We start from the raw sequence: 115343 nt of genomic DNA, 5'->3' as shown, positions 1-115343 counted from the left end.
GCTGTTAGTTGCCACAGAGCCCTTACGCCAGCGTGTCGTAGAATCGTTGAGGGGGCCCGTCTGCACGCTATCCGAAGGCTTCCATGCACACCGCGTCCCCCTCCGGTCCTGCTCGCGCGGGGTCCTGTCGAGAGGCAGCGTCCGAGAGGACGCGCGTCCGGCCGGACATTCAGGGCCTGCGTGCCCTGGCGGTCGTGGTGGTGGTGCTGGATCATCTGATTGGGTGGCCGAGCGGCGGCTTCATCGGCGTGGACATCTTCTTCGTCATCTCGGGCTTCCTCATTACGGGGCTTCTTCTCCGGGAGTACGAGAAGGCCGGGCGCATCTCCTTCGGTGACTTCTACCGGCGGCGTATCAAACGCATTATTCCGGCGTCGCTCGCCGCGATCGTGGCCACCCTCCTCGGGGCCTTCGCGATCTTCAGGCCCTCCCGCTTCCTTGAGACGGCGCAGGATGGCGCGGTAGCGGCGCTGTTCGGCGCCAACTGGCGCTTCGCAGCCGGTGGCACCGACTACTTCCGGGCGAACGTACCGGTCTCTCCCCTGCAGCACTTCTGGTCCCTGTCCGTTGAGGAGCAGTTCTACTTCGTGTGGCCAGCCGTCATGCTCCTGGTGCTGGCACTGGTGGCGAAGCACCCGAACGGTGGCCGCGCGCGGGCCCGGCTCTGCGCCGGACTAATGATCGGACTGATCTCCGCGGCATCCTTCGCCTGGGCTTTCTGGGAAACGCAGACGTCACCTACCCAGGCCTACTTCTCCACGTTCTCCCGCGCCTGGGAACTCGGCGCCGGTGCGGCTCTGGCCTGCGCCGCACCGCTGTGCAGCCGACTCGCTGCGAGGGTACGTCCGCTGCTGGCTTGGCTGGGCATCGGACTGATGGTGGCCGGGCTGTTCGTCGTCGACTCTTCCTCGGGTTTCCCGGCACCGTGGGCACTTCTCCCTGTCCTCGGTGCGGTCCTCGTGATCCTGGCCGGCACCGGTACGGAAAGACACCCGTTCCTGCTGCCCCTCACCAATCCCGTGAGCGGTTACCTCGGCAACATCTCCTACTCGCTGTACCTCTGGCACTTCCCGGTGATCATCATTGGCGGCGCCGTGTTCCTCGACCGGGGTCCCTTGTTCTACCTGGGCTGCGCTGCAGCGATGTTCCTCCTCGCGGTGTTCTCCTACCACCTCATCGAGGACCCCGTCCGCAGGTCCTCCTGGCTCTCCGGGCGAAGAGTAGGGGCCGAGGGAACGACGACGACGCCGGACAGGAAGGCAGCCCGAAAAGCGGCGCGGGGGGCCGGCTTCCAGCGGGCCGCCATAGCTGCCAGCGTCACGGCCGTCCTGGTGACAATAGCGGTCCCCCTCGTGCCAGAGCACGCCCGGGCCATCGAGCTGAGCGGCACAGACGCGCCCGGCGTGTCGAATGAGACGGCCATATTGCAGGAGCAGATCCGCAGTGCGCTCGAAAAGGAGGACTGGCCGCAGCTAGAACCCAGTATGGACGAGGCGATGAAAGGCCCGCTGGCTCCCGGAGAGATTAGCGCCTGCGGCGGTACCGGACGCTTCGATATCAGCGAGTGCACGTGGGGTGACCCTAATGCCACCCGGCGCGCAGTGGTTGTCGGCGACTCGATCGCCATGTCCTGGGCGTCGACAGTGCGACACGTGTTCAGATCCGCAGATGGCTGGTCGGTCACCAGCCTCGCCTCGTCCGGCTGTACCTTCACCGACATCCTCGTGAAGAATCCTGCCCCGAAACTCGTGGCAGCGTGCGAAGGGCGGAAAGCGCAGGCTGTAGAGGCTATCACCAGACTCCGACCAGAGGTCGTGATCATCTCCAACACGTATGAGCCGCGAGTCCCCACGGGTCGAGACGAGCCAATGACCCCGGAGGAGTGGAAAGACAGCACACAAGAAATCGTGTCTCGCTTCAGCGATTCCGTGGGCTCCGTCGTATTCCTCTCACCACCACCCCTCACCACAGACATCCAAGAGTGCTACTCGAAGATCGCCAATCCATCCTTCTGCGCCGGACAGATCGACACCCAGTGGCACACCTTCGCTGCCGCCGAAGAAGAACTCGCCGCAGAACTCGGTGCTTTCTACCTGAGCCCGGAACTCTGGTTCTGCACTGAAAATTGGTGCCCAAGCTTCATCGGGAACACTCCCGTGATGCGGGACCTTGTCCACATGACGCCGCAGTTCCAAACCAAAGTGGCGCCCGCCTTGCGCAATGAGCTCGAAAACCACGCCATCCTCGGTTCCCGACAGTCCTCCCCAGAAAATCCGTAACCAACCACAAAAGCGGCCCCCACTCCACATACGACAACCCACACTGCACAACGAGCACACGATGCCAACCCATCACTGACTCACACTCATATCGCGCACTCATGCCGTAGAAATCCGCCCGGGCAGATGGAGCAGCAGACCTGTTCTACGTTCCGGTCATCATCGGCGTCCTGTACATGGGGCAATTAAATGTTGACATAGTCAAAGCTGGCCACTCTATGAGCCCCGAACTGTCTTACCTACCAATCCCACCTCTCAGGCTGTTGTTCAGTAGCGAGAGTGCGTCGAGCAGTTCACCAACCTGCGGACGTCAATGCCTGAGCTTGCCGGAGGCGCGCAAGAGCCCTTGTTCGTCCCGGGACCCGCCTCGTGGTGGAGACGGCGGCCTCGACGAGGCGCAACCTGCAGTCGAGCGAGTCGCTCGAGGCGATCGCGCAAAGAATGTCCACCGCACTGGTGTCCTCCCCGTGGATTGCGATGTCGAGGGCGGTGCGCAGCGGCGTGGTGACGGGGATACCAGCGACCAGGTTGACGTCGAACGGCCCCAACGCCACCTGGTGCATGGCGGCATTGCTGAAGAGGGGCAAGGAAGTAGTCCGGCGTCGGTGATCGGTCACCAGATTCAGCAGCAGGGGAGGGGGAGCACAGCCATAGATCCACGCAGCACACTGCCGGCCGAGAGCCACGCGGGGCCGCAGGCTCCGCGGCACCGAGCGTGCAGCACACTGGGCCCGAACTGTTGCGTCCTCCGGGAGATCGGTCCTCAGGTACGAACTTCCATAGATTCGGCGCACCAGTCCATCCAGCCTCATCGCCTGCAACTCCTCGGAGCTGAAAACTTCCCCCGCGTGAAAAAGCGCGCCGCCGGTGGAGGTGATCTCCACCTTGGAGGACGCTCCGGGCAGCGGAAGCATAGGCGGGGACGCTGAAGCGAGGCTGTCCAGGGGAGGCATTGCTCCAGCATCACCAACACGTAGCCAAAGGAAAAGCCTCCGCCCCCGGCATGTGGACAACCGGGAGCGGAGGCCTCGACGACGACGCGGCGCTGAAGCCCTAGGAGAAGTCCTGGGCCGAGCGCTGCAGCATCGTGAGCCATTGCTCACGGGCAGCAAGGGCTTCCTTGGCCGTGGTGATCCGCTTGGTGTCGCCGGCCCGTTCCGCTGCCGCAAGGTCTTCCTGAAGGGTCGCGATCGTTGCCTCGAGCTGGCTCAGGGCGCTGTTGGTGCGGGCCTTGGTCTCCGGATTGGTTTTCTGCCAGTGGGCGTCGTCAGCAGACTTCACGGCATCCTCGACCTGCCGCAGGCCGGCCTCGATCCGTCCCATGTCGGCGCGGGGAACCTTCCCTGCGTCCTCCCACCGGTCGCGGATGGATTGCAGGGCCTTCTTCGCTGCGGCGACGTCCCGAACAGGTACCAGCAGCTTGGCCTCCTTCAGGAGAGCTTCCTTCGTCGTGAGGTTGGACCCGTACTCTTCGTCCACCGCTTCGTTCGCTGTTTTACGCGCCTCGAAGAAGCGGTCCTGGGCTGCGCGGAAACGTGCCCAGAGGGCATCGTCGTCCTTGCGGCTGGCGCGCTTGGACGCCTTCCACTCGTCCATGAGCCGGCGGTACTCGGCCGCAGTGTGGCCCCAGTCCGTGGAGGTGGAGAGCTGCTCAGCCTTCGCGATCAGTGCTTCCTTGGCATGCTTAGCTTCGGCGTTGTCACTGTCCAGCTGGGAGAAGTAGGCGCGGCGGTGACGGTCGAAGACAGTGCGTGCCGAGCGGAACCTCTTCCACAGGGCGTCTTCGGTCCCGCGGCCGAGCCGGGGCCCGTTCTTCTGCGCAGCCTTCCACAGTTCGAACAGTTCGTTCATCCGGGTGCTGCTGACTTTCCACTGCACCGTTCCCGGGTCCCGGCCCGCAAGCTCTTCAGCCTCTGACACCAGGGCCTCACGCGCAGCGAGCTCCTTCGCCTTCACCTCGTCCTGAGCGGCACGCTCGGTCTTCTCGAGCTGGGTGATAGCTTCCACCAACGTGTCGATGCGGGCGACCAGCCCCACCACATCGCCGACCATCTTCCGCTCGCCGACCTGCGCGCGGAGGTGCTTGGCGGTCTTCTGCATATCGGAGGAGGGCGCCTTGGCCTGCACCCGCTGCTCGAGCAGGATCACCTGACTCGCGACGTCGTCGTACTTGCGCACGAAGTAGGCGAGCGCCTCCTCCCGCGTGGCGTCGGGGTACTGGCCTACCGGGTGTTCCTCGTCGTTGATCAGCAGGTAGACGTGGCCGTCATCCTCGACGCGGGCGAACTTGGCTGCTTCCTCGAGGGGTGTGCTGTGCGCCGGCGGTACGGCGATCGGCCGCTTCGACTTCCGGGACGGGCGCGGGGTCATCGCAGTGTGAAGCGGCGGGCGGGAGGACGCCGGCCGCGGAGCCGGAGCGGGGGTAGGGGGGGCTGGATCGTCGGCGCCTGACGCAGGTTCGACATCGGCCGGCGGCGTGGGAGCCACCGAAGAGTTCGGCACCGCGGAGGCTGCTTCGACCTCGGGAGCTGCTTCGGGTGCCCCTACCTCGGCTGCTTCGACCACGGGAGCTGCTTCGGGTGCCCCTACCTCGGCTGCTTCGACCACGGAAGCCGCCTCGGGTGCCTCGGTCTCCGGAGCTGCTTCGGGCGCTTCCGTCTGGGCTGCTTCTACTTCGGGGACCTCATGCGTCTGCCCGGCCTGGCCGTCCAGCGCTGTCTCCGTCGCTTCCGTTGCTGATTCTTCAACCGCTGACGCTTCCGGCTGAGCCGGCGTCTCCTCTTCTGTGGAGGTGCTGCCAGTGGTCATTTCGTCGGATTGCTGACTGTCTGTCACCGCTAAAAGTCTTTCGCTCGTCGGATGGGCGCGAACCGTGCCGCGGCCATTGTTTCAGGGCTGATGAGTCTATCGTTCCGGAGTCCATCGAAACCCCCGGCGGCGATGCACCCCTTTCCACCGCCGTTGGCGATGGTTCCAGGTACTCCAGCCCTGAGGCTACTTTACCCATGATGGTCTTCCCGCCGGTCTTCCGTTTCGCCCGCAGGGTTTCAGACCCTAAAATGAATGCCGCGCACCCCAGTTCCTCGACAGGAGACCATTCATGGCACGTAAGGCTTCATTGTCCGGCTTCCCGGAATGGCTTCCCGAGGAACGGTTGGTGGAACTGCACGTGCTGGACACGCTTCGTGGCGTCTTCGAGCTTCACGGCTTCTCGAGCATCGAGACGAGGGCTGTCGAGACCGTGGAGCAGCTGCTGCGGAAGGGTGACATCGACAAGGAGGTGTACGCCGTCTCGCGTCTCCAGGCCGAGGAAGCATCACCCTCCGAAGGGGGCCTCGCCCTGCACTACGACCTCACTGTGCCGTTCGCGCGCTACGTGGTCGAGAACGCGGGCCACCTCGCCTTTCCGTTCCGCAGGTACCAGATCCAGAAGTGCTGGCGCGGCGAGCGGCCACAGGAGGGCCGGGCGCGAGAATTTACGCAGGCCGACATCGACGTCGTGGGCGACGGTTCCCTACCGTTCCGGTACGACGTCGAACTTGCCCTCGTGGTGGTGGAGGCGCTCGGCGCCCTGCCCCTCCCGGACTTCACGCTGCGCGTCAACAACCGCAAGCTCGCCGAGGGTTTTTACCGCGGGATCGGCCTCGAGGATTCGGCAGGGGTGCTCCGCAGCATCGACAAGCTCGAAAAGATCGGCGCCGAGAAGGTGGGCCAGCTCCTGCGGGTCGAGCTGGGCGCCTCCGATGCGCAGATCGAGGCGGCCCTGGCTCTCGCTGGGATACGCACCGCCGACACCTCCTTCGTAGAGCGTGTGCGGGCCCTCGGGATCACCAACGACCTCCTGGAGGAAGGCCTGACGGAGCTTGAGCAGGTCATCGGCGAGGCATCCCGCCGCGCGCCCGGCCGAGTGGTGGCGGACCTCAGCATTGCGCGCGGGCTCGATTACTACACCGGAACCGTCTATGAGACAGTGCTGAACGGCCACGAGAGCCTCGGGTCCATCTGCTCCGGGGGCCGCTATGACAGTCTCGCCTCGAAGGGTAACCGGACCTTCCCCGGCGTCGGCCTCTCCATCGGGGTCACCAGGATCGTCTCCCGCATGCTCAGCCAGGGCTTCGCCTCGGCGAGCCGCGCTGTACCCACCGCGGTCCTGGTGGCACTGGCCGACGACGGCGCGTGGTCGCAGGCGCAGGACGTTGCCTCGGCACTGCGCACCCGGGGCATTCCGGTGGAGGTGGCGGCAAGCGCGGAGAAGTTCGGGAAGCAGATCAAGTTCGCTGACCGCCGGGGCATCCCCTTCGTCTGGTTCACCGGTGCCGATGGCACCCATGAGGTGAAGGACATCCGATCCGGCGAGCAGGTGGCAGCAGATCCGGCTTCGTGGATGCCGCCTGCCGCCGACCTCCGTCCCGTCGTCGGGCGGAACCCCGAGCCCGCGCGGTAGCGCATCAAGCTACGGTCGTCGCCGCACCCGCAGCACGACCATCCGCCACAGCACCCCGGCCGCCAGCACTGCGAGCATCGAGAGCACCGACACCGGGGGAAGGGTGAACGCCAGGACCAGGCAGCCTCCGGCTCCCACGACGTTCAGGAACCGCGGCGCGTACCACTGACGCTCGGGGAGGGTGAGGGCCGCGGCATTCGCGATGGCGTAGTAGAGCAGCACGCCGAAGCTCGAGAAGCCCACCACGGTGAGCACATCCGTGGTGAGCAGGAGGATCACCACCACGACGGCGCTGAGCACGTCAGCAGCCCAGGGGACCCCGAACCGCGCGGAGATACGGGACAGAACCCGCGGCAGGTCGCCCTCCCGCGCCATGGCCAGGGTGGTGCGGCCCACCCCGGCGATCAGCGCGAGAAGCGCCCCGAGGCTCGCCAGTGCGGCGGCGACCGTCACTGCAGTGCGGGGGATGGCACCGCCGTCGGCAGCCGATGGACGGGTGGGATCCGCCACTGCGTCGAAGACATCGCGCAGCGGCGCCGGAGAGTCGGCCAGGGGGCCGGGGCCGAGGGCGGAGAGAAGGGCGACGGCCAGTAGCAGGTAGAGCACCAGCGTGAACCCGAGGGCACCGAGGATCGCCGCGGGAATGTTCCGCCCCGGGTTCCGCACCTCCTCGCCCATGGTGGCGATCCGCGCATACCCGGCGAAGGCGAAGAACAGCAGCGCGGCGGCCTGCAGCACCCCTACCGGACCGTTGGGAGCCGGCATCCACGGCTCACCTGGTGCGGGAGAGGCGAACGCGACCACCACTACGAACGCGATCACCGGCACCACCACAGACACGATGGCACGGGTCAGAAGGGCGGTCCGCGTGACACCGAGGAGGTTCACGCTCGTCAGGGCCACCACGGCGGCGATGGCAGCGGCAGTCTCGAAGCCGGGCGCTGCGTACAGGCCGAACGTCAGGGCCATCGCGGCACACGACGCCAGCTTCCCCGTGACAAAACTCCAGCCCGCGAGGAAACCCGCCCACGGGCCCAGCTGCCGCCGTCCGTAGACGTAGGTTCCGCCGCTGGAGGGATACACGGTAGCGAGTGTTGCTGTTGCGGCTGCGTTGCAGTACGCGATGAAGCCGGCGACGACGACGGCGAGGGGGAGCCAACTGCCTGCCGCTGCAGCGGCAGGGGCAAGAACCACGAAAACCCCGGCGCCAATCATGGAGCCGACGCCGACGGTGGTCGCATCGAAACCGCCCATCGCCCGCCGCAGTCGGGGAGTGTCGGTCATTCAGTTCTCCCTGGCTCAGCATCGGATCGTCGCTTGGTTCTTCGCCTGGTTCTTCGCCTGGATCGGCCACCGGATGATCACCGGTAAACTCGGACAGGCTCGATCTAACACTATGCAGGTGAACACTTATCTGCGACACGTTTTGTGGGAAGGAATGCCGTGCTGCGCACGCATGAACTCGGATCTTTGGGGTCCGGGCACATTGGACAGACAGTAACCCTGGCCGGATGGGTTGCCCGGCGTCGTGATCATGGCGGCGTTGCCTTCCTCGACCTGCGTGACGCTTCGGGCATCGCCCAGGTGGTAGTGCGCGAGGAAGAGGTCTTCCACGGCTTGCGCAACGAGTACGTCCTGCAGATCACCGGAACCGTGCAGCAGCGCCCCGAGGGCAACGAGAACGCCGCACTCGCCTCGGGCAGCGTCGAGGTGATCGCCGAGAACGTCATCATCCTCAACACTGCCGATCCCCTCCCGTTCCAGATCGACGAGCACGTCGAGGTGGGGGAGGAAGCCCGCCTGAAGCACCGCTACCTCGACCTCCGGCGCCCCGCACCGCAGGCCAACCTCCGGCTGAGGTCCGAGGCCAGCCGCGTGGCCCGCGAGCTCCTGCACCGCGACGGGTTCGTCGAGATCGAAACGCCCACGCTGACCCGCTCCACGCCCGAAGGAGCGCGGGATTTCCTGGTTCCTGCGCGCCTGGCTCCGGGTTCCTGGTATGCGCTGCCGCAGTCTCCGCAACTCTTCAAGCAGCTGCTGCAGGTGGGCGGGTTCGAGAAGTACTACCAGCTGGCGCGCTGCTACCGCGACGAGGACTTCCGCGCGGACCGCCAGCCTGAATTCACGCAACTCGACATCGAGGCGAGCTTCGTCGAGGAGGACGACATCATCGCGCTCGGCGAGCAGCTGGTCGCCGCCCTCTGGAAGCTCATCGACGTCGAGATTCCCCTGCCCATCCGCCGCATGACCTACGCGGATGCCATGGCGAACTACGGCTCCGACAAGCCGGATCTCCGCTTCGGACTGGAGCTCACGGAGCTCACCGAATTTTTCAAGGACACCGGATTCGGTGTCTTCAAGGCCGGCGTAGCCGCGGGTTACATTGGTGCCGTCGTCATGCCGGGTGGAGCGTCCCAGCCGCGCCGCCAGCTCGATGCGTGGCAGGAATGGGCAAAGCAGCGCGGCTCGAAGGGCCTCGCCTACGTCCTGATCGACGACGACGGCAGCCTCCGCGGCCCGGTGGCGAAGAACCTGAACGACGCCGAACGCGAGGGCATCGCCGCCGCTGTCGGCGCCCAGCCCGGTGACTGCATCTTCTTCGCCGCCGGTGAGAGAACCCCTTCGCGTGCAATCCTCGGTGCAGCCCGCGGAGAGATCGGGCGGAGGACCGGACTGATCAAAGACGGTGACTGGGCCTTCGTGTGGGTTGTCGACGCGCCGATGTTCGAACCCGCAGCCGCAGCGGTCGCCGCAGGCGACGTCGCCGTGGGCGGGGGAGCCTGGACCGCCGTGCACCACGCGTTCACCTCACCCAAGCCCGAGTACATGGACACCTTCGACAAGGATCCGGAAAGCGCGATTGCGTTCGCCTACGACATCGTCTGCAACGGTAACGAGCTGGGCGGAGGCTCCATCCGGATCCACCAGCGGGACGTCCAGGAGCGGGTGTTCGCCGTCATGGGCCTCGGACAGGCGGAAGCGCAGGAGAAATTCGGCTTCCTCCTCGAAGGCTTCAAGTACGGCGCGCCCCCGCACGGCGGAATTGCCCTCGGCTGGGACCGCGTCGTCGCACTGCTCGCAGGAACCGACTCCATCCGCGATGTCATCGCGTTCCCCAAGTCCGGCGGCGGCTATGATCCGCTCACCGCCGCTCCTGCGCCGATCACTGCGCAGCAGCGCAAGGAAGCGGGAGTGGATGCGAGGCCCAGGGAGGCGGCACCGAAGGATCCCGCACCCAAGGACGCACCCAAGGAGGCAGTAGCCGTAGACACGTCCGCGTCCTGACCGGCGGCGCACACCATCCACGGAGCGCCGTTCGTCGGCCCTCCAGGCCGACGACGCGCCACCGGATGATTCATCCTTGCCTGCCGATCGCCTGCGGAAGAATTATGACGCTGCCCTCGGGCAGTATGAAATACTCTTTCCAAGTACGTGCTCCGGGGTCGGTGTAATTCCGAACCGGCGGTTATAGTCCGCGACCCGACGGCCGCCGCGCATTCCGCGCAGCAGCCATCGGTTGAGCCGGTGGAATTCCGGGACCGACAGTTAAAGTCTGGATGGGAGAAGCACGAACAGCAGGGCCTCCGTGCCGCGTGCATCCCCGAGGGGATGCGAATCGCAGCCCGGATCCCGGCCCTGTGCCGGGCGCCGGACGGCCCTTCCTGCTGTCGTCACCCCGAAGCCGCTCAACGGCAAAGGAAGCGACATGGAAGTTCTGCAGGAACCCGAGGGGCAGGCATGATCTCATCCTCCGAGCGTGAGATCTCCGAACACGGCGCAATGCTGCGTGCGCTGGAACTGGCCGCGAGCGGGGTGCGTGGCGCAAATCCGCTCGTTGGGGCCGTGGTTCTGGACCGGTCCGGCAGCGTGATCGGCGAGGGCGCGCACAACGGCGCAGGAACGCCCCACGCCGAGCCTGTCGCCCTGACGGACGCACGGAGCCGGGGCCATGACGTCGACGGCGGAACAATAGTCGTCACCCTCGAACCCTGCAGCCACACCGGGCGCACCGGCCCCTGCTGCGAAGCGGTTTCCGCAGCAGGTATCCGCCGTGTGGTCTACGCCGCGACGGATACCAACGCCGAGGCCGCGGGAGGAGCCGCCTGGCTCAGGTCCCGCGGTGTCGAATGCGTCGGCGGAAAGCTGGCGGAAACCGCAGCCGGCCTGAATTCGCGGTGGGTCCGGTCGATGGCCGAAGGCAGGCCGTTCGTCACCCTCAAGACCGCCGGAACGCTCGACGGCAGGGTGGCGGCACCGGACGGTACCAGCCAGTGGATCACCGGGCCTGAAGCACGGTCCGACGGCCACACGATTCGGGCGCGGGCCGACGCCGTCCTGGTGGGTACCGGCACCGTGCTCGCGGACGATCCGCGACTCACGGCCCGCACGGAAGGCAGTGATCGCCAACCCCTGCGGGTGGTGATGGGGCTACGGCAACCGGCGGCTGATGCCGCCGTCCGGGGACCTGGCTTCCTCCATCTGGCCACGCGGGACGTCGCTGCCGCCCTCGATCAGCTGATGCAGGCCGGCGTCCGGCACCTGATGGTGGAGGGCGGCCCCACCATCGCAGGTGCCTTCCTTCGGGCAGGGGTGGTGGATGAGATCTTCAGCTACGTGGCGCCGATCATCCTCGGCGACGGCAAGCCCCTGATCCCGCCCCTGGGAATCTCCACCCTTGCTGCAGCAAGCCGGTGGCGGCTCGACCCGGACGGTGGCGCCGCCGTTCAGCAACTGGGAGCCGATCTTCGGCTTCACCTCCGTCCCGACGACACCGCCGACGCACCCGAACCACCTGCCGTATCCACCCAGCCAGCAACGCAAACCCCGCCGACGCCGTCAGCGCCACGAGACCAGGAGCCACCATGTTCACAGGAATAGTGTCCGAACAGGGAAGCGTCGTGTCCCTCGACGTTGCCGCGGACCAGGAGAGCGCCGTGCTGGTGTTCGACGCCCCGGTCAGCGGTGCCGACCTCACGCCCGGCGGGTCGATCGCCGTCAACGGAGTGTGCCTGACGGCGGTCAAGCTCGACGGCGGACGGGTCGCGGTGGACGTCATGGGGGAGACCCTGCGGCGAACCACCACCGGCACGCTGCTACCTGGCGCAGCGGTGAACCTCGAGCGGTGCGTCCAGGCCGGTGGGCGGCTCGACGGGCACGTGGTGCAGGGCCACGTGGACGGACTGGGCACGCTGGTGGAGCGGGAGGACCTCGGTGCGTGGCACCGACTGCGTTTCTCCCTGCCGCTCGACCTCGCCCGGTATGCAGCGGAGAAGGGATCCATCGCCATCGACGGCGTCTCGCTGACCGTGACGGCGGTGAGCCCGCCGCCGGCCGATGAGGCCTGGTTCGAGGTAGGGCTGATTCCCACGACCCTCGAAGCCACCGGTCTGGGCAGCAAGGCCATCGGCGGGCAGGTCAATCTCGAGATGGATGTGCTCGCGAAGTACGCGGAGCGTCTCCTGGGGTTCGCCGCGGTAAGCGGAGCCGCCGGTGGGCGCAGCATGGGCGCCGACACTTCGTCCGGCACCGCTGGCGGCTCGGCGGTGCACGCATGATCGCCGCACACGCTGAAGGACCGACGACGGTGGGCTCGGCAGCTGCCGTACCGGCCACCACCTCCGCAGCTGCGGGCACAGGGGTGCAGGCCGTCGTTCTCGACCCGGTGCAGCTCGCCGTCGAGGCCATCGCCGCGGGGCGGGCCGTCGTCGTCGTGGATGACGCGGACCGGGAGAACGAGGGGGACATCATCTTCGCCGCCCAGTCCGCAACGCCCGCCCTGGTCGGCTGGACGGTCCGTCATACCTCGGGGGTGCTGTGCGTTCCGCTCGAAGGCGCCGCCGCCGACCGCCTCCGGTTGCCGCCGATGACGGCGGTCAACGAGGATTCGAAGGGCACTGCGTACACGGTCTCCTGTGACGCAGCGACCGGCGTCAGCACCGGAATCAGCGCGGCGGACCGGGCACTCACTGCACGGATCCTCGCCTCCCCGGACAGCTCACCGACAGACCTCACGAGGCCCGGGCACATGTTTCCGCTCCGCGCCGCGGCGGGCGGCGTCCTCGAGCGGCCGGGGCACACCGAGGCCGGCGTCGAGCTGTGCCGGCTCGCCGGGATGGAGCCGGCGGCAGTGATCGCCGAGCTCGTGCACGACGACGGAACCATGATGCGGTTGCCGGCGCTGCGGCAGTTCGCGGACGAGCACGCGCTGGCGCTGATCTCGATCGAGGACCTCATCCTTCACCTTTCCGACCTCCGACCATCAACCACCAGGAGCACTCCATGAGCGGCCACGGCGCACCCGTCATCGACATCAGCGGAATCAACCAGGACGCGGCAGGGGAGGGCAAGCCGCTGCGGCTTGCCGTGATTGCCGCAAGCTGGCACACCGAGATCATGGACGGGCTGCTCGACGGCGCGCGCCGGGCTGCAGTCGAGGCGGGCGTCGAGACCACCGAGGTGAGGGTCCCCGGAAGCTTCGAGCTGCCGGTCGCCGCCGCGCGTCTCGCAGCGCACTTCGACGCCGTCGTCGCACTCGGCGTCGTGATCCGCGGCGGGACGCCGCACTTCGACTACGTCTGCCAGGCGGCGACGTCTGGCCTCACCGACGTCAGTGTGCGCACGGGAGTGCCGGTCGGTTTCGGCGTCCTCACCTGTGACAACGAGCAGCAGGCCCTTGACCGCGCCGGACTGCCCGGCTCGAGCGAGGACAAGGGGCACGAGGCCGTCAGCGCGGCGCTGGCCACGGCCGCAATCCTCCGGAAATGGCCGTCCAGATGATGGGTCCCGGCACGGAGAAGTACGTCACACCGCAGGACGCGGGGCGGGAGGAACCGCAGGGAACCAGTAACGTTGGCACTGTGAAGACCTTTGATTCCCTCTTCGAGGAACTGAGCGATAAGGCAGCTACGCGCCCTTCGGGCTCCCGTACGGTGGCCGAACTCGATTCCGGCGTGCACGGGATCGGCAAGAAGGTGGTCGAGGAAGCAGCTGAGGTGTGGATGGCCGCCGAATACGAATCGAACGACGAGACGGCGGAGGAGATCTCCCAGCTCCTGTACCACCTGCAGGTGCTGATGCTCGCCAAGGGACTTTCGCTCCAGGACGTCTACAAGCATCTCTAGCCGCATCCCGAGCGGATTCCTCCGCGATGCGGCCGTTGCCCTCCCGTGTTCAGTTCCAGCGAAGTTCGATCCCAGCGAAGTTCAATCCCACCGAAAGTTTCCCCATGCTCCGTGTAGCAGTCCCCAACAAGGGCGCCCTTTCCGAGGCAGCCTCCGCCATGCTCGCCGAAGCGGGTTACCGGCAACGCCGTGACACCCGTGAGCTGGTGATGGTGGATGCCGAGAACGACATCGAGTTCTTCTTCCTGCGACCGCGCGACATCGCGGTGTACGTGGGCTCGGGAACGCTCGACGTCGGCATCACCGGCCGCGACCTGTTCCTCGACGCCCAGGTGCAGGCCGAGGAGCTCCTCCAGCTCGGTTTCGGAGCGTCGACCTTCCGGTTCGCTGGGCCCGTCGGCCATTTCTCGGCGGCGACCGAGCTGGAGGGCAAGCGGCTCGCCACCAGTTACGAGGGCCTCCTCAACGACTACCTCGGGGAGCGCGGCATCCGCGCCGCGGTGGTCCGGCTCGACGGCGCCGTCGAATCCTCGGTACGGCTCGGGGTGGCTGACGCCATCGCTGACGTCGTCGAGACCGGAAGCACGCTGAAGGCCGCGGGCATGGAGATCTTCGGTGAGCCCATCCTCCGCAGTGAAGCCGTCCTGATCGGCCGGGCCGGTGCGGAGCCGCCCGCGGGCCTGGACGTCCTGACCCGCCGGCTCCAGGGCGTGCTCGTTGCGCGACAGTACGTGCTGATGGACTACGACATCCGCAAGGACCTGGTCGACGACGCAGCTGCGCTGACCCCCGGCCTCGAATCCCCCACGGTCTCGCCCCTGAGGGACTCCGAGTGGGTGGCGGTGCGCTCGATGGTCCGGCGCAGCGAGACCAACCGGGTGATGGACGAGTTGTATGAGCTGGGTGCACGGGCCATCCTCGTGAGCACCATCCACGCCTGCAGGATCTAGGAGCGGTTCCATGAGTGTTGCAGTAAGGGTGATTCCGTGCCTGGACGTCGATGCGGGCCGGGTGGTCAAGGGGGTGAACTTCGAGGACCTCCGCGATGCCGGCGATCCGGTGGAGCTCGCCCACCGCTACGACCGCGCGGGCGCCGACGAGCTGACGTTCCTCGACGTCACCGCGTCCTCCGGTAACCGGGCGACGACCCTCGAGGTGGTGGCCCGCACCGCCGAGGAGGTCTTCATCCCCCTCACCGTGGGCGGCGGCGTGCGGGAGATCTCCGACGTCGACCGCCTGCTGCGCTTCGGCGCCGACAAGGCGTCCATCAACACGGCGGCGGTCTCACGACCCGCGATCATCGACGAGATCGCCGCGCACTTCGGCGCCCAGGTGCTGGTTCTCTCGCTCGACGCGCGGCGCACCCGGGATGCCCCCACGCGGTCCGGCTTCGAAGTGACTACCTACGGCGGCCGCAAGGGCACCGGGATCGACGCCATCGAGTGGGCCCGTGAGGCCGCCGACCGCGGAGTGGGCGAGATCCTCCTCAACTCGATCGATGCCGACGGGACGAAGAACGGGTTCGACCTCGAGCTCATCCGCGCTGTCCGGGCAGCCGTCACGGTTCCCCTGATCGCCTCAGGCGGAGCGGGAGCGCCCGAGCACTTTCCCCCGGCCGTCGCGGCCGGCGCGGATGCGGTGCTCGCGGCATCGGTCTTCCACTTCGGACCCGTGGACGCCATCGCGCAGGTCAAGGCGGCAATCCGGGACGCGGGCTTCCCGGTCCGCTGAACACCGCGCCGCCCCCCGGGGTGCGGCCTGGGGCCGCTAGGGCCCGATATCGGCGCTGTCGAGGAGTGCGACGGCGTCGGGCTGGCCCTCGAAGGTGACGAGTGAGTGGGCGCGCCGGCCGTGCGCATGCATGAGCAGTTCGGCCGGCTCTCCCACGATGGCCACGGACACGTGTGCGCGCTTGGCCACATGCCTCGGCCCGTCGGGCCGCACCAGCACGATCCCCAGGTCGACTCCCCGGTACAGGAGCGCCGCGCGTTTGATCAGTTCACCCCACAGTGCGTCCGAGTACTCCTGGTCGAGGGCCCTCGGTGCCCACCTCGTCCCGGCGCGCCGGACATCCTCCGTGTGGACGAGGTATTCTATGAGGTTCGCACTCCTGTCCACCGACTCGATCCGCAGGGGGGAAAAAGGCGGCGGTCCCGCGCGGAACTTTCTTACCAGCCGGCGGTAGCCCTCGGGGGTGGACGCCTTCGCCGCAGTTTTCCGCGTGGCTTTTTCAGTCGCGCCGGCGAATGGCTTCAGGACGATGCCGAGGCTCGCCGCAGGTCGGTGCTCACGCAGATAGAGATGTGCCGCGAGCTCCTTGGTTTCCCACCCCTCGCACAGCGTCGGGGCGGAAGGGCCGGCAGCCAGCAGCGTTTCGGCAAGGACATCGCGGGACGGAATCACATAGCGCATCACAGCTGAAAGTAGCATGAACGCCGAGTATGTGGGCGGTGCACGGGTGTATCGCGTGAGCACTAGAATTGGAAATGATGCCTTCCCTCAACGCTTCCCCCCGAACCACACTCGCCACACCTCTGGAACCGGCCACCGGCGCCGAGTCCGGTCCGGCCGCCGGGCACAATTCGGCGCGGGATCCGGCAGGGGGACCCGAACTCGATCCCGGCGTCAGCGCAGCGCTCAAACGCAACGACGCAGGCCTCGTGGCCGCGGTCGTCCAGCAGCACGACTCCCGCGAGGTGCTCATGGTCGGGTGGATGGACGACGAAGCGCTGAGGCGCACCCTGACCACCGGCCGGGTCACGTTCTACTCCCGGTCCCGCGGCGAATACTGGCGCAAGGGGGACACCTCAGGTCACCGGCAGTGGGTCAGGGGCGTCGCGCTCGACTGCGACGGCGACGCGCTCCTGGTCACCGTGGACCAGGAAGGGGCGGCCTGCCATACCGGCACCCGCACCTGCTTCGACGGGCGCGACATCGAAGCGGTGATCGGGACCAGCTCCGCAGGAACCATGACGCCCAGCTCCGCCGGCACCATCGAACCCACCGAAGGGAACTGAGGCGATGCAGCACCTGGGAACGCTCAGTCCCACCCTCGAGGAGTTCCGCGAACTCGCTCGGACCCATCGGGTCGTCCCCGTCCACCTCAAGGTCCTGGCCGATGCGCATACGCCGATCGGGATCTACCGCAAACTGGCGGACGGCCAACCCGGCACGTTCCTCATGGAATCGGCGGCCGTGGGCGGCGTGTGGTCGCGCTATTCGTTCATCGGCGTGACTTCACGCGCCACCCTGACCACGCGCAGCGGCGAAGCGCACTGGCTCGGCAAGCCACCGTCCGGCGTCCCCGTCTCGGGCGACCCCGTCGAAGCGGTACGGCTCACCGTCGAGGCGCTCCGGACCGAACGGTTCGACAGCTTGCCACCCTTCACCTCCGGGCTGGTCGGGTTCGTGGGCTGGGAAGCGGTGCGCCATTGGGAGCGGCTCACCAGCCCGCCCGAGGACGATCTGCACCTTCCCGAGCTGGCGATGTGCCTCGTTGCGGACATGGCCATCCACGACAACTCCGAAGGCTCTCTCACCCTCGTCGCGAACGCGATCAACTTCGACGGCTCGGATGACCGCGTCGACGAGGCATGGCACGACGCCGTGGCCCGTGTGGACGCGCTGCTCGCCAGACTCGCGGAGCCGGCGGACCTTCCCGTGTCGGTGATGGACCCCGGCGCGCGCAGCGTCGATGAACTGCTGGGTGGCGTCCGGGAGAGCTGGGACCGGTCGAAATACCTTGCGGCGATCGAGCGCGGCAAGCAGGCGATCGTAGACGGCGACGTCTTCCAGGTGGTGATCTCGCGGCGGTTCGAGCTCGACTGCGAGGCATCGGCGCTCGACGTGTACCGCGTTCTACGGACCACGAACCCCAGCCCCTACATGTATCTCTTCAGCCTCGAGGACGCCGACGGCCGGGCCTACTCGATCGTGGGTTCCTCGCCCGAGGCGCTGGTGACCGTCACGGGGGACGAGGTCATCACGCACCCCATCGCAGGTTCACGACCGCGCGGCAGGACCACCGACGAGGACCGGGCACTCGCCGACGAGCTGCGGGCCGACGAGAAGGAAAAGGCCGAGCACCTCATGCTCGTGGATCTGGCCCGCAATGATCTCTCGAAAGTGTGCGTTCCGGGAAGCGTCGACGTCACGCAGTTCATGGAGGTGGAGCGGTTCAGCCACATCATGCACCTTGTCTCCACCGTCGTCGGGCGTTTGTCCCCGCGCAGATCCGCCTACGACGTCCTTGCCGCCACCTTCCCTGCCGGCACCCTATCCGGAGCGCCCAAACCCCGGGCGCTCCGGCTGATCGATGAGCTTGAACCGCACCGGCGCGGCATCTACGGCGGCGTGGTGGGCTACCTCGACTTCGCGGGCGACATGGACATGGCGATCGCCATCCGCTCCGCCCTGCTGCGGGACGGTACTGCCTATGTACAGGCCGGCGGAGGAATCGTCGCCGACTCGGTCCTGGAATCCGAAGCGCTCGAGACCGTCAACAAGGCGGCCGCGCCACTCCGGGCGGCGTTGACGGCGTCGGGCCTTCGCCCGGCCGCCCCGCTCCTGGTTCCGGGGGAGACCTCCCATGGCCGCTGAGCCGGGCGCAGAGCGGGCGGTGCGGCTCAAGCGCCGCGGAACCGTCGTGATGGCGATCGTGCTGATGGCCCTCCTCGCGTTCGGCACCACGACCCAGACCTGGCTCACGGTCAGCCTGCCACAGGATGCCGTGCAGACACCCGACCTCAACGTCGCAGGCAGTGACGCCGCAACCCCTGTCACCGCTTTCGCACTCGTATCCCTCGCCGGGGCGTTCGCGGTGTCCATCGCGGGACGCATCGCTCGCTGGGTGGTGGCGGTCATCCTCCTGGTGGCCGGTGTCGGGATCGCCTTCGTCAGCCTCCAGGTGACTGGCGATCCCACAGCGGCCGCTGCGCCGTCGATCGGCGAGGCGATCGGAATCAGCGGGGGAGCGGGTGCTACCGTCACCACCACCGCACTGCCCTGGGTTGCTGCGGGAGCCGGCCTTCTCCTCTCCGCCGCAGCAGTCTGGCTGATCATCGCCGGACGGTCCTGGGGCAAGACCAGGCGGTACGAGAAGAATCCGCAGGGTGCAGCCCCGGCGCCGGGGACGGCGCATGCCGGGGAGATCGACAGCTGGGACCGGCTGACGCACGGCGAGGACCCCACGCGCTAGGCGTAGTGAGGACCCGCGCAGGGTCGACAGCGCTTCCCGCAGTTCAGTGGGAGGCCGCCAACAGTGGCAGAATATAGGCAGACACGGATGAAGGAGAAACACCATGGCAGCTGAAACCAGCGAAGCGACGAATCGGAACTCCCCCACGAGCCACGCGCAGATGGGCGATGAGACGATCGGCCACGGCAACAGCCCAGCGGCATGGACCTGCGTGCTGATCATGCTCGTCGGTGCGGCGATCTCCTCCTTCGCCTACATCCTGGCGAGCACCGAGGGCAATCACGGCCTCGGCACCCTGCTGTTCTGGCTCGGAATCGGCATCATGTTCATCGGCCTGCTCGTTGGATTCGTCCTCCGCCGGATCGGGTACGGCGTGGGCGGCTCGAAGCTCAAAAAAGAGCACTAGGTGAGTGTCCTCGACGACATCATCGTCGGCGTCCGTGAGGATCTCGCCGCCAGGGAGTCCGCACTTCCGCTTCCCCGGCTCCGGTCGAACGCGCTGGCCCGGCCCGCGGCGCTCGACGCCTACTCCGCCCTCAAGGGCAACGGACCCGGCGGGCTCGAGGTCATTGCAGAGGTCAAGCGGAGCAGCCCGTCCAAGGGCAGCCTCGCGAGCATCACCGACCCGGCGGCACTTGCGGCGCGCTACGAGTCCGGCGGGGCCGCAGTGGTCAGCGTCCTCACCGAGCAGCGGCGGTTCAGGGGATCCCTCGCCGATCTCGACGCCGTCCGCGCGCGGGTGGACATTCCGGTGCTGCGCAAGGACTTCACCGTCACTGATTACCAGATCTGGGAAGCCCGGGCCCATGGGGCTGATCTCGTGCTGCTCATCGTCGCCGCCCTCGGCGACGCCCAGCTCGAGCACTTCCTCGGACTGACCCACGAACTCGGCATGAACGCGCTGGTCGAAACCCACACCGCCGAAGAAGTGGACCGGGCAGCTGCGGTCCACGCACGGCTGATCGGCGTCAACGTCCGCAACCTCAAGACCCTCGACATCGACCGTTCGGTCTTCGCGGAGCTCGCCGGACGGATCCCCGAGGGCTCCGTGGCAATCGCCGAATCAGGCGTACGGGACGTCGCCGACGTCGAGCAGTTCGCCGCACTGGGCGCCAACGCCGTCCTGGTCGGAGAAGCGCTCGTGCGGCACGACGACCCGGAGTCCACCATCGGCGCCTTTCGTGCCGCCGGCAGGCGCGCCTGGCGCGGCGTGCACCAGCACTGACGCTCTTCGAGGAGTGAACCCGAGTTCCATACCGCCGGACCGCCACCGATCACACCCCAGACAGGAATGTTTGCGTCATGACCGACACCACGCACCAGGACCAGGACAAGCAGGCCGGAAACGGCGACGCCGGCAGCACCCCCGCCGATGCGTTCCTCACGCACGACGAGACACTCCGGCATGCACCCGGTCCCTACTTCGGAGCCTACGGCGGCCGGTGGATGCCTGAATCGCTGATCGCCGCGCTGGATGAACTCCAGGAGACGTTCGATAAGGCGAAGGCGGACCCGGAGTTCACCGCGCAGGTCGCGGACCTCAACCGCAACTACGCCGGGCGGCCCTCCCTGCTCACCGAAGCGAAACGCTTCGCGGAGCATGCCGGCGGCGCGCGGATCTTCCTCAAGCGAGAAGACCTCAACCACACCGGTTCCCACAAGATCAACAACGTGCTCGGCCAGGCGCTCCTCGCCAAGCGCATGGGCAAGACCCGCGTCATCGCCGAAACGGGAGCAGGTCAGCACGGCGTCGCGAGCGCCACGGCGGCTGCTCTGCTGGGTCTTGAATGCGTGGTGTACATGGGTGCCGAGGATTGTCGGCGCCAGGCACTGAACGTGGCACGCATGCAGCTCCTCGGTGCCGAGGTGGTGCCGGTGACCAATGGCTCGCAGACGCTGAAGGATGCCATCAATGATGCGCTGCGCGACTGGGTGGCAAACGTCGACACCACCCACTACCTCCTCGGCACCGCCGCGGGGGCACACCCGTTCCCCTCGATGGTCCGGTACTTCCATGAGGTCATCGGCGAGGAGTCCCGCGAGCAGATCCTCGAGCAGGCGGGCAGGCTGCCCGACGCCGTGGTGGCCTGCGTGGGCGGCGGCTCCAACGCGATCGGGATCTTCCACGGCTTCCTCGACGACCGTTCCGTCCAGCTTTACGGCTTCGAGGCCGGCGGCGACGGCGTCGAATCGGGCCGCCACGCGGCCACCATCACGCTCGGCCGGCCCGGCGTCCTGCACGGCGCGCGTTCCTACCTGATGCAGGACGAGGACGGCCAGACAATGGAGTCGCACTCCATCTCCGCGGGCCTCGACTACCCCGGGGTCGGGCCGGAACACGCCTACCTCTCGGACATCGGCCGCGCGCACTACGAGCCCATCACCGACGCCGAGGCCATGGAAGCCTTTCAGCTGCTGTGCCGCACCGAGGGGATCATTCCTGCGATCGAGACGGCTCATGCGCTGGCGGGGGCCATGAAGGTCGGCCAGCGGCTGACAGCCGACCTCGCCCCGGGCGAGGTGCCCTCGGACAGGATCGTCGTGGTCAGCCTGTCGGGACGTGGTGACAAGGACGTCGCGACGGCGGCTGAGTACTTCGACCTGCTGCCCGACGACAGCGCCGAGCAGGAAATCGCCCAGGAGGGTGAACAGCTATGAAGACCAGCCGAACCGAAACCGGCCAGGCCGGACCCGGCTATTCGAAAGCGGCCGCAGCGATCGATCGGGCCGGAAGTGAGGGCCGCGCGGCCCTGATCGGTTACCTGCCCGCCGGTTTCCCCGACGTCCAAACCACCATCGACGCCGGCATCGCCATGGCGCGCAACGGGGTGGACCTCATCGAGATCGGCATTCCGTACTCGGATCCGGTCATGGACGGCCGCGTCATCCAGGACGCAACTGTGGAGGCGCTGAACAAGGGCTTTGCCGTTTCCCAGATCTTCGACGTCGTCGAGGGAATCACCCGCGAAACCGACGCGGCGGTACTCGTCATGACCTACTGGAACCCCGTCATGCGCATGGGCGTGCGTGAGTTCGCCGGCAGGCTCGCTGCGGCCGGAGGTGCAGGCCTCATCACCCCTGACCTCATCCCGGATGAGGCAGCCGAATGGCTGGAGGTCTCGGATGAGTTCGGTCTCGACCGCGTGTTCCTCGTGGCGCCCTCGACCTCACCGGAACGCATGCAGCGCACCGTCTCCGCCAGCCGCGGATTTGTTTACGCCGTGTCCGTCATGGGGGTCACCGGTGCACGCTCCTCGGTGGGCGCAGCGGCGCGTGCCGTCGTCGACGCCGCCCGCGCAGCAGGCGCGGAACGTGCCTGTGTCGGCCTCGGTGTCTCCACCGCCGGGCAGGTTGCCGAGATCGCGGAATATGCCGATGGCGTGATCGTCGGAACGGCCCTCGTTGCAGCGCTGCGCGACGGAGGAGTTCCAGCCGTTGCAGCCCTGACCAAAGAACTCAGCACCGGTACCGGAAAGAAAACTGCATGAATGCCGTCCTGCCCTCCATCGCCATGACGCTTCCGGCGTCGATTCCCAGTCCTCCCGCGGAATGGGCAAGCTTCGAACTCGGCCCGCTGGTGATCCATGCCTACGCCCTCTGTATCCTGCTCGGCATCATCCTTGCCCTGCTCCTCACCCAGAAACGGTTCACCCGCTACGGAGGCAACGGCGACGCCATCTGGGACGTGGCCATCTGGGCCATTCCCTTCGGCATCATCGGCGGACGGCTCTACCATGTGTTCTCGTCGCCCGACGCCTATTTCGGGCCGGATGGCGACCCTGTCCGTGCCTTCTACATCTGGCAGGGCGGTCTCGGAATCTGGGGGGCCGTTGCACTCGGCGCGGTCGGCGCGTGGATCGGTTGCCGCCGCGCCGGCGTGCGGCTGGCGGCTTTCGCCGATGCCGCAGCCCCCGGTCTGCTGCTGGCCCAGGCCGTGGGCCGCTGGGGCAACTGGTTCAACCAGGAACTCTTCGGCGGACCCACCGACCTTCCGTGGGGACTGGAGATCGATCCGTCGAACGCCAACTTCCCGGCGGATGCCGATCCCGGGACCCTCTTCCATCCCACCTTCCTCTACGAATCGCTCTGGAATCTGGCAGGGGTGGCTATCCTGCTGCTCGTCGACCGCCGGCTCCGACTGCGGGGCGGCCGCATGTTCTGGCTGTACGCCGCCTACTACACCCTTGGCCGCGTCTGGATCGAAGCACTGCGGATCGACGACGCCGAGATGATCACGCTGTTCGGCGTGACGCAGCGGTTGAACGTGTGGACCAGCATCCTCATCTTCATCGTCGCGGTGGCGATCCTCGTGTACCTTTCCATGCGCCAGGACAAAAAGGATGAGACGGCGGTCTACCTTCCGGGGCGCGCGCCGGCCGGGAAATCGGACGAGGGTGCATCGGACACGGTTGCTGCTTCCCCCGATGATTCCGGATCGGCGACAGTCGCCCCGCCGGCGGGGCACGAACCGTCAGGAGAAAACGATCGTGGTAATCTTTCCGAAACAAAAGGCTCCTCAGCGGCACCTGTGCCGCAGGACCCCGCGAGAGCGGAGCCTCGGGACTAGGTCCCCCACTCACCGTCCCGGGCTACCGCCCTCAAGGACGCGAGACCACAGTGTCGTGGCTTACCGCGGTACCGACGCCGGATCACCCTCCTGCCGCTACCTGCACGGTTCTCCAACCAGCTGAAGACGAGCGACAAGCGTCCGATGCATCTGGCGGGCAGCCCCGGCAACGCCGGATACCTGCCCGAATAGATCAGGCGCCGCTGACCGGTGCGCGCCTCGGGGCCAAGGCTGTCCCCTCCCAACGCTCCATCATGGGGGAAGGACTCTTTCTATGAACGCTTCACCGAACAAGCCTTTACAGCAGCAGGCCGCATCCTCGGCTGCAGGCACGACAGCAGCTGCGGGGGACGTGGAATCGGCACCGGAAACGGATCCGAATCCTTCAGCTGAAAGCGGTGCGATCTCGCCCTTCGAGCGCTTCTCGAAGGTGCCTGCCGCAACGGGCCTCTACAACCCCGAAAACGAGAAGGACGCGTGCGGCCTGGCCGTCATCGCCACCCTCCGAGGGGAGCCGGGCCATGACATCGTCGATGCAGCGCTCACCGCACTCCGGAACCTCGAGCACCGCGGAGCCGTGGGCGCCGATGAGGGGACCGGGGACGGCGCGGGACTGCTGACCCAGGTACCGGATGAATTCTTCCGCGCCGTCGTCGACTTCGATCTGCCGGCCGCCGGCTCCTATGTGGTGGGGACGGCGTTCCTCCCCGCCGAGCAGAAGGAGGAGGAAACCGCCCGCGCCGGACTCGAGGCCATTGCCGAGGCGGAGGGCCTCACGGTTCTCGGGTGGCGCGTCGTGCCGATCGTCGCCGACCTCGTGGGAGCGATGGCGCGCGCCTGCATGCCCCATTTCGTGCAGCTCTTCCTGGCGCCCTCCGGTGCCGCCGGCGACCTCGACGCGCGGGCGTTCCGGGTCCGCAAACGCGCCCAGAACAAGTTCGGTGTGTATTTCCCCTCGCTCTCCTCGAAGACCATCGTCTACAAGGGCATGCTCACCACGGCACAGCTCGAGCCGTTCTACCCGGACCTCTCCGACCCCCGCTTCAAGACACGCCTCGGAATCGTCCACTCCCGTTTCTCCACCAACACGTTCCCCTCCTGGCCGCTCGCCCAGCCGTTCCGCACCATCGCCCACAACGGCGAGATCAACACGGTCAAGGGCAACCGGAACTGGATGCGCGCGCGGCAGTCGCAGCTGGCGAACCCCCTCCTGGGTGATTCGCCCGAGGACCTCTTCCCGATCTGCACTCCGGGAGCCTCCGACTCGGCCTCGTTCGACGAGGTCGCCGAGCTGCTGACGCTCTCCGGACGCCCGATCACGCACTCCATCATGATGATGATCCCTGAGGCCTGGGAGAACCACACCTCCATGGACCCGGCGCGCCGGGCGTTCTACCAGTACCACTCGATGCTCATGGAGCCCTGGGACGGACCGGCCGCAGTGTCCTTCACGGACGGGCGCCTCGTCGGCGCGGTCCTTGACCGCAACGGACTGCGTCCCGCGCGGTACTGGGTCACCGAGGACGGCCTGGTGATCCTCGCCTCCGAAGTGGGCGTGCTCGACGTCGAGCCCTCCAAGATCGTCCGCAAGGGCCGGGTCTCGCCCGGCAAGATGTTCCTCGTCGACACGGAGGAAGGCCGCCTGATCGAGGATGAGGAGGTCAAGGCCGATATCGCTGCGGCGAATCCGTGGGGCGAGTGGGTCAAGGAGAACCTGATCCAGCTCGAGGACCTCCCCGAGCGTGAACACGTCGTCCACACCAAGGCCTCCATCAACCGTCGCCAGCGCACCTTCGGCTACACCCAGGAGGAACTGCGGATCCTGCTCGGTCCCATGGCGAAGTCGGGCGCCGAGCCGCTCGGCGCCATGGGCTCGGACACTCCCATCGCCGTCCTGTCCAAGCGCCCGCGGCTGCTCTTCGACTACTTCGTGCAGTCCTTCGCGCAGGTCACCAACCCGCCCCTGGACTCGATCCGCGAAGAGCTCGTGACCTCCATGGGCGTCACCATCGGACCCGACGGCAACCTCCTGTCGACGGGCCAGGTCCGCTCGAAGCAGATCGCCCTGAAGTTCCCCGTCATCAACAATGACGAGCTGGCGAAGATCGCCAACCTCGAGACCGACGACGGCGACCGCCTCACCGCCCGCGTCCGTGGCCTGTACCGGCACGACGGCGGCGACGCGTCACTGCGCGCACGGCTTGCCGAAATATGCGAGCAGGTTTCGAGCGCCCTCAACCGGGGGGTCGAGTACGTGGTGCTGTCCGACCGCGACTCCAACGCGCAATGGGCGCCCATCCCGTCGCTGCTCCTGACGAGCGCAGTCCACCACCACCTGCTCAAGAGTGCGAACCGCACCAAGACCTCCCTGGTGGTGGAGGCGGGCGACGTGCGCGAGGTCCACCACGTGGCGGTACTCATCGGGTACGGCGCTTCCGCCGTCAACCCGTACCTCGCGATGGAAAGCTGTGAGGAACTCGTCCGCAACGGCGACATCACGGGTGTCAGCGCGGAGAAGGCCGTGGCCCACCTCATCAAGGGCCTCGGCAAGGGCGTCCTGAAGATCATGTCGAAGATGGGGATCTCCACGGTGGGATCCTACTGCGGTGCCCAGACCTTCGAAGCGCTGGGCCTCTCGCAGGAACTGGTGGACGAATACTTCCACGGCACCCAGACCCAGCTCGGCGGGGTGGGACTCGACGTGATCGCGTCGGAGAATGCCGCCCGGCACGAGACCGCCTACCCCGAGGACGGCATCGAGGATCCGCACCGCGGCCTCGACAACGGCGGCGAGTACCAGTGGCGCCGCGAAGGCCCCCCGCACCTGTTCAACCCCGAAACCGTGTTCCGGCTGCAGCATGCCACCCGCGAGCGGCGCTACGACATCTTCAAGTCCTACACGCGCGGCGTCGACGACCAGTCGAAGAACCTCATGACGCTCCGCGGCCTCCTCCGGTTCCGCGGCGACGCTCGGCCGGCGCTGACCATCGACGAGGTGGAACCCGTCTCGAGCATCGTCAAGCGTTTCTCCACGGGTGCCATGAGCTACGGCTCCATCTCCAAGGAGGCACACGAGACGCTCGCCATCGCGATGAACCGCCTCGGCGCGAAATCCAACACCGGCGAGGGCGGTGAGGACACGGACCGCCTTCTGGACCCTGAGCGCCGCTCCGCCATCAAGCAGGTGGCATCTGGACGCTTCGGCGTCACGAGCCTGTACCTCACGAACGCCGACGACATCCAGATCAAGATGGCGCAGGGTGCCAAGCCCGGTGAGGGCGGCCAGCTGATGAGCCAGAAGGTCTACCCCTGGATCGCGCGCACCCGGCACTCCACACCGGGGGTCGCGCTCATCTCCCCGCCGCCGCACCACGACATCTACTCCATCGAGGACCTCGCCCAGCTCATCTATGACCTCAAGCGGTCCAACCCGAGCGCACGCGTCCATGTGAAGCTCGTGTCCGAGGTGGGGATCGGCACCGTCGCGGCCGGTGTCACCAAGGCGAAGGCCGACGTCGTGCTGGTCTCAGGACACGACGGCGGGACCGGAGCCAGCCCGCTCAACTCCCTCAAGCACGCCGGGATCCCCTGGGAGCTCGGACTCGCCGAGACGCAGCAGACACTGATGCTCAACGGGCTGCGCGACCGAGTGGTGGTGCAGGTGGACGGTCAGCTCAAAACCGGGCGCGACGTCGTCATCGCCGCCCTGCTCGGTGGCGAGGAATTCGGGTTCGCCACGGCGCCGCTGGTGGTGTCCGGCTGCATCATGATGCGCGTCTGCCACCTCGACACCTGTCCCGTCGGCGTCGCGACCCAGAATCCGGAACTGCGCAGCCGCTTCACCGGCAAACCGGAATTCGTGGTGAACTTCTTCGAATTCATCGCCGAGGAAGTCCGGGAGATCCTCGCCGAACTCGGCTTCCGGACGCTCGAGGAAGCCATCGGGCACAGCGAACTGCTGGACGCGAGGGACGCCATCGAGCACTGGAAGGCAGACGGCCTCGACCTCGACCCGATCCTGCGCGGCAACGAGTTCAACTCCGGCTCTCCGATGCGGAACATGCTTCCGCAGAACCACGAGCTCGACCAGCACTTCGACAATCAGCTGATCAGCATGAGTGCCGACGCGCTCGAGCACCGTTCGCCGGTGAGAATCTCGGTGGATGTGGTGAACACCGACCGCTCCGTCGGAACAATGCTCGGTCACCAGGTGACGAAGCGCTTCGGCCTCGATACCCTCGCAACCGACACCATCGACGTCACCCTCACCGGGCAGGCCGGGCAGTCGCTCGGGGCTTTCCTCCCCGCCGGCGTGACGCTGCGGCTCCTGGGCGACTCGAACGACTACGTCGGCAAGGGACTATCCGGCGGACGGATCATCGTCCGACCAGACCGGGCCAACATCTTCCGCGCCGAGCGCAACGTGATTGCGGGCAACGTCATCGGTTACGGCGCCACGAGCGGGGAGATGTTCCTGCGGGGCCAGGTGGGGGAGCGGTTCCTGGTGCGCAACTCGGGTGCTACCGCCGTCGCCGAGGGAATCGGGGACCACGGTTGCGAGTACATGACCGGCGGCCAGGCCCTGGTCCTCGGCCGCACCGGCCGGAACTTCGGTGCGGGAATGTCCGGGGGAACCGCCTTCGTGCTCGACCTGGATTCCACCAAGGTCAACAAGCAGAGCCTGGAGAACGGTGAACTGCTGCTGGTTCCGCTCGACGCCGAAGACATCGAGATCGTGCGGAGACTGCTGATCCAACACCTCGAGGAGACCGAGTCCGAGCTTGCGGGGCGCCTCCTCGATACCTTCGAGGACACCGTCCTCCGATTCACCAAGGTGCTGCCACGCGACTACGCGGCAGTGCTCGACGCCCGTGCCACCGCCGTCGAGCAGGGCCTTGACCCTGACGGCGAAGAAGTGTGGACCAAGATCTTGGAGGTAACCGGTGGCTGACCCACGCGGATTTCTTAAGGTGCGCGAGCGCCAGACCCAGTCGCGCCGCCCGGTTCCCGTGCGGATCATGGACTGGAAGGAAGTGTACGAGGCCCAGGAACAGGGCGTCCTCAAGAGCCAGGCCGGGCGCTGCATGGACTGCGGCATCCCGTTCTGCCACCAGGGTTGTCCGCTGGGGAACCTGATCCCTGAGTGGAACGATCTGACGTTCCGGGGCAAGGGTCGCGAGGCCATCGAGCGGCTGCACGCCACCAACAACTTCCCGGAGTTCACCGGGCGCCTGTGCCCGGCACCCTGCGAGTCCTCGTGCGTGCTCGGCATCAACCAGCCGCCGGTCACCATCAAGCAGGTGGAGGTGTCGATCGCCGACCAGGCCTTCGAGAACGGCTTCGTCGAGCCGCACCCGCCGGAACGCCTCACCGGACGCACGATCGCCGTCGTCGGCTCCGGCCCGGCCGGACTCGCCGCCGCCCAGCAGCTGACGCGCGCCGGCCACACAGTGGCCGTCTACGAACGCGACGATCGCATCGGCGGCCTCCTGAGGTACGGCATCCCCGATTTCAAGATGGAGAAGTTCCACCTCGAGCGGCGCCTCGACCAGATGCGGGCCGAGGGCACGCGTTTCCGTGCGGGCGTCGCGGTGGGCAAGGACATCAGCTGGGGCCAGCTCAAGCGACGGTACGACGCCGTCGTCGTGGCCACCGGTGCCACCGTTCCCCGGGATCTCGCGATACCCGGGCGCGAGCTCGACGGGGTCCATTTCGCGATGGACTACCTCGTGCAGGCGAACCGCGTGGTCGCAGGGGAGACGGTGGAGGACCAGATCTCCGCCGAGGGCAAGCACGTGGTCATCCTGGGCGGCGGTGATACCGGCGCGGACTGCCTCGGCACCGCCCACCGGCACCGGGCTGCGAGCGTCACCACCCTCGCGATCGGTCAGCAGCCGTCGTCGGAACGGCGCCCCGACCAGCCCTGGCCCACCTTTCCCACCCTGTTCGACATCGCGAGCGCGCATGAGGAGGGCGGCGAACGCCGGTACCTCGCAAGCACCGTGGAATTCGTGGGGGACAACGGCACGCTGCGCGCCATCAAGGTGGCTGAAACCGAGTTCGTCAATGGTCGACGCGTGCCGAAGGCAGGCACGGAGAGGGAGATCCCCGCCGATCTCGTCTTCCTCTCCCTCGGCTTCACCGGTGCGGAGCCGGCCGGAATCACCGAGCAGGTGGAAGCCGAATTCGACGAGCGCGGGAACGTGGCGCGCGATGGCTACTACATGACGAATACGCCGGGAGTGTTCGCTGCCGGCGATGCCGGGAGGGGCCAGTCGCTGATCGTCTGGGCCATCGCGGAAGGACGGGCCTGCGCGGCCGCGGTCGACCAGTGGCTCATGGGCTCCACCAAGCTACCGGCACCCGTGGCACCCAGCGACCGCTCGATCGCCGTTCTCTAGAGTTGACCGAATTTCCCCCACCAAACACGACTAGGCTAGGTTTATGAGACGCGCAAAAATCGTTGCAACCTTCGGGCCGGCAATCGCCAGCTATGAGAACACCCTCGCAGTCCTCGACGCCGGGGTGGATGTCGCCCGGATGAACATGAGCCACGGCGATTACACCGTGCACCAGCAGACCTATGAGCACGTGCGTCGTGCGTCCGAGGAGCTCGGGAAGCCCGTCGGCATCTTCGCCGACCTGCAGGGCCCCAAGATCCGGCTCGGCCGTTTCGCCGACGGTCCCCACGCCCTGGCGCCCGGCGACGTCTTCACCATCACCATCGAGGATGTCGAGGGCACGAAGGACATCTGCTCGACGACGTTCAAGGGTCTGCCGCACGATGTGAAGGTGGGGGACATGCTCCTCATCGACGACGGCAAGGTGTCCCTGCGGGCGACCGCCGTCGACGACGTCAAGGTGGTCACCGAGGTGACCGTCGGCGGCATGGTGTCCAACAACAAGGGCATCAACCTGCCCGGCGTGGCCGTGAACGTGCCGGCGCTCAGTGAGAAGGACGAGGAGGATCTGCGCTGGGCCATCCAGCTCGGCGTCGACATGGTGGCGCTGTCCTTCGTCCGCGGAGCCGACGACGTCAATCGCGTCCACGAGATCATGGACGAGGAGGGGCGCCGCGTTCCTGTCATCGCCAAGATCGAGAAGCCGCAGGCAGTCGAAGCCCTTGAGGAGATCATCGACGCCTTCGACTCCATCATGGTGGCCCGAGGAGACCTCGGCGTGGAACTTCCGCTACAGGACGTGCCGATCGTCCAAAAGCGAGCCATCGAGCTGGCCCGCCGTTGGGCGAAGCCGGTCATCGTGGCAACGCAGGTGCTCGAGTCCATGATCGAGAACCCGCGGCCCACCCGCGCGGAGGCCTCGGACTGCGCCAACGCCGTGCTCGACGGCGCCGATGCAGTCATGCTGTCCGGCGAGACCAGCGTGGGCAAGTACCCCATGGAGACCGTCCGGATCATGGCGGACATCATCGAATCCACCGAGAAACACGGCATGGAGCGCGTTCCCGCCCTCGGCAGCAAACCCAAGACTCGCGGTGGCGCCATCACGCGGGCCGCCGTCGAGATCTCGGATCAGCTCGACGCCAAGTACATCTGCACGTTCACGCAGTCGGGGGACTCGGCGCGGCGGCTTTCACGTCTGCGGCCGAGGAAGCCCGTGGTGGCGTTCACCCCGGTACAGTCCACGCTCAATGCGATGTCCCTGATCTGGGGAGTCGAGCCGAAGCTCGTGGAATTCGTGGAGCACACCGACCAAATGACCGCCCAGGTGGACCGCGTCCTGTTCGAGCAGGGCATGGTCGAGGTGGACGACCTCGTGGTCATCGCTGCCGGTTCCCCTCCCGGACAGGCCGGCTCGACGAACTCCATCAAGGTGCACCGCGTGGGAGACATCACCGACGCCGGCCAGATGCCCGACGGCCACACCTCCTTCGTCAAGGAAGGCGTCGGTCCCTGGCCGCTCAAGAACAAGAAGTAGATCTGCTGCGGCGATCGACGGGCCCCGCACTGGCCTCCTGAGCCCTGCACGATGGGCTGGAACGCCCGGCTGGTATTCCAGCCGGGCGTTCTGCGTTGCTGCTGGTTCCGGGGCCGGGCTAGTTGACCTGATTGATGATCGTCTCGGCCACTTCGCGCATGCTCAGGCGGCGGTCCATCGACGTCTTCTGGATCCAGCGGAATGCCTCCGGCTCGGTGAGGCCCATCTTCGTGGTCAGCAGGCTCTTGGCTCGCTCGACCAGTTTGCGGGTGGCGAACTGTTCCTGGAGGTCCGACACTTCCGCTTCAAGCGCCTTGATCTCCTCATGCCGTGACATGGCGATCTCGATCGCGGGGATGAGGTCCGCCGGCGTGAACGGTTTCACCACGTACGCCATGGCGCCTGCCTCACGGGCGCGCTCGATGAGCTCCTTCTGACTGAACGCCGTCAGGAGGACCACGGGCGCAATGCGGGCCTTGACGATCTGCTCGGCTGCCGTGATGCCGTCCATGACGGGCATCTTGACATCCATCAGCACGAGGTCGGGTTTGTGCTCCTTCGCGAGGGCCACGGCCTTCTCGCCGTTGTCCGCCTCGGCGACGACCTCGTAGCCCTCGCCCTGGAGGATCTCCACGATGTCGAGCCTGATGAGAGTCTCATCCTCGGCGACAATGACCCGCTTGGCGGGACCTGCTGCGGTGGAATCGGTGGGATCAGACACTGTTGCTCCTTGGTGACGGCACGTCCGGTCAGGTAGAGCGAAACGCTCCGACCGGTTCTCTGAAACAGCCTATCGGCATGTAGAGTTGTTTCGCGCACGAGCGGCGTTATGAGTCCCAGATCTCATGCATGCCGGTGCAGTTGGCCCGAATGGCGGAATTGGCAGACGCGCTGCACTCAAAATGCAGTATCGAGAGGTGTGTGGGTTCGAGTCCCACTTCGGGCACCTGTTTTCCCAAGTCAAAGGCTGTTTTGCTCTCCGGCTGTGGACAGTCCGGCGCAATTAGCGTGGTCCGGTTGCCGGATCTCGCCGAGCAGCATAGGCGAAGCAGCCACCGTGAGTTCTCGACCCACGCGCCCCATTCCCAACCTCAGGACCTAGACCTTCGGACGGCTGGTGCTCAGCGGCGACGCAGCACACGCCATGATCCCCCAATGGGACAAGGAGCGAACTCCTCACTGGAGGACGGCGCATGCACCGGACTTCTGATCGGTTGACCCATCGACCGTGACAGGTTCGGGTCCGCCAACCCGATCGGCGGACCCATAGACTCGCTGACTCGCTCTGGATAGGCTTCATGCTAGGTCTCCCGAGCAGATGGGCCACGCCACATGGCTGTAACCATGGACATCCGGTCATGACGAAGCCGAACATTCTGACGGTCGACGACGATCCGCAGGTTTCCGCGGCGGTTGCCCGCGACCTTCGCAACAGATATGGGTCTGAATTCAGGATTCTCCGGGCTACCTCCGGCGCCGAAGCCATGGAACTCCTGGCGAAGCTGGCCCTGCGCGATCAGGGGGTTGCACTGATCGCGGCGGACCAAAGGATGCCTCAGATGACGGGGATCGAGCTGATGGAGCGCGCGCGACCGCATGCTCCAGGGGCGAAGCTCCTCCTTCTCACGGCTTACGCGGACACCGATGTCGCCATCAAGGCGATCAACGACATCGGTCTCGATCACTACCTGCTCAAACCTTGGGACCCGCCCGCTGAGCGGCTGTATCCGGTGGTGGATGACCTGCTCGATGACTGGCGTCGGGCGAATCCCGATCACACGTCCGATGTGCGGGTGATCGGCGCCCGCTGGTCGGACCGTAGCCACGAGATCAAGACCTTCCTGGCCCGCAATCATGTGCCTACCGGTGGCATGACATCGAAAGGGACACCGAGGCCGCGCGTCTGCTGGATCTTGCGGGAGCAAGCACTGCGGATATGCCGTTGGTTATCCTGCCCGATGGTTCAGTGCTTTCTTCCCCCTCGACCTTTGATCTGGCCTCCGCCCTGGGTTTGCGCACCGTTGCTGAGCGGCCTCTCTACGATGTCTGCATCGTCGGGGGTGGACCGGCCGGTATGGCCGCTGCCGTTTACGCAGCGTCTGAGGGGCTCAGCACCGTGGTCGTCGAGCGCGAGGCGCCGGGCGGACAGGCAGGCCAGAGCGCCGCTATCGAAAACTACCTCGGCTTCCCGAAGGGCCTGAGCGGCTCCGATTTGACGCAGCGTGCCATGGCACAGGTGTCACGCTTCGGCGCTGAAGTGGTACTGGCGAACGACGTCGTGGGCTTCGAATCGCGAGGGCAAGCGCGGGCAGTGCTCTTCGGCTCGGGAGAGTTGGAGGCACGGGCACTCATTATCGCCACCGGCGTCTCCTACCGGAGGTTGGAGGCTGAAGGCATCGATGCTTTCAGCGGCCGGGGAATCTACTACGGCGCCAACGCCAGTGAGGCCGACCAGTGCGCGGGCGAGGATGTCTACATCGTCGGAGCCGCCAACTCGGCCGGCCAGGCCGCCATCAACTTCTCGCGTTTTGCGAAGCGGGTGATACTCCTCGTGCGGTCAGGCACGCTCGAGACCACCATGTCTCAGTACCTGGTGCAGCGGATCCTCGCTTCACCGGTGATAGAGGTCCGCTACCGGAGCGAGGTTGTGGCCGCCCGTGGAGATGGGCACCTCGAGTTCCTGGATCTCGCCGACCGGGACACGGGGCTGACGGAGGAGGTGGCGGCCAGCTGGCTCTTCATCTTCATCGGTGCGTCTCCTCGAACCGACTGGCTGGGTGAGGAGGTTGTTCGTGACAAGTTCGGTTTCATCGTCACCGGTCACGACCTGGTGATTCCCGGTAATCCTATGCTGTGGCCACTGACACGCGGACCATTCGCGCTGGAGACGAGCGTCCCCGGTGTCTTTGCCGCCGGTGATGTCCGGCTTGACTCGATGAAGCGTGTGGCATCAGCGGTGGGTGAGGGCGCGATGGCTGTTTATCTCGTGCACCGCTACCTGGGAACCGTCTGATGCACGCGAGTGAGCTCCGGGGCATCAGTCTCTTCAAGGGCCTCAGCGACCAACAACTTTCCGACCTCGTCGAAACGGGTGCAGAGGTCCTCATCGAACCCGGCGTCACCCTTTGGGACGAGGGCGAACCGGCGGACTTCTGGTGGGTCCTCGTCGACGGCGCCCTTCAGCCGCTTCGTCACATCGGACGTGAAGACACCGTCGTCGGGAAGATGGATGTGCCTGGACGATGGGCCGGCGGCTTCCGTGCCTGGGACGAAAGCAGTGTTTATCTGGCCACCGGGCGGGGAAGTGAGGAGGGACGGCTACTCCGGGTCCCGGCCACGGCCCTGCGAAGGCTGTACGCCGACTGGTTCCCCTTTGGCGTGCACTTCATCGAGGGCTTGTACGGGACGGTACGCCGGGTCGAATCAACCATTCGACAGCGAGAGGCGCTGGCGACGCTCGGCACGCTCTCGGCCGGCCTGGCCCACGAGATCAACAACCCGGCCGCGGCGGCAAGCCGCGCGGTGGAGGCCCTGGAAGACGCCTCGCAGATGCTGCTCACCTCCGTGGGTCGCCTTTCCCGCACCGGCGTCACTCCTGCCCAGTTCGCTGGGTTGGAGGCCCTGCGCGCCGGACTTACGACGACGGCGTCCGTTCCGGATGCACTCGCGCTAGCAGATCTGGAGGATCTCCTGTCCGATTGGCTGTCCGCGCGGAACGTGGAACGGGATTGGGTTATCGGCCCGACGCTCGCCGCTGCCGGCGCGGACCTGGAATGGTGCAACCGTGCTGAGTCGTTGTTCGATGGGCCCGCCCTGGATCCGGCGCTGGAGTGGGTAGCCGCTGCCCTGTCCATGGAGAAGCTGCTCTCCGAAGTCAGGGAGTCGACACGGCGGGTCTCCGAGCTCGTCGCAGCAGTGAAGTCCTATTCACAGATGGACCGGGGCTCCCGCCAGAACACCGATGTGGTTGAAGGCCTCGAAAGCACGCTTGTCATGCTTGGGCACAAGCTTCGCGGTGGGGTGGAGATAGTGCGCGAGTACAGCGATAACCTTCCCTCTATCGATGCCTACCCGGGCGAGTTGAACCAGGTGTGGACCAATCTCATCGACAACGCAGTGGACGCGATGGATGGCGTCGGCACCCTGAGGGTAGCTACCCTCAGTGACGGAGCCGGAGTGACGGTAGAAATCGGTGACACTGGTCCGGGTCTTCCACCACCTGTGGCGAAGCGGGCCTTCGAGGCGTTCTACACGACGAAGGACGTCGGTAAGGGGACCGGGCTTGGTCTTGATATCGCTCGAAGAATTGTCGTCGAGCGGCACGGCGGGACGATCGATCTCGAATCCGTTCCCGGCAGGACCGTATTCCGCGTCTGCCTCCCACTCGTCCAGGCCTGACGCTCGACCACGCCGGCGTTCTTATCGCTTTCCGTGCGGTGAACCGCACGGTTGCTGACGCCCACGCACAGCTCAGGTCCCACTTCGGCCACAATGCATCACCGATGAGGAGACCGGAGGCATAACCTCCGGTCTCCTCATCCCGGTGCGTCAGAGAGCGGAGTCGCGGGTTTCGTTACGGGTAACGGCTTCGCCGGTGTTCGGATCGACCACGGAGCGTGACTCCGTGATGCGGTGCTGCCGGCGCGGTGCGGCCATCGCCACGGAGGCAATCAGCCCGATCAGGCCGACGCCCATGAGAATCCAGCCGACCATATCGAGATTGACGACACTGACTGTGTCCAGGTTGATGGCGAAGGTGAGGATTGCTCCCACAGCGATGAGGAAAGCAGAGAAACCGATACGCATGGCGAATGCTCCTTTTGGTTTTTGAAATGCGGAGTGAACAGCGTTCAGGTGCGGCGTACAACCTCCGGAGACATTGTGGCGCTAAGCCTACTTTGGAATTGCTGATTCTTCTCACGCGACTCTCAGGAGTTTTTCAACGGCCATCAGAAGCAAATAAAGGGGTTGACTGGCCGCTGACCTTGGGAGTGCTGACTCCTTCACCGAGCGCATCGATGCTCGTGGGAGGATGTCGACCGGAACAATTCGATCTCCGGTGTGACGCGTGGATTCCGAAATACTTCCCCATGAATGCGGCAGGGTCCCGCGGCTGTCGGCCGACCCGACTACGAGACGGATGAAGGGGTGGAATCATCATGGGAGAGCCAGAAACTCGGCAATCTCGCCGGCGCCTCGCAATTGGCTATGATCGCGAATATGTCCCGATTGCGGACGACCGCGAACTTATCCAACCGGGCTGAAAGGGATCCCGGGTATTCCGACCGGAGCCCATTGTGCAGGATATGGACTCCGGCTCAAGTCCCACTCGGAATTTCGTGTTCCGTCCGTTCGAGGACGTCAGTCCACCTGAGCCGTCAGTCCACCTGAGCCGTCAGACCGGCAGCCTCGATCGCCGTCGACGCCGCGGTCTCGTCGTTGTCGGAGCTGTCGCCGCTGATACCCACGGCACCCCTGATCACGCCGTCCTGATCGCGGACCAGTACGCCACCGGGCACCGGAATCAGTCGGCCACCCAGGGTCGCGGTCGCTGCTGCAATGAAGTAGGCCTGCTGCTCGGCGCGCTGCATGATTGCACGCGAACCCATTCCGAGGGCCAATGCCCCGTACGCCTTGCCCTGGGCGATCTCGAAGCGGTTGTTCGAGGCGCCATCCTGGCGCGCGGCGGCGAGGACGTGGCCACCGGCGTCGAGCACGACGACGGTCAGCGGTTTGAAGCCGTGCTGCTGGCCCGCCGCAAGGGCGTCGGTGATGATGGATTGTGCGGATGCCAATGTCAGGCTCATGATGCGTTCCTCGTCATCGTGTCGGTGTGCTTGTGCAGGGCGCGGCGCCGGTGCAGGATCGGCTCGGTGTAGCCGGACGGCTGGGCGGCGCCGTCGAGGACGAGCTCGCGGGCTGCGAGGAACGCCTCGGTATCGAACGCCGGGGACAGAGGCGTGTAATCGGGGTCCGAGGCGTTCTGCTCGTCGACGACCGCAGCCATCCGCCGCAGTGACGCTTCCACTTCTTCCTCGGTCACGACACCATGCAGGAGCCAGTTCGAGACGTGCTGCGAACTGATGCGGCAGGTGGCGCGGTCCTCCATCAGGGCTGTGCCGTGGATGTCGGGGACCTTGGAGCACCCCACGCCGTCGTTCACCCAGCGGACGATGTAGCCCAGCGTGCTCTGGATGTTGTTGTCCAGCTCATTGCGCCGATCATCGGCGCTCCAGTCGGTGGGCTGACCGACGGGGATAGTGAGAAGCTGCCGCAGTGTCGACCGGCGCTTCCCGGCGAGTTCGGCTTGCCGGGCGTCCACGTCGACCTGGTGGTAGTGGGTGGCGTGGAGGGTCGCGGCGGTCGGGGAGGGCACCCAGGCGCAGTCCGCGCCGGCGAGCGGATGCGCGACCTTCTGGGTCAGCATGTCGGCCATGTTGTCCGGGGCCGCCCACATGCCCTTTCCGATCTGGGCCCGACCGCTGAAGCCGCACTCCAGCCCGATATCGACGTTCGCGTCCTCGTATGCCGCGATCCAGCTGGAATTACGCATGTCGGCCTTGCGGACCATCGGGCCGGCGAGCATCGAGGTGTGGATCTCGTCGCCGGTACGGTCCAGGAACCCGGTGTTGATGAACGCCACACGGTCCCGTGCCTCAAAGATGCACGCCTTCAGGTTCGCGGACGTGCGGCGCTCTTCGTCCATGATGCCGATCTTGAGCGTGAGCGGATCGAGGCCCAGCACGGGCTCGGTAGCTGCAAGCAGGGCGCAGGCCACGGCGACCTCACCCGGTCCGTGCATCTTCGGCTTGACGATGTAGACGGAGCCGGCCCGCGAGTTGGAACCGGCGTGTGAGCCCCGCAGATCATGCACCGAGCCGAGGCCGGTGAACAGGGCATCGAGGATCTCCTCGGGCACCGGAGCGCCGGCGGGGTCGAGCACGGCGTCGCTGGTCATCAGGTGGCCTACCTGACGGATGAGCAGCAGTGAGCGGCCGGGCAGGGTCAGCTCCGAGCCGTCGGTTGCCGTGTAGACGCGGTCAGGGTTGAGCCGTCGGGTGTAGGTGCCCTCACCCTTCGCGATTTCGGCGGTGAGGGTGCCCTGCATCAACTGCAGCCAGTTGCGGTAGCCCGACACCTTGTCCCCGGCGTCGACCGCCGCCACGGAGTCCTCGAGGTCCATGATCGTCGTGGTCGCGGACTCAAGCACGATGTCCTTCACACCGGCCGGGTCGCCCGAGCCGATGGAGTGGGTGCGGTCGATCTGGATCTCCACATGGAGTCCGTGGTGGACGAGCAGCACGGACTCGGGCGCGTCCGCGGCTCCGCGGTAACCCACGAGCTGCCCCGGCTCCGCGAGCCCCAGTGAACCGCCCGGCGTCTCCGCGACGAGAGCGCCGTCCGCGATCCGGTAGACGGTTACGTCGGCGTGGGATCCGCCGGCCAGGTCGGTGTACTCATCGAGGAACTGCCGTCCGCGTGCCACAACGGCGGCACCGCGGACCGCGTTGTAACCACCCGTGTGCTTGCGACCCTCGGCGTCGTCCACGGCGTCGGTGCCGTACAGCGCGTCATAGAGCGAGCCCCAGCGGGCATTCGCCGCGTTGGCAGCGAACCGTGCATTCAGCAGGGGAACTACCAACTGGGGTCCTGAGACTGTGGCGATCTCGGGGTCGACCCGGCCGGTCGTGATGGTGAAGTCCCCGGGCTGATCGACCAGGTAGCCGATCGAGCGGAGGAATTCTTCGTAGGCTTCCGGATCCACGGGCACCGCGCCGCGGTCGCGGTGGTACTCGTCGATCTGCTGCTGCATCAGATTCCGGACTTCCAACAGTTCCCGCACCCGCGGCGAGAACTCGCCGATGAGCGAGGCGGCGCCAGCCCAGAATGCCCCCTCCTCGATCCCGGTCCCCGGCAGTGCTTCGTCCCGGACGAAGGCATAAAGCTCTTCCGCGATGCTGAGCTCGTTGATCTCCAGGTAATTCGGCATAGTGCCCGCCTTCTAGATTTTTCGTAGTGTGGAAGAAACCTACCAATATCTAAAACCTAACCAGCACTGCCCCGTCAGTCAATGCGGACTGCCCGAGGCTGCAGGACGCGGCGCCGTGTGAGGGGCCGGATCTGAAGCGCACTCGTTCTCGACGGCAGCTACTCGAACCGGGACGGGTCACCCATTCCGCGCCGGACGATTTCCCCGGTTCCGCTCGAGAAGTCGACCACTGTGGTCGGTTCGGCGCCGCAGTCCCCGGAATCGATCACCGCGTCGACCTGGAAGTCGAGTTCCTCCTTGATCTCCCAGCCCTCCGTGAGGGGAGTTTCCTGATCGGGAAGCAGCAGCGTACTGGACAGCAGCGGCTCGCCGAGCTCCGCAAGCAGCGCCTGAACCATCCGATGGTCCGGGATACGTACCCCCACCGTCTTCTTCTTCGGGTGCAGCAGCCGTCGCGGCACCTCCTTGGTGGCGGGCAGGATGAAGGTGTAGCTGCCGGGCGTCACTGCCTTGATGCTGCGGAACACGTCGTTGTCGATCTGCACGAACTGCCCCAGCTGCGCGAAATCGCTGCAGACGAGGGTGAAGTGGTGCTTGCTGTCGAGCCGGCGGATCGCCCGAATGCGATCCAGTGCCTCCCTGTTACCCAGCTGCGCCCCGAGCGCATAGCAAGAGTCCGTCGGGTAGGCGATCAGCCCACCTGACCTCACGATCTCGGCAATCTGGACGATCGCCCGGGGTTGCGGATCCTCGGGGTGCACATCGAAGTATCTGGCCATGCCACGAGCATATGTTCAGCGCTCGCTACGCGCACTGGTCGGCGGTTCGCCGGGGCTCGGTTGCGGTTTCCGTCCGGCAGGAATCGGCTACGAGTACTCTAGTTCCCATGGCCAGCGAAGCAACCACCCTGATCGTCGACGGTCCGGGGGGCCCCCGGAACCTGCGCATCTCGAGCCCATCGCGCGTCCTCTGGCCGGAACTCGGCCTGACGAAACTCGACCTCGCCGGGTACCTGGTGGCGGTCAGCCCGGCGTTCCTCGCCGCGAACGGCGACCGCCCTGTCTCGCTCCAGCGTTTTTCGGGCGGAATCGACGGGGAGCAGTTCTTCTCGAAGAATCCACCCAAGGGCACCCCGGACTTCGTGCGCTCCGTGCCCGTGACCTACCCGAGTGGCCGCTCGCATCCGCAACTGGTCCTTGACGAACCGGCAGGTGTGGTGTGGGCAGCGCAGATGAACACCGTCGTGTTCCACCCTTGGGCTTCCCGCGCCGGAAATACCGACAATCCCGACCAGCTGCGGATCGACCTCGACCCGCAACCCGGCACCGGATTTCCGGAAACGGTTCCTGTAGCCCTTGAGCTCCGGTCGATCCTCGCGGAGGCGGGCCTCACCGCGTTCATCAAGACCTCAGGCAACCGGGGGCTCCACGTCTTCGCTCCGATCGAACCTACCCATGAGTTCCTGGACGTCCGGCACGCCGTCATCGCTGCGGCCCGGGAACTGGAACGTCGGATGCCGGACACCGTGACCACCGCATGGTGGAAGGAGGAGCGCGGCGGGAAGATGTTCGTCGACTACAACCAGGCCAACCGCGACCGCACCATGGCCGGCGCCTACAGTCCGCGCCCACTACCCCACGCGCCGGTCTCCTGCCCCCTTGAGTGGGATGAACTGGCAACTGCCGACCCGGCGGCCTTCACCATAGCGACGGTGCCCGACCGGGTGGCGGAGAGGGGTGACCCCTGGGAATCCATGCACAGCTCGCCGGGAACGATCGACACCCTGCTGGGGTGGTGGAACCGTGACCTCGATGCCGGTCTGGGCGAACTCGTGTTCCCGCCCGACTATCCGAAGATGCCGGGTGAGCCCCCGAGGGTCCAGCCGAGCCGTGCCCGGAAGACCTCTTGACCCCACTTGAACCGATGGTGTCGGGACGTGCGGCGCGCGGGCGGCCAACGGCGGCCGGACGGCCTCCGGTCGGTAGACTTGCCGCATGTCCAGGAAAGAGCCCTTCCGCACCGCGGTGGTCATCGAAGACGACGACGACGTCCGCGACCTTCTCCACACCGTGCTCACCGGCGCAGGGTTTCGGGTCCACACGGCTCCAGCGGGCCTCGCGGGCGTGCAGATGGTACGGCGTCTCCTGCCCGACGTCGTCACCCTCGATGTCGGGTTACCCGACATCGACGGATTCGAGGTCGCCCGCCGGATCCGCTGCTTCTCCTCCACGCTGATCGTCATGCTGACCGCGCGGTCCGACCCCGCTGACGAAGCCCGCGGCCTGGAGGCCGGAGCCGACGGTTACCTGCACAAGCCGTTTCGGCCCTCCGAGCTCAGGACGCGGATCGAGGAGGGGCTCGAATGCCGTCTGCAGCCCGGGCTGAACAGCTAGGCGGACTGTCCTCGACGTAGGGATCCGCTCGCTGGGAAGGTTGAGGCAACCAAACGCGGAGCCTTCGTCCTAGTCGTCGCCGTCCTCATTCTCCTCGCCCCGGGAGTCGTCTCCCTGATCGGTGTCGATGCCATTGTTGTCGTCGAATTCCTCACCGTCGTTCTCGTTCTGCTGCTCCTCCTGCTGCACTTCATCGGCCGGAGCGTCCTCCTGCTCGGAGTTGTCACAGCCGGTGAGGAACAGGGCGGTAGCGACGAGGAGGGCAGCGGAGTGCCGAAGCAGGTTTCCTGACATGGTTTCTCCCTTCAGAGGCGTGCCCACAACCGTAACCGGCGGGCAAAAAGGACGGCAAGGACAAGGTCGGAGTCACCCGCCCCTTGCCTTTGCCGCAGGGAGCTGGGCCGCGGAAAGCCGGACCGCTGCTAGGCGCCGCTGTCCCGGAGAAGGTTGGTAATGCGGGCGGTGGAGAGCCGGCGGCCGTCGTCGTCGGTCATGACGACCTCGTGCGTTGTCAGGGTCCGACCAAGATGAAGTGCTGTGGCAGTGCCGGTGACGGTTCCCGACGCGACGCCGCGGTGGTGGGTTGCGCTGATTTCGATGCCCAGGGCATGGCGACCGGGGCCGGCGTGGATACCGGCAGCGAACGAGCCGAGCGTTTCGGCCAGCACGAGGTGCGCGCCGCCGTGCAGGATCCCTGCCACCTGTTCATTGCCTTCGACCGGCATGGTCGCGACCATGCGGTTTGCACTCATCTCGAGGAACCTGATGCCCATCTTCAGGGTCAGGCGCCCGACGCCGTGCTCGCCGAGCCACTCATGCATCTCCGGGGGGACGCCCGCGGCCGTCAGTTCCGCCACATGGTCCTTGCGCGCTTCGCTGGGCGAACCGGGCTGAGTGAAATTGTCCATCATGGGAACTAGGCTGGCACCTGTGAGTGAAACAACCAAACCAGCTGCCACCCTGACCGCCGCACGTCCCTCGACCGGGCAGCGGAACCGACTCCTGGTGGTGGATGGCCACTCCATGGCCTTCCGCGCGTTCTATGCGCTTCCTCCCGAGAACTTCTCCACCGACACCGGCCAGCACACCAACGCGGTCTACGGCTTCACGGCGATGCTGATCAACCTGATCAAGGACCAGAAGCCCACGCACGTGGCGATCGCCTTCGACCTCGATACACCGACGTTCCGCTCGGAGGAGTACACCGAGTACAAAGGCGGCCGCTCCAAGACTCCGGAGGAATTCCACGGGCAGATCGACCTCATCATCAAGGTGATGGAGGCCATGAGGATCCCCACCATCTCGATGGACGGCTATGAGGCCGACGACATCCTCGCCACGCTCGCCTGCAATGCAGCTGCCGAGGACTGGGATGTCCAGGTGGTCAGTGGTGACCGTGATGCCTTCCAACTGGTCAATGACCGCGTGACCGTGCTGTACCCGAAGCAGGGCGTCACCAACATCCCGCAGATGGACGCGAAGGCCATCGAGGAGAAGTACTTCGTGCCGCCGCACCAGTATTCCGATCTTGCCGCCCTGGTGGGGGAGAGCGCCGACAATCTGCCCGGAGTGCCCGGCGTCGGCCCGAAGACGGCCGCGAAGTGGATCAAGCTCTATGGCGGCCTGGAGGGGATCATCGAGAACGTCGACTCGATCGGCGGCAAGGTGGGGGATGCCCTGCGGGAGCACCTCGACTCGGTCAAACGGAACCGGCGCCTCAACCGCTTGCTGACCGACCTCGACCTTCCCGTCGACCTCGACGCCATGGTGTCCCAGCACCCCGACCGGTCCGCCGTCGAGGACCTTTTCGACTCGCTGCAGTTCAATACGCTGCGCAAACGGCTGTTCGACCTGTTCGGCGAGGAGGAGGTCGAGGACACCGGCGACGAGATGAGCCCTCCGCCGCACGTCGTCCTCGAGGATGCGGGCGAGCTGACCGCGTGGTTGAACGCTACGAATCAGGGGCTCACATCCGTGCACCTGGCGACAGAATCGACGTCGGGCGGGTCCGACGTCGCCGGTGTGGCGTTGGTGACCTCCGGGGCCGCGGCCTACGTTCCGCTCGAACCGCTCGACGCGGAGGCAGAGCGGGTGCTGGGCTCGTGGCTCGCCGACAAGGACGCGCCGAAGGTGGTCCACGATTTCAAGACCGTGTACAAGCAGCTCCATGCGCGCGGCCTGGTCCTCGCCGGGGAGGTGGACGACACCGCCCTCTCCGCGTACCTCATCCAGCCGGACCGCCGCAGCTACGACCTCGCGGACCTCAGCCAGTACCACCTGCGCCTTTCCATCACCGCCGCGGCGAACGACTCCTCGGGGCAGCAGGCGCTCGACCTCGGTGGCAAGGACGTTGCCTCTCCCGCCGTCGTGGCCGCTTTCGCGGCGCTGCAGCTGAGTGAGCACTTCGCCGGGCAGCTCGTGGAGAAGGGGGCCAACCAGCTCCTCGGAGGGCTCGAACTGCCGCTGGCCGAGGTCCTCGCTGGGATGGAGCTGACCGGGATCGCCGTCTCGGTGGAGCGGCTCGACCGGCTGCTCGACGACTTCTCCCACACCATCAGCACGGCCGGTTCCGAGGCCTTCCGGATCATCGGCAAGGAGATCAACCTGGGTTCGCCCAAGCAGCTCCAGGCGGTGCTGTTCGACGAGCTGGAGCTGCCCAAGACCAAGAAGATCAAGACCGGATACTCCACCGACGCCGACGCCCTCACCGACCTGATCGTCAAGACCGGGCACCCGTTCCTCGAGCAGCTCCTGGCCTACCGTGATGCGACGAAGCTGCGCCAGACCGTGGAGGGGCTGCGGAAGGCAGTGGGCGACGACGGCAGGGTCCACACCACGTACCTGCAGACCGTCGCGGCGACGGGCCGGTTGTCCTCGACGAACCCGAACCTGCAGAACATCCCGGTGCGCTCCGACGAGGGCCGGCGTATCCGTGAGGTCTTCGTGGTGGGCAGGAACAGTTCGGGAGTGCCGTACGAAAGCCTGATGACCGCAGACTATTCGCAGATCGAGATGCGGATCATGGCGCACCTCTCGGGCGATGAGGGGCTGATCTCGGCCTTCCAGGAGGGGGAGGACCTCCACCGCTTCGTGGGCTCGCACATCTTCGGTGTGGCGCCGGAAGAGGTCACCAACGCCATGCGTTCCAAGGTCAAGGCCATGTCCTACGGTTTGGTCTACGGGCTGAGCTCGTTCGGCCTCTCCAAGCAGCTCGCCATCTCGGTGGACGAGGCCCGTACCCTCATGCGCGACTACTTCGAGCGGTTCGGGGCCGTCCGCGACTACCTGCGCGGCATCGTGGAGCAGGCGCGCAAGGACGGTTTCACCTCGACCATCGAAGGGCGACGGCGGTACCTCCCGGACCTCTCGAGCGACAACCGGCAGCTGAGGGAGATGGCGGAGCGGGCAGCGCTCAACGCACCGATCCAGGGGTCGGCCGCCGACATCATCAAGAAGGCCATGCTCGGCGTGGACGCGGCGCTCAGGAAGGACGGGCTCGCCTCACGGATGCTCCTGCAGGTCCATGACGAACTGGTGCTGGAGGTGGCAGCGGGTGAACGCGAGGCCGTCGAGGCGCTGGTGCGCAGGGAGATGGCAGGAGCGGCGGAGCTGACCGTTCCACTCGACGTCTCGGTCGGCACAGGGCTGAGCTGGCACGAAGCCGCCCACTGACGGTGGTGCGGTCCGGGGCGGCCGTCTAGTGTGGACAAGCGTGAGCGAAACTTCATCGAACCAGCCCGCCGGTACGACCCTCGAGACCCGGATCTTCGCCGTCGCGGCCGACGACGATGCGTGCAGTACTGGCCGGTTTGCCCGCTGGCTCAACGCCGAGAATCTCGGATTCCACGATCCGCGGGTCGAGGAGGCGGATATCCCCACCTACATCAAGGCTTTCTCCGCCGACCAGCGGGTGATGTGGGGAATCCATGATCCCGCGGCGGGGGAGCACTCCCACGGCGTGGATGCACCGGTAGCGACGTACGGATCCATGGTCAACGGCCTCAACGTCGGCGGCGGCAGCATGCTCGACGCGCACCTCATTACGGCGGTGACCGTCCAGGCGAGCCACCGCAGGAAGGGCATCCTCCGCGGCATGATTACGCGCGACCTCGCCGAAGCGGCAGGCCGCGGGCTGGCTGTGGCGGCGCTGACCGCCTCCGAGGCGACCATCTACGGACGATTCGGCTTCGGGTGCGCCACCTTCGAGCACACGGTCGAGGTGGATGTCCGCGAGCGGTTCGCCATCACCGCGCCGCAGGCCGGACGGACCGCCCTCGTCTCGCCCGAGCACGGAATCGCTCTGAGCGCGGACATCTTTACCAGGTTCCATGCCCGCACCGCCGGGTCGGTGGGACGCCAGTTCTCGTACCCGCGGCGCGCCTCGGGAATCTGGGGACGCGAGCGGCCGGTCGAGGACAAGGCGGTCCGCATGGCGGTCCACTACGACGACGACGGAACCCCTGCGGGCTACGTCTCCTACAGGTTCTCGGGCTGGGACACCACGCCGTACACCATGAAGATCGTCGACCTCGTGGCGTCGACCGAGACCGCCTACCTCGAGCTGTGGCGATATCTGGGAAACCTCGACCTGGTGCAGCGCATCACCTGGAGCGGCGCCCCCGAGAGTGATCCGCTGCCGTGGGCGCTCCGTGACCGGCGATGCTACCGGCTCACCGGGACGGAGGACGTGCTGTGGATCCGGATCCTCGACGTCGTCGCCGCGCTCGAGGCCCGGCCGTACCGGAGCAACGGGCGGCTGGTGCTCGAGGTGACCGACACCCTGGGACTGGTGGGCGGCAGTTATGTCCTGACGGTGGTGGACGGCACCGCGGAGGTCGAACGGGTGGCAGCAGGGGCGGCGTCCGATGTCACGCTCGACGCCGCCGCCCTGGGGTCGATGTACCTGGGCGGGGTCGCTCCATCGGTGCTGGCGGCGGCCGGCCGGTTGACCGCCTCAGCGGACGACGCCGTCGTGCTCCTGGACCAGCTCTTCCGCGCAGCGGTGAGCCCGTACTGCATCACGCATTTCTAGGGATTTTTCCGCCCTCCCGCGGTGCGCTCCGCTTTGACTGCCCTTGCCGGCCGCGGCTAGACTGATCGGGCGCATAGTGCGCTGTGCGTTGCCCGGCTCCTGCCGGTGCGGTGCCGGCGCCCTACCAATAAGGCCACACCAGGTTTCATCCAACGGTTTTCATCCAATGAATTCATCCGATGGGTCTTATCCGATGTCCTTGTCCAATTTGTCCGCTTCCGGCCATCCAGATGTCCGGATTCAATAAATCATCCACTACGGAGCCCCAACTACATGACCATCACCACCACCGAGAAGCAAGGTACCCCGCAGGTCGCGATCAACGACATCGGTACCGCTGAGGACTTCCTCGCAGCGATTGACGCCACTATCAAGTACTTCAACGACGGAGATCTCGTCGAAGGTACGGTCGTCAAGGTTGACCGCGACGAGGTTCTGCTCGACATCGGTTACAAGACCGAGGGTGTCATCCCTTCCCGTGAGCTTTCCATCAAGCACGACGTCGATCCCGGGGACGTTGTCTCCGTCGGTGATCAGGTCGAAGCTTTGGTCCTCACCAAGGAAGACAAAGAAGGCCGCCTGATCCTTTCCAAGAAGCGTGCTCAGTACGAGCGCGCCTGGGGCGACATCGAGAAGGTCAAGGAAGAGGACGGCGTCGTCACCGGTACCGTCATCGAAGTCGTCAAGGGTGGGCTCATCCTCGACATCGGTCTGCGTGGCTTCCTGCCCGCATCGCTCGTGGAAATGCGCCGCGTGCGGGACCTGGCTCCGTACATCGGCCAGCAGATCGAAGCGAAGATCATCGAACTCGACAAGAACCGCAACAACGTTGTGCTGTCGCGTCGCGCATGGCTCGAGCAGACCCAGTCCGAGGTCCGCTCGACCTTCCTCAACAAGCTCGAGAAGGGCCAGGTCCGTCCGGGCGTCGTGTCCTCGATCGTCAACTTCGGTGCGTTCGTGGATCTCGGCGGCGTCGACGGCCTGGTTCACGTCTCCGAACTGTCCTGGAAGCACATCGACCACCCGTCCGAGGTTGTCGAGGTCGGCCAGGAAGTCACCGTCGAGGTTCTCGAGGTCGACCTGGACCGCGAGCGCGTCTCGCTGTCGCTGAAGGCCACCCAGGAAGATCCATGGCAGACCTTCGCACGCACGCACGCCCTGGGCCAGGTTGTCCCGGGTAAGGTCACGAAGCTTGTTCCGTTCGGCGCGTTCGTACGCGTCGAGGACGGCATCGAGGGCCTCGTGCACATCTCCGAGCTTGCAGTGCGCCACGTGGAACTTGCCGAGCAGGTCGTCTCCGTGGGTGACGAGCTCTTCGTCAAGGTCATCGACATCGACCTCGAGCGCCGCCGGATCTCCCTCAGCCTCAAGCAGGCCAACGAGGGTGTGGACGCCGACAGCACCGAGTTCGACCCGGCGCTGTATGGTATGGCTGCCGAGTACGACGAAGAGGGCAACTACAAGTACCCCGAGGGCTTCGACCCCGAGTCGAACGAATGGCTCGAGGGCTACGAGACCCAGCGCGCTGCCTGGGAAGCCCAGTACGCCGAGGCCCAGTCACGCTGGGAGTCGCACAAGAAGCAGGTTGTGCAGCACGCGTCCGACGACGCCGCTGCAGCGAACGAACCCGCCGAGTCGTCCAACTCGACGAGCTACTCCTCCGAGCCGGTCGTCACCGACACCGGATCGGGCACGCTCGCGTCCGACGAGGCACTTGCGGCACTGCGCGAAAAGCTGACCGGAGCCTAGATCTCCGGCGGTTTCCGCTGAGCAGGGTGTGAACGAGGAGGGTCTCCGCCGATGGGCGGGGGCCCTCCTTGCTTGTTACGGCCCCGGCCCGTCGATCGAGCAGTTGTGGCGGGGTCGGCACGCGCTTGCCCGCCAGATGTGCACAGTCGGTCCAAGTGCGAGCGACTGGTGCCAGGTCAGTCCTGTCGGACGGAGCAAGTCACCGTGAACCGAGGGGAGCGGGCCACCTGGCGGGTAGGGCCGACCATCGACGCGAGGGCCTGCCGGTACTGCAGATGGCTGTTCCACACCGTCCACAGCTCACCGCCCGGGGCCAGCACCCGTCCGGCGTCGGCGAACAGCTTGAGGGCGATCCCGGTATGGATGGTGCTGCCGATATGGAACGGCGGGTTCAGGACGATCAGCCCTGCCGAACCGTCGGGCCGGGATGACAGCGCGTCGTCGCGCACCACCTCCACGCGTGCGGAGACGCCGTTCGCCCGCACGGTGCGGGACGTCGAGGCCACCGCCGACGCCGACTGGTCGGTGGCGATCACGCGGAGGGATGGCCGAAGCAGGGCGAGGTACGCCGCGATCGCGCCGTTGCCGCAGCCGAGGTCGATGGCTTCCTCCGCCGGCCGCGCCTGGGAGAGGAGCGGCAGAAGGAACCCGGTACCGGGATCCAGGGTGGCACCGCCGAAGGTGCTGCCGTAGGCGCACAGTTCGAGCTCGCGGCCGAGTCCGACGTCGTGCCGACCGGCCAGCGGAAAGCGGGAGGGCACGCTGCCCCGCGGCCCCGAAGCGCTGAGAACCCGCGCCTTCTGCCGCGCAAGCCCGGCCGACACGGTGCCGAAGTGCCGCTTGAGGACGCCGTTCATGCTGACGCTCATATGTTTCAGCCGGCCTCCCGCATACACCACGACGTCGTCGGCGGCGGAGGAGGCGATGGCGCCGGCGATCTCGTCCAGCGCGTCGAGGGAGCGGGGGAGCTGCAGCAGCACCGTCCGCGCTCCCTCCAGCAGTTCCGGACCCAGCCCATGCGACGCGTAGTCCTCCTGCAACCCGAACCGTTCGGCGTTGAGTGCCAGAGCCCGTTCCTGTGACAGTGGATCCTGGTGCGCCCGCACGTCGCGGGCACCGAACCGGCCGATCGCACCTAGGGTCAGTGCACCGTACCGGTCACCGATCGTCACCGTTCCGGTCGGATCCGAACCGAGGCGGGCAGCGGCGGTGTCGAGCAGCAGGCGGTCCGCGGCGTCGTAGGCCTGGAGGTTGGGCGCTTCGACGTCCGGGGCGCGGGTGAGGAGCGGGAAGTCGAACTGCGTCACCGGTCCACCCACTGTTCGCCGACGGCGGTGACGGCGGCGGTGCCCAGCGTCGCGGCAGCCACCCTTGATTCGAGGTCGTATGCGGCGGCGGCGCCGAAGGGCAGGGCGACCTCGATGCGGGCGGCGTCGAACCCGTACCCGGTGCCGAGGATCGAGAACCCGGCCGATCTCAGCTCGTTCTCGAGCCGTCCCGCGGCGACGACGGGCACGTCGACCCGGAACAGCGCGAGCAGTTCCCGCCGAACCGGCCGTGCGTTGCGGAGGGCATGGGCTGCCGCCTCCGAGTAGGCACGCACCAGGCCTCCCGCACCGAGGAGTATTCCGCCGAAATACCGCACGACGACGGCGCCCACATCGCTGAAATCCGCGACGCCTGTCGGCCCCGTCGTCCGGGAGAGTGCCTCCAGGATCGGCGCCCCCGCGGTTCCCACAGGTTCGCCGTCGTCGTAGGAGCGTTGGACGTGGCGCCCGGCGCCGACCAAGTAGGCGCTGCAGTGGTGCCGGGCCGAGGAGAACTCGCGCCTCACCGCCAGGAGGTGCTCGCGCGCCTGTTCCTCGGATTCCACTCGATCCAGGACGGCGATGAAGCGGGAGCGCTTGACCTCGAGCTCATGTCGGCTTTCGCCACTCACGGTGGAGTACGAGGTTGCCGTGCCTGCGGAAGCTGTCATTCCTCCAATCCTAGACGGCAGGAGTATCCGCTCGATCGTCCGACGATCAACCACGGGGCCGCCGTCGAGGATGAGGTTGCCCTCCGCGGAAGCGGCTTTATACGCTTCCGGGACTGAAGGACGCCCCACCGAGGAGGACCCCGTGAATCAAGCTCCCCAGCACAACGACCTGCCCTTGGCCGACTACGACCACATTCCGCTGGGTGCGCTGCCGACCCGCATCACGGGACTTGACGAGGACGCCCTCGGAAGTCTGCTCGCGTACGAACAGCAACACGGTGACCGGCTTCCCGTGAAGCTTGTCCTGGAGCAACGGCTGCAGGCGGTCCGCGGCGGTGCCGAGTTGTCCGAGGGCGCCGGGACCAGCATGCCGGAGGTGAGTCAGTCCCGCTCCGGATCGCCGGTCATGCCGGCGACGTCCGGACCGCTGATCAACCCGCCGTCGCAGGGTGACCCGACCAACCCTGCCCAGCCCCGCTAGACGGGAGCCTCCGTCAGGAGCGCCTTCTCCTCGATCAGCTCGACCGACAGGGTCCGGTACCCGGTGGCCTCGAACAGGGCGGTCACGGTCCCCTCCTCGTAACTCATGACCACGCCCGGACCCCACTCGCGGTGTCCAACCCGCGACTGGAGGGGGTAGGGCTGCCGGTCGGCCTTGGGGTTCTCCTGCTGCCGTGAGTGCCCGAGCGGGTCGGCGTCGGAGGTGGAGCCGGCCGAGCAGTTGTCACAGTTCCCACAGGGTCCGTCCGTCTCCTCGCCGAAGTAGCCGAGCAGGAACTGCCGCCGGCACGTCCTGATCTCGGCGTAGCGCCGTACCATCTCCACCCGGGACTGGTCGATGAGCTCGCGGTGTCCTGCCTGTTCGACGCCGGCCCGTGCGCCAGCATCCGCCGTATGGTCGCCTGCCACATATCCGGCCGGCCCGTCCTCGATCATCCCTACCAGTTCGAGCAGGTTGAGCAGCCCGGAGAGCTTACGCTGGCTGAGGCCCGACAAGGCCCTGAGTTCCTTGACCGACACCGGGCGGTCCTGGAGCCGGAGGACCGCGAACAGCTGCGCAAGCTCATCCCGCCGCGTCCGGGTGCTGTTCCACCCGCAGGAACAGGTTGGGCCGGTCGAAGCCCGCCACCAGCGTCAGAGGTGATTCGAGGTGCAGCCTCTCGGTGATCTCCTGCTGCACGGGGGTCGAGGCGGTCGCGGTGAGCGCCAGCACCGGGCACCCCAGCGTGGTGACGAGATGCCCCAGTTGGAGGTAGTCGGGCCGGAAGTCATGGCCCCAGGCCGACACGCAGTGCGCCTCGTCGATGACGAGTAGGGAGACGTCGAGCCCGTCCAATTGACCGGCGACGTCGTCGCGTGCTGTCTGCTCCGGGGCGAGGAAGAGGAATTTGGCGCGCCGGGACTCGTCCGGATCGGAGGCAGCTGCCCAGGCCTCCTCACGGTCCGACTGGCTGAGATCGGAGTTGATCACGTAGGCGCGCGTGGCCCCGGTGCTTTCGTTGATGGCGTTGGCCTGATCATGCTGCAGGGCGATGAGCGGCGAAATGACGACGACGACACCCGGCAGCACCATTCCCGGTACCTGGTAGATCGCCGACTTCCCGAACCCGGTGGGCATGACACACAGGGCACTGCGCCCGTTGGCCACGGCCTCCATCGCGATCCGCTGGTCCGGATGCAGGGTGTCCCAACCGAAGACGGAGGACGCGGTTTCTTCGAGGTCGCGCAGTGCGGTAGCCATGATTCCCTTCAAATGCCCTTGGATTTCCAGCGCAGGGGCAGGAGAAGGACAGGAGAGGGGGGATAAGTGTTTGACACACGGGCGACGCGTTAGGGTTGGCAGATGCTCAGGGTGGGTTTGACCGGAGGTATCGCCGCGGGGAAGTCGCTCGCGGCGTCGGAGTTGGGGAAGCTGGGCGCCGTGGTCATCGACGCCGATGCACTTGCCCGGGAGGTGGTGCAGTCCGGCCAGCCGGCCCTCGCGGAGATCGCCGAAATTTTCGGGCCCGAGGTGCTACTTCCCACGGGCGCCCTTGACCGGCCGGCCCTCGGCAGCAGGATCTTCGGAGATCCTGCTGCGCGCGCGCAGCTGAACTCGATCGTCCATCCACGTGTGCGCGAGCGCGCTGCCGCGCTGGTCGCCGATGCCCGGCCCGGCTCGATCATCGTGGAGGACATCCCCCTGCTCGTCGAGACAGGGCAGGGACCGCGCTTCCACCTCGTGATCGTCGTGGATGCTCCCGAGGAGGTGCGGGTGCGGCGGATGGTCGACAGGCGGGGAATGACCGAGGGCGCCGCCCGCGAGCGGATCGCAGCCCAGGCGTCCACGTCGGACCGGAACCGCGAGGCCGACGTCGTGCTGGAAAATGCCGGCACCCCGGGCGCCGCAGGAGAAGCGATCCGTCGATTGTGGCGGGACCGGCTCGTGCCGTACAACGGCAATCTCCTTGCTGCGCGGCCCGCGCACCGCAGCGCACCGCAGGTCGTTCCCCACGATGCCCGATGGGCGGGATCGGCAGCGAGGATCCGGGCGAGGCTGCTGCAGGCCGACGAACGCATCCTGCAGGTCGACCACACCGGCCCGACGTCGGCACCCGGCTCCGACGCGGCTGACATCCTCGACTTCCTGGTTAAAATCGACTCCGACGCCGATCTCCCGGCTGTCTCCACTGCCCTGACGACGGCCGGCTACCCTCCTGCGACCGTTGCGTCGGAACCATCCACGCGTGGCACCCCGGGCAGGTTGCTGCATGCGAACGCGGACCCCGGCCGGCACGTGGACCTCCACCTCGTGGCGCGAAGGGCCGGGGACGGTCCGGCGGGCGGGAACCGCGGGCGCTGACGGTATTCCGGACGTTCGCCGGGTTGCCGCTTCCTGTGGTGCCGCCGCGGCTGGAAGCCGACGCACACGGTTCCGCCTCCAGCAAAGCGGACCGGAATTGTCCGTAGCAGGCGCTACCGTTGAATCATGAGTCTTGCGCAGGATATCAAGCGGGTCGTAGCTCCCTTCGAGGTCATCAGCGAGTACACTCCGGCGGGTGACCAGCCCACGGCCATCGCGGAGCTGAGCGAGCGCATCAACGCCGGCGAGAAGGATGTCGTCCTCCTGGGCGCCACGGGCACGGGCAAGAGCGCGACGACGGCCTGGCTGATCGAGCAGGTCCAGCGGCCCACCCTGGTGATGGTGCAGAACAAGACGCTCGCGGCGCAACTCGCCAACGAGTTCCGTGAACTCCTGCCCAACAATGCGGTGGAGTATTTCGTCTCCTACTACGACTACTACCAGCCCGAAGCATACGTTCCGCAAACGGACACCTTCATCGAGAAGGACTCCTCCATCAATGAGGAGGTGGAACGGCTGAGGCACTCCGCCACGAACGCGCTGCTCACCCGACGCGACGTCATCGTGGTGGCCACCGTGTCCTGCATCTACGGCCTCGGCACGCCTGAGGAGTACATCAACAAGATGGTGACGCTGCGCAGGGGCGAGCAGAAGAACCGGGACGACCTCCTGCGACAGTTCGTGGGCATGCAGTACACCCGCAATGATATGGACTTCCACCGCGGCACCTTCCGGGTGCGCGGCGACACCGTGGAGATCATCCCCATGTATGAGGAGCACGCGCTCCGGATCGAGTTCTTCGGTGACGAGGTGGAGAACATCTACACCCTCGACCCGCTGACCGGGAACGTGATCCGTGAGGAAGAGGAGATGTACGTCTTCCCCGCGTCGCACTACGTCGCCGGCCCCGACCGTATGTCGCGGGCGATCAAGGCCATCGAGGATGAACTGCAGCAGCGGCTGACCGAGTTCGAATCGCAGAACAAGCTGGTGGAGGCCCAGCGGCTGCGCATGCGCGTGACCTACGACCTCGAGATGATGGAGCAGATGGGGTTCTGCAACGGCATCGAGAACTACTCGCGCCATATCGACGGCCGCGACGCCGCCTCGGCACCCCACTGCCTCCTCGACTATTTCCCCGACGACTTCCTGCTCGTGGTCGACGAGTCGCATGTCACGATTCCGCAGATCGGGGCCATGTACGAGGGTGACGCGTCCCGCAAGCGAACCCTGGTGGACCACGGCTTCCGTCTGCCGTCGGCCATGGACAACCGGCCGCTGAAGTGGGATGAATTCCTCGACCGCATCGGGCAGACGGTCTATCTCTCGGCAACTCCGGGCAAGTACGAGCTCGCCAAGGGCGACGGCTACGTGCAGCAGATCATCCGGCCCACGGGCCTCGTCGACCCCGAAGTGGTGGTCAAGCCCACGAAGGGGCAGATCGATGACCTTCTGGGGGAGATCCACACGCGGGTGGAGCGGAACGAGCGCGTCCTCGTGACCACGCTCACCAAGCGCATGTCGGAGGACCTCACGGGATACCTGCTCGAGCACGGGGTGAAGGTGGAGTACCTCCACTCCGACGTCGACACCCTGCGCCGCGTCGAGCTGCTGCGTGAACTGCGGATGGGCACGTTCGACGTCCTGGTGGGAATCAACCTGCTGCGCGAAGGCCTCGACCTGCCCGAAGTGTCGCTCGTGAGCATCCTCGACGCGGACAAGGAAGGGTTCCTCCGCAGCTCCACGTCGTTGATCCAGACGATCGGCCGCGCAGCCCGCAACGTCTCCGGCGAGGTGCACATGTATGCGGACCGCATCACGGACTCCATGGCCCACGCCATCGACGAGACGAACCGCCGGCGCGCCATCCAGGTGGCCCACAACCTTGAACACGGTATTGATCCCACTCCGCTCCGGAAGCGGATCGCCGATATCACCGATACCATCAATCGTGAGGATGCGGACACCAGGGCCCTCCTCGAAGCCGCGTCGAAGGGCAAGAAGTCCAAGGGGAAGGCGCTGCGGCATGACGGTCTGGCAGCGGTTCCAGCAGAAGACCTGACCGACCTCATCCAGCAGCTGACCGACCAGATGCATGCTGCGGCGGCCGAACTCAAGTTCGAGCTGGCGGGCAGGTTGCGGGACGAGGTCGGGGACCTGAAGAAGGAGCTCCGCCAGATGCAGTCTGCCGGGCACGCCTAGAAGGTGCACAAGGAGCCGATGCAGGACAGCCAGCCGATCCGGAGAGAGAACTTCCTTGAACTTCGGGTTCACGGAATCGGGGAGGTCGAGTACCTGAACAGTCTGGCGAGCCCACGGGTCAGACGGATCAACCAGTGGGTCGAGGTTGCCGAACCACCGGTCCTGCCGGACCACCGGTTGAAGCTCGTCAACTGGTCCCGATCGAACCGGAAGCGCACCGGATTCCTGTGGTACCTCGCCTTCCCCTTCACGCTGGCGAACCTGGCGGGCAGGATGACCGACGGCCGGGAGGGGCGAATCGGGCGGGCCTGGTGGATCGTTCAGCTCGGCTCACTGATATTGACGCTCAGTTCACTGGCCTGGCTCGTGGTTCTCCTCGAAACGGTGGCGGTCCACCTTCCCCCCGCTGCGTCCTTCGGCGGTGTCGGGCTCGTACCGCTGACCGCGACGGCGGTGCTCACAGCGCTCCTGGCGGGAAAGTGGTTTCTGGTGATCCGGCGGCAGGCGGGGACTTCCCGCCGAAGTCCGGGTACGATCCTGCTGCACGCCGGCGTGGTGATCGCCGGGGGAGCCGTGCTTGCCCGGTGGCCGCCGGGCGAGCTCGCTTACGCGGGGTGGCCGTCGTCGGAGGCTCCCGCCGGGTTGAGGCTCGACGCGATGGCGCTGTGGATCGCGGTGAGCCTCGCCATGGTTCTCGTCCTCCCGCTGGCCTCGACGGCGCTGCACGCAGCAGGCGGACGGCGGGCGAAGCGTCCACTGGTGCCGGCTGCTGGTGCCGGTGGCCTGCTGATCGCGGCGCTCCTCCTGATGCACTCGGTGAACGCGCTGGTGCGCCTCGTGCTCGACAACGTGCTCGGGTATCTCGGCCGCCTTTTCAAGCTCGCTCCGGCAGCCACGGATGCCCGGCCGCGGATCCTCCTCGCCCGGGACGAGCCGCTGAACCTCGGCGACAGTCGGCTCGACCTGTTTCCCTTCCTCGCCCTGATCGCGCTGACAGCGTTCGTCCTTGCCGCGGCCGCCGTCGTGCTTGTCCGCCCCGGGCTGGGGCTCGGTGCGCTGTGGCGGGGCCGGCTTCAGAGGCGCCTGTGGTGGCACCGGGTCATCGGGGACGCCGCCCACCTCCTTCCCCTGGGGATTCCTTTGGGCTCGGTGTCGGCAGGTGCGGCAATGGCCCTCGCCATCAGCTTCGGCGAGGGCGTGCTCGGCGGGGTGTGGCTGGCCCTTGCGGTACTCCTGCTGCAGGTTGCGGGTGCGGCCGTCGTGCTCACGCTCCTCCTGCGCCAGGTCCAGCCCGTTCAGGAGGTCCTGGGAAAAGTGGCCGATATCGCGGGTTTCTGGCCGGTGCGGGACCACCCCCTGGCCGGAGTTTCGTACCGGAACCGAGTAGTGGCGGGGCTAGGGTCGCAACTCGAATCCGCCGGAGCAACCAGGGTCGCCCTCGTGGCGCACAGCCAGGGGAGCGTCCTCGCCGCCTGGCTGCTGGCCGGAAGCGAGAAGGCGGGGTTCGACGGCGTCGGAACGGGTGAACGGCACCTCATCACCACCGGTTCCCCGCTGGCGTCCCTCTACGCCGTTTTCTTTCCCGGCTATTTCCCGCCCGGCTGGTTCGCAATCCTGGCAGGGCGCTGCACGAGTTGGGTCAACTTCTGGCGGCCCACGGACCCCATCGGTTTTCCGGTCGCCGGAGCCGTCAACGTCGAGCTGCCGGCCGTCGATGCGGACGGTGAAGTGCGCGGCCACGCGCGGTACTGGGACGAACCGGAAATCGTGCATCATGTCCAGCGGCTCGCGGCCCGGGACGATATTTCGGCGGAGTCCGCGCGCAACCGGTAACATGGAGCGCACGTAGGGGAGTATCCCAAGCGCTACGAACGTCAACACGCGGGGCAGTGCAGCCCCGCCGGGCGTAGCGGTCGGCCGGCACAGCGCCACGGCGGAGAGACTTACGCCATTCCGTCGCAGCCCTGGAAGGTTATCCATGCCCGCTTTACCACTCGCATTCGAGGTCGGCACGTTCGTCGTCCTCGGCATTATTCTGTTGTTCGACCTGTTGCTGGTCGTCAAGCGGCCCCACGAGCCCTCCATGAAGGAAGCCGGCCTGTGGGTGGGCTTCTACGTGAGCCTCGCCCTGATCTTCGCCGCGCTCATGTTCTACTTCACCGGCGCCGAATACGGCGGCCAGTTCGTGGCCGGCTGGATCACCGAGTACAGCCTCAGCATCGACAACCTCTTCGTCTTCATCATCATCATGGCCCGCTTCTCCGTTCCCCGGAAATACCAGCAGGAAGTGCTGATGGTGGGCATCATCATCGCGCTGGTGCTCCGCGGCATCTTCATCGCCCTGGGCGCTGCCGTCATCGAGAACTTCAGCTGGATCTTCTACATCTTCGGCGCCTTCCTGCTCTACACCGCGTACAAGCAGGCCACGGATTCCGGCGAGGATGAAGAGGATGCCGGCGAAAACAAGCTGATCAAGAAGCTCCGCACCGTGGTGCCGATGTCCGACAAGTACGACGGCGGAAAGCTCCGCACGGTGGTCGACGGCAAGAAGGTCTTCACACCGATGCTCATCGTCTTCGTCACCATCGGGCTGACCGACCTGCTCTTCGCGGTCGACTCCATCCCGGCGATCTTCGGCCTCACCCAGAGCGCCTTCATCGTCTTCACGGCCAACATCTTCGCGCTCATGGGTCTTCGCCAGCTGTACTTCCTGCTGGGCGGTCTGATGACCCGGTTGATCTACCTGAAGCATGCGCTGTCCGTGATCCTCGCGTTCATCGGCGTGAAGCTCGTCCTCCACGCAATGCACGTCAACGAACTGCCGTTCATCAACGGCGGCCAACACATCGAATGGGCACCCGAGATTCCCACCTTCGTGTCACTCGCCGTCATCGTGTTCACCATCGTCGTCGCAGTGGTCGCGAGCCTGCTGAGCCCGAAGGCCCGTCAGGCCTCCATCGATGCGGACCTCGCGGCGGACAGCCAGAAAGCAGCCCAGGAGGACCCCCACTAAACACCGGGGCTTCTCGTCCAAGGGGGAACGGGCCGTCGGCTCGTTCCCCTTTGGCGTTTCATCAGCCGTGCGAATTCGGCGCTTCGCAGGTCAGGCCGATACTCCGGGAGGAGGCCACACCAGCTCGTCCCAGAGTGCGTCGGGATCAGTGCCCGCCTCGGATCCGCCCGCTGCCTCCCGCAGCAGCAGCCGGCCTGTCGACTCGAGGTGGCGTCGCATGGCGGCACCGGCCGCCGGTGCGTCGCCCCCTGAAATTGCGTCAAGGATCGGCCGGTGCTCCAGGTACACGTCCTCCAGGGAACGGGACCTCCGGATGGTGGAGGTGCCGACCAGTCGGGTGGCATCCCGCAGGTTTTCGATGATCCGGGTGGCGTGGGCGTTGCCGGCGAGTTCCAGCAAGAGCGCGTGAAGCCGCTGGTCATGCAGGAGGAACGCCGTCTCATCTCCAGCTGCGACCGACGACTGCATCGCCTCATACTCCGCCTGCAGGGCCGCGTGGTCGGACTCCTGTGCACGAACCGCTGCGCGCTCGGCGGCCGGCACCTCCAGCGCGAGGCGAACGGCGATGATCTCGGTCAGCTCGCGTGCTCCGGGAAGGACGACGCGGAAACCCCGGTTTCGCTCGAAGGCCACCACCCCGGTTTCCGCCAGCCGCAGCAGTGCATCCCGGACCGGGCTACGGGAAACACCCAGTTCATCGGCCAGCCGGTAGACCGAATACAACTTTCCCGGCACCAGCGTGCCGGCCCGGATGCCTTCCCGAACCGCTTCGATGGTGCGGTCGGTGAGCGTGGGGGGACGCACCGGGGGATTCCGGGCGTCGTCGGTGGAATGGATCATGCCTCCAAGACTAGTCGGCGGTGGCGGGGCGGAAGGAGTAACATGTTACTCATGCCGACGACGCTCTCAGCACCCCGATCCCTTGTATCCGAACTCCAGTCGCGCGGCGTTGCAGACGCACGGGCGGACGCCACCTCCCGTGCCGTCTACTCCAGTGATGCCTCCCTGTATCGGATGCAACCCGCAGCGGTCGTCTTTCCGCGACACCTGGACGAAGTCCTCACCACGCTGGAGGTCTGCCGGAGCCGCGGCATTCCATTCACACCACGCGGCGCCGGGACCTCCATCGCCGGTAACGCCATCGGTAGCGGCGTGGTGATCGATTTCAGCCGCCACCTGAACAAGGTCCTGGAGTTCGACACCGAGGCCCGCACGGCCGTCGTCGAACCCGGGGCAGTCCACGCCACCCTGCAGAAGGTCGCGCTGGCCAACGGCCTCCGGTTCGGTCCCGACCCCTCCACCCACAGCCGCTGCACGGTCGGCGGGATGATCGGCAACAACGCCTGCGGTTCACGGGCGCTCGCCTACGGACGCACCGCGGACAACGTGACGCAACTCGACGTCGTCACCGGCTCCGGCACACGCCTGCACCTCGGCGCGGAGGGTACGCCATCGACGCCGGAAACCGACGCGCTGCGGTCGCTGGTGGGTTCCGAATTGGGCACCATCCGTACCGAGCTCGGCCGGTTCGGCCGGCAGGTGTCCGGCTATTCTCTCGAGCACCTGCTGCCCGAACGCGGTTTCGACCTGCGCCGGATGCTCGTCGGAAGCGAAGGCACGCTGGCCGTCGTGCTCGAAGCGGGAGTGCGGCTGGTGGCCGACCTGCCGTACAAGACGATGGTGGTGCTGGGCTTCGAGAACATCGGGGACGCCGGCGATGCCGTACCCGCCGTCCTGCCCTTCGAGCCCACCGCCTGCGAGGGGCTGGATTCGCGGATCGTCGAAGTGGTCCGCAGCCGCAAGGGCCCACAGGCCGTGCCCGAACTTCCCGGCGGCGCCGCCTGGCTGTTCGTCGAGATATCCGGAGTCGATGCTGCGGAGGTCGCCGACCGGGCGGCGCGGGTCAGCCGCATCGGTGCCGCCCGGCATTCCCGCATCATCGGAGATGCCCGACAGGCAGCTGCACTTTGGCGGATCCGCGAGGACGGCGGCGGGCTCGCAGGCCGGTCGCCCGCCGGAGTGCCTGCGCACGCCGGCTGGGAGGACGCCGCGGTGCCGCCCGAGAGGCTGGGGGATTACCTACGCGATTTCGACGACCTCCTGCTCACGCACTCCCTCACCGGGTTCCCGTTCGGACATTTCGGCGACGGTTGCGTGCATGTCCGCCTCGACTTCCCGTTCCATCGCGAGGACGGTAAGGCCGCGTTCCGCGCGTTCCTCACCGACGCCGCGAAGCTGGTGGCGCGGTACGGGGGCTCACTGTCCGGGGAGCATGGCGACGGCCGTGCCCGCAGTGAACTCCTGCCCTACCTGTACACGCCCGCGGCGATCTCACTCTTCGGCAAGGTCAAGGGCATCCTGGACCCGGACAACATCCTCAACCCCGGCGTGCTCGTCGATCCGGAGCCGCTGGACGCGAACGTCCGCGTTGCCGAGGCGGGTCCGCTGCGCTCGGGGCTCGGTTTCGGATATCTGCACGACGGCGGCGACTTCAGCCAGGCCGTGCACCGCTGCACCGGTGTGGGACAGTGCCGCGCCGCCCACAATGACAACTCGACGGTGATGTGCCCGTCGTACATCGCGACGCTGGAAGAAAAGGACTCCACCCGGGGGCGGGCTCGGGCGCTGCAGGAAATGATCAACGGCAGCGTCACAGGAGGAATAAAGGGCGGCAAGCCGAACTGGCGCGCGCCGGAAGTCCACGACGCACTGGATCTCTGTCTTTCCTGCAAAGGGTGCGCATCCGACTGCCCGACGGGGATCGACATGGCCGCCTACAAAGCCGAGGTACTCCATCAGAGCTACCAGGGCAGGATCCGACCTGCGTCCCACTACTCGCTGGGCTGGCTGCCCCGGTGGGCCGGATTGGCAGCGTTCGCACCGCGGCTGGTCAACGCCCTGGTGCGGCTGCCCGGCATGCGGCAACTCGGGCTGCGGCTGGCCGGGGTGGACCAGCGCCGGAACATTCCCGCCTTCGCACCGCAGACGTTCCATGCCTGGTTCAAAGCGCGCGGTGTTACCGCTTCCGAGACCCGCCCGCCGGTGCTCCTGTGGGCGGACTCGTTCACGAACAACTTCTCGCCGGAGGTGGGGCAGGCCGCGGTACGGGTGCTCGAATCGGCCGGGTATGAGGTGCGCATCCCGGATCAGCCCGTGTGCTGCGGCCTTACCTGGATCTCCACCGGACAACTGGATACCGCCAGGAAGATCTTGCGCTCCAGCATTGACGTGCTTGGCAGGTCCGTCGAGGAGGGAATTCCGATCGTGGGCCTGGAGCCGTCCTGCACGGGCGTCCTCCGCTCGGATGCCGTCGAGCTGCTCGGCCGTGCTGCCGCCGGTCCGGTCGCAGGGGCGACGCACACCCTCGCGGAATTCCTCGCAAAGACCCCGGGGTACACCCCACCCTCATTGGAGGGAACGACTGTCGTCGCGCAGCCGCACTGCCATCATCATGCGGTCATGGGCTGGAGCCCCGACGCCGCTCTGTTGGAGGGTGCGGGCGCGAACCTGCAAAAGCTCGGCGGGTGCTGCGGGCTTGCAGGGAACTTCGGGGTGGAGCGGGGCCACTACGAGATCTCCGTGGCGGTCGCCGAGCAGCAGTTGCTGCCGGCGGTCCGCGCCGCCTCCGCGGAGGCCGTCGTGCTCGCTGACGGTTACTCGTGCCGCACCCAGCTGGAGGACCTCAGCGACCGCCGCGGTATTCACCTGGCCCAACTGCTGGACCGGGCAACACCCAGAGAGTAACCGCTGCGGCCGCCGCGAACTTCTCCTGCGGGGTGACCTGAAACGGCAAAGGGAGGGGCCTACCAGTGGTAGGCCCCTCCCTTTCGTTCGGGTGGAGCTAAGCGGAGACGCTCCGAATCGGCGACGCGCTGGCCGCGAAGGCGGAATCGAAAAACTCCTGGAGGCGGTCGCAGAGGATCAGGAATTCGGGGTGGTCGCCGTACATGAAGTCGTTGTGGCGTCCGTCGATCGTGTACAGCGTTTTGGGGGAGGATGCTGCCTCGTACAACGACAGCGCCTCGTCGTAGGGGTGCAGGGTGTTGCGCGACCCGTGTCCAATGAACAGGGGCGTTGGCGCGAGGTCCCTGACCATTTTCTCCACCTTGACGTCGATGATGGACTCGGTGAACTGCAGCCGTGTGGGGTGCCCGAAACCATACACCTGGGAGAGTTCCTTCCCTACATAATCCTCAGTGGCAGGATCCAGCGGGTAGTGGGCGAACGTGTCGGCCAGCTGTGATTCCCCTTCGAGGACCCGCCGCCTACGATCCACCTGTACCTCGTCGAGGATCTTGGTGTACTCGTCGAAGGTGTGGATTGATTTGAGCCACCTTTCGCCGTCGTAGAAGCCGTTCAGTGCAGCCACTCCGGCGACGTTCCGTGCCTTTACGCCGGCCAGGACGACGTTCGCCGCGCCCATTCCCCAGCCGATGAGCCCTATCCGGTGATCGTCCACATCCTCCTGGGCCTGCATGAACGTGATGGCGTTGCGGATGTCCTCGACCTGCTGCTCAATGAGGACGGTGCCCTTTTCGCCCTCGCTGTCCGCCATTCCGCGGTAGTCGAAGCCGAGGCAGACGTAACCGCGTCTGGTCATGTTCTTGGCGAACATCTTCGGGTAGAACTCGTTGAATCCCTGGTATCCGGAGTTGACGATCAACGCCGGATGCGGGCCGTTCGCGGGGAGGTCGTCCGGGTAGTAGAGGGTGGCCTTCAGGCGGCTTCCCTCGCTGAAGAATGTGGTTTCCTTCTCAATCACTGTGTTTCCTTCTTTTTCGTATTCGTGTTCATAGTCAGAGTTTCGGTGGGACGCAGCTTGGGTCAGCCGATGAGGCCTTCGCTCTCGAGCCACTCGTCGGCGACGTCGCGCGGTTCTTCGCCGTCGTTGTCGATCCTGCCGTTGAGTTCGGTGATGGTCTCGTTGGTGAGTGCTTCCCCGACGGGCGCCATGATGTCGGCGATGGCGGGGTATTCGTCGAGTGTTTCCTGGCGGAGGGTCATCGCGCCCTGGTACTCGACGAAGAATTCTTGGTCATCCTCGAGGACGGTCAGGTCGTTGGAGACGATGCGGGCGTCGGTGGAGAACACCTCACCGAAGCTGCATTCCTCGCCGATCTGGGTGTAAATCAGGTTCAGGTCGAGTTCGACGATGCTGCTGAATTCGAAGCCGTAGGCCGCTTCCAGGCCGGGCAGTCCGTCGTCGCGGTTGATGAACTCGCTGGCGGCGCAGACCACTCCATCATCCGGGTTCTCCTGGATGTAGGTTGCGGCGTCACTCATGGTGGTGAGGCTGTTTTCCTCAGCGAAGGTTGTGGGAACAGCGATACGGTAGGTGTTTTCGAAGGGTGCCGGCTCCAGCCACGCGATCTTGTTCGCGGCATCGCCTTCGGCGACGGCTGCATACAGGTCTTCGGGAACTTCCTCGGTGGTGTTGCCGAGGATATTGACCCAACCGGTGCCGGTGTAGTCCCAGTACATGTCGACTTCACCGGTTACCAGGGCTTCGCGGACGGTGGCGCTGCCGGAGATGCCGGTCTTGTCCTCGACCGTTGCACCGGCGTTTTCCAGGGCGGCTGCGGTGATCTGGGCCAACAGGATTGATTCGGTGAATTCTTTGGAGCCGACGGACAGTTCGGCACCGGCGAGTTCGCCGTCGGCGGCTGCACCGCCGCCGGTGTCTCCGCCGCCACAGGCAGTCAGCGTGAGGGCAAGGCCGAGACCAAGGAATGTGAGGGTTTTCGCCTGCGCGGATGTTGTGTTCATGGTTCCTCTTCTAGTGGTTGGAATGGTCTTACAGCCCTTTGGGGCGAAGGAAGTCTTCGGCGATTCCCGCCAGGTAGTCGATCAGCAGGGCCAGGACCGCGGTGAGGGCGGCACCGACGATCTGGATCAGGACACGATTGGTGGACAGCCCGGCAACGATGATGTCGCCGAGGCCTCCGGCGTTGATATAGGTGGTGAGGGTGGCGGTGCCGACGTTGATGACCAGAGCCGTGCGCACACCGGCCAGGATGATCGGCACGGAGAGCGGAAGTTCCAGCCGTCGCAGCACCCCGAACTTCGAAATACCCATGCCGCGACCGGCTTCAAGCACGGATTCATCCACTTGCTCCAGACCGACCATGGTGTTCAGCAACACCGGGATGATGGCGTAGAGCACAAGGCCGACCACCGCTGCCTGGAAGCCGAGAAACAGGAACGCAACGGCGAGGAGGACAAGCACCGCGATGGTCGGGACAGCCTGCCCAAGCGTGAGCAGGGTCAGCACATAGGGCCGGATCCGCCGCGTGAAGGGACGGGTGAGCAGGATTCCCAACGGAACGGCAACGATGAGGGTCAGTAGAGTCGACACCGCGGTCAGTTGGATATGTTCCCAGGTCGCTTCGGCCAGCGATGCGGCGTTCAGTGATCGTGCCTCGATGCTGTCCAGTTCCCGTGACCCCACATATAGGTACAGGGCAAGACATACCAGTGCCAAGATCACCGGCATGATCACGTAACCGGCCAGCGACCGGCGGCGGACCCGCGGCGGGGTCTGGGCGACGACGTCCTGATCGCGTGCGAGGGTGGTCATGGCCGGTCACCGGCCGATCCCGCCGTCGAACGTTCAGTGAGATCGGCTGCATTCTGGGCGGCAGAAGTGCTGCGCATAGCGCGGATCGTCTCGTTGATCTGGTTGATGTCCACCACCCCGCGGTAGACGCCGGCGGAATCGACCACGACGGTGACACTGTTGCGGGCGGCGATCAGTTCGTTGAGCGCATCGCTGAGGGTGGCGGTGGGTTCGACCATGCCGTCGACCGGCATTCCGATTTCATCGAGTGCACCGCTCGAGGAGGACTGCAGGTCCCCAGCGCCGACCCAGCGGCGCGGCCGCCCGGCGTCGTCAAGGACCAGCACTGAGTCCCGCCCGCTGCTCCTCAGCTGATCAAGCACCTGCGCGGAGTCGGCGCCCACCCGGACGGTGGGCCAGGAGGACAACTCGATATCGGAGACCCGGCTGAGGTTCAGCCGCTTCAGCGAGGCTCCCTTGCCGATGAAGTCGGCGACGAATTGGTTCGCGGGGGCGGTGAGGATCCTCTCGGGGGTGTCGTATTGGGCGATGCGGGACGCTTCCTGCAGGATGACGATGCGGTCTCCCATCTTGATGGCCTCGTCGATATCGTGGGTGACGAAGACAATGGTCTTGCGGACTTCGGACTGCAGGCGCAGGAATTCGTTCTGCAGGCGGTCGCGGGTGATGGGGTCGATCGCGCCGAAAGGCTCATCCATCAGCATCACGTCGGGATCAGCGCCGAGCGCCCTGGCGACCCCGACCCGCTGGCGCTGGCCGCCCGAGAGTTGTTTAGGGTAGCGGTCGCGGTAGTCGGCCGGCGACATATTGACCATTTCCAGCAGCTCGTCGACCCGGGCAGCCACGCGCCTGCTGTCCCAGCCGAGCAGTTTCGGGACCGTCGCGATGTTCTCGCCGATGGTCAGATGAGGAAAGAGGCCCACCTGCTGGATGACGTAGCCGATCCGCCGTCGGAGCGTGTCCGGATTCGCGGAGGTGACGTCCTCACCGTCGAGGATGATCCGGCCCGACGTTGGTTCGATAATTCGGTTGATCGTCTTCATGGTGGTGGTTTTGCCGCAGCCGGAAGGGCCCACCAGCACAACAATCTCGCCCTCATAGATGTCCAGCGTCAAATCGTCGACGGCGTTCTGCTTCTGGCCCGGGAAGCGCTTGGTCAGGTTCTCCAGCCGGATCATGACCTTACGGGCCGGCTGGCTGATGTTGGGTGAATTGGTCATCGGATTCCTTGGGAGGTTGTGAGCCTGCGGATGACGTAGAACAGGACATCGGACAGGATGGCGAGAATGATGATGCCGAGGGTGCCGGCGAGGACGAGGTTGACTGCCACCGGAGTGCCCACCCGGGCGAGTCCGGTGAAGATCATTTCGCCGTAGCCGGGGCCGAGGACGACCGAGCCGATGGCCGCGATGCCGAGCAGGACCAGAGAGGTGACGCGCACCCCGGTGATGATCACGGGCCAGGCCAGCGGAATCTCGATGCGCAGCAACTGCTGTGAGCGGCTCATTCCCATGCCGCTGGCCGATTCGATGATGGCCGGATCGACCTCACGCAACCCGGTGATCGTGTTCCGGACGATTGGCAGGAGCCCATACATGGTCAGGGCGACCACCACCGGCATGGCGCCGAGGCCGAGCGGTCCGATGAGCAGGATGAATAGCGCGAAGGACGGAATGGTCAGGAAGGCACCGGTGACGGCGAGGACCGCTTCACGCGGCCGTGGCTTACGGTAGGTGGCGATGCCAAGGCCGACCCCGATTACGGTGGCCAGCAGGACCGAGACACCGACGACGGCGGCGTGCCCCAGACCGAGCTCAAGCATGTCGTCACTGCGGTTGATCAGGAATTCGAGAAAGTTCACGTCACGTCACCGTCCCGATTGTCGCTTGGGATAGTCGTTGGGGACTTGTCATGACAGCACGAGCTTCCTGGGGTTGTCGGAGGCACTGGCCTGCAGCCAGCTGGAGTCGAGGCCCTGGGAGGCCAGTCGTTCAATGAGATCCTTCAGCGCCAGCGGGGGCTGGGGACTGTTCGGCTGCCCGGCGTCGGAGGAGAGAATCAGGCGGTCCCCGGCGGCGCGGGCCACCTCGGCCAGCAGCGCCTCGGTCATCTCCGGCTGATGCCAAAGCTGGTAGGCAGTGATTTCGACATAGGCGCCACGGTCAGCCAGTTCGGCGATCTCCGCTATGCTCATCGCCGGAACCGTATAGGACGGGTGCGTGAGCAGGAACCGGGCGATTCCCCGCTTCCCGGCCTCATCAAAGAGCCACCGGCATTCAGCAGTGCTGAGATGTCCCGTGCACAGGACCGCGTCGAACTCGGCGATCAGATCCAAAACCAGACAAATGCTTCTCAGGTGCTCGTCGTCGGCTGCCAGGACCGGAGGGGTGGAAAGAGTAGAGCGGCCCAGTCGAGGTTGAAGATCGCTCAGCCGCGGCAGCCTCGCGCTTTCCTGGGTGTGCGCGTCAGCGGTAGGAAACCAGATGACACGGCCGCCGCTATGGAGCGTCGCTGCAACTGCCGCCGGATTGATGCCACCGACCGGCCGGTTGAGCGCGATGCCCCCGACGACGTCGAGCCCTGAGGCGCGGGCCAGCGCCTTGGCCCGTCCGACGGTTGATTCCTGATGTCCTTTGAGCACGAACCCGCTGAAACCTTCGGCTGCGTACTGGGCACAAATCTGGTCGTCATAGCCGATGCGGTCGATGACGTCCGGCGCGGCGTGGACGTGAACATCAAACATCTGTCGGAAGCCTTTCGCCGGCCGGTACGACTGCGGGCGGGGTCAATCCACTGTCTTTTCCCGGGTTCATGGGACGACTCTAAAAGTGAAGTGTGATCTGCACAACACTGTGGTGCAAAATATGCAACTACGGATTATCCTGCACGATGCTTCAGTTCCAACGGTTCGCCGGTCCACCCGGCGGTAAAGTTGCAATTTATGCACGAACGATTGCGACTTCAGCATCCGGCATGAATAGTGAAGCACAGAACTACCGGGGTGAGGCTCACTCCGCGGACACGGTGGGTTATCCCGCCCGAGAAGGGATTTTGCCAGTGAGCGAAGCTGCTGAAGATTGGGCCATCAAAAGCGACAAGCTGAAGGTCAGGCTGCTGCAGACTGATCCCACGCTGGGCGACGTCGACGGCAACCTGCAGAAGATAGACTCCCTGATAGCAGCTGCTACCGACAGCGATTTGGTGGTGCTCCCAGAACTGGCAACCCACGGTTATCACCTGAGCGAAGTACCTGATGCGATGCCACTGCAGCCCACAGATCAGCGTTTGCTGGGTTTGGGTAGGCATGGACCGGCCGCCGTGGTGGGCTTCGCCGAAGCCTTTCGCCACCACACCTTCAACAGTGCGGCCCTGCTGAGCGACGGCGAGCCCCGAATTCAGCGCAAGATGTTCCTGCCCACGTACCGCGGATGGGAAGAGCGCAAGCATTTCCGCCCCGGTGGACAGCTGCACTGCGAGGACCTTTTGAACACGCGCCTGTCAGTGCTGATCTGCAACGATGCCTGGCAGCCTGCCATTCCCTGGCTCGCCGCTCATGCAGGCGCTGAAGTTTTGGTGGTGCCCGTTAACAGTGCAACGAGCCACGTGGGTGTGCCAACGGCGCGTGCCTGGGAAATTCTCCTGCTACACGCTGCAGTGGTATTGCAGTCCTTCGTGGTCTTCGTCAACCGTTGTGGGGAGGAAAACCAGCGGGACTTCTGGGGCGGCTCGCGCGTAATCCACCCTTCCGGAGAAGTCCTCGGCCAACTAGGATCCGACCCAGGCCAGCTCGATGTTGAACTCGACCTGGGCGAACTGCGACTGCTGCGGCGTAAGTGGCCCCTCCTCCAGGAGTCCAGGGCGGACCTCATCGCCCGCGAGGCCGGCAGGCTAGCTGCGGACGACCTCTAGAATCGCCTTCCACGGGTCATGGAGCCTGAGTGTTGGGTTGTGAATTACACACTTGCGGTTGCAACTATCACATCTAAGTTTTAGAGTTTGCAGCATGAGTACGGGGCAGAAGCAGACCGGGGCGGCCAAAATCATGGCGGTTTTGGAGGTGCTTGGCACCGCTGATGCGGTGTCGTACCCCCATGGAATGACCGTTTCCGAGGTCTCCCGGGCCTTGGGCCGCGACAAATCGATCGTTTCCCGGCAGTTGAAGAACCTGCTGGAGTCAGGACTGGTATCCCGGGATCCCGCTGGCTGTTTCGAGCTGAGTTGGAGACTCTATGCCCTGGCATCGAGGGCAGGCGACCAGCACCTGGCCAAGAAGGCCGGCCCGGTGATGCGCAGGCTCACCGATTACGTCCGGGAACGCACTCACCTCACAGTCCTCAGCGACGGCGAGGTGTTGACCGTGCGGTCGGAAAGCTCACGCCGCTCCATCGAAACCCAAGGCTGGGTCGGGCGAACCATTCCTGTGTGCCGCAGCTCAAGCGGCATGGCGCTGCTGATGGATCACGAGGACGACCAGATCCTCGAGATCGCACAGGCGTCAGATCCCGACGGGTCAAAAAGCCAGGCGACAGCATTCCTCGAGGAGATCAAACGGTCAAGGCAGCGGCAGTACTCAGTGGCGAACCGGATCTTCGACCCGGAAATCATCGGCATCGGCACGCCGGTGCGAGATTTTTCCGGCAGGATCATCGCCGCGCTGAACATCTCCGGCCCGGCCCTGCGGATCGAGGACCACATCCACCTGTTCGGCTCGCATCTTGTCGCCGCCGCGGGCAGCCTCCGGCAACCGCTGCCGGCTGCGGGCCTCCCCGGACAAGGCGGGCCCTGATCGAGGCGTATCCGCCACGCGGGCCTATCCGGTGAGCGCGATCAACCGCTCGAAGATCGCCTCGCCGTCGTCCGCAATGCCGTCATGGTGGAAGTCCGGCGTCTCCCACACGGCGAGCCCCTTCACCTCCCGTGCGGTCGCCAGGGAGAGTTCGCGGTCCACATAGATGTCGTCGCGGTAGACGGCCGCTGCGGCCGGCACCGCGTTCCGGCGCAGCCTCTCGACGTCGTACAGGGGACCCCAGTCCTCCTTCCCCGCCAGCAGTTCGGCGGTCCGGCGGAGTGGAACCAGCGCGGGGTCCTCCTCGAAGTACCAGGGATAGACCATTTCTCCAGTCAGGAGCGGCTGCTCGGCACCGGGAAGGAACTGCGGAAATGCCTTCAGCACCCGCTCAGCGGCCCAGTTCGATGCTGCGCCCTGGCCGTAGATGGATTCGTGCATGAGCGCGTACAGCGGATTGGCAGCGCGCGTCACCAGGGCAGCTACCTGCCAGAGGAACGACGCCGACAGCCGGGGCCTGCCCGGCGTTTCCACGAAGGCGTCCTCCAGCAGGAAATGAAGCGCGTCCACCCGGGTGTTGCCGCCGAGGAACGAGCCGACCATCTGGAAACGGCGCGCAGTGAGGCGTTCACCGCTCGGCAGCGCCTCGACGGTGGCGTCGAGGTGACGGGTGATGCGCGTGACCGTCTCGCGGTCTCCGGGATACCAGTTGAAGTATTCGCGGTTGCGCTCCTCGACGCGCTGGAAGGTGGCTTCATAGACCTGGTCGGGCGAACCGGTCAGCGGGGCCAGTCCGCCCGTGATGAGCGCACGCTCCAGTCCTTCCGGGGCGAAGGACAGGTAGGTCAGCACACAGAAACCGCCATAGCTCTGCCCGAACACGGTCCACGGCTCGCCGCAGAGTTGCTTGCGGACCATCTCGGCGTCGGCAACGATCGAGTCCGCCCGGAAGTGCGTCAGGTAGGCGGCCTGTTCCTCGGGACCGCCCCTCGCCGTGAGCGTTGCGGCGTCGGCGGGGGATGACAGGCCCGTGCCCCGCTGGTCCAGCATCAGGATGCGGAATCGTTTGGCGGCTGCCTTCATCCAGCCGCCGAGCTGGGTGGTCCGTACGCCGCGCCCGCCCGGCCCGCCCTGCAGGAAGAGCAGCCAGGGAAGCTGCGAGACCTCGTCATCGCTGAAATCCGATGACGTGTACTCCCGGGCGAAAACGTCGATGGTCTCGCTGTCTGCGTCCCGGTGATCCAGGGGGACGGTGAAGAAATGCTCGGTGGTGAGCACGGAACGCATGGCGTAGCTGTTGCCCCGGCGGTAGCCGGAGGGTGCCGTATTGCTGCTCATGCGCCGGCGGTACCGGCGAATCCACTGAGGGCAGCACCGGTCAACCGGAACGTGGACCACTCTTCCTGCACCCGCGCTCCGAGGCTCTCATAGAACCGGATGGAAGGCTCGTTCCACTTCAGCACCGACCATTCGACGCGCGCATAACCCCGCTCGGCGGCGATCCGGGCGAGGTTCTGCAGGAGTGCCTTTCCGTGCCCGGCACCTCGCGCCTCGGGCCGCACGTAGAGGTCCTCGAGATAGATTCCGTTGACGCCCTCCCACGTGGAGTAGTTGAGGAACCAGAGCACAAATCCTTCGATGCGCCCGCCGGCCTCGGCAACGTGGGCGAAGACCTTCGGGCTCGGGCCGAACAGCGCCTCCGTCAGCTGGTCCACGGTGTTGCGGACGGCGTCGGGCTCCTTCTCGTACACCGCGAGGTCGTGGATGAGCTGCAGGATGGTGGGGACGTCGTCGGGCGTTGCCTCGCGGATGGGATTCATGAAATCCACCCTAGCGACCCCGACGGCGGCAGGGGCGCACGCCGGTGCGGTGTGGTCGTGCTACGGTGCCCCGACCCCGACGATCCGCACCACGGGTGTGCCTGCGTCATCGGAGGCGGCGAGATCGATCACCGCGTTGATTCCCCAGTCGTTGTTGCCGTCCGGGTCCTTCAGGATCTGGCGGACCTTCCACGCGCCCGGCTGCTTCTCGATGAGGAGCAGATTGGGTCCGCGGGCCTGTGGTCCGTCATCGATGTCCTCGTAGTCGCCGAAATAGCCGTCCATCGCTTCGGCCCACCGGTCGGCGGTCCAGCCCGACTCGGCGTCGAGGGCACCGAGTCCTTCGTCCTGCTCGTCGGCGAAGAGTTTGACGCGCTGGAACATCTCGTTGCGCACCATGACGCGGAAAGCGCGTTCATTCGAGGTGACAGACGGCGGCTCCGCCGGGAGCTCGACGACGTCGGAAGCCCCGGGGAGGCCGTCTGGGCCCAGCGTGGTGAGGCGGGTCCACTCGTCGAGCAGGCTCGAGTCGACCTGCCGGATAAGCTCACCCAGCCATTCGATGATGTCGCTGAGGTCTTCGCGGAGGGCTTCCAGAGGCACCGTCTGGCGCAGCGCCTTGTAGCAGTCCGCGAGGTATCGCAGGAGGATTCCCTCGGACCGCGTGAGCGAGTAGAACGCCACGTACTCACCGAAACTCATGGCGCGCTCGTACATGTCCCGCACCACGGATTTCGGGGCGAGTTCGAAGTCGCCGAGCCAGGGCGCGGAGCCGCGGTACACGTCGAATGCCTGCTGCAGCAGCTCCGCGAGGGGCTGGGGGTAGGTGATCTCCTCGAGCCGGGCCATCCGGGCGTCGTACTCGATGCCGTCGGCTTTCATCGCGGCGATGGCTTCGCCGCGCACCTTCTTCTCCTGGGCGGACAGCACCTGGCGGGGCTTCTCGAGCGTTGCCTCGACGACGGAGACGACGTCGAGCGCGTAGCCCGGAGCCTCGGGGTCGAGGAGTTCAAGGCTCGCCAGGGCGAACGGGGAGAGCGGCTGGTTCAGCGCGAAGTTGGCTTGAAGGTGCACCTTGAGGCGGATCTGCCGGCCGTCGGCATCGGGCTCGGGCAGGCGCTCGACGATCCCGGCCGTGACGAGTTCCCGGTAGATGCCGATGGCTTTGCGCATCAGTTGGAGCTGGGAGGCCCGGCTTTCATGGTTCTCGCTCAGCAGCCGCTGGGCCGCATGGAAGGGGTTGCCGGGCCGCTCGAGGAGGTTCAGGAGCATCGAGTGGCTCACGCTGAAGGACGAGGTGAGCTGCTCCGGCACGCTGCCGACCAGGCGCTCATAGGTGGGCTTGCCCCAGGACACGAAACCCTCGGGCGGCTTCTTCCGGACCACCTGCCGAAGCTTCTTCTGGTCATCCCCGAACTTGGAGACGGCCTTCGCCATGGCCTTGGTGTTCTCCACGACGTGTTCGGGTGCCTGAACGACGACGGTGCCGGCGGTGTCGTAACCGGCCCGGCCGGCACGTCCGGCGATCTGGTGGAATTCACGCGCCTTGAGCACCCGGGTGCGGACGCCGTCGTATTTGCTCAGCGCCGTCAGCAGCACCGTGCGGATGGGCACGTTGATGCCGACTCCGAGGGTGTCGGTACCGCAGATCACCTTGAGGAGGCCCGCCTGCGCAAGCTGCTCCACGAGCCGCCGGTACTTCGGCAGCATCCCGGCGTGATGCACCCCGATGCCGTGACGGACGAGCCGGTTGAGGGTTTTGCCGAAGCCGGAGGAGAAGCGGAACGTCGCAATGAGCTCGGCGATGCGGTCCTTCTCCTCCCGCGAGCACACGTTCACGCTCATCAGGTTCTGCGCACGTTCGATCGCCTCGGCCTGGCTGAAGTGCACCACGTAGACCGGTGCCTGGTTGGTGCTCAACAGTTCCTCGAGGGACTCCTGGACCGGCGTCTCCACGTAGTAGTAGTGCAGGGGGATGGGCCGTTCCACTGAGGTGACCGTCGCGGTGGTGCGCCCGGTGCGCTCGGTGAGGTCCTTCTCGAAGAGCGAGACGTCGCCGAGGGTTGCGGACATGAGGAGGAACTGCGCCTGGGGCAGCTCGAGCAGCGGAACCTGCCACGCCCAGCCGCGCTGCGGGTCGGAGTAGAAATGGAACTCATCCATCACCACGGTGCCGAGCTCGGCCTGCGACCCCTCGCGCAGGGCGAGGTTGGCCAGGATCTCAGCGGTACAGCAGATGATGGGGGCGCCCTGGTTCACTCCCGAGTCGCCGGTGATCATGCCGACGTTCTCCGGGCCGAAGATGTCGCAGAGGGCGAAGAACTTCTCGGACACCAGCGCCTTGATGGGTGCCGTGTAATAGCTGGTACGGCCCTCGGAGAAGGACTTGAGGTGCGCGGCGATTGCAACGAGCGATTTTCCGGACCCGGTGGGCGTTGCCAGGATCACATTGTTGCCGGAGACAAGCTCCATGGCGGCTTCGTCCTGCGCCGGGTACAGCTCGATCCCGCGCGTGGCGACCCAGCTGGTGAAGGCCTCATAGACGGCGTCCGGCGGGAGAGTGCCGTTTTCCGGCGTGGGGAGGTGCTCTTGGATTCTCATTGTCCCTTCAGCCTACCGGTGGAGCGTTAGGGTGATTCGATGACGTGGAATCCAGCGAAGTACGCCCAATATGCCCACCACCGCGGACGGCCCTTCTTCGACCTGGTGTCGAGGATCGACCATCCGGCGCCGCGGCGGGTGGTCGATCTGGGCTGCGGCCCGGGGGAGCTCACCGCGGCGCTCGCGGTGCGGTGGCCGGACGCCGAGGTCGTGGGCATCGATTCGAGCACCGCCATGATCGGAGCCGCCCGGGCTGCCCCGGGCATGCCGGGAAACCTCCGGTTCGAGACCGGCGATCTGCGGGACTGGACGCCCGGGCCGAATGACGACGTCGTCGTCACCAACGCGGCGCTGCAGTGGGTTCCGGAGCATCGGGAGTGCCTGTCGGCATGGGCGACGGCCATGCCGGCAGGGTCATGGCTCGCGCTGCAGGTGCCCGGGAACTTCGGAGCGCCGTCGCACGTCCTGATGCGCGAGCACGCGGCCACGCCGGCATGGAGACCCCTGCTCGACGGCGTGCTGCGGCACGACGACGCCGTCGGGGAGCCGCAGGACTACCTGCAGTTGCTCAGCGCGGCCGGACTCAGCGTCGACGCCTGGGAAACCACCTACCTGCAGCTGCTGCAGGGGGAGGACCCGGTGCTCGAATGGGTGCGCGGGACGGGGCTCCGCCCGATCCTCGATACCCTGTCACCCGGGAAGGCCGCCGAGTTCGAGGAGGGTTACGGCGCGCTGCTGCGCCGGGCCTATCCCCGCTCGGACGCCGGTACGGTGTTCCCGTTCCGGCGGATCTTCGCGGTGGGGCATAAGCCGGGGGAGTGACGGCGCCTACCAGCCGCGCCCCGCCCACTCGTCGAGCGAACCCCGCTCCGCCCCGAGCGTGGTGCCCTTGCCGTGGCCGGGGTGCACCAGGGTGTCGTCGGGGAGGTAGTTGAAGATCCGTTCGACGACGTCGGCGTGGAGCGAACGGAACCGGCCGGCGTCGCCCTGGGTATTGCCGAGGCCCCCGGGGAAGAGCGAGTCGCCGGTGAAGAGGTGCGCCGGCCCGGCGGGATCGCGGTAGAGCAGCGCGGTGGAGCCGGGCGTGTGGCCCCGGAGGTGGAGTGCTTCGAGCTCGAAACCGTCGAAGGAACCGACGTCGCCGTGTCGGAGGGGAACATCCGTGGGAACATCGATGTCCGCGGCGTCGTCGGCTCCGGCAGCGGTCCGCACCCCGGTGCGTCCGACGACGTCGGAGAGGGCCCGCACGTGGTCCCAGTGGGAGTGCGTCGTCACGAGCAGGGCAAGATGCGCCGTCGCCGTCGTGTCGGACGCTCCCTCGGCGACCAGGGCGAGAATGGCTCCGGCGTCGTCAGCGGCGTCGATGAGCACCTGCGCACCACTCGACCTGGACGTCAGGAGGTAGACATTGTTGTCCATCTCGGAGACGGAGATGCTGCGGATCGTTATCCCTGAAAGACCAGCTATCAACATGCGTTAAGACTAACGGGATTCACTACTGCAAGACCCGGGAAGTAAGCCGGCTCGGCCAGTGGAACGTAGGTCTCCAAGGGGTGAGGGATGGATCGACTCGCATCCTTGACGATCCGTTGAGCGCGGAGGAGCATGACCGTTAACGGACATCGTGGCGGGTCTGAAGCTCTGTACTTCGTCGTTCGCGGCAGCGTCCTACTACCACCGGAGGGATTCATGCCTGGACAGCCGGCCGTTTCCGGGATCGAGGAACGGGAGCTCACGATAGCCCTGGCGCGTGGCGCCATCGACCGCGCGGAGCCCGATGAATTGCTGACGTTCGACGAGGCCGCAGACGAGTACTTCGCCAATCCAGCCGACACCCTCGAACCGGACCGTCGCGACGAGGCAGTGGGCTTCGGGCTGGATCTGGTCTTGCTCACCCCATATGCAATCGCCGTAGCGGCATTCACGATTCAATTCCTCGCCGATGTCCTCAAGGACGCTGCGAAGGAAGCGGCTGTGCAACCGGTCGCTGCGACTATCCGTAGAATGCTCCATCTTTCCCCACCAACTGACGAAGGGGAGAGCCAAGAGCCCCAATGGACAGAGGAGCAGCGGCGGCGCATTCTGGTTGTTGCCAAAGTGGAAGCGCAACGCCTGGGGCTTCCGGAACAGAAAGCGAGCGTTCTTGGACACGCGATCGTCGGGGTGCTGGGGCTCGATGGGCCTTAACCGTTAGTGACCATTCTGCAGGGACAGGTCGTGGCATGACGAAAACAACAGCAGGAGTCCCGTTCAAAGTTCCACGCGTCAACATCCTGGCATTTCCTCCTCCGACAATCGGTCGGTACCTCTTGTTCGTGGTCGCGCTGCTCACTGTGGGTTTATTTGTCGGAAACTGGTCATACAACGGACTTTTTGGGGAGAACTACGTTCGATCGATCGCGCGTTGTTCTGCTGGCCCGGTCGAAGCAGGCGAGGGTCTGTCCCCGGCTGAACGTAACGAGGCAAGCCTCGCCCACTCTCGACAATGTCTGGGCCCCGCCCAGCTGCAACGAGGTTTGTGGTCGCTGGGGGGACTGGCAGCTGTGGCGATTGGCTCAACCGTTGTCCTGTACGTCCTGCCAGTGGCATTGAGAAGGAGCCGTCGGCTGCAGCGCCCCCTCCCGAAGCACCTCGGTGTGGAAAACCGATTCGCTGAGATAGCGAGCGACTGCGGGCTTCGTCGCACACCCACGATGTACATAGGTCCTGCCCGCATGACCGATGCTTTTTCGTTTGGCTGCCCGGGGAGACAATCAGTCGCTCTTCCCTGCAAGATTGTGGGACTACTTCAACGACCCGGTGCCGCCGATGGGGTGCTGCGGCACGAATTCGCGCACATACGGCACGGGGACGTGGAGCTCGCATGGCTGGCAAGAAGTGTCTGGTTCGTCGCGGCACCTTTGCTGGCGGTGCCCGTGGTGTGGCAGTTGACAACAGGCAATTTTTCTTCCGTACTCGATTACACCTGGCGAGCGGTCCTGCTCGCCGTTGTTGTGGATCTGGTAGCAGCGAACGTTCTGAGGTCGAGGGAATACGAGGCGGACCTGAGGGCTGGTGCGGGAGTAGGCGAGTTTCGCCAGATCAATCAAGCCATCGACTTGATTGCACTACGCGCGCCCCGATCCTGGGTGCGGCGGGTCCGAGGGCGCCATCCAGGTGCGGATCAACGCCGCGAAGTAGTCAATTCCCCCCACCTTGCGGCAGGGACGGGGTTCTTGGAAGCACTCTCGACTGGTTTCTTGACGGCCACCATCATTCCCCTCCTCATGGGAACGGTCAGCAGCTTGTTCTGGTCTACCGGCACACTGTTGAGCTTCGGGTTTGCAGCATCTGTTGCCGGTCCGCTACTGGCCCTGACCGTCGGCCTGAGCCTGTGGCGGTCACACGTGACATTCGGAGCAATGGACTCTACCGGCGTCGGTCCTCGATTGAACCCACCAGTTCTGCCCGTCGCTATGGGTGTGGGTATTGGTCTTGCCGCCGGTCAAATGGCTTCCCTGAGTATGTTGGGAAGTCCTTTCGCCGGAATGCAGAACGCGTCGTCCTTGGTGGTCGCTGCATTCATCGGCGCCGGGGCAGTCGGAATGGCGGACAGCATCTGCGCGGTTTGCGCACCAGTTGTGCGCTTGGCTCGTCGGCCGGTGCAGGCATGGCTCCCCGTGTTAGCAGTCAATGTGGCGCTTTTCGCGGTGGCGATCTGGACTTCCTACACAGTCCAACAGATCTTCGATGCCATAGGGTGGCAAGTACTCCTGGTTATTCCGTTCCTTCTCAACGATGGATACTTATTGGCCGGAACGGTCTTCATCGTTGCCGTTACCTTCATCGCTGCTGCACGTGCTCGGGAATGTCGGAATCGGGCCTATCCAAGCTGGATGTATTTTCCTCAGGAGGGGCCACCCGCCAGTCCGTTCGAACAGCGGCCGGTAGGACGTGGTGAAATCAAATTCCTTCCGTCGGTCGCTACGGGTGCACTGATCGGCGCCCTGTGTACGGGAACGGTCATCGCGGGTTGGCTCTGGTTCGACCCGGCGTCATCGAACGTGGACGGTGTTGCTGCATCGTTCGCCATACCGATGCTTGCAAGCAGCGTCTGGTTTCTCGTCAATCTCGGCACAGCCGTCAGGCATCCGCGGACAGGCGCAGCAACAGGTCTGCTTAGCGGCGTGACAGCAGGCATGGTGATAGTCGTTGGGCTGACCATCTTCTTCTCCGTTCTTGCATCCGTTTCTCCCTCTGGAACCCTCCCTGCCACCTTGTCCTCCTATTTCGGCGTCGGAATCCTGTTTGCACTCCTCGCCAGCAGCGTCGCTTTGGTTATCCGACCGCGTCTCTCCGGCAAGCAGCCTCCGGGGGGACGCCGTTTCGGCAACCGCGGGAAACGGTAGGGTGCAGGAAAGGCGCCGGAAGGAAACGCAATGGAGCAGGACATACCTACCTGGCTGAGGATCAACCCGGCCAGCTCGGTGCCGCCCTTCGAGCAGCTGCGTCAACGGATCCTCGAAGCAGCGAACAATGGCATGGCACCCGTGGGCACCCGGCTGCCGCCCGTGCGGGCGCTCGCCGCGCACCTCGGTGTGGCGACCAACACCGTGGCGCGGGCCTACCGCGAGCTGGAGCAGGCCCAGATCGTCCAGACCTACGGGCGCGCCGGCACGGTCATCGCGGCAGCAGGCGACGACGCCCGGCGACGGACCGCCGAGGCCGCCGCCGACTATGCCAGAATCGTGCGGCAGACCGGGCTGGGAGAGGACGACGCCGTCGCCTATCTGCGGGCCGCGTTGCGCCGAGCGTGAACGGCTCCTGACCAACCCGCGCAACCCCGCGGGAAAGTCGTTATTCGAAGATGTCTTCGAGCACAATTTCACTTAGAGTTGTCTGGTGTCCATAGCTAATTCTCTTGAGCAGCACGCCCACAATCCACACCCGCAGCCCCAGGATCTTTCGCGCCTGATCGTCAAGGGTGCCCGCGAACACAACCTGCGGAACGTGGACCTCGACCTGCCGCGCGACGCCATGATCGTCTTCACGGGCCTTTCCGGGTCGGGTAAGTCCTCGCTCGCCTTCGACACCATCTTCGCCGAGGGCCAGCGCCGGTACGTCGAATCCCTGTCGGCCTATGCCCGACAGTTCCTGGGGCAGGTGGACAAGCCCGACGTCGACTTCATCGAAGGACTGTCCCCGGCGGTCTCGATCGACCAGAAGTCCACGAGCAAGAACCCGCGCTCGACGGTCGGCACCATCACCGAGATCTACGACTACATGCGACTCCTGTGGGCGCGCGTGGGACGGCCCCACTGCCCCACCTGCGGTGAGCCGGTCGCCAAGCAGACACCGCAGCAGATCGTCGACCAGCTGCTCGAGCTCGACGAGGGGACCCGTTTCCAGATCCTCGCTCCTGTGGTCCGGGGACGCAAGGGCGAGTTCGTCGACCTGTTCCAGGAGCTCACCGCCAAGGGCTACTCGCGGGCCCGCGTCGACGGCGACCTCATCCAGCTGAGCGACCCTCCGAAGCTCGGCAAGCAGTACAAGCACACCATCGAAGTCATCGTCGACCGCCTCGTCACGAAGGACGGCATCCGCCAGCGCCTTACCGACTCCGTCGAGACGGCACTGAAGCTCGCCGACGGCAGGGTCCTCGCCGACTTCGTCGACCTTCCCGAGGATGACGCCAAGCGCCTGCGCGCCTTCTCGGAACACCTGGCGTGCCCCAACGAGCACCCGCTCGCCATCGACGAGATCGAGCCCCGCTCCTTCTCCTTCAACAACCCGTTCGGCGCCTGCCCTGCCTGCACCGGCATCGGCACCAAGCTCGAGGTCGACGAGGAATTGGTGGTTCCCAATCCCGACCTCAGCCTCGCCGAAGGCGCCATCGCCCCCTGGTCGCTCGGCACCGCGACCCTCGAGTACTGGACGAGGCTGCTCGAGGGCCTCGCCCATGAGCTGAGCTTCGACATCAACACGCCGTGGCGGAAGCTGCCGGACCGGGCGCGGGACGCCGCCCTGTACGGCAAGGACCACAAGGTGACCGTGCAGTACAAGAACCGGTTCGGACGCGAACGCAAGTACAGCACCGGCTTCGAGGGGGCGGTGCAGTACATCCACCGCAAGCACCTCGAGACCGAGTCCGACCACGCGCGCGACCGCTACGAAGAGTACATGCGCCAGATTCCGTGCCCGGCATGCGGCGGCGCGCGGCTGAACCCGGCGTCGCTGTCCGTCCTCATCAACGGCAAGTCCATCTCGGCGGTCGCGGCGATGCCGATGCGTGACTGCAGCGACTTCCTCAACAACCTCGTGCTGACCGGCCGCGAAGCCCAGATCGCCAACCAGGTCCTCAAGGAGATTCAGGCCCGCCTGACCTTCCTCCTCGACGTCGGGCTCGAGTACCTGAACCTCGAGCGCGCCGCCGGCACCCTCTCGGGAGGCGAAGCGCAGCGTATCCGCCTCGCAACCCAGATCGGTTCAGGGCTGGTGGGGGTCCTCTACGTGCTCGACGAGCCGTCCATCGGCCTTCACCAGCGGGACAACCGGCGCCTGATCGAAACCCTTGCGCGGCTCCGCAACCTCGGCAACACACTGATCGTCGTGGAGCACGACGAGGACACCATCGCCGAAGCGGATTGGATCGTCGACATCGGGCCCGGCGCCGGCGAGCACGGTGGCGAGGTGGTGCACTCGGGCCTCCTCGAGGACCTCCTGACCAACGAGCGCTCGATCACGGGGGACTACCTTTCCGGCCGGCGGAAGATCGCCATTCCGGCCAAGCGCCGGAAGATCGACCGGTCGCGGCAGCTCAAGGTGGTCGGCGCGCATGAACACAACCTGCAGAAGCTCGACGTCGCTTTCCCCCTCGGAGTGCTGACGGCCGTCACCGGTGTCAGCGGCTCGGGCAAGTCCACGCTGGTCAACGACATCCTGTACAAGGTGCTCGCCAACAAACTCAACGGCGCCAAGCAGGTGGCCGGGCGGCACAAGCGCATCGACGGCCTCGAACACCTCGACAAGGTGGTCCACGTCGACCAGAGCCCGATCGGCCGTACCCCCCGCTCGAACCCCGCCACCTACACCGGGGTGTTCGACAACATCCGGAAGCTCTTCGCCGAGACCACGGAGGCCAAGGTGCGCGGCTACCTGCCCGGACGGTTCTCCTTCAACGTGAAGGGCGGCCGCTGCGAGGCGTGCTCCGGTGATGGAACGCTGAAGATCGAGATGAACTTCCTGCCGGACGTCTACGTGCCCTGCGAGGTCTGCCACGGCGCCCGGTACAACCGCGAAACGCTCGAGGTCCACTACAAGGGCAAGACCATCGCCGACGTCCTCAACATGCCGATCGAGGAGGGAGCCGAGTTCTTCGCCGCGTTCAGTCCGATCGCCCGGCACCTCAACACCCTCGTCGAGGTGGGTCTCGGCTACGTCCGGCTGGGCCAGCCCGCCACCACCCTCTCCGGCGGTGAGGCCCAGCGCGTCAAGCTGGCCAGCGAGCTGCAGAAACGGTCCAACGGGCGCAGCATCTACGTACTCGACGAGCCCACCACCGGGCTGCACTTCGAGGACATCCGCAAACTGCTGCTGGTGCTCCAGGGCCTGGTGGACAAGGGCAACACCGTGATCACGATCGAACACAATCTCGACGTGATCAAGAGCGCCGACTGGGTCATCGACCTGGGGCCCGACGGCGGCTCCGGCGGTGGACAGGTGATTGCCACCGGAACTCCCGAGCAGTTGGCGAAGAGCGATCGAAGCTACACGGGGACCTTCCTCGCGGAGATCCTCGAAGGCTCGAAGTAGGGATCCAGCGGTGACGAATTCGCGGAAGCTCGTCCTCTTCGACCTCGACGGAACGCTCGTCGATCCCGCCGGTGCCATCACGGGGGGCGTTTCCTCGGCGCTGCTGGCCCACGGCCTCGACGTGCCCACCGCCGAACGGCTGAGGGAGATGGTCGGTCCCTCCCTCGCCGTCTCCCTGGCCTCCATCGCGCAGGTACCGCCAGCGCTCGTCGGCCCGGTCATGGCGACGTACCGCGCCGGATACCTGGAGCACGGAATGGCCCAGAGCCGGCCCTACCCGGGCGTCGCGGAATGCGTGGAGGATTTGCGGGCACTGGGCTACCGGGTGGCGGTCGCAACGCAGAAGCCGGAGTGGCTCGCCGAGGAACTGCTCGGTGTGCAGGGCCTGCTGCCGCTGTTTCACTCGGTGCACGGTTCACCCCGGGACGAGACGACTACACTGCCCGACGGCAAGGCCTCGATCGTCGCAGCGGCCCTGCGCCGCCACGTCGGCGGATATGACGAGGCAGTGATGGTGGGGGACCGCAGGCACGACGTCGAAGGTGCCGCAGCGAACGGCCTGAACTGCATCGGGGTCACCTGGGGGTTCGCCGCACCGGGTGAGCTCGAGGCGGCGCAGGCCGTCGCCGTCGTCACCGATGCTGATGAACTGGGGGAGGCCCTCGCGACCGTGTGGTCCCGCCCGGTGGAGGCGTCCGCCCTCGGGCCGGGCAGAACCGGCTCACGCGGCCCGGCGAAGGCCTGAGCCGTGGCGGATCCAACGACGTACCGCCCGAAGACCGGCGAGATTCCACTCAACCCGGGCGTCTACCGCTTCCGGGACGAACACGGCAGGGTGGTCTATGTCGGGAAGGCGAAGAACCTCCGGTCCCGGCTGAACTCCTACTTCGCCAATCCTTCGGGACTGATGCCGCGCACCCGGGCGATGGTCTTCACCGCGGCCAGCGTGGAGTGGACGGTCGTGGGCAGCGAACTCGAAGCGCTCCAGCTCGAATACACCTGGATCAAGGAATTCAATCCCCGCTTCAACGTGATGTTCCGGGATGACAAGTCCTATCCCTACCTCGCGGTCACCATGGGGGAGAAATATCCCCGGGTCCAGGTGATGCGCGGCGACAAGAAGCGGGACACCCGGTATTTCGGTCCGTTCTACCCGGCCAAGGCCATCCGTGAAACCGTGGACACACTGCTGCGGGTGTTCCCGGTAAGGACGTGCAGCACCGGTGTCTTCCGGCGCGCAGAGAGCACCGGGCGGCCGTGCCTCCTCGGCTACATCGACAAGTGCTCCGCGCCGTGCGTGGGCCGAATCTCTCCCGAGGACCACAAGCAACTGGCCGGGGAGTTCTGCGACTTCATGTCCGGTGAGGCGAAGAGATTCGTCACCGACCTCGAGCGGAAGATGGCGGCGGCCGTCGCGGAACTCGACTACGAGTCGGCGGCGCGGATCCGCGACGACATCGCCGCCCTGAAGAAGGTCTTCGAGCGGAACACCGTGGTCCTCGCGGAGGACACCGATGCCGACATCTTCGCGATCAAGGAGGACGACCTCGAGGCCGCGGTGCAGGTCTTCCACGTCCGCGGCGGGCGTATCCGCGGCCAGCGCGGCTGGATCGTCGAGAAGGTGGAGGACATGGACGCCGCCGACCTCGTGGAGCACTTGCTGCAGCAGGTCTACGGCGACGCCAGCAGCAGCAACGAGCGCATCCCGCGCGAGGTACTCGTCCCCGTGATGCCCAGCAACGAGGAGCAGGTCCTCGAATGGCTCAAGGGCCTGAGGGGTGCCCGCGTGGAGGTGAGGGTGCCGGTGCGCGGCGACAAGGCGACCCTTCTGGGAACCGTGGAGCAGAACGCCGCGGACGCCCTGCGCCTGCACAAGAGCCGCCGCGCCGGAGACATCACCACGCGCTCCGCCGCCCTGCAGGAACTGCAGGAGGCGCTCGACCTGCCGCAGCCCCTGATGCGGATCGAGTGCTACGACATCTCGCACGTCCAGGGCACCAACGTGGTGGCATCCATGGTGGTCGTGGAGGACGGCCTGCCCCGGAAGTCCGAGTACCGCCGGTTCTCCATCACCGGTGACGCCGCCCGCGATGACACCGCGTCCATGTACGACGTCATTTCCCGCCGGTTCCGGAACTATCTTGCCGGCAAAGCGCCGGAGGCCACCGACACTCCGGCCACTGCAGGGGCCACAGCCGACGACGACGGGAGCGCCGACGTCGGAGACCTCCAGGGAGCGCTCGTGGACGCAGCTGTCGAGGTCCCGGTGGCCGACACCACGACGCCTGCTCCGCGGAGCAGGTTCGCCTATCCTCCGAATCTCGTGGTGGTGGACGGCGGGCCCCCGCAGGTCGCTGCAGCGGCGCGTGCCCTGGCGGACCTCGGGATCGACGACATCTTCGTGGTGGGACTCGCCAAGCGGCTCGAGGAGGTCTGGCTGCCGGAGAGCGACTTCCCCGTGATCCTCCCCCGCGCGTCGGAAGGCCTTTTTCTGCTGCAGCGGATCCGGGACGAGGCCCACCGCTTCGCGATCGCCTTCCACCGTCAGAAGCGCGGGAAGTCGATGACGGCCTCCGCCCTCGATGACATCGCCGGCCTGGGACCCGCGAAGCGGAAAGCGCTCCTGAAGCACTTCGGCTCGGTGAAGAAGCTGCGGACGGCATCGCTCGAGGAACTGCTCGAAGTCCCCGGCGTGGGGCCGGCCCTTGCCGAGACCGTCCGTCGCGGACTCGCCGTGCTGCCCGGGAACACCGCAGCGCCCTCAGTGAACATGGCCACGGGCGAGATTCTGGAATCTTAGCTAGGGTGGGAAGGAGGCCGGCCGCCGACGGGGGCAGGGCAGGACAGATTTCGCCGGGATGAACCCAAGAGCTGGAACGGATAAATAAATGACTGAGGCGACAAGCCTGACTCCGGTCAAACCTGCCGAATCCGAGCTGCTGGTGGTCACGGGCATGTCGGGTGCCGGCCGCAGTACCGCGGCGAACGCCCTTGAGGACCACGGCTGGTATGTGGTGGAGAACCTGCCGCCCCAGATGCTGGGAATGCTGACGGACCTGGTGGCCCGTATGCCGCAATCGATTCCCCGGCTCGCCGTAGTGATCGATGTCCGGAGCAAGGAACTGTTCAACGACATCAAGTCGGCACTGGAGGCGCTCCGCACGAGCGGCGTGACCTATCGGGTGCTGTTCCTCGACGCCGACGACGCCGTCCTGGTACGGCGCTTCGAACAGGGGCGCCGGCCGCACCCCCTGCAGGCGGACGGCCGGATCCTCGACGGCATCGCCGAGGAGCGGGAGGTGCTGAACGAGCTCAAGCACGCCTCCGACATCGTGGTCGACACCACGGACCTGAACGTCCACGCACTCGCCACTGCCGTCACGGAACTCTTCTCGGAGTCCGGGCCGATCGTACTCCGCCTCAACGTGATGAGCTTCGGTTTCAAGTACGGACTGCCCGTCGACTCGAACTTCGTGGCCGACGTCCGTTTCATTCCCAACCCGCACTGGGTGCCGCAGCTGCGCCCGCAGACCGGGCTCGACGAGCCGGTGCGCGACTACGTCCTGGCAGCGGCGGGAGCGGGCGATTTCATTGACCGCTACGTGCACGCCCTGATCCCTGTCCTCGACGGCTACCGGCGCGAGAACAAGCACTACGCCACCATCGCCGTCGGCTGCACGGGGGGCAAGCATCGGTCGGTCGCGGTGACGCAGGAGATCGCGCAACGGCTCGCCCAGCTGCCGGGCGTGCAGGTCGCCGCGCACCACCGCGACCTTGGGCGTGAGTGATGTCCCTGTTCTCCGGACCCCTTCCCCTCATCCCACCGGCGGCCCGCCGAAACGCTGACGGGCAGGACTCCGCGCCCTCCGTGGTCGCCCTGGGAGGCGGGCACGGGTTGTCGTCGTCGTTGTCGGCGCTCCGGCTGCTGACGCAGGAGCTGACGGCCGTCGTCACGGTGGCCGACGACGGCGGGTCCTCCGGCCGCCTGCGCCGCGAGCTCGGGGTACTGCCCCCCGGGGACCTCCGCATGGCGCTGGCCGCCCTCTGCGATGACACCGACTGGGGACGCACGTGGCGCGACGTCATGCAGCACCGTTTCAGCTCACGCGACGGCGTGGAGGGTTCACTCGACCAGCACGCCATGGGCAACCTGCTGATCGTCACCCTGTGGGAACTGCTGGGGGATCCGGTCGCGGGGCTGCAGTGGGCGGGTGCGCTCCTCGGTGCCCGGGGGAAGGTGCTTCCGATGGCCCGCGTGCCCCTCACCATCCAGGGCGATGTGCTGACCGAGGTGGACGGCACGCTCCGGCTCCGGACGATCGTGGGCCAGGCACAGCTCGCTCTGGCCGCCGAAGCCGGCAACGTGAGCCAGGTCCGGCTGCTTCCGGACGGCGCGCCGGCGTGTACCGATGCGCTGGAGGCGATCGAACTCGCCGACTGGGTGATCCTCGGCCCCGGCTCCTGGTACACCTCGGTCCTGCCGCACCTGCTCCTGCCCGAGCTGCGCGACGCGCTGTGCCGGACCAGCGCGAAACGCTGCCTCACCATGAACCTGACCAACGACACCAAGGAAACCCAGGGCATGAGCGCGGTGGATCACCTGGCTGTGATCCGGCGCTACGCACCGGAGTTCACCGTCGACGTCGTCCTGGCCGATCCGTCCGTCGTAGCAGACACCGCAGAGTTCGAGGCAGCGGTCGAGGGAATGGGAGGCCGTGCGGTCTTCGGTAGAGTGGGAGCCTCGACCGGCAAGCCTGTCCACGACCCGCTGCGCCTCGCAACCGCCTATAACGACATTTTTGGGGAGAATCAGGAGTGAATCCGTGGCCTTGACCGCCGATGTCAAAGAGGAGCTCTCGCACCTCGACGTCAAGAAGTCCTCGGTTCGCAAAGCCGAGGTCTCCGCCCTCCTGAGGTTCGCCGGTGGGCTTCACATCATCTCCGGCCGCATCGTGATCGAGGCCGAAGTGGACCTCGCCTCCACGGCGCGGCGCCTCCGGGCGGCCATCGCCGAGGTCTACGGCCACAGCAGCGACATCACGGTCGTCTCCGGCGGAGGACTGAGGCGGGGCAACCGCTATGTCGTCCGTGTCGTCCGCGACGGCGAGTCCCTCGCGCGGCAGACGGGCCTCCTCGACGCGCGGGGCCGCCCGGTGCGCGGCCTGCCCTCCGCCGTCGTCAACGGTTCGACGGCGGACGCCGAAGCGGTATGGCGCGGTGCTTTCCTCGCCCACGGTTCGCTGACGGAGCCGGGCCGTTCGTCGTCGCTCGAAGTGACCTGCCCGGGGCCGGAATCAGCCCTGGCGCTCGTCGGGGCCGCGCGCCGGCTCGACATCTCCGCCAAGGCACGGGAAGTGCGGGGAGTGGACCGGGTGGTGATCCGCGACGGCGACACCATCGCCGCCCTGCTGACCCGCATGGGAGCCCACGACGCCCTGATGGGGTGGGAGGAGCGTCGCATGCGCAAGGAAGTCCGGGCGACGGCGAACCGGCTCGCCAACTTCGACGACGCCAACCTCCGCCGCTCGGCCCAGGCCGCCGTGGCGGCAGGGGCACGCGTGGAGCGGGCCCTCGAGATCCTCGGGGAAACCGTTCCCGAGCACCTCCGCTATGCCGGTGAACTCCGCGTTGGGCACAAGCAGGCCAGCCTCGACGAACTGGGGAGGCTGGCAGATCCCGTCATGACCAAGGATGCCATCGCCGGCCGTATCCGCCGGCTCCTCGCCATGGCCGACAAGCGCGCCCAGAACCTCGGGATTCCGGGAACCGACGCAAATGTGACTCCCGACATGTTGGACGAGTGAATTCCTGCATAGGATGGAACGAGTCCGATGCACGGAACTACCCCTGGAGGAATACGTGAGCGAATACGTACTGCCCGATCTCGACTACGACTACGCGGCACTTCAGCCGCATATCTCAGCACGCATCATGGAGCTGCACCACAGCAAGCACCAGGCCACCTACGTCAAGGGCGCGAACGATGCGCTGGCACAGCTCGCCGAAGCCCGCGAGAAGGGGGAGTTCGGCACCATCCCGAAGCTCTCCAAGGACCTCGCCTTCCATGTGGGCGGCGTCCTCAACCACTCCATTTTCTGGAAGAACCTGTCACCCGAGGGAGGCGACAAGCCCACCGGTGAGCTGGCTGCAGCGCTCGACGACGCCTTCGGCTCCTTCGATGCCTTCCGCGCCCACTTCACCGCGGCGGCCACGAGCCTGCAGGGCTCCGGCTGGGCAGTTCTCGCCTACGAACCGCTCGGCAAGAACATCCTCATCGAGCAGCTGTACGACCAGCAGGGCAACGTTCCCGTCGGAACCGTGCCGCTGCTCATGCTCGACATGTGGGAGCACGCCTTCTACCTCGACTACGTCAACGTCAAGCCCGACTACGTCAAGGCCTTCTGGAACATCGTGAACTGGGCCGACGTACAGGCACGCTTCGAGAGGGCCCGCTCAGGCGCTTCCAGCCTCATCACTCCGGGCACCTGACAGCCGCACCGACGCACGGCGGAAGCCGGAAGGACCACCTTCCGGCTTTCGCCGGATCACAGCAGTTCCGCACGATGGCGTGCCCCGGCAGCACCACCAACAAGGAGATGGACACCAGTGACTACCCGTATTGGAATCAACGGATTCGGCCGCATCGGCCGCAACTACTTCCGGGCCGCTTTGGAGCAGGGCGCCGACCTCGAGATCGTCGCAGTCAACGACCTCACCAGCCCCGAGGCCCTCGCGCACCTCCTGAAGTACGACTCCGTCACCGGGCGCATCGGCGCCACGGTCGAGGTGCAGGACGGTGACCTCGTGGTCGGCGGCAAGCGCGTCAAGGTCCTCGCTGAGCGGGACCCCGCGAACCTGCCCTGGGCCGACCTCGGCGTGGACATCGTGGTCGAATCCACCGGTTTCTTCACGAAGGCAGCCGATGCGCAGAAGCACATCGATGCCGGTGCCAAGAAAGTGCTGATCTCGGCCCCCGCCTCCGATGAGGACTTCACCGTGGTTCTCGGCGTCAACGACGGCGACTACGACCCCGAGAACCACCACATCATCTCGAACGCGTCCTGCACGACCAACTGCCTCGGTCCACTCGCCAAGGTCCTGAACGATTCCTTTGGCATCGAACGCGGCCTCATGACCACGATCCATGCCTACACGGCCGACCAGAATCTCCAGGACGGCCCGCACAAGGATCTCCGCCGCGCCCGCGCAGCAGCCATCAACATGGTGCCCACCTCCACGGGCGCCGCCAAGGCGATCGGCCTCGTGCTTCCCGAACTGAAGGGCAAGCTCGACGGCTACGCGATCCGTGTACCGGTTCCGACCGGATCAGCAACCGACCTCACCGTCACCCTGGGCCGCGAGGTCACCGTGGACGAAGTGAATGCGGCCTACGAGGCAGCGGCAGCGGACGGCTCCCTCAAGGGTTACCTCTCCTACACGGAAGCGCCCATCGTCTCCTCCGACATCGTGACGGATCCGGCGTCGTGCATCTTCGATTCCGGCCTGACCAAGGTCATCGGCAATCAGGTCAAGGTGGTCGGCTGGTACGACAACGAGTGGGGCTACTCGAACCGCCTCGTCGACCTGACCGAAATCGTCGCCGCGAAGCTTTCCTGAGCGGCCGCGCGGTGAGCTACGCATCCCTGGCGGACCTCCTGGCGGAAGGCGTCCGCGGGCGCCGCATCCTTGTGCGCTCCGACCTCAACGTGCCCCTTGACGGAGCGGTCCCGCGCTTGAGGGTCACCGACGACGGCCGTGTCCGTGCCTCCCTCCCCGTGCTGCGCAAGCTGAGCGAGGCGGGAGCCGCCGTGATCGTCCTGGCGCACCTTGGCAGGCCGAAGGGTGCTCCCGAGGACAGGTATTCGCTGAAGCCGGCCGTGGATGCACTCGAAGGCCTTGCCGACTTTCCGGTGCGCCGCGCCTCCGACACCACGGGGGAATCCGCCAGGGCCGCTGCCGCGTCGCTGCGGCCCGGTGAAGTGCTCGTGCTGGAGAACGTGCGTTTCGATGCCCGCGAGACCAGCAAGGACGACGCCGAACGCGGAGCCTTCGCACGGGAACTCGCTGAACTAGCCGGTTCCGACGGCGCCTACGTGGACGACGCCTTCGGGGCCGTCCACCGCAAGCACGCAAGCGTCTTCGACATCGCCCAACTCCTTCCTTCCTACCAGGGCGACCTGGTGAAGGCGGAGGTCGAGGTGCTGCAGGAACTGACTCAGGATCCGAAGCGGCCGTTCGTCGTGGTGCTGGGCGGTTCGAAGGTCTCCGACAAGCTCGCGGTCATCGACAACCTCATCGGCAAGGCCGACCGCCTCCTCATCGGTGGTGGCATGGTCTTCACCTTCCTCGCCGCGCAGGGCCACAAGGTGGGCGCCAGCCTCCTCGAGGAGGACCAGCTCGACGTCGTCCGTGGATATCTGGCCCGCGCCGCGGAGGCGGGAAGCGAGTTCGTCCTGCCCACCGATATCGTGGTGGCGGAAAAATTCGCTGCCAACGCAGGCAGCAGCGTCGTCGCGGCCGATGCCATCGAGACCAGCCAGTACGGTGCCGGAGGTCTCGGCCTGGATATCGGACCCGCGACGGGCACCGACTTCGCCGAACACATCTCCGAGGCGAAGACGGTGTTCTGGAACGGACCCATGGGGGTATTCGAGTTCGACGCCTTCGCGGGAGGGACGCGGACCGTCGCGGAAGCCCTCGTGGCGGCCGGCAGGTCCGGAGCCCTGACCGTGGTGGGGGGCGGCGATTCCGCCGCGGCCGTGCGCGGGCTCGGCTTCGAGGACGGCCAGTTCGGCCACATCTCCACGGGCGGCGGAGCGAGCCTCGAGTACCTCGAGGGCAAGGAACTGCCGGGACTGACGGCACTCGAACGATCCTAGGGCTGCGCCGGTCCGCTCCCTGCGGAGCGGCCGGCGGCCCCAGCAGATACCTCAGCGGGATCCGCCCCGGCGGGTCCCGCAGGCATGACACCCACCCGAATGGAGCTGCAGATGACCACCTCGACCAACGGCAAGTTCGATCGCCGTCCGCTGATTGCCGGCAACTGGAAGATGAACCTGGACCATGTCCAGGGCATCACCTTCCTGCAGAAGCTCGCCTGGACGCTCGATGACGCCGGACATGACTACTCCCGCGTGGAAGTCTCGGTCTTCCCGCCCTTCACCGATCTCCGGGGGGTGCAGACCCTGGTCAAGGGGGACGACCTCGAGGTCGTCTTCGGCGGGCAGGACCTCTCACCGAAGGATTCGGGCGCCTACACCGGCGACATCTCGGGACAGTTCCTCAGCCGGCTCGGCTGCACCTACGTGCTGGTGGGACATTCCGAGCGGCGGACGATTCACTCGGAGTCCGACGAGGTACTGAACGAGAAGGTCCACGCGGCCTACCGCCACAACCTGGTTCCGGTCCTGTGCGTGGGCGAAGGGCTCGAGGTGCGCCAGGCCGGAGGCCACGTCGAACACACTCTGGAGCAACTCCGCAGGGGCGTCGCAGGGCTCGGGTCGGCGCAGGCCGCCGATCTGGTCGTGGCCTATGAGCCGGTCTGGGCGATCGGCACCGGCGAGGTGGCGGGTCCGGGCGATGCCCAGGAGATGTGTGCTGCCATCCGCGCGGAACTCAAGACCATCTTCGACACGGAGACGGCAGCCAAGGTACGCCTGCTCTACGGCGGATCGGTGAAGGCGGCAAGCGCCGCCTCGATCCTTCGGGAGCGGGACGTCGACGGCGTCCTCGTCGGCGGGGCAAGCCTCGATGTCGCCGAATTTGCTAGTATTGTCAGGTTCGAACAGCATCTGGTCACAGACTAGTTCGTGCGCACGCCGCTTCTCCGCGGTCACCAGCCTTGAAAGGGCACTGTGGAAATCCTTCGAATCATCCTGCTCGTCCTCCTGGGGGTCACCAGCCTGCTGCTGACCCTGCTGATCCTGCTTCACAAGGGGCGCGGCGGTGGAATGTCCGACATGTTCGGCGGCGGCATGACGTCCAGCATGGGTTCGTCCGGCGTGGCCGAGCGAAACCTCAACCGCTTCACCGTGGCCCTCGGCCTTGCCTGGGGCACGGTCATCGTGGCGCTCGGGCTCATCCAGCGCTTCGCCGACTCCTGAGGGACTGACGCGCGTTATCCGGAGCCGGGAACGACCGGCCGGGCATACCGAGGAAGCGACGACCGCAGTGGAGAATTGTCCACTGCGGTCGTCGCTTTTTCGGTACGGGACCCGACCCCGGGAGGGGTCCTACTGTCCTACTGCTTCGTCGGAGTCGTCCTCGCGCTCGATCAGCCGTCCCGGCAACTGCTCCGCGGCGTGCTGGTCGATCAGCCACAGCGTCTTCCGGAGACCGCGGGCCCCTGCGGCGGGAACCTGGACGGAACCCGCTCCGGCGAGGGCAAGGCCCACCGCCCCGGCTTTGTCCTTGCCGCTGACGGCGAGCCACACCTCACGCGCCGTGTTGATCGCCTCAAGGGTCAGCGAGGCCCGCAGGGGAGGAAACTTGGGCGCATTCGCGACGCCGACGACGGTCTGCCCCTTCGTCCGGATGCCCGCCATCTCGGGGAAGAGCGAAGCGATATGGGCGTCGGGCCCCACCCCGAGGAGCAGGACGTCGAAGCGGGGGAGACGGGGGTCGGGCGACAGGTCCCCGCCCTCGGCCGCCGCCGCCGCCTGAAGCTCCGCGGCATAGCCTGCAGCGGCCGCATCCTGGTCGGGGAACTCGTCCTTGGAGCCGAATTCATGGACCTTGACCGGGTCGACCTGAAGCCGATCCAGGAGTGCAGCCCGCGCCTGGACGGCGTTCCGCTCCTCATCCCCGGCCCGGAGGAAGCGTTCATCCCCCCACCAGAAGTGCACGTTGGCCCAGTCGACGGCCGCGCTGGCCGGCGACTCGGCGACGGCCTGGAGCGCCGCGGTGCCGATCGACCCACCGGTCAGCACCACCGTTGCGGTCCCGCGCTCGGTCTGCACATCGACCAGCCGGGTGATCAGGCGCGCGGCGACGGCGGCCGCGAGGGACGCCGGATCGGGGTGAATGCTTACTTTCGGATCAGCGCTCACTGGTTCGCACACTCCTCAGGTTGGTTCGGGCGAGGCCTTCGGTAATTACCTCTCCGAAGACCTCGTCGGGGTCAAGGCGCCTCAGTTCCTCGGCGAGGCATTCCTGCAGGCCACGGCGGGGAAGCGAGATCCGCTGGACCGGCTGGTTGGGCTGGTAGAGCTCTGCGACGTCACCGTGCGGACGGTGGAGTTCCACCTCGCCGCTGTTCCTCGTCAACCGCACGCGGCGCAGGCCCGTCCCCGCAGGGCCCGCTGCGATGGTGACGGGCACATTCAGGGACAGGGTCAACCATGCGGCGAGCAGCACCATACTGGGCGAATCGGAGGCGCCCTCCACCGTGACCGCGACCACCGGCGACGAATCGAGCTGATCCAGCACCGCGGCGAGCTGGATGCGCCAGTTGGTGAGCCGCGTCCAGGCGAGGTCGGTGTCGCCGGCCTCATAGGTTCTGCTGATATTGAACAGGGCCGCCGTGGGATCCGGTTCATTCGCGGAGTCGGTGATCCTCCGGTGCGCGATACTGCCGATCGAGGTACGTGCTGCCGCTTCCGGAACGCCATGTGGCCACCAGGCCACGATCGGTGCGTCCGGCAGCAGCAGCGCCGAGACGAGCGACTCGTTCTCGGTGGCGAGTTCACCGTGGCCGTGCAGCACGATGACCTCGGATGCCCCGGCGTCGCCACCGACGCGGATCTGGCCGTCGAGCCGGGTCTCGTCATCGGCGGAACCCTCGGCGAGCACGATGATGCGGCAGGGATGCTCCCTGCTTGCCTCGTTCGCGGCCCGGATGGCTTCCTCCTCATAGCCCGAGCGGGTGATGACCACCAGGGTCAGGACACGGCCGAGCGCGACGACGCCGCCGCGGTCCCGCAGGGTCATCAGCTCCTTCGACACCTTCGACGTGGTGGTGCCCGGAAGATCGACGATCATGGCCTTCTCCAGGTGCGTCCGTCGCGCGCGAGGAGGTCGTCGGCGGACGCCGGACCCCAACTGCCGGGAACGTAGGCTTCCGGCTGGCCGCCGAGCGATTCCCAGTACTTCTCGAATGGGTCAAGGATCCGCCAGGACAATTCGACCTCTTCCTGCCGTGGGAACAGTGGGGGTTCGCCCAGCAGGACGTCGAGGATGAGTCTTTCGTAGGCCTCGGGGCTGGATTCAGTGAAGGAGTGGCCGTAACCGAAGTCCATGGTGACGTCGCGGACCTCGGTCTGGGTGCCTGGAACCTTCGAGCCGAACCGGATGGTGACCCCCTCGTCGGGCTGCACCCGGATAACCACGGCGTTCTGCCCGAAGTCCTCCTCCGAGTGGTCCCGGAACAGGAGATTCGGTGCGCGTTTGAACACCACGGCAATTTCCGTCACGCGACGGCCCAGGCGCTTCCCGGCGCGGAGGTAGAACGGCACACCGCTCCACCGCCGGGTATGGATGTCCAGCCGGAGGGCGGCGAAGGTCTCCGTGGCGGAGTGCTCCGGAATGCCATCCTCCTCGAGGAAGCCCCGGACTTGCTCACCGCCCTGCCAACCGGCCGCGTACTGGCCGCGTGCGGAGTGCCCCGAGAGGTCCTCGGGCAGCGTCACCGCCGCAAGGACCTTCTCCTTCTCGTTGCGCAGGTCCTTCGCCGCGAAAGAGATCGGCTCCTCCATGGCAGTCAGGGCGAGCAGCTGCAGCAGGTGGTTCTGGATGACATCGCGGGCAGCGCCCACGCCGTCGTAGTATCCGGCCCTGCCACCGATTCCGATGTCCTCGGCCATGGTGATCTGGACGTGGTCGACGTAGTTGGCGTTCCACAGCGGCTCGAAGAGCTGGTTCGCGAAGCGCAGCGCGAGGATGTTCTGGACCGTTTCCTTGCCGAGGTAGTGGTCGATCCGAAAGACGGCATCGGGCGGGAACACCTGCTCGACGATCCGGTTGAGCTCCTGCGCCGATTCGAGATCATGACCGAACGGCTTCTCGATGACCACGCGCCGCCACTGGCCCTCCTCCGGTTGGGCGAGCCCGTGCTCGGAGAGCTTTTGGCACACCACCTCGAAGGCGTTCGGCGGAATGGAGAGGTAGAACGCGTGGTTGCCCCTGGTGCCGCGCGTCGCATCGAGTTCCCCGATGCATTCCTTCAGCCTGCCGAAGGCGTCGTCGTCGTCGAAGTTGCCCTGCACGAAACGCACGCCCGCGGCGAGCTGCTCCCAGACCGCCTCGTTGAACGGCGTCCGCGCGTACTGCGACACCGCGCTCTTCACTTCCTGGGCGAACTGATCGTCGCTCCAGTCGCGCCGGCCGAAACCCACCAGCGCAAAGCTCGGGGGAAGCAGCCCCCGGTTCGCGAGGTCGTAGATCGCCGGCATCAGCTTCTTGCGCGCCAGGTCGCCGGTGACTCCGAACAGGACGAGCGAGGAGGGACCCGCGATCCTGTTGAGCCGCCGGTCGCGCGGATCACGCAGGGGATTGGCCTGCTTCGCGGTGGAACCCAGCGGCATGACTACCTGTTCCCGGAGGTGTCGGGCCGGGTGACTCCGGCGTCCGCTTGGACCCCCGCGAGGCTGTCGATGACGCTGGAGAGCTGCACCAACCCCGCGGCTCGGTCTGCCAGATGCAGGCGGAGGACCGGCCGGCCGTGGTCGGCGAGGACCTGGGCGTCGCCTGCGGCCTGCGCTGCGATCAGCTGTCCGAATGTGAAGGGCAGGTCGGGAATTCCAAGGTCCGACGACGCCGCTCCGGTGATCTGCAGGTACACGCCCGATGCCGGTCCACCCTTGTGGAACTGCCCCGTCGAATGGAGGAAACGCGGTGCCCAGCCGAACGTGACGGGCCGGCCCGTGAGGGTGGCCAGCGGAGTCCGCACTTCCTCGAGGGACGCCTGCGCGTGCCGATCGAGGTAGGCCTGGACCGACAGGTAACCATCCGCACCGAGCTCGGTGAGCAGCGACTGCACGGCGTCACCGACTGTGCTCGAACCCCCCAGGAGGGATGCATCCCCGCGCACCTCGATGGCGCCGTCGACGAAGGCGGCCGGGGTGGGTTCGGGCTGCGCGTCGAGGAGGCCCCGGGCCGCGTTCTTCGCGGCCTCGACGTCGGGCTGGTCGAAGGGATTGATCCCGAGCAACCGGCCGGCGACGGCGACGGCGTACTCCCAGACGAAGAGCTGGCTGCCGAGTGTGCCGCTGACGACGGCACGCGTGCCGTCGACGACCTCATCGCCTGGGGCGGCATCGACCGCTGAGAGCAGCACGGGGACGACGTCGTCGGCCACCTCCGTGACCTCGGGTGCGTCGAGCGACGCCACCACAGGCAGCAGCCCCGTACCGAGCTTGCCGGTGGACTCGGCGATGAGCTGCTCAGCCCAGTCGCCGAAGCCCGGCAGTCCCGAGCCGGCGTCGGCGAAGACGATCTTGTCCCGCAGGGGAGTGGTACCGCCGAGGACGGCTCCGAGGCGCAGGCCGACGTTGTCGTCCCCGTCCTCCGACAGGAACTCCGAGATCTCCTCGGCGTCGTTGATCAGTTCCTCGATATCGGCACCGGCAAGGCCCGATGGCACCAGGCCGAAGGCTGTGAGCGCCGAATAGCGGCCGCCCACGTGCGGGTTCGCGTTGAACACCTGCCGGTATCCGGCAGCACGCGCGGACCCGTCGAGCGGCGAGCCCGGGTCGGTGACGATGATGATGCGCGACTTCGCATCGATTCCGGCGTCGGTGAAGGCCTTTTCGAAGATCCGCCGTTGGGAGTCCGTCTCCACGGTGGAGCCGGACTTCGACGATACGACGATCGCGGTCCTGTCGAGGCCCTCCTCCACGGCGGTGCGGACCTGGTCCGGGTCCGTGGAGTCGAGCACCACGAGATCCACGCCGTCGGCCCGGGTGATGACCTCCGGGGCAAGTGACGACCCTCCCATCCCACACAGGACGATGCGGTCCACCCCCTCGGACGCAAGGTCCTTCCGCAAGCCGAGGATGGCGGGGATCAATGACCGCGACTCGTCGAACAGGTCGATCCAGCCGAGGCGGACCGACGCCTCGGCTTCGGCGTCCGGACCCCACAGCGTGGAGTCCTTGGCCATGAGCCGTGATGCCACCCGGTCCTCGATGAGGGCGGGCAGGGCGGCATCGATGGCCTGCCGGGCTGCACCGGAGGCAACGAGAGCGAAGGATCCCATCGTCCGGTCAGCCCTTCGCGGAGTCGAGGGCGGTCTGGACGGTCTCGAGGAGCTCCGACCAGCTGGCTACGAACTTGTCGAGTCCCTCGGTTTCGAGCAGCTCCACGACCTCGGTGTAGGAGATGCCCAGCGCGTCGAGCCGGTTCAGGATGTCGGTGGACTCCTGGTAGGTGCCGGTGACGGTGTCGCCCTCGATGACGCCGTGGTCGGCTGTGGCCTCGAGCGTCTTTTCCGGCATGGTATTCACGACGTTGGCAGCAACGAGGCCCGTGACGTACAGGGTGTCGGGAAGGTTCGGATCCTTGACACCGGTCGACGCCCACAGCGGGCGCTGCGGGTGCGCGCCGGCCGCCGCGAGGACCTGCCAGCGTTCGGTTGCGAACTGCTCCTCGTAGACCTGGTAGGCCAGTCGCGCATTCGCGAGGCCGGCCTTGCCCTTGAGCGCGGTCGCTTCCTCGGTGCCCAGGGCATCGAGACGCGCGTCGATCTCGGCGTCGACGCGCGAGACGAAGAAGGAGGCCACGGACTGGATCTTCGAGAGGTCGTGGCCATTCTCCTTCGCCTGCTCCAGGCCGAGCAGGAAGGCGTTGATGACGGCGCGGTAGCGCTCGAGCGAGAAGATCAGGGTCACGTTGACGCTGATGCCCGCTGCGAGGGTAGCGGCGATGGCTTCGAGGCCCTCGACGGTTGCCGGGATCTTGATGAGCACATTGGTGCGCTGGACCTTCGCGTGGAGCCGTTTCGCTTCGGCGATGGTGCCTTCGGTGTCGCGGGAGAGCCTCGGGTCCACCTCGATGGAGACCCTACCGTCAGCACCGTCGCTCTTCTTCGCCTGCTCCGCGAAGATATCGCAGGCCTGGGCGACGTCGTGGGTGGTGATGTCGAAGACGGCCTGGTCGATGGACGCACCGGCTTCCGCGAGCGCGCCGACCTGCGTGGCATAGGACTCGCCCTTCTTCAGCGCAGCAGCGAAGATGCTGGGGTTGGTGGTCACGCCCACCACGTCGAGTTCCTCGATGAGCCGTTTGAAGGCGCCCGAGTTGATGCGTTCCCGCGACAGGTCGTCGAGCCAGATGGAGACGCCGGCTGCCGAGAGGTCCGCCGTTGGTGTCGAAGTCATGATGTTCTCCTTTGTTCCGCTTCCGCGGGAAAGACGTGCCGAAAGGGTTGAGTCGAAAGGGGGTGCTACTGCTGGTCGCCGGTCTCGGTGGACTGGGCGCCCGACCCCAGAGCAGGTGTGCCGTTCGGTGCGAGGTGAGCGGAGGAGGCGGCGCCGAGGGATTCCTTCGCTGCCGCGACGACTGCCTCTGCGGTGATCCCGAATTCGCGGAACAGCGTCTTGTAGTCGGCGGAGGCCCCGAAATGCTCGAGGGAGACGATCCGCCCGGCGTCGCCGACCAGTCCGTGCCAGCTCTGCGCCACTCCTGCCTCGACCGAGACCCGTGCCCGAACCGAGCGGGGCAGGACGCTTTCGCGGTAGTCCTGGTCCTGCGCGTTGAACCACTCGAGGCACGGCACCGACACCACGCGCGCCGAGATTCCGTCGGCCTCGAGGGCCTCGCGTGCCTGAACTGCGAGCTGGACCTCCGAGCCCGTGCCCAGCAGGATCACCTCGGGGGTTCCGCTCTTCGCCTCGGCCAGGACGTACGCGCCGCGGGCCACACCGTCGGCGGACCCGAAAGTATCGCCGGAGGCAGCGCCGGTGCCACGCTCGTAGGTGGGGATGTTCTGCCGGGTCAGCACGATGCCCGCCGGGTTCTCGGTGTTCTCGAGGATGGTGCGCCAGGCGACGGCCACCTCATTGGCGTCACCCGGGCGGACGACGTCGAGCCCCGGAATGGTCCGCAGCGATGACAGCTGCTCCACCGGCTGGTGGGTCGGCCCGTCCTCGCCGAGACCGATCGAGTCATGCGTCCAGACGTAGATGGCCGGGACTCCCATCAGTGCGCCGAGGCGCACGGCGGGTCGCTGGTAGTCACTGAAGATGAGGAACGTGCCGGAGAAGGCCCGCGTGCTGCTGTGCATCACGATGCCGTTGACGATCGCGGCAGCCGCATGCTCGCGGATGCCGAAGTGCAGCACCCTGCCGTAGGGGTTGCCCGACCAGGCGTCGGTCTGACGGCTTTCGGGGATGAAGGACGGCGAACCCTCGATCGTGGTGTTGTTCGACTCGGCGAGGTCGGCGGATCCTCCCCACAGCTCGGGAAGCACCGGACCGATGGCGGTCAGGACCTTGCCCGAAGCCGCACGGGTGGACATGTCCTTACCGGGCTCGAACACCGGAAGGCTCGCTTCCCAGCCGTCCGGCAGGGTGCGCGTTCGGATGCGCTCCAGCAGTGCGGTCTCCTCGGGGTGCGCCTCGCTCCAGGTCGTGAAGGCCGAGTTCCACTCATCATGTGCGGCCGCGCCGCGGTCGACGACGCCGCGGGCGTGGGCCAGCACCTCCGGGTCGACGTCGAAATGCTTTCCGGGGTCGAAGCCGAGCGTCTCCTTGAGCGCCGCGACCTCGTCCTTGCCGAGGGCGGAGCCATGGATCTTGCCGGTGTTCTGCTTGGTGGGCGAGGGCCAGCCGATGATGGTCCGGAGGGAGACGATGGAGGGTTTCGACGTCTCGTTCTTCGCTGCGACCAGCGCGCCGTACAGCTCCGCGATGTCCTCGACATATTCGCCGGTCCGCGTCCAGTCCACGCGCTGCACGTGCCAGCCATAGGCTTCGTACCGCTTGAGGACGTCCTCGCTGAAGGAGACGTCGGTGTCATCCTCGATGGAGATGTGGTTCTCGTCGTACAGGACCACGAGGTTGCCGAGTTCCTGGTGGCCGGCAAGCGAGGACGCTTCGGCGGTGACGCCCTCCTGGAGGTCGCCGTCGGAGGCGATGACCCAGATGGTGTGATCGAACGGGCTGGTGCCCTCCGGGGCCTCTGCGTCGAACATGCCGCGCTGGCGGCGCTGGCCATAGGCGAACCCGACCGACGTCGCCAGGCCCTGGCCCAGGGGACCGGTGGTGATCTCCACGCCCTTGGTGTGACGGTATTCGGGGTGCCCCGGCGTCAGCGAGCCCCAGGTACGCAGTGCCTGCAGGTCGGGGAGCTCGAGACCGTAGCCGGACAGGTACAGCTGGATGTAAAGGGTGAGCGACGTGTGTCCGGGGGAGAGGACGAAGCGGTCGCGACCCGTCCACTCGGGATCCGACGGGTCATGCCGCATCAGCTTCTGGAACAGGAGATACGCGGCGGGGGCGAGGCTCATCGCCGTTCCGGGGTGCCCGTTCCCCACCTTCTCCACTGCATCTGCCGCAAGGACGCGCACCGTGTCCACCGCGCGGTCGTCCAGTTTCGTCCAGTTCAGTTCCTGCTCTTGCGTCTGTGGCACGTTTCCGGGCCCCTCTCTGTCCGGAACGGCCAGCGCCTCGGGCGCCGAATGCTCTGGCCCGGGGCGCCGAGAAGCACCCTGGCCAGCTGGCCGTTCGCCGTCGAATTCTGCATGCTACAAGCACATCCCGGCATCCGGTACGGCGATGCCAAGCGGGCTTTGCGATCCACCCTATCCTTTCCGCAATCCAATGCGGCGCCCGGTCCGTAACATGTTGTTCATCACAACCGCTGCCCGTTTTCGGCGTTCGGGACGGCGGACTATTCCCACTAGCCCAGCCTCACCGATTTCTACAGGCTGTAAAAGGGTATGATGGGCATGTCTTTTACTCCGGAAGAAACGAAAGTGTTGCCTCGTGAAGACCCAGCAGGTTCCTGCACCGGCACGTCCTCAGCAGGCCCGCCCGGGCTTCGGACGCAAAGCCAGGGCTTATCTCGCGCTGACCAAGCCGCGCGTGATCGAGCTCCTGCTGGTGACCACGCTTCCCACCATGATCTTCGCCCAGGGCGGGTTCCCGCCGCTCGGACTGATCCTCGCGACGCTGGTGGGCGGGGCCTTCGCCGCCGGTAGCGCAGGCGCCTTCAACTGCTACATCGACCGCGACATCGACAAAATCATGCAACGCACGGAGAACCGCCCGTTGGTCACCGGCGAAGTGACTCCCCGTGAAGCGCTGGTCTTCTCCTGGGCACTGGGCGTCCTGGCGATCGCCATCCTCTGGTTCGGCGCCAATCCCCTCGCTGGTGCCCTGGGCGTCGCCGCCATCTTCCTGTACGTGGTCGTCTACACGCTGGTGCTCAAGCGGCGCACCGCCCAGAACATCGTCTGGGGAGGTGCCGCCGGCTGCATGCCGGTCCTGATCGCCTGGGCCGCCGTCACCAATGCCGTCGAGTGGCCGGCCGTGGTGCTGTTCCTCATCATCTTCCTGTGGACGCCGCCGCACTACTGGCCGCTGTCCATGAAATACAGCGACGACTACAGGGCCGCCAACGTTCCCATGCTCGGGGCCATCGCCGGAGCACGTACCGTCTCGGTCCAGGTGGTCCTCTATGCCTGGGCCATGGTGGCGTGCTCCCTCCTTCTGCTTCCTGCGGGTGCCGGCTGGGTCTACTCCTGTGCCGCCGTCGGAGCCGGTGCCTGGTTCCTCCGTGAATCCCACCGCCTGTACTCGCAGGCGCAGCGTGGCGAGCTGAGCACCAAGGCCGCCATGAAGGTCTTCCACGGCTCGATCAGCTATCTGACCGTCCTCTTCCTCGCGCTTGCCGTCGACCCTTTCGTGGGCGGACCCGTCCTCTAGTCCAGGGCTGCCCCGCTTCCTGGTGCGCCGCGGGGCCTAGCATGGGCCTATGGACTTCACCGGCCTCATCGCCTATCCGATCACCCCGTTCACTCCCGACGGCGAAATCAACTACCCGGAACTCGGCGGGATGGTCGCAGGACTCGTACGCGCCGGCGTCGACGCCGTCGCTGTCCTCGGTTCATCGGGAAGCTTCGCCTACCTCAGCACCGCTGAGCGCACCCGTGTCGCAAGGACCGCCATCGAGGCAGCCGAGGGCGCCGTGCCCGTGGTGGTGGGTATCAGCTCGGTGGGGACGCGGGAAGTTCTCGACGCCGCCGTCGACGCCGCGCAGGCCGGCGCGGCAGGCCTGGTGCTGTCCCCGGTGTCCTATGTTCCCCTCACCAATGAGGAGGTCCTTGCGCAGACACGGGCGGTCAGCGCCGAGACCGGCCTGCCGATCTGCCTGTACAACAACCCGGGCACCACGCAGTTCGACTACGGGCTCGACCTCGTGGCGGAGCTCCTCGACCTGCAGAACGTGGTGGCATTCAAGGACACCGCCCCCGACGCCGAAACCTTCGAGGCGCGCTACGCGAGGCTTCGCTCCCTGACGTCCCGGCCGGTGAGCCACGGGTTGAGCGGGGACCTCCTGATGGTCTCCGGCTCGATTGCCGCGGACGCCTGGCACACCGGCCCCGGCGCGTTGCTGCCGATGTACTACTCGATGCTGCGGAACGCCATCGTGGCCGGGGAAGCCGAACAGGCCCAAGTCTGCCGGAAGGTGCTGCTGCCGCTCATCCAGCACGTGGTCGACCTGCGCAAGATCAGCGGCCTCCACCTGCTGGCCAAGGTATGCGGCATCAACGCGGGCGACCCGAGGCGTCCGCTGCTTCCCGCGCCGGGAAGCGAACAGCGCGAGTTGGGCAGGCTGCTCGACGTCGTCGAGGCAACGCTGGGGACGTAAACCCGGGGACGCGGGGGCTGAGGCTCAGACTTACGTCCCCAGCGGTGCCCGATCAGCGGCGCTGCTGCGCCGGTTCCCGGGTCCGTCGCGCCGTCCCCGGCTCGGGCTGGCGCGTGACGCCCACGTAGACGGCATGCGCGGCGGCGGCGGTGAGCAACGAGGCGCCCAGCATGTGCAGCGCGACGAGGGCCACCGGCAGGTTCAGGAAGTGCTGTGCATAGCCGATGGCTCCCTGTGCCAGCACCACTACCGCGAGCAGGAGGAGCGCCCGGCGGAGTCGCGGCGCCACGGCCCACCGCAGGGCAAGGACGACGACGACGACGACGGCGAGCACCAGCAGGTACACGGGGGCGGCGTGCAGCTTCGTCATGAGTTCGGGGTCCAGGTTGTTGCGTGCCGCGCCGTGGTCGCCCGCATGGGGACCCGAGCCGGTGACGATGACACCCAGCACCACGGTGATACCGGTGAGGATGGCGATCGCCCGGAGCAGGTGCTGCATCGACCGCGGCGCCGCCTGCGGTAGCCGCACCGCGCTGTCCGCAGTGGTCAGCCGGGAGCGGTTGACCAGCACGGTGGCCAGGACGACGAGTGCCATCGACACCAGGAAGTGCCAGCCGACGATCCACGGATTGAGCCCCGTCCAGACGGTGATGCCCCCGATGACGGCCTGCACGGGAATGCCGGCGAACAGCGCCACCGCAAGGCGGAACAGGTCCCGGCGCTCCTTCCGCAGGTTCCAGAGCGACACGAGCATGGCGACGGCGATCAGCACCAGGACGAAGGTCAGCAGCCGGTTGCCGAACTCGATGACTCCATGGATGCCCATCTCGGGGGTGCTGACGATCGAGTCGGGTGTGCAGCGCGGCCATTCGGGGCAGCCGAGGCCGGACGCCGTCAGGCGCACCGCGCCGCCCGTCACGACGATGACGATCTGCGACGCGAGCGAGGCGATGGCGAGCCGGCGGACCAGGGGTGTGGTCGAACGGGGAAGCCTCGACGAAAGGGACCGGAAAGCGGGGGATGTCATGTAGCTAGCTCCATTTGAACCATCGGACTGCGGCCAGGCTCGCCGCGGCGGCCCAGGCGAGGAGGAGAACGCAGGACAGCAGGTTGAACTGTCCCTCGACCAGGGCGCTGCGGAGCCCGTCGCCGAGTGCGGCGGACGGCAGCAGGCCGACGATCGGCGCGGCGACCGCGGGAAGCTGGGCCGCCGGAAGGATGATCCCGCCCGCGGCGGCGAGCAGGATCCAGACCAGGTTGGTGACGGCGAGGGTCGCCTCGGGACGCAGCGTGCCGGCCACGAGGAGCCCCAGAGCAGTGAACGCCGCTGACCCGAGGGCCAGCAGCAGGGCGGCCGGCACCAGGCCGGCGACGTCGGGCCGCCATCCCATCAGCAGCGCCGCGCCGCCGATGACCACCAGCTGGACGGCCAGCACCACGACGACGGCGCACGCCTTCCCGAAAATCAGCCCTGATTTGCCGAGGGGAGTCGTGGATAGGAACCGCAGTACGCCGTAGCGGCGGTCGAAGCCGGTGGCGATTCCCTGTCCTGTGAAGGCCGTGGACATGGTGCAGAGTGCCAGCACCCCGGGCGCGGCGATGTCGATGCGGCTGGCGGCGTAGCCGTCGAGCAACGGTGTGAGGACCAGCCCGGCGAGGGCGAGCAGCGGGAGCACGATGGCGAGCACCAGTTGCTCGCCGTTGCGCAGCATCGCTGCCGCTTCGTAGCCACCGTGACGGAGGACCCGGGATACCAGGGGGGTGGCGGTGCTCATCGGATGCTCCTGCCCGAGATATCGAGGAAGACCTCTTCGAGTGAGCGCGGCGCCATGGAGATGGTGGTGGGCATGACGCCGCTGGCCGACCACCACCGCGCCAGCTGCGAGATGTCCTCGGGGACAATGTGCCCGCTGAGGACATACCGGCCCGGCTCCGGTTCGGCGCAGGAGAGATGCGCCAGCCGCTCCGGAGGCAGGCTGAGGCCAGGTACTGTCTCGAACCGGAGTTCGCGCAGGTCGTCGGCGCCCTCGACGGCCGTCAGCTCAGCGACGGTGCCCTCCGCAACGGTTCTTCCGGCTTCGATGATGTAGACGTAGTCGGCGAGTTTCTGCGCGTCGTCGAGCAGGTGGGTGGTGAGGATGATCGCCAGGCCCGCGGCCCGGAGTTCCTGAATGAGCTCGAAGACGATGGTGCGGGACTGCGGATCCAGCCCGGCGCTCGGCTCGTCGAGGAACAGGACCTCGGGCTGGCCGACCAGGGCGCAGGCGAGGGCGAGCCGCTGCTTCTGCCCTCCGGAGAGTCCACGGATGCTTGCCGCGCCGAAGTCGGCGATACCGAGGCGTTCGGCGAGCGCATTGATCTCGAGTGGCGCTGAATACAGGGACGCCACATGCTTCAACAGGGCCATCGGCTTGACCGACGGCGGCAGCCCGCCCTCCTGGAGCATGACCCCGACGCGCGCCCGGAGATCGGGGCGTGCCCGGTACGGGTCCTCGCCGAGGAGCAGGACCTTCCCCGCGTCCGGGCGCTGCAGGCCCTGGGCACACTCGAGCGTCGTCGTCTTGCCTGCGCCGTTGGCGCCGAGGAGTGCCGTGACCTGACCCGGCTGCGCTGAAAGGCGGACGCCGTCGAGCACCCGGACCATCCGGCCGTCGAGGGAGGAAACCGGCCCGAAATCCTTGACGAGGCCTTCGATGGAGAGCGAGGCGGCGGAGTGTGGCACCCTCTGATTCTACGCCAGGTAGTAGGAGGCGGTCTGTCGTGGATGGATAGCCTCGCCTAAGTGGTGGCACCCGCGACAACAGGAATACATTAGGTCATGATTGTGTTGTGTATTCTATCGCCTGTTAACTGCCCGGAGGAGGTATTTGCCCATGACTGTGGCGCCGCACACCTCCGGACCCAGCACTGGCGAGGATAGCGTTTTCGGTTCCCGGCCCGGTACCCACGAGACAGCTGCCGAGCCGGACGAGCGCACCCGCGACCGCGTGCTCTCCGCCGTCCTCGAGCACGGCCCCGTGTCCGCCGCCGAACTCGGCGACACCCTCGGCTTCACGCCGGCCGCCATGCGCAGGCACCTCGACGCGCTCTTCCAGCACGGCCTGATCGAGGTCAAGCGTGCAAAATCCTCGGCCAGCGGGGCCGGACGCCCGGCGCGGCGCTACGTCCTCAGCCAGCGGGGGCAGAGCAAGCTCGGCAACGACTACCTCGATATTGCGAAAGCCGCACTCGCTCAGCTCGGCACCCTTGCGGGCCCCGACGCCGTCCGGGAGTTCGCGCGCAGCCGGTTCGCCGGAATGGAGGAACGGTACGCGCCGCTGGTCGAGGCCGCGGGTCCGTCCCTCGAAGACCGCGCCCTGGCCCTTGCCGGCGCCCTCAGTGCCGATGGTTTCGCCAGTTCCACCAAGACGGTCGGTGGCAGCGCCGGGCGGACCTCGATGCTGAGCGTGCAGTTGTGCCAGGGGCACTGCCCCATCCAGGAACTCGCCGCCGAGTTCCCCGCATTCTGCGACCAGGAGACCGAAGTGTTCTCTCGGTTGCTCGGCGTGGACGTGCGCCGACTCTCGACGCTCGCGCGCGGCGGGCACGTCTGCACCACCCACATACCGGTCGGCAGGGTTCGCCCCGCGGCGGTTTCCGCCGAAGCCGAGCCAGATTTTCCATCAGGACAAGCAACGTTATCCATCCATCAGCAAGGAAGGCCGTGATGACGGATCAAGTAGACCAGAAGCTTACGACGCCGGTAGCAGTACCGGAGTCAGTGATCTCCGACATTCTCGAGAAGAACCCGGAGCTCGAGGGCATCGGCACCTACCAGTACGGCTGGGCCGACAAGAACGACGTCAGCGCCAACGCGCGGCGTGGCCTGAGCGAGGAGGTCGTCCGCGACATCTCGGCGAAGAAGAACGAGCCGCAGTGGATGCTTGATCTCCGCCTCAAGGGCCTCAAGTACTTCGACCGCAAGCCGATGCCCTCCTGGGGCGCGGACCTGTCGGGTATCGACTTCGACAACATCAAGTACTTCGTACGCTCCACGGAGAAGCAGGCGAACACCTGGGAGGATCTTCCCGAGGACATCCGCAACACGTACGAGAAGCTCGGTATCCCCGAGGCGGAGCGTGCCCGGCTCGTCTCCGGTGTGGCGGCCCAGTACGAGTCGGAAGTGGTGTACCACCAGCTCCGCGAGGACCTCGAGCGCCAGGGTGTCCTGTTCCTCGACACCGATACGGCACTGCGTGAGCACCCGGAGATCTTCCAGGAGTACTTCGGCACCATCATCCCGGTCGGCGACAACAAGTTCGCGTCGCTGAACACCGCCGTGTGGTCGGGCGGCTCTTTCGTGTACGTACCCAAGGGCGTCCACGTCGAGATCCCGCTGCAGGCCTACTTCCGCATCAACACGGAGAACATGGGCCAGTTCGAGCGCACGCTGATCATCGCGGACGAGGACTCCTACGTCCACTACATCGAGGGCTGCACCGCGCCGATCTACACCTCGGACTCGCTGCACTCGGCCGTCGTCGAAATCGTGGTCAAGAAGGGCGCCCGTGTCCGCTACACCACCATCCAGAACTGGTCGAACAACGTGTACAACCTGGTGACGAAGCGTGCGATCGCACACGAGGGCGCCACCATGGAGTGGATCGACGGCAACATCGGCTCCAAGGTGACCATGAAGTACCCGGCCGTCTACCTGGTCGGCGAGCATGCGAAGGGCGAGACGCTGTCCATCGCCTTCGCCGGCGAAGGCCAGCACCAGGACACCGGTTCGAAGATGGTCCACATCGCGCCGAACACGAAGTCCTCCATCATCTCCAAGTCCGTAGCACGCGGCGGCGGCCGGGCCGCCTACCGCGGACTCGTCCAGGTCCGGGAGGGCGCGACCCACTCGGCCAACACGGTGCGCTGTGATGCGCTCCTCGTGGACACGATTTCCCGCTCGGACACCTACCCCTACGTCGACATCCGTGAGGATGACGTCACCATGGGCCATGAGGCCACGGTCTCGAGGGTGAGCGAGGAACAGCTCTTCTACCTCATGTCCCGTGGAATGCCGGAAGACGAGGCCATGGCCATGATCGTGCGCGGGTTCATCGAGCCCATCGCCCGCGAACTGCCCATGGAATACGCGCTCGAGCTCAACCGGCTGATCGAACTCCAGATGGAAGGGGCAGTAGGCTAGTAATGGCTGAAACCACCAACGTAGACGAAATAACGCTCAACCCGACGGCGATCGAGGGCTTCAGCGAAGAGGGCGAAAGCCTTTCGGAGCTGAATACCGGGACCGAGCAGCTCGGCCTCAACAAGCACAGCCACGGTAACGCCCCGGTGATTCCCGAGGCCTCGAGGGGCGAGCGGCTGAAGTCCTACGACCTCGCCGACTTCGCGCCGCTGACAGGCCAGGAGGAGGACTGGCGCTTCACACCCCTGAAGCGCCTCCGAGGCCTCCACACCGATCCGCTGACCGGCACCGCGCCGACAGTGGCGGTCACCGGAGCGTCCAACGTGCGCACCGAGACCGTGGAGCGCACCGATTCCCGGATCGGCTCCGCAGCCATCCCGGAGGACCGTGTCGCCGCGGCGGCCTGGGCCGCCGTCGCCACTGCCACAGTGATCACCATCCCTGCCGAAACCATCGCCGACAGCGAAGTGCTGGTCGATGTGTCAGGGAACGACAGCACCGCGGCAGCCCAGCACCTCGTCATCCACGCCAGCAGGTTCTCGAAGGCCGTCGTGGTGCTCGATCACCACGGTAAGGCCACGCTCGCCCAGAATGTGGAGATCAACGTCGAGGACGGCGCCGAGCTCACCGTGGTGAGCGTCCAGCAGTGGGACGACGACGCCGTCCACGTCTCGTCGCAACAGGCGAAAATCGGCCGCAACGCGCGCTACAAGCACGTGGTGGTCACGCTGGGCGGGGACCTCGTGAGGCTCACGCCGTCGTCGGTCTTCACTGGTCCGGGCGCCGAGGTCGAGATGTACGGCCTGTACTTCGCCGACGCCGGCCAGCACCTCGAGCAGCGCCTGCTGGTGGACCATGCCGTGCCCAACTGCAAGTCACGCGTCACCTACAAGGGGGCACTGCAGGGCAAGGACGCGCACACCGTATGGGTAGGCGACGTCCTGATCCGCAAGGCCGCCGAGGGCACCGACACCTACGAAACGAACCGCAACCTGCTGCTGACCGACGGCGCGCGGTCCGATTCGGTGCCCAACCTCGAGATCGAGACCGGGCTCATCGAGGGCGCAGGCCATGCCAGCGCCACCGGCCGGTTCGACGACGAGCACCTGTTCTACCTGATGGCCCGCGGCATTCCCGAGCGGACCGCGCGCCGACTCGTGGTCCGCGGTTTCCTGAACGAGGTCATCCAGCAGATCGGGGTCCCCACACTCGAGGAACGCCTTTCCGAGGCGGTCGAGCAGGAACTCGCAGCAGGAAACCTGTGATGACCGAGCCCTTATCGGCTGAACCTGCGGGTGAATTGATCTGCAGCGTCGACGACATCGGGGTGAAACAGGCGCTGCGCGTGCTGATCGACGACTACCCCGTCGTCGTCGTCCGTGATTCCGACGGTGAGGTCCATGCCCTGGGCGACACCTGCTCGCACGCCGACATCTCGCTCGCCGAGGGGGACGTCGAAGGCTGTGCCATCGAGTGCTGGGGGCACGGATCGCAGTTCGACCTCCGCAGCGGAGCGCCGCTGCAACTCCCGGCCTACGACCCGGTGCCCGTTTTCGCCCTGGCGATCCACGAAGGCAACGTCTACGTGGACGTCAGTACCGTCACCAACGGAGCGCCCGTACCCCAGCTTGGCTAGCCGCCCGCCGCGGCACCATCCCCAGACGACGCCCTGAATACCAGGGCAAAGGAGATACACACAATGTCCACCCTTGAAATCAAGGACCTGCACGTCAGCATCGACACCGAGCAGGGCAGCAAGCCCATCCTCAAAGGCGTCAGCCTGACCATCAACACCGGCGAGATCCACGCCATCATGGGCCCCAACGGTTCCGGCAAGTCCACGCTGGCCTCCACCATCGCGGGCCACCCCCGTTACACAGTGAACAGCGGTTCGATCACGCTCGACGGCGAGGATGTCCTCACCATGAGCGTCGACGAGCGGGCTCGCGCCGGACTCTTCCTCGCCATGCAGTACCCCGTGGAGGTTCCCGGGGTCACGATGACCAACTTCCTCCGCACGGCCAAGACCGCGCTCGACGGCGAGGCCCCGAGCCTCCGCCACTGGACCAAGGACGTCAAGGCGGCCATGGGACAGCTGCGCATCGACGCGGACTTCGCGCAGCGCAATGTCAACGAGGGCTTCTCCGGCGGCGAGAAGAAGCGCGTCGAGATCCTGCAGCTCGAGCTCTTCCACCCGAAGTTCGCCATCCTCGACGAGACCGACTCCGGCCTCGACGTCGACGCGCTCAAGGTCGTGTCCGAGGGCGTCAACCGCGAGCACTCGAAGGGCGCGATGGGCACGCTGCTCATCACCCACTACACCCGGATCCTCCGCTACATCAAGCCCGACCACGTCCACGTCTTCGTGGACGGCCGGATCGCCGAGCAGGGCGGCGCAGAACTTGCTGACCGGCTCGAGGAAGAGGGCTACGATCGTTTCACGCCCTCCGAGACGGCTGCAGTCCAGGCCTGAGCCACCCCTGCTTCGACGAAAGGAACACCATGACTGATGTGCAAGCAGCGCAGACCGCGCTGGACGACGTCGAAGAGGCACTCCGCGACGTCATCGACCCCGAGCTCGGCGTCAACATCGTTGACCTGGGCCTGCTGTACGGCCTGAAGTATGCCGACGACGGCGCCCTCCTGATCGACATGACGCTCACCACCGCCGCATGCCCCCTCACGGATGTCCTCGAGGAGCAGGTGGGCCAGGCGCTCGACGGCGTCGTCGACGACTGGCGGCTGAATTGGGTCTGGATGCCCCCATGGGGTCCCGAGAAGATCACCGAGGATGGTCGCGACCAGATGCGCGCCCTCGGTTTCAATATCTAGTCCCACAAGTGGAGGTCCCCTTACAGGGTGTCCGCTCGTCCCTGTGGCGGCTTCTTCGGAAGCCGCCACAGGGCCCTCCGGACGCGTCAGGGTGCAGGTTCGGGATAGGCTCAAGTAAACGACCAGCCGACGATGCCTGACGCTGTCCCGGCGCACATCGGGTTGGAGGAACCAGCACCGGAGAACCCGGCGCAGTGAGGGATGCAGTTGACGCAGCACAATCCGAGCAAGAGTCTCGAAACCTGGATGAGCCGCGAGGCACTGGCCGAGGCCATGATTCCGCTGATCGGCCACCTGTACCGGAACAACAACGTGGTGACCAGCATCCACGGCCGTAGCCTGATCAACAAGTCGACGATGAACATCCTGAAGGCGCACCGCTTCGCCCGGCGCCTCAGCACTGAGGAACTGCGGCTGGAAGATACCGCACCCCTGCTCAGGATCCTCACCGGTCTCGACCTGGGTGCCGCTGCGATCGATATCGCCCGGCTGCGCCTGAAGTTCGACCTCGAAGGTGGTGGCCGCACCCTCGAGGAATTCGTCCGTGAGGAACTTGCCGAGATCGTGGGGAAGGGAGGGCGTGACGAAAGGACGAGCACCGACGTCGTCCTCTATGGGTTCGGCCGGATCGGGCGCCTCATTGCCCGGCTGCTGATCGAGAAAGCAGGCGGCGGGCACGGGCTGCGGCTCCGGGCGGTGGTGGTCCGGCGAGGCTCCGACAACGACCTCGCGAAACGTGCGAGCCTTCTCCGCAGGGACTCGGTCCACGGCTCCTTCGAGGGGACCATCCAGGTGGACGAGCACGCGGAGACCATCACAGCGAACGGTGTCCGCATCCAGTTCATCTACTCGGATGATCCCGCAACCATCGACTACACCTCCTACGGGATCTCCGATGCCCTCGTGGTGGACAACACGGGCCGCTGGCGGGATGCCGACGGCCTGTCCCAGCACCTTCGCAGCAAGGGCGTGGCGAAGGTCCTCCTGACGGCACCGGGCAAGGGCGCGCTGAAGAACATCGTCCACGGGATCAACCACGGCACGATCACCGAGGCGGACACCATCGTCACCGCGGCCTCCTGCACGACGAACGCCATCACACCCGTGCTGAAGGCCCTCAATGACCGCTTCGGCGTGGTGCATGGACACGTGGAGACGGTGCATTCGTTCACCAATGACCAGAACCTCATCGACAATTTCCACCGCGGGGACCGCCGCGGCCGCTCGGCCGCACTGAACATGGTGCTGACCGAGACGGGGGCAGCGAAGGCGGTCGCGAAGGCACTGCCCGAACTCGAAGGCAAGCTGACCGGAAGCTCCATCCGCGTCCCGACGCCGGATGTTTCCATCGCGATCCTGAACCTCACGCTGCGCGAGGGAACGACGAAGGACGAGGTCAACGCCTACCTGCGCGGAATGTCGCTCCATTCGGACCTGCGCAAGCAGATCGACTACATCGACTCGCCGGAGGTCGTGTCGACGGACTTCGTCGGCTCGCGCCGCGCCGGGATCGTTGACGGCCTGGCGACGATCGCGGACGGAACGTTCCTCGTGCTCTATGTCTGGTACGACAACGAGTTCGGCTACAGCTGCCAGGTGGTGCGGGTCATGGAGGAGATGGCCGGCGTCCACCCACCGGCTTTCCCGGTCAAGGAAGCCGCCGTGCCGGCCGCTGCCGGGCTCTAGACCCGGGCTTCAGGCCCCGGAGTGTCCCGGCCTGCCTGCCGGGACACTCCACCGCCTGCCGGCTGTTCCTCGCCGCGCGACAACCGCTTAGCCGGTTCCGGAATGTTCCCCACGACGTCCGCCCGGCGAGGAGGTGCTGGCGCGCCAGGGAACGCCCCCCGGCTCCGCGGAACCGCGTAGGGGGAATCAGTGGCTCTCGCGCCCGCGGGTGGAAACGAGCACCGGCCGGATCACTCGGTCGGCCAGGATTCCCGTGGTCACGGAGAACACGGTCTTGTGGGCCACGTCAACGACCTTCTCGATCGTCGGCCACGAGTGTGGTGGCGCGCCGGCCCCGGTGGCATTCTCGAAGGTCTGGTCGTTGTCGCCGGCGTCCCGACCCATGAGGGTCAGCAGGGCCCGCGCCGGGGCCCACTAGTCTCGCGCCGGGTGAACCGGCGAGTCCGACGCCGAGGGGTGGTCGTGCTCGCCGAGCCCACGGGCGGCGAGGGCCTCTCCTGTACGGTGCGCATACGCCACAGCGGAAATCACCACAGGGACCACCGAGGCCCGCACGCTGCGCTCCAGTCCGCGGGCGCGAGCGGCGTCCCGAGCATCGAGCAGCGAACCGGCCAGATACGGGATGCTGCGCATCAGAATGGCCAGCGCCAGGCCGAACCGCTCCGGGTCTCCTCCCACCGCCTTCACCGGGCGGGACACGAACACCACGCCGTCGAGCAGTTCCTGGCCCGGCGTAGTGAGCGTCAGCGCGCGTGCTGCCAGAACGCATACGAGGATGTTCCCCGTGGTCACGAACGCGGGAACGAGGCCGTTGGCGAAGCCGTGGTAGGTCATCAGAACGCCGAGAACAGGCGAGAGCGGCAGCACGGTCCGAAACAACTGCACGGCCGAGGTACGCGCTCCCGCCGTGAGCCCCAGCACCGACACGACGAGCCCGGCAGCCGTCACTCCGGGCACCCCGGCGGCGAGCACCACTACGCTCAGCGCGAGGGACAGAAGGACCTTGAGCCACAGGGAAGTGCTGTGCAGGACCGAGCGCCCGGGAACGTAGAGCCCAAGGAGGTTTCCGTGCCCCCTCATGCGGCGCACAGGCTCCGGTAGAAGGCGACGGCGTCGACTGGTGGGCCGTCGAAAGCGATGCGTCCACTGTCGATTACCAGGCACCGGTCGCTGTCAAGGGCGAAAGAGAGGTTGTGCGTGGTGAAAATGAGTTGGGCGGCCACGTCCCGCAGGGTGTCGCGGATCCGGTGCTCGTTGCGGAGATCCAACAAGGTGGTGGGTTCGTCCGCGACGAGGATCAGGGGTTCCACGGCCGCGACGACGGCGATGGCGAGCAATTGCCGTTCACCACCGGAGAGGTCGTAGATGCTGCGGTCCGCGAGGTCGGCGATCCCGAACCGTTCCAATACCGCCTGCGCTGCGGACCTCCGTTCCTCCGGACGCTTGATGCGGCTTCGCAGGGACAGTTCCACATCCTCGCGGCCGGTGGGCATGACGAGCTGGGACAACGGATCGGTGAAGATGAATCCGACCCGGCGCCGCACGTCGCGGCCGCGCTGCCGGGTATCCAATCCGGCGCTGGTCACCGAGCCCGACGACGGTAGGACGAGCCCGTTGATCAGCTTGAGCAGGGTCGATTTTCCGGACCCGTTGGCGCCGATGATAGCGATCCGCCGTTCGGGCAGTGACAGGGTGAGGTCCTGCAGGAGGGTGCGTTGCCCGTCGGTGCCCCTCATGGCGCCGGCGTCGGCATCAACGCGAACAGCCACCCTGTCGAAGTCGATCATGCGTGGACCTCGATCATGCGCTGACCTCGATCATGGGAGGAATCCGGTGATTTGGCTGCACCGGTCATGCGGTGAGCTCCGCCATGGTTCGAACTTCGTTGTGCCGGTTCAGGAGGACGCAACGGTCGCAGGAGGGCGCGCCGCACCGAGCAGCCTGGGGAACGCCCGGTGGACCGACAGTGCGATGCCCGCTGCCAGGACGTTCTTGACGATGTCGCCGGGGAGGAAAACCGCGTCCGCCAGCACGGCGGCCTTCATATCGAGCCCGCCGTTGATGACAAGCCCTGCAATACCGAGGGAATGGACTGTGAGAAGGCTCGCCGTCAGGCCGGCGAGGAACAGGCCGAACCACCGGAACCGTGCGGCCCGGCGGAGGATCAGGACAGCAAGGAATCCCGCGAGGAGCGCCGCGAAGGGGAAGGCGATGAGGTAACCCGCAGATGGCCCGGCGAGTACCCCGAAGCCGCTGCGGAACCCGCTGAACACCGGCAGTCCGGCGAGCCCGGCAACCAGGTACAGCCCCACCGCCGCGAAACCGCGGGTCGGTCCGAGCACGAGCCCGGCGAGCATAACCCCCAGAGTCTGGAGCGTGATGGGCACCCCGAGCGAACCGATCGGTATACCGGGTAGGATTGCCAAGGCGGCAATGAGCGCAGCGAAGACTGCGATCAGTGACAGATCGGTGGAGGTCCACCGTTTTCGTGAACGCCAGCTGGACTTCCCAGCCG

Annotated in this window: 98 protein-coding genes, 1 tRNA gene, 2 pseudogenes and 1 riboswitch (1 of these 102 only partly in view); of the genes and pseudogenes, 62 read left to right on the top strand and 39 right to left on the bottom strand. The window is 66.4% G+C overall.

Annotated features, from left to right (window positions below):
* The first annotated feature begins 83 nt into the window (after positions 1-83).
* On the top strand, positions 84-2279 hold the full coding sequence (locus IWX75_RS14235; RefSeq protein ID WP_196822898.1) for an acyltransferase family protein: 2196 nt from the start codon (positions 84-86) through the stop codon (positions 2277-2279).
* 293 nt (positions 2280-2572) lie between these two features.
* On the opposite strand, the gene IWX75_RS14230 is transcribed toward IWX75_RS14235, so the two are convergent.
* Positions 2573-3232 carry a hypothetical protein gene (locus IWX75_RS14230; RefSeq protein ID WP_196822897.1) on the bottom strand — a complete coding sequence of 220 codons (660 nt, stop codon included), beginning with the start codon at positions 3230-3232 and terminating at the stop codon, positions 2573-2575.
* A gap of 100 nt (positions 3233-3332) precedes the next feature.
* On the bottom strand, positions 3333-5114 hold the full coding sequence (locus tag IWX75_RS14225; RefSeq protein WP_334684356.1) for a DUF349 domain-containing protein: 1782 nt from the start codon (positions 5112-5114) through the stop codon (positions 3333-3335).
* A 265-nt stretch (positions 5115-5379) separates the two neighbouring features.
* On the opposite strand from IWX75_RS14225, the gene hisS reads away from it, so the two are divergent.
* A complete protein-coding gene (hisS, locus tag IWX75_RS14220) occupies positions 5380-6723 on the top strand; it encodes a histidine--tRNA ligase (RefSeq protein ID WP_196822895.1) in 1344 nt (447 codons plus the stop codon).
* 9 nt (positions 6724-6732) lie between these two features.
* Here the strand turns inward: hisS and IWX75_RS14215 are convergent, their stop codons facing one another.
* On the bottom strand, positions 6733-8007 hold the full coding sequence (locus tag IWX75_RS14215) for an APC family permease (RefSeq protein WP_196822894.1): 1275 nt from the start codon (positions 8005-8007) through the stop codon (positions 6733-6735).
* Positions 8008-8166: 159 nt separating this feature from the next.
* Between IWX75_RS14215 and aspS the strand changes: the two genes are divergently transcribed.
* From aspS to hisF, 8 genes are all read left to right on the top strand, one after another.
* Positions 8167-10008 (top strand): aspartate--tRNA ligase, encoded by a 1842-nt coding sequence (gene aspS / locus IWX75_RS14210; protein ID WP_196822893.1) that lies wholly within the window; start codon positions 8167-8169, stop codon positions 10006-10008.
* Positions 10009-10152: 144 nt separating this feature from the next.
* A riboswitch (FMN riboswitch) is annotated at positions 10153-10296 on the top strand.
* A 165-nt stretch (positions 10297-10461) separates the two neighbouring features.
* Positions 10462-11601 carry a bifunctional diaminohydroxyphosphoribosylaminopyrimidine deaminase/5-amino-6-(5-phosphoribosylamino)uracil reductase RibD gene (gene ribD / locus IWX75_RS14205; protein ID WP_196822892.1) on the top strand — a complete coding sequence of 380 codons (1140 nt, stop codon included), beginning with the start codon at positions 10462-10464 and terminating at the stop codon, positions 11599-11601.
* On the top strand, positions 11586-12278 hold the full coding sequence (locus IWX75_RS14200) for a riboflavin synthase (protein ID WP_196822891.1): 693 nt from the start codon (positions 11586-11588) through the stop codon (positions 12276-12278). Before ribD ends, IWX75_RS14200 begins: the two co-directional genes overlap by 16 nt.
* Complete coding sequence (gene ribB / locus IWX75_RS14195; protein WP_196822890.1) at positions 12275-13006, top strand: 3,4-dihydroxy-2-butanone-4-phosphate synthase; 732 nt, start codon at positions 12275-12277, stop codon at positions 13004-13006. Before IWX75_RS14200 ends, ribB begins: the two co-directional genes overlap by 4 nt.
* Positions 13003-13500 (top strand): 6,7-dimethyl-8-ribityllumazine synthase, encoded by a 498-nt coding sequence (ribH, locus tag IWX75_RS14190; protein WP_196822889.1) that lies wholly within the window; start codon positions 13003-13005, stop codon positions 13498-13500. Before ribB ends, ribH begins: the two co-directional genes overlap by 4 nt.
* 80 nt (positions 13501-13580) lie before the next feature.
* The gene (locus IWX75_RS14185; protein WP_196822925.1) at positions 13581-13844 is read left to right on the top strand and encodes a phosphoribosyl-ATP diphosphatase; all 264 of its coding nucleotides are present in this window, start codon (positions 13581-13583) and stop codon (positions 13842-13844) included.
* A 104-nt stretch (positions 13845-13948) separates the two neighbouring features.
* Positions 13949-14794 carry an ATP phosphoribosyltransferase gene (gene hisG / locus IWX75_RS14180; protein ID WP_196822888.1) on the top strand — a complete coding sequence of 282 codons (846 nt, stop codon included), beginning with the start codon at positions 13949-13951 and terminating at the stop codon, positions 14792-14794.
* A 10-nt stretch (positions 14795-14804) separates the two neighbouring features.
* The gene (hisF, locus tag IWX75_RS14175; protein ID WP_196822887.1) at positions 14805-15575 is read left to right on the top strand and encodes an imidazole glycerol phosphate synthase subunit HisF; all 771 of its coding nucleotides are present in this window, start codon (positions 14805-14807) and stop codon (positions 15573-15575) included.
* Positions 15576-15611: 36 nt separating this feature from the next.
* Here hisF and IWX75_RS14170 read toward each other — a convergent pair whose 3' ends face one another.
* Positions 15612-16256 carry a TIGR03085 family metal-binding protein gene (locus IWX75_RS14170; RefSeq protein WP_196822924.1) on the bottom strand — a complete coding sequence of 215 codons (645 nt, stop codon included), beginning with the start codon at positions 16254-16256 and terminating at the stop codon, positions 15612-15614.
* A 74-nt stretch (positions 16257-16330) separates the two neighbouring features.
* Between IWX75_RS14170 and hisI the strand changes: the two genes are divergently transcribed.
* The 11 genes from hisI (at position 16331) to pyk (ending at position 31546) form a co-directional block, all read left to right on the top strand.
* Positions 16331-16861, top strand: a complete 531-nt coding sequence (gene hisI / locus IWX75_RS14165; RefSeq protein WP_334684355.1) for a phosphoribosyl-AMP cyclohydrolase — start codon at positions 16331-16333, stop codon at positions 16859-16861.
* A gap of 4 nt (positions 16862-16865) precedes the next feature.
* Positions 16866-18443, top strand: coding sequence for an anthranilate synthase component I (locus tag IWX75_RS14160; RefSeq protein WP_196822886.1), 1578 nt, complete (start codon positions 16866-16868; stop codon positions 18441-18443).
* Positions 18433-19041 (top strand): Trp biosynthesis-associated membrane protein, encoded by a 609-nt coding sequence (locus IWX75_RS14155; protein WP_196822885.1) that lies wholly within the window; start codon positions 18433-18435, stop codon positions 19039-19041. The genes IWX75_RS14160 and IWX75_RS14155 overlap by 11 nt, the downstream gene beginning before the upstream one ends.
* Before the next feature lie 103 nt (positions 19042-19144).
* Positions 19145-19447: an HGxxPAAW family protein gene (locus IWX75_RS14150; protein WP_442858987.1), complete on the top strand. Its 303-nt coding sequence runs from the start codon at positions 19145-19147 to the stop codon at positions 19445-19447.
* Positions 19448-20266, top strand: a complete 819-nt coding sequence (gene trpC, locus IWX75_RS14145) for an indole-3-glycerol phosphate synthase TrpC (protein ID WP_196822884.1) — start codon at positions 19448-19450, stop codon at positions 20264-20266.
* A gap of 77 nt (positions 20267-20343) precedes the next feature.
* Positions 20344-21699, top strand: a complete 1356-nt coding sequence (gene trpB, locus IWX75_RS14140; RefSeq protein ID WP_196822883.1) for a tryptophan synthase subunit beta — start codon at positions 20344-20346, stop codon at positions 21697-21699.
* Positions 21696-22529, top strand: coding sequence for a tryptophan synthase subunit alpha (gene trpA / locus IWX75_RS14135; protein WP_196822882.1), 834 nt, complete (start codon positions 21696-21698; stop codon positions 22527-22529). The genes trpB and trpA overlap by 4 nt, the downstream gene beginning before the upstream one ends.
* Positions 22526-23608 carry a prolipoprotein diacylglyceryl transferase gene (gene lgt / locus IWX75_RS14130; RefSeq protein WP_196822881.1) on the top strand — a complete coding sequence of 361 codons (1083 nt, stop codon included), beginning with the start codon at positions 22526-22528 and terminating at the stop codon, positions 23606-23608. The genes trpA and lgt overlap by 4 nt, the downstream gene beginning before the upstream one ends.
* Before the next feature lie 274 nt (positions 23609-23882).
* Positions 23883-28559, top strand: a complete 4677-nt coding sequence (gene gltB / locus IWX75_RS14125) for a glutamate synthase large subunit (RefSeq protein WP_196822880.1) — start codon at positions 23883-23885, stop codon at positions 28557-28559.
* Positions 28552-30009: a glutamate synthase subunit beta gene (locus IWX75_RS14120; protein WP_196822879.1), complete on the top strand. Its 1458-nt coding sequence runs from the start codon at positions 28552-28554 to the stop codon at positions 30007-30009. The genes gltB and IWX75_RS14120 overlap by 8 nt, the downstream gene beginning before the upstream one ends.
* Positions 30010-30052: 43 nt before the next feature.
* The gene (pyk, locus tag IWX75_RS14115; RefSeq protein WP_196822878.1) at positions 30053-31546 is read left to right on the top strand and encodes a pyruvate kinase; all 1494 of its coding nucleotides are present in this window, start codon (positions 30053-30055) and stop codon (positions 31544-31546) included.
* A 118-nt stretch (positions 31547-31664) separates the two neighbouring features.
* Here pyk and IWX75_RS14110 read toward each other — a convergent pair whose 3' ends face one another.
* On the bottom strand, positions 31665-32267 hold the full coding sequence (locus IWX75_RS14110) for an ANTAR domain-containing response regulator (protein ID WP_196822877.1): 603 nt from the start codon (positions 32265-32267) through the stop codon (positions 31665-31667).
* Positions 32268-32410: 143 nt separating this feature from the next.
* Here IWX75_RS14110 and IWX75_RS14105 point away from each other — a divergent pair.
* From IWX75_RS14105 to IWX75_RS14095, 4 genes and pseudogenes are all read left to right on the top strand, one after another.
* A tRNA-Leu gene (locus tag IWX75_RS14105) sits at positions 32411-32492 on the top strand.
* Between the two features lie 352 nt (positions 32493-32844).
* A pseudogene (locus IWX75_RS17760) lies at positions 32845-33195 on the top strand (response regulator); the annotation flags it as partial.
* Positions 33196-33620: 425 nt separating this feature from the next.
* Positions 33621-34559, top strand: a complete 939-nt coding sequence (locus tag IWX75_RS17755) for an NAD(P)/FAD-dependent oxidoreductase (protein WP_334684354.1) — start codon at positions 33621-33623, stop codon at positions 34557-34559.
* Entirely contained in the window at positions 34559-35944 is a 1386-nt protein-coding gene (locus IWX75_RS14095; RefSeq protein WP_334684353.1) for a sensor histidine kinase, read from the top strand. Before IWX75_RS17755 ends, IWX75_RS14095 begins: the two co-directional genes overlap by 1 nt.
* A gap of 150 nt (positions 35945-36094) precedes the next feature.
* On the opposite strand, the gene IWX75_RS14090 is transcribed toward IWX75_RS14095, so the two are convergent.
* From IWX75_RS14090 to IWX75_RS14075, 4 genes are all read right to left on the bottom strand, one after another.
* A complete protein-coding gene (locus IWX75_RS14090; protein WP_196822876.1) occupies positions 36095-36352 on the bottom strand; it encodes a DUF6458 family protein in 258 nt (85 codons plus the stop codon).
* 572 nt (positions 36353-36924) lie between these two features.
* Positions 36925-37353, bottom strand: a complete 429-nt coding sequence (locus IWX75_RS14085; protein WP_196822875.1) for a GlcG/HbpS family heme-binding protein — start codon at positions 37351-37353, stop codon at positions 36925-36927.
* Positions 37350-39536, bottom strand: a complete 2187-nt coding sequence (locus tag IWX75_RS14080; protein WP_196822874.1) for a malate synthase G — start codon at positions 39534-39536, stop codon at positions 37350-37352. Before IWX75_RS14080 ends, IWX75_RS14085 begins: the two co-directional genes overlap by 4 nt.
* Positions 39537-39694: 158 nt before the next feature.
* On the bottom strand, positions 39695-40315 hold the full coding sequence (locus tag IWX75_RS14075) for an L-threonylcarbamoyladenylate synthase (protein WP_196822873.1): 621 nt from the start codon (positions 40313-40315) through the stop codon (positions 39695-39697).
* A gap of 107 nt (positions 40316-40422) precedes the next feature.
* Between IWX75_RS14075 and ligD the strand changes: the two genes are divergently transcribed.
* A complete protein-coding gene (gene ligD, locus IWX75_RS14070; RefSeq protein WP_196822872.1) occupies positions 40423-41445 on the top strand; it encodes a non-homologous end-joining DNA ligase in 1023 nt (340 codons plus the stop codon).
* Between the two features lie 85 nt (positions 41446-41530).
* Positions 41531-41884: pseudogene (locus IWX75_RS14065) on the top strand (response regulator transcription factor); the annotation flags it as partial.
* A gap of 114 nt (positions 41885-41998) precedes the next feature.
* Here IWX75_RS14065 and IWX75_RS14060 read toward each other — a convergent pair.
* A complete protein-coding gene (locus tag IWX75_RS14060; RefSeq protein WP_196822870.1) occupies positions 41999-42223 on the bottom strand; it encodes a hypothetical protein in 225 nt (74 codons plus the stop codon).
* A 128-nt stretch (positions 42224-42351) separates the two neighbouring features.
* A complete protein-coding gene (locus IWX75_RS14055; protein ID WP_196822869.1) occupies positions 42352-42840 on the bottom strand; it encodes a PaaI family thioesterase in 489 nt (162 codons plus the stop codon).
* 112 nt (positions 42841-42952) lie between these two features.
* Between IWX75_RS14055 and polA the strand changes: the two genes are divergently transcribed.
* The 3 genes from polA to rpsA all read left to right on the top strand — a co-directional run bounded on the left by polA (position 42953) and on the right by rpsA (position 48710).
* The gene (gene polA, locus IWX75_RS14050; protein ID WP_442858989.1) at positions 42953-45601 is read left to right on the top strand and encodes a DNA polymerase I; all 2649 of its coding nucleotides are present in this window, start codon (positions 42953-42955) and stop codon (positions 45599-45601) included.
* 40 nt (positions 45602-45641) lie between these two features.
* Positions 45642-46961, top strand: a complete 1320-nt coding sequence (locus IWX75_RS14045; RefSeq protein ID WP_196822867.1) for a GNAT family N-acetyltransferase — start codon at positions 45642-45644, stop codon at positions 46959-46961.
* 273 nt (positions 46962-47234) lie between these two features.
* Positions 47235-48710 carry a 30S ribosomal protein S1 gene (gene rpsA / locus IWX75_RS14040; protein WP_196822866.1) on the top strand — a complete coding sequence of 492 codons (1476 nt, stop codon included), beginning with the start codon at positions 47235-47237 and terminating at the stop codon, positions 48708-48710.
* Positions 48711-48886: 176 nt separating this feature from the next.
* On the opposite strand, the gene IWX75_RS14035 is transcribed toward rpsA, so the two are convergent.
* Together IWX75_RS14035 and IWX75_RS14030 are read right to left on the bottom strand one after the other, a co-directional pair.
* Positions 48887-50017 (bottom strand): class I SAM-dependent methyltransferase, encoded by a 1131-nt coding sequence (locus IWX75_RS14035; RefSeq protein WP_196822865.1) that lies wholly within the window; start codon positions 50015-50017, stop codon positions 48887-48889.
* On the bottom strand, positions 50014-50688 hold the full coding sequence (locus tag IWX75_RS14030; protein ID WP_196822864.1) for an IMPACT family protein: 675 nt from the start codon (positions 50686-50688) through the stop codon (positions 50014-50016). Before IWX75_RS14030 ends, IWX75_RS14035 begins: the two co-directional genes overlap by 4 nt.
* Before the next feature lie 142 nt (positions 50689-50830).
* Here IWX75_RS14030 and IWX75_RS14025 point away from each other — a divergent pair, with 142 nt between their 5' ends.
* The gene (locus IWX75_RS14025) at positions 50831-51169 is read left to right on the top strand and encodes a hypothetical protein (protein ID WP_196822863.1); all 339 of its coding nucleotides are present in this window, start codon (positions 50831-50833) and stop codon (positions 51167-51169) included.
* Here IWX75_RS14025 and IWX75_RS14020 read toward each other — a convergent pair.
* Together IWX75_RS14020 and IWX75_RS14015 are read right to left on the bottom strand one after the other, a co-directional pair.
* Complete coding sequence (locus IWX75_RS14020; RefSeq protein WP_196822862.1) at positions 51166-51708, bottom strand: RecQ family zinc-binding domain-containing protein; 543 nt, start codon at positions 51706-51708, stop codon at positions 51166-51168. The two genes, IWX75_RS14025 and IWX75_RS14020, sit on opposite strands and share 4 nt — an antisense overlap.
* A 43-nt stretch (positions 51709-51751) precedes the next feature.
* Positions 51752-52429 (bottom strand): DEAD/DEAH box helicase, encoded by a 678-nt coding sequence (locus IWX75_RS14015; protein ID WP_196822861.1) that lies wholly within the window; start codon positions 52427-52429, stop codon positions 51752-51754.
* Between the two features lie 102 nt (positions 52430-52531).
* Here IWX75_RS14015 and coaE point away from each other — a divergent pair, with 102 nt between their 5' ends.
* The 4 genes from coaE to IWX75_RS13995 all read left to right on the top strand — a co-directional run bounded on the left by coaE (position 52532) and on the right by IWX75_RS13995 (position 58745).
* Positions 52532-53530, top strand: a complete 999-nt coding sequence (gene coaE / locus IWX75_RS14010; RefSeq protein WP_196822860.1) for a dephospho-CoA kinase — start codon at positions 52532-52534, stop codon at positions 53528-53530.
* A gap of 126 nt (positions 53531-53656) precedes the next feature.
* Positions 53657-55732 (top strand): excinuclease ABC subunit UvrB, encoded by a 2076-nt coding sequence (uvrB, locus tag IWX75_RS14005; RefSeq protein WP_196822859.1) that lies wholly within the window; start codon positions 53657-53659, stop codon positions 55730-55732.
* A gap of 18 nt (positions 55733-55750) precedes the next feature.
* Positions 55751-57565 (top strand): hypothetical protein, encoded by a 1815-nt coding sequence (locus IWX75_RS14000; protein WP_196822858.1) that lies wholly within the window; start codon positions 55751-55753, stop codon positions 57563-57565.
* Between the two features lie 145 nt (positions 57566-57710).
* The gene (locus IWX75_RS13995; protein WP_196822857.1) at positions 57711-58745 is read left to right on the top strand and encodes a TerC family protein; all 1035 of its coding nucleotides are present in this window, start codon (positions 57711-57713) and stop codon (positions 58743-58745) included.
* Between the two features lie 90 nt (positions 58746-58835).
* Here IWX75_RS13995 and IWX75_RS13990 read toward each other — a convergent pair whose 3' ends face one another.
* A complete protein-coding gene (locus IWX75_RS13990) occupies positions 58836-59585 on the bottom strand; it encodes a GntR family transcriptional regulator (protein ID WP_196822856.1) in 750 nt (249 codons plus the stop codon).
* Positions 59586-59627: 42 nt separating this feature from the next.
* Here IWX75_RS13990 and IWX75_RS13985 point away from each other — a divergent pair, with 42 nt between their 5' ends.
* Entirely contained in the window at positions 59628-62489 is a 2862-nt protein-coding gene (locus IWX75_RS13985; RefSeq protein WP_334684352.1) for an FAD-binding and (Fe-S)-binding domain-containing protein, read from the top strand.
* Between the two features lie 97 nt (positions 62490-62586).
* Here the strand turns inward: IWX75_RS13985 and IWX75_RS13980 are convergent, their stop codons facing one another.
* The 6 genes from IWX75_RS13980 to IWX75_RS13955 form a co-directional block, all read right to left on the bottom strand.
* Positions 62587-63507: an alpha/beta hydrolase gene (locus IWX75_RS13980; protein ID WP_196822855.1), complete on the bottom strand. Its 921-nt coding sequence runs from the start codon at positions 63505-63507 to the stop codon at positions 62587-62589.
* A 62-nt stretch (positions 63508-63569) separates the two neighbouring features.
* The gene (locus IWX75_RS13975) at positions 63570-64511 is read right to left on the bottom strand and encodes a glycine betaine ABC transporter substrate-binding protein (RefSeq protein ID WP_196822854.1); all 942 of its coding nucleotides are present in this window, start codon (positions 64509-64511) and stop codon (positions 63570-63572) included.
* Positions 64512-64539: 28 nt separating this feature from the next.
* On the bottom strand, positions 64540-65322 hold the full coding sequence (locus IWX75_RS13970) for an ABC transporter permease (RefSeq protein WP_196822853.1): 783 nt from the start codon (positions 65320-65322) through the stop codon (positions 64540-64542).
* Positions 65319-66542: an ABC transporter ATP-binding protein gene (locus IWX75_RS13965; protein WP_196822852.1), complete on the bottom strand. Its 1224-nt coding sequence runs from the start codon at positions 66540-66542 to the stop codon at positions 65319-65321. Before IWX75_RS13965 ends, IWX75_RS13970 begins: the two co-directional genes overlap by 4 nt.
* Positions 66539-67183: an ABC transporter permease gene (locus IWX75_RS13960; RefSeq protein ID WP_196822851.1), complete on the bottom strand. Its 645-nt coding sequence runs from the start codon at positions 67181-67183 to the stop codon at positions 66539-66541. Before IWX75_RS13960 ends, IWX75_RS13965 begins: the two co-directional genes overlap by 4 nt.
* A gap of 48 nt (positions 67184-67231) precedes the next feature.
* Positions 67232-68065, bottom strand: coding sequence for a DUF6282 family protein (locus IWX75_RS13955; protein WP_196822850.1), 834 nt, complete (start codon positions 68063-68065; stop codon positions 67232-67234).
* Positions 68066-68157: 92 nt separating this feature from the next.
* On the opposite strand from IWX75_RS13955, the gene IWX75_RS13950 reads away from it, so the two are divergent.
* Both IWX75_RS13950 and IWX75_RS13945 read left to right on the top strand, forming a co-directional pair.
* Positions 68158-69231 (top strand): nitrilase-related carbon-nitrogen hydrolase, encoded by a 1074-nt coding sequence (locus tag IWX75_RS13950; RefSeq protein ID WP_196822849.1) that lies wholly within the window; start codon positions 68158-68160, stop codon positions 69229-69231.
* Between the two features lie 94 nt (positions 69232-69325).
* Positions 69326-70108, top strand: coding sequence for an IclR family transcriptional regulator (locus IWX75_RS13945; RefSeq protein ID WP_196822848.1), 783 nt, complete (start codon positions 69326-69328; stop codon positions 70106-70108).
* Between the two features lie 24 nt (positions 70109-70132).
* Here the strand turns inward: IWX75_RS13945 and IWX75_RS13940 are convergent, their stop codons facing one another.
* From IWX75_RS13940 to IWX75_RS13930, 3 genes are read right to left on the bottom strand one after another with little or no spacing between them, the layout of a single operon-like run.
* Positions 70133-71446, bottom strand: coding sequence for an alpha/beta fold hydrolase (locus IWX75_RS13940; protein ID WP_196822847.1), 1314 nt, complete (start codon positions 71444-71446; stop codon positions 70133-70135).
* Positions 71443-71928, bottom strand: a complete 486-nt coding sequence (locus IWX75_RS13935) for a GNAT family N-acetyltransferase (protein ID WP_196822846.1) — start codon at positions 71926-71928, stop codon at positions 71443-71445. The genes IWX75_RS13940 and IWX75_RS13935 overlap by 4 nt, the downstream gene beginning before the upstream one ends.
* Positions 71929-71988: 60 nt before the next feature.
* Positions 71989-74529, bottom strand: coding sequence for a DEAD/DEAH box helicase (locus tag IWX75_RS13930; RefSeq protein WP_196822845.1), 2541 nt, complete (start codon positions 74527-74529; stop codon positions 71989-71991).
* Between the two features lie 39 nt (positions 74530-74568).
* Between IWX75_RS13930 and IWX75_RS13925 the strand changes: the two genes are divergently transcribed.
* On the top strand, positions 74569-75351 hold the full coding sequence (locus IWX75_RS13925) for a trans-aconitate 2-methyltransferase (protein WP_196822844.1): 783 nt from the start codon (positions 74569-74571) through the stop codon (positions 75349-75351).
* Positions 75352-75357: 6 nt separating this feature from the next.
* Here the strand turns inward: IWX75_RS13925 and IWX75_RS13920 are convergent, their stop codons facing one another.
* A complete protein-coding gene (locus IWX75_RS13920) occupies positions 75358-76002 on the bottom strand; it encodes an MBL fold metallo-hydrolase (protein WP_196822843.1) in 645 nt (214 codons plus the stop codon).
* 216 nt (positions 76003-76218) lie between these two features.
* Here IWX75_RS13920 and IWX75_RS13915 point away from each other — a divergent pair, with 216 nt between their 5' ends.
* The 14 genes from IWX75_RS13915 (at position 76219) to secG (ending at position 92423) form a co-directional block, all read left to right on the top strand.
* Entirely contained in the window at positions 76219-76716 is a 498-nt protein-coding gene (locus IWX75_RS13915; protein ID WP_196822842.1) for a hypothetical protein, read from the top strand.
* A 35-nt stretch (positions 76717-76751) separates the two neighbouring features.
* Positions 76752-78917, top strand: a complete 2166-nt coding sequence (locus IWX75_RS13910) for a M48 family metalloprotease (protein ID WP_196822841.1) — start codon at positions 76752-76754, stop codon at positions 78915-78917.
* A gap of 30 nt (positions 78918-78947) precedes the next feature.
* Positions 78948-79325, top strand: coding sequence for a GntR family transcriptional regulator (locus IWX75_RS13905; RefSeq protein WP_196822840.1), 378 nt, complete (start codon positions 78948-78950; stop codon positions 79323-79325).
* A gap of 85 nt (positions 79326-79410) precedes the next feature.
* Positions 79411-82320: an excinuclease ABC subunit UvrA gene (gene uvrA / locus IWX75_RS13900; protein WP_196822839.1), complete on the top strand. Its 2910-nt coding sequence runs from the start codon at positions 79411-79413 to the stop codon at positions 82318-82320.
* Positions 82321-82330: 10 nt separating this feature from the next.
* A complete protein-coding gene (locus IWX75_RS13895) occupies positions 82331-83065 on the top strand; it encodes an HAD hydrolase-like protein (RefSeq protein WP_196822838.1) in 735 nt (244 codons plus the stop codon).
* A gap of 3 nt (positions 83066-83068) precedes the next feature.
* Positions 83069-85120 (top strand): excinuclease ABC subunit UvrC, encoded by a 2052-nt coding sequence (uvrC, locus tag IWX75_RS13890; protein WP_196822837.1) that lies wholly within the window; start codon positions 83069-83071, stop codon positions 85118-85120.
* 88 nt (positions 85121-85208) lie between these two features.
* A complete protein-coding gene (gene rapZ, locus IWX75_RS13885; RefSeq protein ID WP_196822836.1) occupies positions 85209-86108 on the top strand; it encodes an RNase adapter RapZ in 900 nt (299 codons plus the stop codon).
* Positions 86108-87139 carry a gluconeogenesis factor YvcK family protein gene (locus tag IWX75_RS13880; protein ID WP_196822835.1) on the top strand — a complete coding sequence of 344 codons (1032 nt, stop codon included), beginning with the start codon at positions 86108-86110 and terminating at the stop codon, positions 87137-87139. The genes rapZ and IWX75_RS13880 overlap by 1 nt, the downstream gene beginning before the upstream one ends.
* 4 nt (positions 87140-87143) lie before the next feature.
* Positions 87144-88124, top strand: coding sequence for a DNA-binding protein WhiA (whiA, locus tag IWX75_RS13875; protein ID WP_196822834.1), 981 nt, complete (start codon positions 87144-87146; stop codon positions 88122-88124).
* Positions 88125-88179: 55 nt separating this feature from the next.
* A complete protein-coding gene (locus tag IWX75_RS13870; protein WP_196822833.1) occupies positions 88180-88809 on the top strand; it encodes a superoxide dismutase in 630 nt (209 codons plus the stop codon).
* Between the two features lie 117 nt (positions 88810-88926).
* The gene (gene gap, locus IWX75_RS13865; protein WP_196822832.1) at positions 88927-89937 is read left to right on the top strand and encodes a type I glyceraldehyde-3-phosphate dehydrogenase; all 1011 of its coding nucleotides are present in this window, start codon (positions 88927-88929) and stop codon (positions 89935-89937) included.
* Between the two features lie 11 nt (positions 89938-89948).
* Positions 89949-91199: a phosphoglycerate kinase gene (locus IWX75_RS13860; RefSeq protein ID WP_196822831.1), complete on the top strand. Its 1251-nt coding sequence runs from the start codon at positions 89949-89951 to the stop codon at positions 91197-91199.
* A 111-nt stretch (positions 91200-91310) separates the two neighbouring features.
* Positions 91311-92126, top strand: coding sequence for a triose-phosphate isomerase (gene tpiA / locus IWX75_RS13855; protein ID WP_196822830.1), 816 nt, complete (start codon positions 91311-91313; stop codon positions 92124-92126).
* Positions 92127-92174: 48 nt separating this feature from the next.
* Entirely contained in the window at positions 92175-92423 is a 249-nt protein-coding gene (secG, locus tag IWX75_RS13850) for a preprotein translocase subunit SecG (RefSeq protein ID WP_196822829.1), read from the top strand.
* Between the two features lie 129 nt (positions 92424-92552).
* Here the strand turns inward: secG and pgl are convergent, their stop codons facing one another.
* From pgl to tkt, 6 genes are all read right to left on the bottom strand, one after another.
* Positions 92553-93368 (bottom strand): 6-phosphogluconolactonase, encoded by an 816-nt coding sequence (gene pgl / locus IWX75_RS13845; RefSeq protein WP_196822828.1) that lies wholly within the window; start codon positions 93366-93368, stop codon positions 92553-92555.
* On the bottom strand, positions 93358-94299 hold the full coding sequence (locus IWX75_RS13840) for a glucose-6-phosphate dehydrogenase assembly protein OpcA (RefSeq protein ID WP_196822827.1): 942 nt from the start codon (positions 94297-94299) through the stop codon (positions 93358-93360). Before IWX75_RS13840 ends, pgl begins: the two co-directional genes overlap by 11 nt.
* Entirely contained in the window at positions 94296-95840 is a 1545-nt protein-coding gene (gene zwf / locus IWX75_RS13835; RefSeq protein WP_196822826.1) for a glucose-6-phosphate dehydrogenase, read from the bottom strand. Before zwf ends, IWX75_RS13840 begins: the two co-directional genes overlap by 4 nt.
* A gap of 2 nt (positions 95841-95842) precedes the next feature.
* Positions 95843-97513, bottom strand: coding sequence for a glucose-6-phosphate isomerase (locus IWX75_RS13830; RefSeq protein WP_196822825.1), 1671 nt, complete (start codon positions 97511-97513; stop codon positions 95843-95845).
* Between the two features lie 7 nt (positions 97514-97520).
* Positions 97521-98633, bottom strand: a complete 1113-nt coding sequence (gene tal / locus IWX75_RS13825) for a transaldolase (protein WP_196822824.1) — start codon at positions 98631-98633, stop codon at positions 97521-97523.
* 65 nt (positions 98634-98698) lie between these two features.
* Positions 98699-100885 carry a transketolase gene (tkt, locus tag IWX75_RS13820; protein ID WP_196822823.1) on the bottom strand — a complete coding sequence of 729 codons (2187 nt, stop codon included), beginning with the start codon at positions 100883-100885 and terminating at the stop codon, positions 98699-98701.
* A gap of 355 nt (positions 100886-101240) precedes the next feature.
* Here tkt and IWX75_RS13815 point away from each other — a divergent pair, with 355 nt between their 5' ends.
* Positions 101241-102182 carry a heme o synthase gene (locus tag IWX75_RS13815; protein ID WP_196822822.1) on the top strand — a complete coding sequence of 314 codons (942 nt, stop codon included), beginning with the start codon at positions 101241-101243 and terminating at the stop codon, positions 102180-102182.
* 49 nt (positions 102183-102231) lie between these two features.
* On the top strand, positions 102232-103128 hold the full coding sequence (locus IWX75_RS13810) for a dihydrodipicolinate synthase family protein (protein WP_196822821.1): 897 nt from the start codon (positions 102232-102234) through the stop codon (positions 103126-103128).
* Positions 103129-103180: 52 nt separating this feature from the next.
* Here IWX75_RS13810 and IWX75_RS13805 read toward each other — a convergent pair whose 3' ends face one another.
* Genes IWX75_RS13805 through IWX75_RS13795 form a run of 3 tightly spaced genes read right to left on the bottom strand, consistent with a single transcriptional unit; the run spans position 103181 to position 105850 of the window.
* On the bottom strand, positions 103181-104155 hold the full coding sequence (locus tag IWX75_RS13805) for a COX15/CtaA family protein (RefSeq protein WP_196822820.1): 975 nt from the start codon (positions 104153-104155) through the stop codon (positions 103181-103183).
* A 4-nt stretch (positions 104156-104159) separates the two neighbouring features.
* Positions 104160-104903: an ABC transporter permease gene (locus IWX75_RS13800; protein WP_196822819.1), complete on the bottom strand. Its 744-nt coding sequence runs from the start codon at positions 104901-104903 to the stop codon at positions 104160-104162.
* Positions 104900-105850, bottom strand: coding sequence for an ABC transporter ATP-binding protein (locus IWX75_RS13795; protein WP_442858986.1), 951 nt, complete (start codon positions 105848-105850; stop codon positions 104900-104902). The genes IWX75_RS13800 and IWX75_RS13795 overlap by 4 nt, the downstream gene beginning before the upstream one ends.
* A gap of 151 nt (positions 105851-106001) precedes the next feature.
* Here IWX75_RS13795 and IWX75_RS13790 point away from each other — a divergent pair, with 151 nt between their 5' ends.
* From IWX75_RS13790 to IWX75_RS13760, 7 genes are all read left to right on the top strand, one after another.
* A complete protein-coding gene (locus IWX75_RS13790; protein WP_196822818.1) occupies positions 106002-106835 on the top strand; it encodes a helix-turn-helix transcriptional regulator in 834 nt (277 codons plus the stop codon).
* Positions 106835-108310: a Fe-S cluster assembly protein SufB gene (gene sufB / locus IWX75_RS13785; protein ID WP_334683832.1), complete on the top strand. Its 1476-nt coding sequence runs from the start codon at positions 106835-106837 to the stop codon at positions 108308-108310. The genes IWX75_RS13790 and sufB overlap by 1 nt, the downstream gene beginning before the upstream one ends.
* A 2-nt stretch (positions 108311-108312) precedes the next feature.
* Positions 108313-109575: a Fe-S cluster assembly protein SufD gene (gene sufD / locus IWX75_RS13780; protein WP_196822817.1), complete on the top strand. Its 1263-nt coding sequence runs from the start codon at positions 108313-108315 to the stop codon at positions 109573-109575.
* Positions 109575-109946, top strand: coding sequence for a non-heme iron oxygenase ferredoxin subunit (locus IWX75_RS13775; protein ID WP_196822816.1), 372 nt, complete (start codon positions 109575-109577; stop codon positions 109944-109946). Before sufD ends, IWX75_RS13775 begins: the two co-directional genes overlap by 1 nt.
* 63 nt (positions 109947-110009) lie before the next feature.
* The gene (gene sufC / locus IWX75_RS13770) at positions 110010-110783 is read left to right on the top strand and encodes a Fe-S cluster assembly ATPase SufC (RefSeq protein WP_196822815.1); all 774 of its coding nucleotides are present in this window, start codon (positions 110010-110012) and stop codon (positions 110781-110783) included.
* A 29-nt stretch (positions 110784-110812) separates the two neighbouring features.
* On the top strand, positions 110813-111142 hold the full coding sequence (locus IWX75_RS13765; RefSeq protein ID WP_196822814.1) for a metal-sulfur cluster assembly factor: 330 nt from the start codon (positions 110813-110815) through the stop codon (positions 111140-111142).
* Between the two features lie 207 nt (positions 111143-111349).
* On the top strand, positions 111350-112828 hold the full coding sequence (locus tag IWX75_RS13760; protein ID WP_334684351.1) for a glyceraldehyde-3-phosphate dehydrogenase: 1479 nt from the start codon (positions 111350-111352) through the stop codon (positions 112826-112828).
* A 186-nt stretch (positions 112829-113014) separates the two neighbouring features.
* On the opposite strand, the gene IWX75_RS13755 is transcribed toward IWX75_RS13760, so the two are convergent.
* The 4 genes from IWX75_RS13755 to IWX75_RS13740 form a co-directional block, all read right to left on the bottom strand.
* Positions 113015-113212: a hypothetical protein gene (locus IWX75_RS13755; protein ID WP_196822812.1), complete on the bottom strand. Its 198-nt coding sequence runs from the start codon at positions 113210-113212 to the stop codon at positions 113015-113017.
* A gap of 30 nt (positions 113213-113242) precedes the next feature.
* Positions 113243-113908 carry an energy-coupling factor transporter transmembrane component T family protein gene (locus IWX75_RS13750; protein ID WP_196822811.1) on the bottom strand — a complete coding sequence of 222 codons (666 nt, stop codon included), beginning with the start codon at positions 113906-113908 and terminating at the stop codon, positions 113243-113245.
* Positions 113905-114615 carry an energy-coupling factor ABC transporter ATP-binding protein gene (locus IWX75_RS13745; RefSeq protein ID WP_196822810.1) on the bottom strand — a complete coding sequence of 237 codons (711 nt, stop codon included), beginning with the start codon at positions 114613-114615 and terminating at the stop codon, positions 113905-113907. The genes IWX75_RS13750 and IWX75_RS13745 overlap by 4 nt, the downstream gene beginning before the upstream one ends.
* Positions 114616-114723: 108 nt before the next feature.
* A protein-coding gene (locus IWX75_RS13740; RefSeq protein WP_196822809.1) for a biotin transporter BioY crosses the window boundary here: on the bottom strand, positions 114724-115343 show its 3' portion. It continues 31 nt past the right edge of the window; only the last 620 of its 651 coding nucleotides appear in the window; the start codon falls outside the window, past its right edge; it ends in the stop codon at positions 114724-114726.

The organism is Arthrobacter sp. CAN_A6, from assembly GCF_015751715.1.
In the GTDB taxonomy this organism is placed as follows: Bacteria; Actinomycetota; Actinomycetes; order Actinomycetales; family Micrococcaceae; genus Arthrobacter_D.
Note: the sequence above shows the minus strand (reverse complement) of the source record. Positions and strands in the feature narration are given on the sequence as shown.

Coding starts and splice junctions, on each gene's coding strand:
- IWX75_RS14235 (WP_196822898.1), top strand. CDS start 84: ATGCACACCGCGTCCCCCTCCGGTCCTGCTCGCGCGGGGTCCTGTCGA.
- IWX75_RS14230 (WP_196822897.1), bottom strand. CDS start 3,232: ATGCCTCCCCTGGACAGCCTCGCTTCAGCGTCCCCGCCTATGCTTCCG.
- hisS (WP_196822895.1), top strand. CDS start 5,380: ATGGCACGTAAGGCTTCATTGTCCGGCTTCCCGGAATGGCTTCCCGAG.
- IWX75_RS14215 (WP_196822894.1), bottom strand. CDS start 8,007: ATGACCGACACTCCCCGACTGCGGCGGGCGATGGGCGGTTTCGATGCG.
- ribD (WP_196822892.1), top strand. CDS start 10,462: ATGATCTCATCCTCCGAGCGTGAGATCTCCGAACACGGCGCAATGCTG.
- IWX75_RS14200 (WP_196822891.1), top strand. CDS start 11,586: ATGTTCACAGGAATAGTGTCCGAACAGGGAAGCGTCGTGTCCCTCGAC.
- ribB (WP_196822890.1), top strand. CDS start 12,275: ATGATCGCCGCACACGCTGAAGGACCGACGACGGTGGGCTCGGCAGCT.
- ribH (WP_196822889.1), top strand. CDS start 13,003: ATGAGCGGCCACGGCGCACCCGTCATCGACATCAGCGGAATCAACCAG.
- hisG (WP_196822888.1), top strand. CDS start 13,949: ATGCTCCGTGTAGCAGTCCCCAACAAGGGCGCCCTTTCCGAGGCAGCC.
- hisF (WP_196822887.1), top strand. CDS start 14,805: ATGAGTGTTGCAGTAAGGGTGATTCCGTGCCTGGACGTCGATGCGGGC.
- IWX75_RS14170 (WP_196822924.1), bottom strand. CDS start 16,256: ATGCGCTATGTGATTCCGTCCCGCGATGTCCTTGCCGAAACGCTGCTG.
- hisI (WP_334684355.1), top strand. CDS start 16,331: ATGATGCCTTCCCTCAACGCTTCCCCCCGAACCACACTCGCCACACCT.
- IWX75_RS14160 (WP_196822886.1), top strand. CDS start 16,866: ATGCAGCACCTGGGAACGCTCAGTCCCACCCTCGAGGAGTTCCGCGAA.
- IWX75_RS14155 (WP_196822885.1), top strand. CDS start 18,433: ATGGCCGCTGAGCCGGGCGCAGAGCGGGCGGTGCGGCTCAAGCGCCGC.
- IWX75_RS14150 (WP_442858987.1), top strand. CDS start 19,145: ATGGCAGCTGAAACCAGCGAAGCGACGAATCGGAACTCCCCCACGAGC.
- trpB (WP_196822883.1), top strand. CDS start 20,344: ATGACCGACACCACGCACCAGGACCAGGACAAGCAGGCCGGAAACGGC.
- trpA (WP_196822882.1), top strand. CDS start 21,696: ATGAAGACCAGCCGAACCGAAACCGGCCAGGCCGGACCCGGCTATTCG.
- lgt (WP_196822881.1), top strand. CDS start 22,526: ATGAATGCCGTCCTGCCCTCCATCGCCATGACGCTTCCGGCGTCGATT.
- gltB (WP_196822880.1), top strand. CDS start 23,883: ATGAACGCTTCACCGAACAAGCCTTTACAGCAGCAGGCCGCATCCTCG.
- pyk (WP_196822878.1), top strand. CDS start 30,053: ATGAGACGCGCAAAAATCGTTGCAACCTTCGGGCCGGCAATCGCCAGC.
- IWX75_RS17755 (WP_334684354.1), top strand. CDS start 33,621: ATGGCCGCTGCCGTTTACGCAGCGTCTGAGGGGCTCAGCACCGTGGTC.
- IWX75_RS14095 (WP_334684353.1), top strand. CDS start 34,559: ATGCACGCGAGTGAGCTCCGGGGCATCAGTCTCTTCAAGGGCCTCAGC.
- IWX75_RS14090 (WP_196822876.1), bottom strand. CDS start 36,352: ATGCGTATCGGTTTCTCTGCTTTCCTCATCGCTGTGGGAGCAATCCTC.
- IWX75_RS14085 (WP_196822875.1), bottom strand. CDS start 37,353: ATGAGCCTGACATTGGCATCCGCACAATCCATCATCACCGACGCCCTT.
- IWX75_RS14080 (WP_196822874.1), bottom strand. CDS start 39,536: ATGCCGAATTACCTGGAGATCAACGAGCTCAGCATCGCGGAAGAGCTT.
- IWX75_RS14075 (WP_196822873.1), bottom strand. CDS start 40,315: ATGGCCAGATACTTCGATGTGCACCCCGAGGATCCGCAACCCCGGGCG.
- ligD (WP_196822872.1), top strand. CDS start 40,423: ATGGCCAGCGAAGCAACCACCCTGATCGTCGACGGTCCGGGGGGCCCC.
- IWX75_RS14060 (WP_196822870.1), bottom strand. CDS start 42,223: ATGTCAGGAAACCTGCTTCGGCACTCCGCTGCCCTCCTCGTCGCTACC.
- IWX75_RS14055 (WP_196822869.1), bottom strand. CDS start 42,840: ATGATGGACAATTTCACTCAGCCCGGTTCGCCCAGCGAAGCGCGCAAG.
- polA (WP_442858989.1), top strand. CDS start 42,953: ATGGCCTTCCGCGCGTTCTATGCGCTTCCTCCCGAGAACTTCTCCACC.
- rpsA (WP_196822866.1), top strand. CDS start 47,235: ATGACCATCACCACCACCGAGAAGCAAGGTACCCCGCAGGTCGCGATC.
- IWX75_RS14030 (WP_196822864.1), bottom strand. CDS start 50,688: ATGACAGCTTCCGCAGGCACGGCAACCTCGTACTCCACCGTGAGTGGC.
- IWX75_RS14015 (WP_196822861.1), bottom strand. CDS start 52,429: ATGGCTACCGCACTGCGCGACCTCGAAGAAACCGCGTCCTCCGTCTTC.
- coaE (WP_196822860.1), top strand. CDS start 52,532: ATGCTCAGGGTGGGTTTGACCGGAGGTATCGCCGCGGGGAAGTCGCTC.
- uvrB (WP_196822859.1), top strand. CDS start 53,657: ATGAGTCTTGCGCAGGATATCAAGCGGGTCGTAGCTCCCTTCGAGGTC.
- IWX75_RS14000 (WP_196822858.1), top strand. CDS start 55,751: ATGCAGGACAGCCAGCCGATCCGGAGAGAGAACTTCCTTGAACTTCGG.
- IWX75_RS13995 (WP_196822857.1), top strand. CDS start 57,711: ATGCCCGCTTTACCACTCGCATTCGAGGTCGGCACGTTCGTCGTCCTC.
- IWX75_RS13990 (WP_196822856.1), bottom strand. CDS start 59,585: ATGATCCATTCCACCGACGACGCCCGGAATCCCCCGGTGCGTCCCCCC.
- IWX75_RS13985 (WP_334684352.1), top strand. CDS start 59,628: ATGTTACTCATGCCGACGACGCTCTCAGCACCCCGATCCCTTGTATCC.
- IWX75_RS13975 (WP_196822854.1), bottom strand. CDS start 64,511: ATGAACACAACATCCGCGCAGGCGAAAACCCTCACATTCCTTGGTCTC.
- IWX75_RS13970 (WP_196822853.1), bottom strand. CDS start 65,322: ATGACCACCCTCGCACGCGATCAGGACGTCGTCGCCCAGACCCCGCCG.
- IWX75_RS13965 (WP_196822852.1), bottom strand. CDS start 66,542: ATGACCAATTCACCCAACATCAGCCAGCCGGCCCGTAAGGTCATGATC.
- IWX75_RS13955 (WP_196822850.1), bottom strand. CDS start 68,065: ATGTTTGATGTTCACGTCCACGCCGCGCCGGACGTCATCGACCGCATC.
- IWX75_RS13945 (WP_196822848.1), top strand. CDS start 69,326: ATGAGTACGGGGCAGAAGCAGACCGGGGCGGCCAAAATCATGGCGGTT.
- IWX75_RS13940 (WP_196822847.1), bottom strand. CDS start 71,446: ATGAGCAGCAATACGGCACCCTCCGGCTACCGCCGGGGCAACAGCTAC.
- IWX75_RS13935 (WP_196822846.1), bottom strand. CDS start 71,928: ATGAATCCCATCCGCGAGGCAACGCCCGACGACGTCCCCACCATCCTG.
- IWX75_RS13930 (WP_196822845.1), bottom strand. CDS start 74,529: ATGAGAATCCAAGAGCACCTCCCCACGCCGGAAAACGGCACTCTCCCG.
- IWX75_RS13925 (WP_196822844.1), top strand. CDS start 74,569: ATGACGTGGAATCCAGCGAAGTACGCCCAATATGCCCACCACCGCGGA.
- IWX75_RS13920 (WP_196822843.1), bottom strand. CDS start 76,002: ATGTTGATAGCTGGTCTTTCAGGGATAACGATCCGCAGCATCTCCGTC.
- IWX75_RS13915 (WP_196822842.1), top strand. CDS start 76,219: ATGCCTGGACAGCCGGCCGTTTCCGGGATCGAGGAACGGGAGCTCACG.
- IWX75_RS13910 (WP_196822841.1), top strand. CDS start 76,752: ATGACGAAAACAACAGCAGGAGTCCCGTTCAAAGTTCCACGCGTCAAC.
- IWX75_RS13905 (WP_196822840.1), top strand. CDS start 78,948: ATGGAGCAGGACATACCTACCTGGCTGAGGATCAACCCGGCCAGCTCG.
- rapZ (WP_196822836.1), top strand. CDS start 85,209: ATGACTGAGGCGACAAGCCTGACTCCGGTCAAACCTGCCGAATCCGAG.
- IWX75_RS13880 (WP_196822835.1), top strand. CDS start 86,108: ATGTCCCTGTTCTCCGGACCCCTTCCCCTCATCCCACCGGCGGCCCGC.
- tpiA (WP_196822830.1), top strand. CDS start 91,311: ATGACCACCTCGACCAACGGCAAGTTCGATCGCCGTCCGCTGATTGCC.
- IWX75_RS13840 (WP_196822827.1), bottom strand. CDS start 94,299: ATGATCGTCGATCTTCCGGGCACCACCACGTCGAAGGTGTCGAAGGAG.
- zwf (WP_196822826.1), bottom strand. CDS start 95,840: ATGCCGCTGGGTTCCACCGCGAAGCAGGCCAATCCCCTGCGTGATCCG.
- IWX75_RS13830 (WP_196822825.1), bottom strand. CDS start 97,513: ATGGGATCCTTCGCTCTCGTTGCCTCCGGTGCAGCCCGGCAGGCCATC.
- tal (WP_196822824.1), bottom strand. CDS start 98,633: ATGACTTCGACACCAACGGCGGACCTCTCGGCAGCCGGCGTCTCCATC.
- IWX75_RS13810 (WP_196822821.1), top strand. CDS start 102,232: ATGGACTTCACCGGCCTCATCGCCTATCCGATCACCCCGTTCACTCCC.
- IWX75_RS13805 (WP_196822820.1), bottom strand. CDS start 104,155: ATGACATCCCCCGCTTTCCGGTCCCTTTCGTCGAGGCTTCCCCGTTCG.
- IWX75_RS13800 (WP_196822819.1), bottom strand. CDS start 104,903: ATGAGCACCGCCACCCCCCTGGTATCCCGGGTCCTCCGTCACGGTGGC.
- IWX75_RS13790 (WP_196822818.1), top strand. CDS start 106,002: ATGACTGTGGCGCCGCACACCTCCGGACCCAGCACTGGCGAGGATAGC.
- sufB (WP_334683832.1), top strand. CDS start 106,835: ATGACGGATCAAGTAGACCAGAAGCTTACGACGCCGGTAGCAGTACCG.
- sufD (WP_196822817.1), top strand. CDS start 108,313: ATGGCTGAAACCACCAACGTAGACGAAATAACGCTCAACCCGACGGCG.
- IWX75_RS13775 (WP_196822816.1), top strand. CDS start 109,575: ATGACCGAGCCCTTATCGGCTGAACCTGCGGGTGAATTGATCTGCAGC.
- sufC (WP_196822815.1), top strand. CDS start 110,010: ATGTCCACCCTTGAAATCAAGGACCTGCACGTCAGCATCGACACCGAG.
- IWX75_RS13765 (WP_196822814.1), top strand. CDS start 110,813: ATGACTGATGTGCAAGCAGCGCAGACCGCGCTGGACGACGTCGAAGAG.
- IWX75_RS13755 (WP_196822812.1), bottom strand. CDS start 113,212: ATGGGTCGGGACGCCGGCGACAACGACCAGACCTTCGAGAATGCCACC.
- IWX75_RS13750 (WP_196822811.1), bottom strand. CDS start 113,908: ATGAGGGGGCACGGAAACCTCCTTGGGCTCTACGTTCCCGGGCGCTCG.
- IWX75_RS13745 (WP_196822810.1), bottom strand. CDS start 114,615: ATGATCGACTTCGACAGGGTGGCTGTTCGCGTTGATGCCGACGCCGGC.